The following is a 115,343-nucleotide window of genomic DNA, read 5'->3' on the forward strand; positions in this document are numbered from 1 at the left end:
GGGCGCCCATTGGCAAGCCAGCGGCGTTGGTCAGGGTCACGGTGTAGGTGATCTGGCCGCCTTCGGTAACAGTGGTTTTATCCACAGTCAACGTAGCGACTACTTCAGTCACGGTATCGCCGATGGTGACGGTAGCCTTGTCGCCGAGCACCAGGTTTTCGAAGGACTTACCGTCGATTACAGCGTCAGTAACACCTACTTCGACGGTCTGACCATCTTTGTAGACGTCGTCGCCCTGAGCCTTGAGCTCGTATGGAGTTTCAGTGGTGCCGGCCTTGATCACGACGGTATCGCCGTTGCTCAGGGTCACGGTCAAGTCCTGTTTCAGGACTTGGTCGACCTTGACGGTGAACTTCGGTGCGGCGTCTTCCAGCACATCACCGTTGCTTTCGATGGTGACGGTGATCTTGTCGCCTTCGCCGGTCGGTTGATCGGTGACGGTGGTGGTGTATTCGTCCTGACCCAGGGTCAGTTGTTCAAACTGCTCGGCGCCAGAAACGCTTTCCAGCTTGTTGACGATAGCCGGCTGGCCGCCGGTGAAGATGTCGTCGTTGGCGGTAACGCTGGCAGTGCCGGAAGTACCGTTGGCCGGGATCTTGACCACGGTGCCGTCGGACAGGGTGAACTCCAGCGGGCCATGGGCGCCCATTGGCAAGCCAGCGGCGTTGGTCAGGGTCACGGTGTAGGTGATCTGGCCGCCTTCGGTAACAGTGGTTTTATCCACAGTCAACGTAGCGACTACTTCAGTCACGGTATCGCCGATGGTCACGGTGGCTTTGTCGCCGAGTACCAGGTTTTCGAAGGACTTGCCGTCGATTACAGCGTCAGTAACACCCACTTCGACGGTTTGGCCGTCTTTGTAGACGTCGTCGCCCTGAGCCTTGAGCTCGTACGGAGTTTCGGTGGTGCCGGCCTTGATCACGACGGTATCGCCGTTGCTCAGGGTGACGGTCAGGTCCTGTTTCAGGACCTGGTCGACCTTGACGGTGAACTTCGGTGCGGCGTTTTCCAGCACGTCGCCGTTGCTTTCGATGGTGACAATGATCTTGTCGCCTTCGTTGGCTGGGTCGGTTGGGTCACCCGAACCAGGCTCGTCGGTGACGACGGTGGTGTATTCGTCTTGGCCCAGGGTCAGTTGTTCAAACTGCTCGGCGCCGCTGACGGACTCCAGCTTGTTGACGATGGCCGGCTGGCCGCCGGTGAAGATGTCGTCGTTGGCGGTAACGCTGGCAGTGCCGGAAGTACCGTTGGCCGGGATCTTGACCACGGTGCCGTCGGACAGGGTGAACTCCAGCGGACCATGGGCGCCCATTGGCAAGCCAGCAGCGTTGGTCAGAGTCACGGTGTAAGTGATCTGGCCGCCTTCGGTGACAGTGGTTTTATCCACGGTCAGGGTGGCAGTGACTTCACTGATGGTGTCGCCGATGGTCACAGTAGCCTTGTCGCCGAGCACCAGGTTCTCGAAGGACTTGCCGTCGACCGTGGCGTTATCGATAGCGACTTCGACGGTCTGACCATCTTTGTAGATGTCATCGCCCTGAGCCTTGAGCTCGTACGGGGTCTCGGTGGTGCCGGCCTTGATCACGACGGTGTCGCCGTTGCTCAGGGTCACGGTCAGGTCCTGTTTCAGGACTTGGTCGACCTTGACGGTGAACTTCGGTGCGGCGTTTTCCAGCACGTCGCCGTTGCTTTCGATGGTGACGGTGATCTTGTCACCTTCGCCGGTCGGTTGGTCGGTGACGGTGGTGGTGTATTCGTCCTGGCCGAGGGTCAGCTTCTCGAACTGCTCCGCACCGGAAACGCTTTCCAGCTTGTTGACGATAGCCGGCTGGCCACCGGTGAAGATGTCATTGCTGGTGACGACCGTTGCGCTGCCGGTGGTGCTGTTGGCTGGCACGGTGATGGTGGTGCCATCACTGAGCTTGAAGGTCAGCTCGCCGTGGTTGCTCATTGGCAGGCCGGCGGCATTGGTCAGGGTCACGGTGTAGGTGACCGAACCGCCTTCGGTGACGGTGGTTTTATCCACAGTCAACGTAGCGACTACTTCAGTCACGGTATCGCCGATGGTCACGGCAGCCTTGTCGCCGAGCACCAGGTTTTCGAAGGACTTGCCGTCGACTGTGGCGTTATCGATGCCGACTTCGACGGTTTGGCCGTCTTTGTAGACGTCGTCGCCCTGAGCCTTGAGCTCGTACGGAGTCTCGGTGGTGCCGGCCTTGATCACGACGGTATCGCCGTTGCTCAGGGTCACGGTCAAGTCCTGTTTCAGGACTTGGTCGACCTTGACGGTGAACTTCGGTGCGGCGTCTTCCAGCACATCACCGTTGCTTTCGATGGTGACGGTGATCTTGTCGCCTTCGCCGGTCGGTTGATCGGTGACGGTGGTGGTGTATTCGTCCTGACCCAGGGTCAGTTGTTCAAACTGCTCGGCGCCAGAAACGCTTTCCAGCTTGTTGACGATAGCCGGCTGGCCGCCGGTGAAGATGTCGTCGTTGGCGGTAACGCTGGCAGTGCCGGAAGTACCGTTGGCCGGGATCTTGACCACGGTGCCGTCGGACAGGGTGAACTCCAGCGGGCCATGGGCGCCCATTGGCAGGCCGGCGGCGTTGGTCAGGGTCACGGTGTAGGTGACCGAACCGCCTTCGGTGACGGTGGTTTTATCCACAGTCAACGTAGCCACTACTTCAGTCACGGTATCGCCGATGGTCACGACAGCCTTGTCGCCGAGCACCAGGTTTTCGAAGGACTTGCCGTCGATTACAGCGTCAGTAACACCCACTTCGACGGTTTGGCCGTCTTTGTAGACGTCGTCGCCCTGAGCCTTGAGCTCGTACGGAGTTTCGGTGGTGCCGGCCTTGATCACGACGGTATCGCCGTTGCTCAGGGTGACGGTCAGGTCCTGTTTCAGGACCTGGTCGACCTTGACGGTGAACTTCGGTGCGGCGTTTTCCAGCACGTCGCCGTTGCTTTCGATGGTGACAATGATCTTGTCGCCTTCGTTGGCTGGGTCGGTTGGGTCACCCGAACCAGGCTCGTCGGTGACGACGGTGGTGTATTCGTCTTGGCCCAGGGTCAGTTGTTCAAACTGCTCGGCGCCGCTGACGGACTCCAGCTTGTTGACGATGGCCGGCTGGCCGCCGGTGAAGATGTCGTCGTTGGCGGTAACGCTGGCAGTGCCGGAAGTACCGTTGGCCGGGATCTTGACCATGGTGCCGTCGGACAGGGTGAACGCCAGCGGACCATGGGCGCCCATTGGCAAGCCAGCGGCGTTGGTCAGGGTCACGGTGTAGGTGATCTGGCCGCCTTCGGTAACAGTGGTTTTATCCACAGTCAACGTAGCGACTACTTCAGTCACGGTATCGCCGATGGTGACGGTAGCCTTGTCGCCGAGCACCAGGTTTTCGAAGGACTTACCGTCGATTACAGCGTCAGTAACACCCACTTCGACGGTTTGACCATCTTTGTAGACGTCGTCGCCCTGAGCCTTGAGCTCGTATGGAGTTTCAGTGGTGCCGGCCTTGATCACGACGGTGTCGCCGTTGCTCAGGGTCACGGTCAGGTCTTGCTTGAGGACTTGATCGACCTTGACGGTGAACTTCGGTGCCGCGTCTTCCAGCACGTTGCCGTTGCTTTCGATGGTGACGGTGATCTTGTCACCTTCGCCGGTCGGTTGGTCGGTGACGGTGGTGGTGTATTCGTCCTGGCCCAAGGTCAGTTGTTCAAACTGCTCGGCACCGCTGACGGACTCCAGCTTGTTGACGATAGCCGGCTGGCCACCGGTGAAGATGTCGTCGTTGGCAGTAACGCTGGCAGTGCCGGAAGTACCGTTGGCCGGGATCTTGACCACGGTGCCGTCGGACAGGGTGAACTCCAGCGGACCATGGGCGCCCATTGGCAAGCCAGCGGCGTTGGTCAGGGTCACGGTGTAGGTGATCTGGCCGCCTTCGGTAACAGTGGTTTTATCCACAGTCAACGTAGCGACTACTTCAGTCACGGTATCGCCGATGGTCACGGTGGCTTTGTCGCCGAGTACCAGGTTTTCGAAGGACTTGCCGTCGATTACAGCGTCAGTAACACCCACTTCGACGGTTTGACCATCTTTGTAGACGTCGTCGCCCTGAGCCTTGAGCTCGTACGGGGTCTCGGTGGTACCGGCCTTGATCACCACGGTGTCGCCATTGCTCAGGGTCACGGTCAGGTCCTGTTTCAGGACTTGGTCGACCTTGACGGTGAACTTCGGTGCCGCGTCTTCCAGCACGTTGCCATTGCTTTCGATGGTGACGGTGATCTTGTCGCCTTCGCCGGTCGGTTGGTCGGTGACCGTGGTGGTGTATTCGTCCTGGCCGAGGGTCAGCTTCTCGAACTGCTCGGCACCGCTGACGGATTCCAGCTTGTTGAGCAGCGAAGGCTGACCGCCAGTGAAAATGTCATTGCTGGTGACGACCGTTGCGCTGCCGGTAGTGCTGTTGGCTGGCACGGTGATGGTGGTGCCATCACTGAGCTTGAAGGTCAGCTCGCCGTGGTTGCTCATTGGCAGGCCAGCAGCGTTGGTCAGGGTCACGGTGTAGGTGACTGAACCGCCTTCGGTGACAGTGGTTTTATCCACAGTCAGGGTGGCGGTGACTTCGCTAATGGTGTCGCCGATGGTCACGGAGGCTTCGCCGCCAATCACCAGGTTCTCAAAGGTTTTACCGTCTACTATCGCATCGGCGATGCCCAGTTTGATGGTTTCGCCGTCTTTGTACACGTCATCGCCCTGAACGGGCAGGGTGTAGGTGGTTTCCGTAGCTCCGGCCGCAATAACCACGGTTTCACCGTTGCTCAGGGTCACGGTCAAGTCGTGGTCCAGCTTCTGATCGACCTTGATAGTGAAGGTCGGCGCAGCATTTTCCAGCACGTTGCCAGCGCTTTCGATAGTGACGGTGACGGCGTCGACGGAGTCGGTGATGGTGGTAACAGCGGGCGTGGTGTTTGGCACCAGGTTTTCGAAGTTGCCGCCCGTCGTACCCGCGATGGTGGTGCTGACGGTGCTGCCATTCACATAGACATCGTTGGCCGGGGTGTCGACCACCACGGAACCCGTGGTTTTACCGGCTTCGATGGTAATGACCGAGCCATTGCTCAAGGTCACGGTCATCGGCGTGCCGGCCGGGTTGGTCAGGGTCGCGGTGTAGGTGATCTGGCCGCCTTCGGTGATGCTGTCGGTGGCGGTCAGGGTCAGGCCGGTGTTATCCACCGAATCGGTGATGGTGGTAACCGCAGGCGTGGTGTTCGGCACCAGGTTTTCGAAGTTGCCACCGGTTGTGCCGGTAATGCTGGTGCTGACGGTGCTGCCATTCACATAGACATCGTTGGCCGGGGTGTCGACCACCACGGAACCCGTGGTTTTACCGGCTTCGATGGTAATGACCGAGCCGTTGCTCAAGGTCACGGTCATCGGCGTGCCAGCCGGATTGGTCAGGGTGGCGGTGTAGGTGATCTGGCCGCCTTCGGTGATGCTGTCGGTAGCGGTCAGGGTCAGGCCGGTGTTATCCATCGAATCGGTGATGGTGGTGACGGCAGGCGTGGTGTTCGGCACCAGGTTTTCGAAGTTGCCACCGGTAGCGTCGGTGATGGTGGTCGTGACCGTGCTGCCGTTGTTGTAGACGTCATTGATCGGGGTGTCGACGTTCACGGTGCCCGTGGTTTTACCGGCTTCGATGGTGATGACCGAGCCGTTGCTCAGGGTCACGGTGACCGGAGTTTGCGCCGGGTTGGTCAGGGTCGCGGTATAGGTGATCTGTCCGCCTTCCGTGATGGTCGGCGACGCGGTCAGGGTGACCGTGGTGGTATCAATGGTGTCGGTGACCTGGGTGACGGCAGGCGTCGGGTCGACGGTCAGCACCAGGCCGCCACCGCCCGTGGTGCCGGTGACGGTCACGGTAATTTGCGAAGGGTCGGTGTAGACGCTGTCGTTCGGTGCCAGTGGCACGTTGACGCTGCCGCTCACCTGCCCGGCAGGAATCACAATGATCGAGCCATTGGACAGGGTGATGGTCAGGTCGCTCAGTGGCGCCTGGGTCACGTTCGCGGTGTAGACCAGTACGCCGCCGGCTTCGGTGATGGTCGGCGTGGCGCTCAGTGTCAGGGTCGAGCCGCGCAGGGCGTTGTTGGCGCTGTTGTTCTCGGCACCGGTGGTGTTCTCGACAACGGCGGCATCAGAGCCGATGCCCGCGGTCGGGAAGCCAATGGTCGGGTCAACGCGGCCGGCGGTCTCGTCGAGCATCACGAAGCTGTGGCCGCCACCGGCCGCGCCACCTGAGCCTGCAGCGGACGGACCGGCGGCAGTGGCTTCGAGTTCGGTGGTCGGGTCGGCACCCGCGACGATCGCTTGTTGCAGTTCTTCCACCGACGGCGCGGCCTGCGCGGTGGCTTGCGCCAGGTCAGCGCTGGAATCCGGTGCGCTGCCACTCCATTGGGTATCACGACCCAGGTCCAGCAGGCGGCCGTCAGCCAACTCCAGGGTCACCGCACCTGCCAGGCCGGTATCCAGTTGATCGCCAACGAACAGTCGATCGCCCTCGATCAGTACACGTCTGATGCCCTCTGGGGACACCGCAAAAACTTGACCGACAATGCTTTTGACGATGGCAACAACACTGCTCATTGAGGACTCTCCGGTGTTCCGTTCAGTAGGCTTCCATAGGCCTGAAGGGCTTATGCCACTTCAGTCTGGACGTACTTTGAAAATAATAGACGTACAAATGACGCGCTTAATCGTCAATAATTTGGCTATGTTTTTTCGCGATTAACTTTATGCCAAACTATTGACCTTCTGGGTGCCATCCTAAACAATCGTCCCAGTAATGTCACATTGATATTTATGCGGCGACCTGTACTCCAGCGTGTGATCCAGTTCCGATTTTGAACTTTCCGACATACGGACATTCCGGTTGCCATTTTCCGTTACAGCACCCGACCTGCTGTGATCTGAGACAAGAAGTCCTGGGAAATTCTTTTATGCGTTCGCACCTGTTCAAGGCTCTACCTTTCGCCCTCGCCGCCAGTTTTGCACAAGCCCAAACCCTGCCCCAAGCCATGCAACAGGCACTGGATGTCCACCCGGAAATCCAGGCTGGGGTGAACAACCGCCTGGCGGCCGACTACCAGCTCAAGGCCGCTCAGGGTGGGTACCTGCCCAAGGTCGATCTGCTCGGTGGTTATGGTCGTGAAGGGACTGACAACACCACCACGCGTGCCGGTTCCGGTAGCAATGACTGGGAAACGTTGAACCGTGGTGAGTCGAATCTGCGCCTGCAACAAATGGTTTTTGACGGTTTTGCGACGTCCAGCGAAGTCGGGCGTCAACAAGCCACCGTCAACTCCCGCGCCTACTCGCTGCTGGGGACCTCCGAGCGCACCGCGCTGACCGTGGCCCAGGTGTACCTCGACGTACTGACCCGCCGTGAGTTCGTGCAATTGGCCGAGGACAATCTGCGTAACCACGAGCGCATCTTCGATCAGATCCGACTGCGCACCGAGCGCGGTGTAGGCCGTACCGCCGACCGCGACCAGGCAGAAGCCCGTCTGGCCCAGGCGCGCAACAACCTGATCACCGAACAGACCAACCTGGCCGATGCCCAGGTCAACTACCTGAGCGCCGTGGGCCAGATGCCGGACCAGTTGGAGCGTCCCGCGCCGTTTATGGCGATGCTGCCAGCCGATTTGAATGAAGCCCGCCAGCAGATGCTGGAAAACAGCCCGATCCTGCGCTCTGCCGAGTCGGACATCGTGGCGGCCGAGAAGCAGTACGACACGGCCAAATCGACCTTCTACCCACGTTTCGATGCGGAACTGGGGCGCTCCGCCGACAACGACATTGACGGCCAGAATGGCCACAGCAACGAGTGGCAGGCGATGCTGCGCATGCGTTTCAACCTGTATGCCGGTGGCAGCAACAAGGCGGACCTGGAGTCCAAGGCCTACCAGTCCAACCAGGCACTGGATATCCGCAACAATGCCCTGCGGGTGCTGAACGAAGAATTGGGCCTGGCCTGGAACGCCCAGAACAACGCCAACGCCCAAGTGCCGATCGCCCAGAAGTACGTGGACTACAGCACCAGTGTGCGTTCGGCCTACCAGCAGCAGTTCAGCCTCGGCGAGCGGACCTTGCTCGACTTGCTCGACAGTGAGAATGAATTGTTCAACGCTTCGCGCCGTTTGGCCGAAATCAAAAACATTCAGTTATTTACTCAGTATCGAATCAAGGCGACCATGGGCGAGTTGCTCAAGAGCCAGGGAGTGGTCGCACCGATGGCGTCCGTCGTGCAGAACGACGTGAAGCCCCAGGTCCAGCTACCTGGCATGAATTGAGCTTTATTTAATGTTCAATTGATAGCCAAGAGTATCGAGCGTGGAATCAGAAGCCAGTCGAGTTCATCTCAATCATGATCCACGCGCGGTGCACGACGATCCGTTGCTAGACGGATTATTGGCGCTCTGCATGTTGCACCAGAAACCTGCCAGTGCGGCCATGCTGACCACCGGTCTGCCATTGCCCAAGCAGCGCCTGAGCGTCGAGTTGCTGCCACGGGCGGCGGCTCGCGCCGGTCTGCAGGGGCGGGTGCTGCAACGCAAGCTGGACAAGATTCCGACGATTGCCCTGCCGGCGCTGTTACTGCTCAAGGACGACCGCAGTGCCGTGCTGCTGGGGTGGCAAGGTGACCAGGCGCGCCTGCTGCTCAGCGAAAGCGATGGCGGTGAAGTCCAGGTCAGCCGTGAGCTGCTGGAAGACGACTACATCGGACAAGCCTTCTTCGCCCAGCCTCAACATAAATTCGACGTGAACCACGGCACGCTGATCCCGCGTGCGCGTTCCTGGTTCCGCGACACCCTCAAGCGCTCGCGTTGGCTGTATGCCGACGCCATCGCTGCCAGTTTCCTGATCAACATCATCGCCATGGCCGCGCCGCTGTTCGTGATGAACGTCTACGACCGCGTCGTGCCCAACCAGGCTGAAGCTACCCTGTGGGTGCTGGCCATCGGTATCACCGGCGCCTACCTGTTCGACCTGATCCTCAAGAGCCTGCGCAGCCTGTGCCTGGACCTGGCCGGTAAAAAGACCGACCTGATCATCTCCGCCACGCTGTTCGAGCGGATTGTCGGCATGGCCATGAAGTACCGCCCCGCGCGGGTCGGCAGCTTTGCCCAGAACATCCATGAGTTCCAGAGCCTGCGCGATTTCCTGGCGTCGCTGACGCTCACCAGCCTGATCGACTTGCCGTTCACCTTGCTGATTTTCCTGGTGATCGCCTTGCTGGGCGGGCATCTGGTGTGGATCCCGATGCTGGCGTTCCCGCTTGCCTTGCTGATCGGCTATTACCTGCAAAAACCCTTGGTGGCGACCATGGAGCGCACCATGGCACTGGGTGCCGAGCGCCAGTCGAGCCTGATCGAAACCCTTGCCGGGCTGGATGCGGTCAAGGTCAACAACGCCGAGAGCGAACGGCAATACCAGTGGGAACAGACCATTGGCACCCTCAGCCGCCTCGAGCTGCGGGTCAAAATGCTCTCTGGCCTGTCGATGAACATCACCCTGCTGATCCAGCAACTGGCGGGGGTGATCATGATCGTCTTCGGCGTGTACCAGATCATTGCCGGCAACCTCAGCATGGGTGGCCTGATCGCGTGCTACATGCTCAGCGGCCGGGCACTCAGCCCGCTGGCGTCGCTGTCCGGTCTGCTGACCCGTTACCAGCAGGCGCGGGTCACCATGACGTCGGTCGACCAGATGATGGAGCTGCCGCAAGAGCGCAATTTCGAAGAGCGCCCGCTCAGTCGCCGGGTGCTGCAAGGCGGCATCGAGTGCCGTCAGCTGAACTTCACCTACCCGGGCCAACAGAACCCGGCACTCAAGAACATCAACCTGGTGATCAAGCCGGGCGAGAAGATCGGCATCATCGGCCGCAGTGGCTCGGGCAAGAGCTCGTTGGCCAAGCTGCTGGTCGGGCTCTATCAGCCCGATGACGGCGCGTTGCTGGTAGACGGTGTCGACATCCGCCAGATCGATGTCAGCGAGTTGCGCCACAACATCGGTTATGTGCCACAGGACATTCAATTACTCGCCGGTACGTTGCGCGACAACCTGGTGTCCGGTGCGCGCTACATGGAAGACGAGCTCGTGCTGCAGGCCGCTGAACTGGCGGGCGTGCACGAATTCGCCCGGTTGCACCCCCAGGGTTATGAGCTGCAAGTCGGCGAGCGCGGGCAAAACCTCTCGGGCGGTCAGCGGCAGAACGTCGCCCTGGCCCGTGCACTGCTGCTCAACCCACCCATCCTGTTGCTCGATGAGCCAACCAGCGCCATGGACAACACCGGTGAAGAGCGCTTGAAGCAACGCCTGCAAGCCGTGGTCGAGAACAAGACCGTGGTGCTGGTCACGCACCGGGCATCGTTGCTGTCGCTGGTCGATCGGTTGCTGGTGATCGACAGAGGGCAAATTCTGGCCGATGGTCCAAAAGCCGTGGTGATGGAAGCGTTGAAGAAGGGGCAGATCAGTGTTGCTTAAGTCCGGGGTGAAAGACTCGATCCGTCGTTACTTCAAGGGTAGCGATTCGCTGCACGGCCAGCCCCTGCCCGAGGTCAACAAAGCGTTGATCGAAGACGCCCCACGGGTGGTGCGACTGACCATCTGGGCCATTATCGGTTTTTTCCTGTTCCTGCTGCTGTGGGCCAACTTTGCGGTGATCGATGAAGTCACCAAGGGCGACGGCAAGGCGATCCCATCGTCCAAGCTGCAAAAAATCCAGAACCTTGAAGGGGGCATCGTCGCCGAACTCTTTGTGCGCGAAGGGCAGATCGTCGAGGCCGGTGCGCCGCTGATTCGCCTGGATGACACGCGATTTGTATCCAACGTCGGCGAAACCGAAGCCGACCGCCTGTCCATGCTGCTGCGCGTGGAGCGTTTGAGCGCGGAAGTCGACAACCGCCCGTTGGCGTTCCCGGATGACGTGATGAAAGCTGTGCCCGTCCAGGCGGCCAGCGAAGAGTCCTTGTACATCAGCCGTCGCCAGCAATTGCATGACGAAATCGGCGGGTTGCAGGAACAACTGATCCAGCGCCAGCAAGAACTACGCGAATTCACCTCCAAGCAGGCGCAGTACCGCCAGGCCCTGGGCTTGCAGCGCCAGGAAATCAACATGTCCGAGCCGCTGGTGGCTCAGGGTGCGGTGTCTCCCGTGGAGGTGCTGCGACTCAAGCGCGCCGAGGTCGAAACCCGTGGCCAGTTGGACGCCACGACCCTGGCCATCCCTCGTGCCGAGTCGGCGATCAAGGAAGTACAACGCAAGATCGACGAGACGCGCGGCAAGTTCCGCAGTGAAGCGCTGACCCAGCTCAACGAAGCGCGCACCGACCTGAACAAGGCCCAGGCAACCGGCAAGGCGCTGGAGGACCGGGTCAGCCGTACCCTGGTGACCTCGCCGGTACGGGGCATCGTCAAGCAACTGCTGGTCAATACCATCGGTGGCGTGATCCAGCCGGGCAGCGACATGGTCGAGATCGTCCCGCTGGACGACACCCTGCTGGTGGAGGCGAAGATCCGTCCGCAAGACATCGCCTTCCTGCACCCGGGCCAGGAAGCCATCGTCAAGTTCACCGCCTATGACTACACCGTGTATGGCGGCCTGAAGGCCAAGCTGGAACAGATCGGCGCCGACACCATCACCGACGAAGACAAGAAAACCACCTACTACATGATCACCCTGCGCACCGACCGCAGCCACCTGGGCACCGATGAAAAGCCCTTGCTGATCATTCCCGGCATGGTGGCCTCGGTGGACATCATCACCGGCAAGAAAAGCATCCTCAGCTACCTGCTCAAGCCGATCATCAAGGCCCGGGCGGAGGCGTTGCACGAGCGGTAGTTCTCGGTTGTGGCTTCTAGTCTCTCGCGAGCAAGCCCGCACACATTGGTTCGTGTCGACCACATATTCAATGTGTGGGCTTGCCCGCGAAGGCGGCCTCAAAAATGCTGTACTTCGTTCAGAATCGCAACGAGCGGTAAACCGACAAGGTATTTGCCGGGTAGGCGGTGGTGATTTTGATCGGGTTGGTGGCGGCGAATCCGGTATTTGATTGTTGGCGCGGGTGACAGCGAGGTGCTGGGGATGCAGCGGTGAGCTGGACTCACCGCGCTGGTTTGGAAAGCGTCTAACGCCTCTCTCTCAATACTTGTTGAACATCCGCTAAGTTTGCTGTCCCTCTGGCTTGATTTTGTGGTGCCGCTCTCAGGGCAGCAACATTTATACCAAAGTTTCCTTGTTGTACTTGTTGCGCGGGCGGTGGTGTTGGATGGGGTAAAGCAAGAGTCAAATTTTCGTACGGACTACTTATGGCCATGTGGTTAACCACATAGTTTGCAGGCGTCTGCGATGCAGCAAAAGTATCAGCATTCCAGTGCTTCATCCCAGACCCAGACGTTGCCTCAGCAAAAGACGGTAGCGATCCAGATCTAGTTGGTCGTCCAGTGCTGCTAGCGGCCTGGCGATGTGCAACGGCTGAATGAGATCCCTGCGAACTGGGGCTCACTCGCCAAGTGGTTAATGGCACGTTAGATGGCGTAGTCCCCCACTTCATCCCGTGAGTACTGTCATCTCCTTTTGACGGATAGTCACCTATCATTCTGACCCTGACTCTCGGTCTGACGAGATCAATACCTACACCGAGAATAGCTGACAGATCATTTGAACTCTCAAATGTCCGACTTTGTTGCAGACTGCGTGCGGCATTAGCGGCGGAACGAAAGTTTACTTTTATGGGTGATGGATCTGCCCGATAACCGGGTAGGTGGAACCAGTTAGAAAACTTGAATGCATGCCCCGTCGGATCCGACCGATTCACCGGATCCCCCACGCAATACATATACGGATTCAACCCCCCACTGCCAAACGGGCTCCAACTGTCCGGACTGTGGAAACGCATCAGTCGCGGGTTGTAGGCGCGGTAGCCGTTGCCCAGTAAATACCAGCCGATCTGCAGCTCGCGCAATTGACCATTGAAGCCCAATCGCGTCACGACGTCCTGTTGCGCGGACTGCTCGCCGTAGGCGGAATAAGCGATGGCGTTGGTCTTGCCGTTTGTGACTTCAGCGATGATCGACTGGCTGTTGTCGGATGCCAGCAACACAGTGCGTTGCCAGCAAGGGTTCTGCTGATCAATAGGGCTGGATGAGCTCATGAGCGGGCCTTTGCGGTGGATAGGACCAAGCGGAGTGCGCATTTCCAGTGTTACGCACCGACCTCATTTTGAGAACTAGCAGAACTGCTAGGTGGGCTGGTGTTGAGAGAGTAGTGAAGTAAAAGGCCACTTTTACTCACGAATAGCGTCGTGACGCCGCTGAAGCTCTGAAAATCCAGAGAAAGAGCTTCCGTTACTACCGCTACCGGCGAAACCAGACTCGTCGCTGGAAGCAATACTTAAGCTGCTGATGGTGCTGTAAGAGCTAATGCTGGCAGAGCTGGAGCTGTTGCTATTGGTAGAGCCCATACTGGAGCTGGACGGTCTGCGAGAGCTGTTAGCCGTTGAACTTGTTCGTGGGTACTGCTCAGCGGTGGTCGCCGAGGCGGAGTGGTCCATGGTTGTGTTGTGGGGGGTATTTCGCTGATTCCGACTGGCTGTTTTTTCTTTACGATTCCCTGCCCGCCCACCACTTTTTAGCGGATAAATGCGACGGTTTTTTTCTATGCTGTGAATGACACCGCCCATAGCATCCAATACTCCCTCCTTATTCGGTGTCCCTTGCGGCAGATCCTTCTGTAGCGTGCGCATAGCGGAAGCGGCCCGCTCAATGGTCACAGGATTGATGATTACTGGATCGGGGACATAGTTCGGCGAATGGAACTCGGCCCGCAATCTGGCGAATTTGCCAACCAAAGGCCAAGGCCGCTTGATATGCCCCGTCGGATCCGAATTCATCACCGGCTCACCCGCGCAGTACATATACAGATTTAACCCACCTCTCCCAAAAGGACTCCAACTGTCCGGGCTATGAAAACGCATCAACCGCGGGTTGTAAGCGCGGTAGCCGTTACCCAGCAGATACCAACCGATCCGCGCCTCGCGCAGTTGACCGTTGAAGCCCAATCGTGTCGCGACGTCCTGTTGCGCGGACTGCTCGCCGTAGGCGGTATAAGCGATGGTGTTGGTCTCGCCGTCTGCGACTTCAGCGATGATCGACTGGTTACTGTCGGACGCCAGCAACACAGTGCGTTGCCAGATCGGGTCTCGGGACGTGCTCATGTGGATAGGGCCGAAGTGTATGCGGGTTCTTAGTGTTACGCGCCTGGCCCCACGTTGAGAACTAGCAGAACTGCTAGGGGGCATACATGCCCAAGCCCAAGTACCCACCGGAACGGGTCAATGAGACGGGCAAGGTGCGGGTCAGCCTGAACATTCATAACGACGGCTCGATCAGTGATATGAAAGTGCTGAGAGCCAGCCGCGAGGCATTGGGTGATGGCTAATTGCTTGACGCTTGTCGGGGCTGTCGTAGACTCCGGTCATCCGTCAGGGAGTTACGGTTATGCGGCGTTTGAGTGGTTGGGTCTTCGGATTGACTGTTGTGACGTGCATGGCTCAGGCGCAAACGCCCGAACCTGATGATCCATTGTTGGATAACCCGACGTCCGTCGCTCCCGCCGCGACCGGCAGTGAGGCCCGTGGTGTCTTGCGGGCCCGCGATCAAGCGGTACTGGCCAGTGAACTGCCCGGCAGGATTGTCGAGTTGCCATTCAGTGAAGGCGAAACCTTCAAGAAGGGCGACACCCTGGCGCGTTTCGACTGCACCGCTTTCCAGGCCCAGCTCAATGCCGCACAGGCCGCCAGCCGGGGGGCCGGCGAAGAGTTGGCCCACAACAAGCAACTGGCCGCGCTGAACTCGGTCGGACGTTTCGAAGTGGCGCGGGCCCAGGCCAGGCTCAGCGAGACTCAGGCGCAATCTCAGGTGTATCAGATTCAGGTCAAGCGTTGCGCCGTGGTAGCACCGTTTGATGGCCAGGTGGTCGAGCGCAAGGTCCAGCGCTATGAAAGCGTGGCCGCCGGCACGCCATTGCTGGATATCGTCGATAACCGCAGCCTGGAAATCCACTTGCTGGTGCCTTCGCGCTGGATGGGCAAGCTCAAGCCCGGACAGACCTTCCACTTCACACCCGATGAAACCGGTCAGCCTCTCGATGCCACGGTCAAGCGCCTGGGGGCGCGGATCGATGAGGGCAGCCAGACGCTGTTGCTGGTCGCAACGCTGCCCAATGCCAACGGCTTGCTCGCCGGCATGAGCGGCACGGCCCGCTTTGCGGAGTTCAAGTGAACGCACCGGCCGGCGGTGGCGCCGAGCAGGTCTTTGCACGGTTCCCTGCTGGCACCGGTGGCCAGCGTCGGTCGGGCTCAGTACGAAAGCCGTCACGGCCATCGCGGCGTGGCGATCCTGCTCACCGGTTTGCCGGCGGCGGGCAAGTCGACCCTGGCGCAGGCGCTGCATGCCGCGTTGTTCGAGCGCGGTGCACGCAGCCTGGTGCTAGACGGCGATGCGCTGCGGGTCGGGCTCAATCGTGACCTGGGGTTTACCGACCAGGACCGTCAGGAAAACATTCGCCGCGCCAGCGAGCTGGCGGCGTTGTTGGTGGCGAACGGGCAGATAGTGCACGGTCTGCCAGAGCGATGACTCGGCCGGCGTTTTCCCGACTGCCGGTGCCGGTACCTCTGCCGTTGCTGTTGCAGGCGTTGGCGCAGATCAGGGACAGCGACTGGCATCGCCATTTCAACCACGACTATTACCGTGGCGAGTGGAGCGGCGTAGCGCTGGTTTCTGCGGTTGATGCGCTGACCGAGCTGTCCCCCGGTCGCGGCGAGCCACGGCTGCGGGCGCCGTGGTTGCGCGATGATCGCTGGCGACAGGCGTTGCTGGGCTTGCCGCTGGAGATCGTCTCGGCCAGGTTGTTGAGACTGGGGCCGGGCAGTCGCATTCACGAGCACCGCGACTACGATCTTGAGGGGCCAGAAGCTGATTTGCGCCTGCACATTCCGTTGCTCAGCCCTCCCAACGTCGACTTTCTGCTCGACGGTTTACGAATTCCGATGACTGCCGGTGAGTGCTGGTTTCTCGACCTGTCGCGGCCCCACAGCGTCGACAATCGCGACAGTCGGGAGCGGGTGCATCTGGTGATCGACTGTCGGCCCAGTGCCTGGCTGGAACACGCGATCATCGAGGGGGCGGCAACCACGCCGGAGCCTGGCGTCGGCCACGCGGCGCAAGCGCTGGCACAGTTTCGACGGTTGTTGGAGAGCGATCCGCAGCTTTGCCAGACCTTGCAACGCGTGACCGACCGCGAAGCCTTTATCGCCACCACCCTGACCCTGGCCGCCGAGCGTCGCCTGACGTTTTCCCGTGAAGAGCTGCAGGCCGCGATGCGTCATTTGATTTTTCACGCCTCACGCTGCGGATCGACACTGATCAGCCAGATGCTTGCGCACCTGGACAATCACCTCGTCATTTCTGAACCACCGCCACTGGATACCCTGCTGCGCAGCACATTGCCGGCATCAGAGCGCAGCGCGGCCATTCGCGGATTGCTTTCGGCCTACGGCCAGCCACGTCGAGGGGTGGAGCAACGATTGGTGATCAAACTGGATGCCTGGAACATCGCAGAACTGGCGTTGGTTCGCGAATGTTTTCCCGACACGCCCTGGATGTTTGTGTACCGCGAGCCGCTGGAAATCGCCGTCTCCCACCTGCGTCGCCCGGGCATGCACATGGTGCCGGGGCTGATCGGTGCCAGTGCATTGGACGATGGCGTGCCGTTCGCCGGGCGAGAAGACTTCATCGCTCGGCGCCTGGGTCGGCTATTGCAATGGGCGGTTGAGCACTGCCGCGAGTTTGCCGGGTTGGCCGTGAATTACAGTGAGTTACCGGAGGCTATGGACGGACGTTTGGCTGAGTTCTTTGCGCTGAACGCCGCGCAGCGGGTCCAGGTGTTCAGCAACGTGAACCGGCACGCAAAACAACCGACCGAGAGGTTCGTGGCCGACGTCGCAGGCAAGCAGCGAGAAGCCTCGCAGCTGCTCAGAGAGTGCGTGGAATGTTGGGCGCGAGCGCCTTACGAGGCGTTGGAACAATGGCGCGGTCGATGAGTGAAGCCCCTCAACTCTTCGGCGACAAATCAGCCATGCCCTTGAGCAATTCGATAGGGAGCGGAAAGACAATGGTCGAGCTCTTGTCCCCGGCAATCGAACTCAGGGTCTGCATGTAGCGCAATTGCATGGCGCCCGGCTGGCGACCGAGCATTTCGGCAGCCTGCATGAGTTTTTCCGAGGCCTGCAATTCGCCTTCGGCGTGGATCACCTTGGCCCGCCGTTCCCGTTCGGCTTCGGCCTGGCGGGCGATGGCGCGGATCATTGATTCATTGAGGTCGACATGCTTGATCTCGACGTTCGCCACCTTGATGCCCCAGGCGTCGGTTTGTGCATCCAGTACCTGCTGAATGTCGATGTTCAGCCGTTCGCGCTCGGCCAGCAGTTCGTCCAGCTCATGCTTACCCAGCACGGCGCGCAGTGTGGTTTGCGCCAATTGGCTGGTGGCCATGAGAAAACTCTCGACCTGGATGATCGCCTTTTGCGGGTCGAGCACGCGGAAGTACAGCACCGCGTTGACCTTCACCGAGACGTTGTCGCGGGTGATCACGTCTTGCGGTGGCACGTCCAGCACCACGGTGCGCAGATCGACCCGCACCATTTGCTGCACCACCGGAATCAACAGGATCAGCCCCGGGCCCTTGACCTGCCAGAAGCGCCCGAGCTGGAACACCACCGCACGTTCGTATTCGCGCAGGATGCGAAAGGTCGATGATGCCAGTGCAATCACCAACAGCAACAGCGCGGCAAAACCCAACTGCAGACCCATGATCATTCTCCCTGCGGCGCCGCGTCAGCCGCGGCCACTTCCAGCATCAGACCTCTGCGCGCCACCACCCGCACCGGTTGGCCGGATTGCAGCGGTGTCGTGCTGAGCACCTGCCACTGTTCGCCCTGCAAGTGCACCCAGCCGCGACAGGCGTTGTCGGCCTGGATCGAGGTGATGGGGGTCACACTGCCCAGCAACCCGGCATCACCGCTGACGGCGTGTTTCGGTCGGGTTCTCAACGCGTGGATCAGTAGTGCGATCAACAGCACGGTGCTGACCAGCGCCAGGCCGATCAGCAGTGGGGCGGGCGGACTGAAGCCCGGGCGGTCGGCGTTCATCAGGATCACTGAGCCGACCACGAACGTGAGGATGCCCCCCAGTCCGATCACGCCATAGCTGGGCAGCATCGCCTCGGCCAGCAAAAAGGCGATCCCCAGCATGATCAGCCATGCCCCGATGGCATTGGGATTGAAAATAATCACCGCGTCGGCCGCCGACACCGGCCCGCTCAAACCCAGCAGCAGCGCGAAGACACACCAGCGACTGTTCACTTGACCCTCCGGGAGAGCCGTCCGTCAACGAGCCTTTCTGTAGCCCTGCTTATAGTCTAGTTGAGGCTGGATCGACTGATTTTTGATCACGTTCTGGCGGCATCCAGTGGGCAGATTTATTCCCGGGTTCTGGCATGGGGCCTAGACTTTGTAGTGAGAACAACGCGCTTTAACCATCGTCCGCCAACGCTTGCGACGGACACCGAGGTGCATCATGCGTATGGCAAGAACCGTGCAGCGCAGCCTGGAAGAGGCGCACTGCGAATTTGACGTGGTCACTCACCCCCATTCGGCCAGCAGCCTGGAAACCGCCAGGGTGGCAGGCATTCCCGCGGAGCGCGTGGCCAAGTCGGTGATCCTGGATGACCACCATGGTCACTACCTGATGGCGGTGCTGCCGGCCAGCCGGCATCTGGACCTGAGCAAAGTACGTGGCAGCGGTGAATGGCAGGTGACTCGCGAAAGCACCCTAGCCCATCTGTTCAACGACTGCGAACGCGGCGCTGTTCCGGCGTTGGGTGAATCCTATGGCCTGGACATGGTCATCGACCCATTGCTGACCCGCCAGAAAGAGATCTACGTGGAAGCCGGCAACCACAATAACCTGGTGCACATGAGCATGGACCAGTACCTGAAAATGGTGCCCCATGCCGAGGTGTGTGAACTGAGTCATTAGCTCATTTTGCGTGTGTGTTGCGCTGCCCACTTCGCTGACGTGTCTGCGAAGAAGGCAGCGCAATATTCACAGCCACCCCAGTAATCATCCTCACCTGGCAGTTCTGCTAGTACTCGCTGCTGATAAATCGGCTGATACTCAAGGCCCCAGTCCTTGAAAGCACGGAGCGCATATGTCTTTCTCACAGTCGACCTTGCTCTGCCACTATCGCTATGATCCTCTGGATCGCTTGATCAATCACACTCAACCGCAGACACCCTCGCTTCAACGTTTTTACCGCAAAAGCCTCTTGGCCACGGAAATACAGGGGGCAATGCAGTACTCGATTGTCCAGCACGGTAACCAGTTACTGGCACAACAGCAGCGCGTGGCCGATGAGGTCGGCACCACCACATTGTTGGCCGCTGATCAGCAACGCTCGGTATTGCACACTCTCGAGGTGAACAATCAAAAGCGGTCCATTGCGTACTCACCCTACGGTCATCGCCACGCTGAAAGCGGGTTGCTCAGCTTGCTGGGATTCAACGGCGAACGGCCTGACCCGGTAACCGGGCACTACTTGTTGGGGAATGGCTATCGGGCGTTTAACCCAGTCTTGATGCGATTTAATAGCCCGGACAGTTGGAGTCCGTTTGGGGATGGTGGGTTGAATGGTTATGCGTATTGCTTGGGGAATCCGGTTTTGAGGACAGATCCAACGGGGCACGCGCTCTTGCTGCCGTTACCCAGATTCAGTCAGTCGATCTCGGTAGGCAATGTAAAACACAACCTTGTGGGCTTTCATGTCGGACAAAAGCAATCTATTAAGTCTCTTGAGAGTGGACAACGCTATGCTTCACCTTTTATGCATAAAGACGGAGCGCCGCTCGGGGAAGGTCTCTATTATGCAAGTGAGTCGGCTGCAGGTGCGTTTTATAATCGGGCAGTAAAGTCCGCCTCAAGTGGAGGTGGCAATCCAACAATTTTTGGTGTTTATAAAAATTCCGAGAAGAATGTTCAAACAGTAGAATATGGATATGATAATTATCACCATGCAAAGAAGTACCAAGATGGGGTAGCGCAGCTTGAAAACACTGGTCGAATACCAAGTGGTAATTTTGACGATTTCGCTTTTGGATACTTGCAGGACGGTCGCCCGGGAGGAGCAGGTGGAGTTGCAGTGGCACGTGCACGCCCGCCATCTCCTCCTTCTCCTCCTCCCGCCGGACAGGCCAGCAGAGCTAGCCATTCTGACGGAGCGTCGATGGCTGCTTCAGGTTTACTTGCTTTGAGAATAGCGGGTCTGGCCGTCCCCGCTGTCTCCGCGCGCGCAGTAAGAGACGTACGCAATACAATACGTACACGAAGGGCGAATCTTTTTGATGGTGACTAAGAGGGATGTGTATTAGTTTTAAAGCTGGTAGGGCGAGTGTATACGAGGTATCGTGCGATGCTGAGTCTGTGATAGTACATTGGTGTAATACTGTATCGAAAAGGTCCGGTGCTGAACTCAGCGTTGTGTGGTGCTCATGGCTTGACCCGTCTGACCATTAATCGGTTGCTCGGCCAGCGTGAATCACCCGAATCGGCGCGAAGCAGAGTCTTGTCATAGACTGTATTATCGTTCTTCACTGGCCTGCCAGTTGGGACGGTGATCGTTAGCGTAATCTCCAAGGAGTCCAGCCATGGAATCACCGACGCATACCCTGCCTAACCTGTTCAAACAGCTCGGCCTGCCCGACGATGCGCAAAGCATCGACCAATTCATCGCCACCCATTCCCCGTTGAAACCTGAACTGCACCTGGCGGACGCCTTCTTCTGGAGCAAGAGCCAGGCAGATTTTTTGCGCGACGAAATCCTCGATGACGCCGATTGGGCGGAGGTGGTGGATCAACTGGATGTGCTGCTCCGGAAGGGGCGAGGGGTGTAAAAATCTGCGGAAAAGCGGGAATTCGTGCAAAAAACTGATGAGCGTTGCAAAAAACTGGGCTTTAATCGGATTTCTGAACTTTTTCTGTGGACTCGCCCGATGCCCGTAGTTGGATACGCCTACCTGCATGATGCCTTAAGACTCAAAGCCATTGCACCGAAGCGCGTGGCGATGGTCAAGCCCGTCACCCGCGTATCCATGATCGGGGATTGCCTGGCCGTACCACAGTCAGTGGCACCTACAGGCAACTCGACCCTTGAGCACATTTTTTTTGCGCTCAAACACGAAGGTATCAACCTCAGCATTCTGGCCCAGGCACTTGAATCCGTGCCTGCTGAAGAGCTGCTCGAGGAATTGGACAAGGCCCCGAACGGCGTATTCGTTCGAAAAGCCTGCTATCTCTGGGAAGGTTTAACCAACCAGCGACTCGACTACGAAGCGTCAGTTAATAGCCGATTCTTACCGCTGTTTGATCCAGAGCGGTACATCACTGGCCCTACGGTTAGAAATACCCGATGGCGTATCGAGTTTAATGGCCTCGGCTCCCTTCGCTACTGTGCCACGGTGGAGCGGACGTCCGAACTCGAAGCCCTGCTCAGCCTCGACATCCTCGGCCGGGCCAAAACCTTTATGGCGACATTGCCAGCGGAAATGATGGATCGCGCCATCAACTGGGCGTATCTCCACGAAACCCGTGATTCCTTTGCTATCGAGAAAGAAGAACCCAGCGAAGAAAAGTCCCGGCGCTTCGTTCAACTGCTGCGTCAGGCCCATGACGGTCGCGAGTTGAGCGAAGAGTATCTGGTAGAGTTGCAGAACAGCACAGTCTCCAACCCTTTCGACAAAGCCGCTCTGTTCCGCCATGAACAAAACCACCTGCATAACGGTCTGCGCGGCGCTTCTGGGGTAAGCTATATCCCCCCCGAGCCGGACCTGTGCCGTGAGTTGATGGATGAACTGATGAGGTTTGCCAATCAGTCTTCGCGGAAGGTTGATTCACTGGTGGCCGCCGCCGTAACTGCATTTGGTTTCGTCTTTCTCCATCCCTTCATGGACGGCAATGGCCGGCTTTCACGCTTTCTGATCCACCAGACCCTGTGTCATTCCGGCGCTCTGGAAAACGGCCTGCTTCTGCCGGTTTCCGTGGCGATGAAACACGAAGAGTCAAATTATTTGGCGGCCCTCAAGGAATTTTCGCAACCCGCTCGCGATTTCTGGAATGTCACTTGGCTGGATGCCGAGCAAATGGCGTTTGAGTTCATTGGCCATCCCTCGATCTACCGCTTCTGGGACGCCACCCGCTGCGTCGAGTTCACCCTGCAAATGGCTCGCCGCGCCCTTGAAGTCGAACTGCGTGAAGAAACCGATTTCCTCGACCGCTACGACCGCATCGTCAAAGCCGTGAACCAACGTTACGACGTACGCGGCAGCGATCTGTCGAAGCTGGTGATGATGTGCCTGGACAACGAGGGCAAGGTTTCCAGACATCGGCGCAAGCAGTTCCAGTACAGCGTGCCGGAGGCGGTGTTTGAATTTATTGAGGCCGAGGCGGGGCGACTGCTGGCCGATGCATGAAGTGCCCCTAGACCCCGGGGAAACGTCTGGCGCCCGCCCGCTTGGTTGCGAACCCTGACCCCCTATAGTTCGCCATGTCGTCGCATATCGGCGACAGGATTTGGCGAACGATAACAGTGCTCAGGCGCCATTCTCTGCGCGATTTGTGGGAACGACTCTTTGCTCAGTTTTCTGCTATCAGAGCGGTTTCAGCCCGCCGAGCGCCGAATTCAGCTTCGACTTCATCATTTCTCCGACCTGTTCCATTTCGCACCGAGCTACGGGCTGCGTCGATTTTTCTTTGCAGAAAGTCGCGGTACGGCGTGCAATGTTGTTCAGTTAAGAAACGCTTAAAGCGAGTAAAAGCCCCCGTGGCGAGCGAGCTTGCTCGCGCTGGGGCGTGAAGCGCCCCCAACAAAGCGACTGCGGCCTTTCAGAACGAACTCGGCGATAGTTTTTGGGGCTGCTGTGCAGCCCAGCGCGAGCAACGGGGGATGTATTGAGCCCCCCTATCTTTAACTGAACAGTATTGTGGTACTGCGTGGCGTTTGCCGGGGTGTGGCTATGCTCATCTTTTGAGTCGGGGCGCTCAGTCATCGTTGATGCCTTCTTTGCGTGGGTGAAATCCTGCAAAGACTCTCAAAGTCGCAGTATTTCTTGGCGGGGCCATGAGATCAGCGTTCCTCCAATTTGTTTCAAAACTTGACTGAAATTCCCCTCCAGTGCGATATTGATAGTTAGCGAACTAACTGTATGCGAATGTCCCTGTGCCCCAGACCCTCGACGCCCTTCAGATGAACCTCAGCAGTGCCATGGTGGTGGCCGCGCGGCATTGGCGCAAAATCTGCCAGACCACGCTGGTCAACTACGGTATTACCGAAGCCTGCGCCGTCCCGTTGTTGATGATCGGGCGGCTGGGCGAGGGGGTGCGCCAGGTGACGGTGGCACACACGGCGGGGATGGAGAGTCCGTCGCTGGTGCGTTTGCTCGATCAGTTGTGCCACGCCGGGTATGTCCGTCGCACCGAAGATGCCCTTGATCGTCGCGCCAAATGCCTGAGCCTGACCGACACCGGCCGTGAGCTGGTACAGACGGTGGAAGCCGAGTTGGTCCGTCTGCGCCGTGAAGTGCTGCAGGGTATCGACCCGGCTGACCTTGAGGCCGCACTGCGGGTGATTCGTGCGTTCGAGACCGCTGAGCATGTCTCGGTGACACCGTCTTGAACGGTTTTTTTTCCGGTATTCCGCCAGCCCGCGACTGGTTCTACGGCGTGCGTACCTTCGCCGCGTCGATGATCGCGCTGTACATCGCCATGCTTATGCAAATGCCGCGTCCGTACTGGGCGATGGCCACGGTTTATATCGTCTCCAGCCCGTTCGTCGGCCCCACCAGTTCCAAGGCGCTGTACCGCGCCATCGGCACCTTCGCCGGTGCGGCGGCGGCCTTGCTGTTTGTGCCGATGTTCGTCCAGAGCCCCTATGTGCTGGTGGTGGTCATTGCGCTGTGGACCGGCATCCTGCTGTTTTTGTCGATGCACCTGCGTACCGCCAATAGCTATGCGCTGATGCTGGCCGGCTACACTTTGCCGCTGATCGCCTTGCCGGTGGTGGATAACCCGTTGGCCGTGTGGGATGTGGCCGAAGCGCGGACCGAAGAGATCTTTCTCGGCATTGTCTGTGCGGCGGTGGTGGGCAGTGTGTTCTGGCCGCGTCGGTTGGCGCCGGTACTGGATGGTGCGGTCAGCAAGTGGTTCGGTGAAGCGGTGACCTACAGCCAGCGCTTCCTCAGCCGCGATGTGCGCCCCGATGAGGTCAGCGCCCTGCGCACATCGATGGTGGCGACCTTCAACACCCTCGAGTTGATGATCGGCCAGTTGCCCCACGAAGGCGCGCGACCGCAAACCGTGCGCAATACCAAGGAACTGCGCGGGCGGATGATTCACCTGCTGCCGGTGGTGGATGCCCTGGACGATGCGTTGTACGCCTTGCAACGGCGCACCCCCGAGCTGGTGGACAGGTTCGCACCGCTGCTGGAGGCGGCGCTGGAGTGGCTCGACCACAGCGACGCCAGCGTCGAGCGTTGGCAAGCCCTGCGCAACCAGCTTGAAGCCCTGCAACCGAGTGCCGAAGCGCTGGATGACCGCAAGCAATTGCTGTTTTCCAATGCGCTGTATCGCCTGGGGGAATGGGTCGACTTGTGGCAGGACCTGCGTAGCCTGCAACAAGCCATTCACAACGACAGCCAGGACAACTGGCGCGCCGTTTACCGCCATTGGCGACTGGGCCGGCTTACCCCGTTTATCGACCGCGGGTTGATGTTGTATTCGGCGACCTCCACGGTGCTGGCGATCATCGTTGCCTCGGTGTTGTGGATCCTGCTGGGCTGGCCCGACGGTGGCAGCGCGGTGATCCTGGCGGCGGTGGCGTGCAGCTTCTTCGCCTCGATGGACGACCCGGCGCCGCAGATTTACCGGTTCTTTTTCTGGACCGCGTTGTCGGTAGTGTTCGCCAGCCTTTACCTGTTTCTGATCCTGCCCAACCTGCATGACTTCCCGATGCTGGTGCTGGCGTTCGCCGTGCCCTATATCTGCGTTGGCACCCTCACGGTACAGCCGGCCTTTTACCTGGGGATGCTGCTGACCATCGTCAACACGTCATCGTTTATCAGCCTCCAGGGCGTTTACGACGCGGACTTTCTGAGCTTTGCCAATGCCAACCTCGCCGGTCCCATCGGCTTGCTGTTTGCCTTCGTCTGGACCCTGGTGGCCCGCCCGTTCGGCTCGGAACTGGCGGCCAAGCGCCTGACCCGCTTCAGTTGGCACGACATTGTCGGGATGACCGAGCCGGCCAACCTGGCCGAGCACCGACACCTGGGAGTGCAACTGCTCGATCGACTGATGCAGCATTTGCCGCGCCTGGCCATTACCGGCCAGGACACGGGGATTGCCCTGCGTGAAGTCCGCGTGGGGTTGAACCTGCTGGACTTGCTGGCGTACGCGCCACGGGTGCATGGCGTGGCGAATGCGTTACTGCGTCAGGTGGTGGCCGAGGTTGGCGACTATTTCAAGGCCTGCTTGAAGGCGGGAGAGCGCTTGCCGGCGCCGGCCGCGCTGCTGATGACCCTGGACCGCACCCGCCGCGCACTCAACGGCCAAGGCCGGCAGGATCACGACGATACCCGTCTGAATGTGCTGCATGCCCTCAGCGGCCTGCGTCTGGCGCTGTTGCCGGGCGTGGAGTTCGTGGGGGTCAGCGCCGCCGCCGAGCCCCTTCCCCATGGCATCGATGGAGCGCCTTTATGATCGGTGATCTGGACATCAGCGGGGTGTTCCTGCCCACGTTGCTGGTGCTGATGGGCATTACCTACCTGCTGTACCTGCTGGTGCACGGGGTGCTGACACGCTTGCACTTTTATCGCCTGGTCTGGCACCGGGCGTTGTTCAACGTGGGTCTTTACGCCGTGCTGCTTGGCGCCGTGGACTCACTCAGTCGATACCTGATGACATGAAAAAACCGTTCTTGACCCTTGGCCGTGTGGTGCTGACCCTGCTGGTGGTGACCCTGGCGGTCGTCGTGGTGTGGCGCATGGTGATGTATTACATGTTCGCTCCCTGGACCCGTGACGGGCACATTCGTGCCGACATCGTGCAGATTGCCCCGGACGTGTCCGGGCTGATCCAGCAAGTGGAGGTGCGCGACAACCAGTTGGTGAAGCGCGGCCAGGTGCTGTTCAGCATCGATCAGGACCGTTTCCGGCTGGCGCTGCGCCAGGCCAAGGCAGCGGTTGCCGACCGTCAGGAAACCCTGGCCCAGGCGCAACGTGAAGCCAGGCGTAACCGTGGCCTGGGCAACCTGGTGCCGGGTGAGCAACTGGAAGAAAGCCAGTCGCGGGTGGCCCGTGCCGAGGTGGCGTTGATGGAAGCCCAGGTGATGGTGGACAGTGCCCAGCTCAACCTCGACCGCTCGGTGATCCGCAGCCCCGTGGACGGCTACCTCAACGATCGTGCGCCACGGACCCAGGAGTTCGTCACGGCGGGTCGTCCGGTGCTGTCGGTGGTGGACAGTAACTCCTTCCACATCGACGGCTATTTCGAAGAGACCAAGCTGGACGGCATTCATGTCGGCCAGCGCGTGGATATTCGTGTGGTCGGTGACCGTGCGCGGTTGCGTGGGCATGTCGAAAGCATTGTCGCCGGTATCGAAGACCGCGACCGCACCAGCGGCGCGAACCTGCTGCCCAATGTGAATCCGGCATTCAGTTGGGTGCGCCTGGCACAACGGATTCCGGTGCGCATTGCCTTTGACGATGTGCCGCCGGACTTTCGCATGATCGCCGGGCGTACCGCGACCGTGTCGATCATCGGCGATCCGCCCGAGCAGGAGCCGGCGCAATGAAAGCGCTCACCGGTATCGCGACGCTCGGGGTCGGCTTGCTGCTGTCCGCTTGTCAGGCGGTGGGCCCGGATTACCAGTTGCCGCAGGAGGCGGCGGTGCATCGCGAGGACTTCCAGGGCGACCTGGCGGCCCACAACCGGAACGTGGTGTCGGCTCCGATACCCGGCGACTGGTGGCGGTTGTACCGGGATCCTCGCCTGGATGAACTGGTGCGCCAGGCCATGGCCGCCAACACCGATTTGCGGGTGGCGGCGGCCAACCTGGCCCGCGCCCGTGCGCAAGTGGAAGAGGCCGAGTCGGCGGGCGGTTGGAGCGGTGGGGTGAAACTCGGTGCCCAGCGTTTGCAGGAGTCGGGCGAAGCGTTTTTGCTGCCGGAAAAAGTCCCGGTGGCCAACGTTGGGGACATCGGCATCACCACCTCCTATCAGTTCGACCTGTTCGGTACCTTGCAGCGTGGGATCGAAGCGGCCAAGGCCAACGCCGATGCGACCCAGGCGGCGGCCGACACCGCGCGGATCACCTTGGTCGCCGATGTCGTGCGGGCCTACACCCAGGTGTGTGCGGCCAACGAGGAACTGGAGATCGCCGGGCATTCCCTGGACCTGCAAGGCCAAAGCACCACGCTGGTCCAGCGCCTGCGGGACGCCGGGCGTGGCGACGAAACCCAGGTCACCCGCTCACAGACCCAATTCAAATCCTTGCGCGCCGAATTGCCGCGCTACGAAGCCGCGCGCCAGGCCGGGCTGTTCCGCTTGTCGATGTTGCTGGCCAAGCCGGTGGATCAATTGCCTGCCGGCACCCCGCATTGCCATGAACTGCCAGAGATTGCGCAATTGTTGCCGGTCGGTGACGGCGCCACCTTGCTCAAGCGCCGGCCGGATGTGCGTCAGGCCGAGCGTCGGTTAGCGGCGGCCACCGCCGGTATCGGTGTCGCCACCGGGCAGTTGTACCCGGACATCAGCATCGGGGCGACCGTTGGCACCGTGGGTATTCTTGAAAACCTGGGCGAACCTGCGACCAATCGCTGGGGGTTTGGCCCATTACTGACCTGGAGCGTGCCGACCAACGGTTCCCGCGCCCGTGTGCGTGAGGCCGAGGCCGCTACCCAAGGGGCGCTGGCGCATTTTGACGGGGTGGTACTCAACGCCATTCGTGAAACCCAGACCGGGCTCGCCCAGTATTCCGCGCTGCTCCAGCGCCGCGACGCGTTGGCCGATGCCGAGCAGTCGGCGCAATTGGCGGCCGACCAGACGCACCGCTTCTACCAGGCGGGCCGGGCATCGTTCCTGGCCGACTTGCAGGCCACCCGCACCTACACCGACGTGCGCGCGCAGGTGGCGGCGGCCAACACTCAGGTCGCCATGAGCCAGATTGATTTGTTCCTGGCGCTGGGTGGCGGTTGGGAAAGCGGACGAACGCAAGGTCCACAGCCGACGAAACCCTGAGGCCGTTGCTATGCTTTGTAGTGTCGGGTCCGCGTGCGTGGATCCGGTGCTCAAGGCTTGTGCAGGTCATGGGGATTCCAATAATGAAAAACCCTTATGCTCTCGGTTTCTGGTGCGCCATTGTTGCGTTGGTGCTGCTGTCGGCAACGTATTTCTATGGCGTGATGCTGGCTTATCAGCTCGACAAGGCGTTGATGTTTCTCGACAGCGCCATCGCGCTGATCGGGGTAATGTCGATCGCAGTCGTCGCCTGGGCTGCGCTGCAAGGCCAGCGGATCAAGAAAAAACAACTCGAACAAGGCAAGACCCTGGTACTGATCTGGGACACCAAGGTGGCGTTGCGCCGGGTTGAAACCGTCTTCGACCGTTATTTCTGGGGCAGTTACTGGCAACCGGGCCGTACCTTCCAGGAAGTCATGGGCGAACTCACCGGCACCCCGCTGGAAAAAAGCCTCGAAGCCCTCAAGGTTCAATGCCGGGCGCTCGACCAGCAGGCCAGCGGCGAAGGCTGGCACTGGCAGAAAAATGCCCGCGAACTCTCTGACGTGGCCACCGCGATGGCGCGCGAACGCTACCAGCTGGACTTCTGCGACCCGCGTTCCGAGTCGCCCAATGGCGCGGTGATCAACCGGGATTTCGAGGTGCTGGTGTACACCTGGACCGCCCGCCTGAAAACCTTTGATCACCAACTGGATGAGATGGAAACGCAGTACTCCTGAGCCGGCACCGATCCTTCCCACGCCCGCGCGTGGGAGCGATCTCAAATCAGTGTCGGTGCACGCATTAACCCTTATTTTTTGCGTCGTGCTGCGCACCCGGTGCTAATCTGCACCTCACTTTTGTACGAAGTCGAGCCACGGCCTGTCATGGGTTCAAGGAAGACGACTACACCTTCAACAATGGACAATTGAACAGGTCATTCATGAATAAATCAGCAGGCGTGCTTCTTGGAATCGTCGTGGCCCTTGGTGCAATCAGCACAGGTGGCGCCTGGTACACCGGCACCAAGCTCGAAGGGGTGCTGCAAACTTCTCTCTCCGATGCGAACAAGGAGCTGCAAGCGGCGATGATCGGCTCCAATGGCACCGCGACCCTGGAGCTGGTGTCGCTGGAACGCCATCTGTTCAGCAGTACCGCCCGCTACCGTCTCAAGGGCCAGGGCGAGATGTTCGGCGAGCATGCTGACGGCGTCGAGCTGCTGTTTGCCGACCGTATCGAGCACGGCCCGCTGCCATTCTCGCGCTTGGTGTCGCTGAAATGGTTGCCGGTGATGGCCACCAGTCATTACTCCCTGGAAAAGACCCCGCTCACCGAAAAATGGTTTGCCGCCACCAAGGACGTGTCTCCGCTCAAGGGCGAGGTCAACCTCGGCTACGACCGAGCGATCAGCGGCACGCTTGAATTGCTGCCCGTCGATGCCGCGCTGGACGACCAGTCCACCCTGAAGTTTTCCGGCCTGAACATGGAGGTCTCGGCCAGCGCCGAGGCACAGAAGGTCAAGGCCACTGGCTACATGGACAACCTGACGCTGACCAGCGTTGCCGAAGACCAGAGCCCGGTGAAAATCGAACTCAATGGCCTGACCATGGCCAGCAACCTCAGCAAAAGCAGCTACGGCTACTACCTGGGCGATAACACGGTCGAGATCAGCAACACCCGCACCACCTTCGGTGGCCAGTCGTCGGTGCTGAACTTCAAGAAAACCGAGATGAAGACCGTCACCAGTGAATCCGGGACCAACGCCGCCGGACGTGCCGACTACCGCATTGGCGAGGTGACGCTCAACGACAAGACCATTGGCTCGGCGAAAATGGCCTGGAGCATGAAGAACCTTGACATCCCGTCGACCTTGTCGCTGGTGCAGGTCTACCAGGCCAAGCTGCAACCCTACGAAGCCGCGGCCGCTGCGGCAGAAGCCGCGGGTGAACCGCTGCCCGAGCTGAACCTGACGGAAGCCGAGCTGGTTCAGGTCAAGGCCGATCTGGAAAAGCTGCTGGCTGCCCAGCCGCAAATCGCCCTGGAGAACTTCTCGTTCACCACCCCCAATGGCGAAAGTCGCGCCAGCCTGGTGATCGACCTGACCAAGCCGCAATCGATGGATCTGCCGGAAGACCAACTGGTCCGCCAACTGATAGCGCTGCTGGACTTCAACCTGCACATTTCCAAGCCGATGATCACCGACCTGGTGAGCGTGCAGGCGCAACTGGAAGGCCAGACCGATGCCAAGGCGATTGCCGAGCAAGCCACCGCGACCAGCGACATGGTCAGCGGCATGGCTGTCGGTACGCAACTGGCGACCCTGGACGGCAACAACATCGTTTCCAAACTGCACTATGCCAACGATCAGGTGGACTTCAACGGCCAGAAAATGACCGTCGATCAGTTTGTCGGCTTTGTGATGAGCAAGCTGGGTGACACCGGCGAGATCCAGTAAACACCACGCCACACGACCTCATCGAAACGCCCGGCCATCCGTTCTCGCGGATGCACCGGGCGTTTTGCTGTGTAGGACGATTCTGAAGAAATATGCGGATTCGTCTTTTGGCTTTCTCCGACATGGAAGACTTCACCGCAGGATAGCTTGGCGGTGTCATAGGGCACCGGCCGCCTGATATGCAGTGATCAGGGGAACCCATCGCTCCAGCTTTCCTCGTACAGGAAGCTTGCGAATGTTGCGTACCCCTCACTCTTACCTGCGCCCGATCATCGGCATGGCCCTGTGCAGTCAATTGCTCTGGCCGACGCTGGCGATTGCCGATACAGCCTACGACGACCTGGTCCGCCAGGCCCGGGCCGGTCATTACACTCCCGCGCTGGCCGCGCTGCGTCAGGTGCCCGCCAGCCAATTGACCGCTGGCCAGGTCAGCGATCACTTGCAGATTGCCAGTTGGGCCGGGCTCGACAGTGAAGTGGTCGACGTCTACGAAACCCAGGCTCGCCACCGGGTGTTGCCGGTTCAGGCCCTGACGGCCACGGCGCGTGCTTACCGTAATCTCCAGCGCTGGGACTCGGCGACGGCGCTGTACCAGAAAGCGTTGGCACGAGACCCCAAGAGTGCCGACTTGCAGTTGGGGCTGGCACTGACCGAGGCCGATGCCGGTCAGCCTGTAGAGGCTGTCAACCGTGCCAAGGGCCTGGTGGCGGCCAAACCTGAAGACCCGACTCGCCGCATGGCCCTGGCGTACGCCTTGACCCGTGCCGGGGCGACCTACGACGCGTTGTTCGAGTATGACCAGGCGTTCATGCGTGCCGGCAACAATCCTGACGTGGCCCGCGAATACGTTATCGCCCTGCAGCGAGCGCGTTTGCCGGAGCCGGCCTTGCGCCTGGCCCGTCAACGCCCGGGGTTGATCGATCCGACCCTGTTGCGCCGTATCGAAGGTGACGTGGCCGCCGAGCGAGTACGGCTGGCGGAACTGGCCACGCGCAGCGAAAAGGAACGCTACCTCATCGCTGACCGTGCCCTGGCCGACTACGACCAGTTACTCAAGACCTGGACCCCGGACGCCCAGGCCCACGACGACGTGACGCGCTGGCGCATCGACCGCATGGGGGCGCTGAAGGCCCGTGCGCGTACCGCCGAGGTGATTCGTGACTACCAGCAACTGACCCGTGAAGGCGTGGCGATGCCGACCTATGCGCTGCGCTGGGTCGCGGCATCTTACCTCGATCAACGCCAGCCTGAGGTGGCTGTCGACCTGTATCGCCAGGTGCTTGCCGCGACGGATGCCGATGCTGGCGACCGCCTCGAAGACAGCACGGCGTTGTATTACGCCCTGCTCGAAAGCGATCAGCCGGAGGAGGCGCGCAAGCTGGCCGAGAGCCTGGCCCAGAGCCAGAAGCCACGGGTCGAGCTCAAGGGCCTGCCGGTGGGCAACCCCAACGATAAGTGGATGGACGCCCAGCAACTGGCCGCTCAGGCCGGCGCCGATGGCGCTGATTTGCCCACTGGCGAGCAGCGCCTGGCGACGTTGGTCGAGCAGGCCCCAGGCAACACCGGCTTACGTCTGGCCCAGGCAGACCTGTACCGCGCCCGCGACTGGCCGCGCCGTTCGGAAAGCCTGCTCAAGGAAACCGAAAGCAGGGTGTCACGGGATGTCGGGCTGGAAGTCGGGCAGGGGCACACCGCACTGGATTTGCAGGAGTGGCGCCAACTCGATGCCCTGACCGATGACGTGGGTGCACGCTTCCCGGACAACCGCCAGGTACAGCGCCTGCAGCGTGTGCGTGAAGTCCATGACATGGCCGAGTTGCGGGTCTCGACTTATGGCGGCAAGAGCTATGGCGGCGGTGATAACGGCGCGGGGGCCGTCAGTGGTACCCGGGACTTCGGGATCGAGACCCTGCTCTACAGCCCACCGATCGACGAGGACTGGCGCCTGTTCGGCGGTGCCGGCTACGCCACTGGCGACTTCCAGGAAGGCACCGGTCACCACCGTTGGCAGCGTCTGGGCGTGGAGCGGCGAACCCGTGACATGACCCTGGAGGCAGAGGTCTCCAATCACGCCTATGGCTACGGCAACAAAACCGGTGCGCGCGTGGCGCTGGCCCGGGACATCAACGATCACTGGCAGTACGGCGCGAGCCTCGATTACCTGTCGGCCGACACTCCGCTACGGGCCTTGAACAGTGACATCAGCGCCAATGGCGGCAGCGGTTTCGTGCGCTGGCGCGCCAACGAAAGTCGAGAGTGGAAGCTGGCGCTGAGCCCATCGCATTTCAGCGATGGCAACAACCGCTTCGAAGCGTTGCTGAGCGGCCGCGAAGGCGTGTACAGCGCGCCGGGCCTGCAGGTCGACCTGGGCCTGGAGGTCGGCAGCAGCCACAACTCGAAGAATGCCGACGTGCCGTATTTCAACCCCAAGTCCGACTTCAGCGTGTTGCCGACGGTGAGCGCCAACCACGTGCTTTATCACCGCTACGAGACCTCGTGGAGCCAGCAGTTCCAGGCAGGCGCCGGGACGTACAGCCAGCGCGACTACAGCACGGGGGCCATCGGCCTGCTCAGTTACGGCCAACGCGTCAGCTGGAACGACGTGTTCGAGGCCGGTGCCGCCGTGAGCTGGCTCAACCGACCCTATGACGGTGATCGCGAAAGCGATCTGCGCCTGGTCATCGACCTCACTTATCGCTTCTAGAAGAGTTAGATCATGCCTGCAATGACACGCTGCATCCTGCTGCTGGGGGTATTGCTGCTCACCGCTTGCGCTCAGCAGGCCCCGGCCTTCGCGCCGCCGTCGGAACGACCGCTGGCCGCCAATGAAAAGCCGTGGCCGAAGAACCACGTGCTGGGCATCGCCTATCACGATGTCGAAGACCGCGACCCGGACCAGACTGTCGTGGCCGTGCGCACCGAGCGCTTGATCGAGCAGTTGGCCTGGCTGCGGGAGAACCACTACCAGGCGGTTACCGTCGACCAGATCATGGCGGCGCGCAACGGCGGTCCCGAGCTGCCGCCCAAGGCGATCCTGCTGAGCTTCGACGACGGTTATTCGAGCTTCTACACCCGGGTCATGCCGGTGTTGCGGGCCTACCACTGGCCGGCGTTGCTGGCACCGGTCGGCAGTTGGGTCGACACGCCGCTCCAGCAACCGGTGGACTTTGCCGGCACCCCGCGCCAGCGTTCGGACTTTCTGACTTGGGCGCAGGTCCGCGAGATTTCCCGTTCCGGGCTGGTGGAAATTGCCGCGCACACCGACGCCAACCACAAAGGCGTGCTGGCCAACCCACAGGGCAACCTGCAACCGGCGGCGGCCACCCGTCGCTACGATGCCGTCGCCAAGCGTTATGAAACCGAGGCTGAGTTTGAGCGCCGCCTGCGCAGTGACGTGGCCGCCATCTCGGCGAAGATTCGCGCCGCCACCGGTTATGCCCCCCGGGTCTGGGTCTGGCCTTACGGCGCCGCCGATGGTACGGCGTTGCGCGTCGTGGGCGAGCAGGGCTACCAGATGGCGCTGACCCTGGATGACGGCCTGGACAGCCTCGATAACCTGATGAGCAGCCCGCGCTTCCTGGTGGCCTCGGACCCGGACGGCGAACACTTCGCCAACAGCATCGTGGCGGTGCAATCCGATTCGCCGATGCGCGTGGTGCATGTCGATCTGGACAATGTCTATGACCCGGACCCGGCGCAGCAGGACATCAACCTCGGCAAGCTGATCCAGCGCATGGCCGACATGGGCGCCAACACGGTGTTCCTGCAAGCCTTCGCCGATCCCAAGGGCGATGGGCTGGTGCATTCGCTGTACTTCCCCAACCGTCATTTGCCGGTGCGTGCCGACATTTTCGACCGCGTCGCCTGGCAACTGCGCACGCGCGCCAACGTCAAAGTCTTCGCCTGGATGCCCGTGCTCAGCTTTGACCTTGATCCGGCCTTGCCCCGGGTGACCCGCTGGGACCCGGCCACCGGTAAGGCCTCAGTGGATCCCGAACAGTACCGACGCCTGTCGCCATTCGACCCGAACGTGCGACGGATCATTGGCGAGATCTATGAAGACGTCGCGCGCCTGACCTCGGTCGACGGCATTCTCTACCACGACGACGCCTTGCTCTCGGACTTCGAAGACGCCAGCCCCCGGGCACTGCAGGTCTACGCCGCCAATGGCTTGCCTGGCTCGATGGCGGCACTGCGTGGCGACCCGGAGACGATGCAGCGCTGGAGCCGCTTCAAGAGCCGCTACCTGATCGATTTCACCCACGAACTCACCGCCAGGGTCCGCGCCATTCGCGGACCCCAGGTGCAGACCGCCCGCAACCTGTTTGCCGAGCCGATGCTCAATCCATCAAGCGAAGCCTGGTTTGCGCAAAACCTCGATGACTTCCTGGGTGCCTACGACTGGACCGCGCCCATGGCCATGCCCCTGATGGAAGGCAAGACCCGTGAGCAGTCCGGGGCCTGGCTGGAAGCGCTGGTGGCCACCGTCAAGTCCCGTCCCGGCGCGCTGGACCGCACGGTGTTCGAGTTGCAGGCCCGTGACTGGACCCGCCAGGACGCAGCGGCAGCGCTGGATGGCAAGCAACTGGCGGATTGGATGGGTCGCCTCAAGCGCCAGGGTGCCAGCAGTTTTGGCTACTACCCCGACAACTTCCTTGAGAACCAGCCGGACCTGAAAACCGTCCGTCCCGCGCTCTCCAACAAATGGAATCCCTGACATGCTGGACAGACTGCTAGCCCTGTTGGTACTGGCGATCGTGCTGGGGATTCCCCTGGGCTTGATCTTCCTGGTCACCGGGCAATTCCTGATGGACTTCGTGTTTTTCTATCCCCTGTTCATGTCTGGACTGTGGATCGCCGGCGGCCTGTATTTCTGGTTGCACTGGGAGCGTCACTGGCCGTGGAAAGCCGACACATTGCCGCCGCCACTGGCCGGTGAGCCGCTGATTTCGATCCTGATCCCTTGCTACAACGAAGGTGACAACGCCGCCGACACCATTCACGCGGCGCTCGGCCAGCACTACCCGAACATCGAAGTGATTGCGATCAACGACGGCTCCAAGGACAACACGGCCCAGGTGCTGGATGCCCTGGCGGCCGAGGATCCGCGCCTGCGGGTGCTGCACCTGGCGGAAAACCAGGGCAAGGCCGTGGCCTTGCGCATGGGCGCGATTGCCGCGCGCAGCGAGTACCTGGTGTGCATCGACGGCGATGCCTTGCTCGCACCGAACACCGCCGCCTATCTGGTGGCGCCGATGCTGGACAACGCCCGTCTGGGTGCGGTGACCGGCAACCCACGCATTCGCACCCGCTCCACGTTGATCGGGCGGGTCCAGGTCGGTGAATTCTCCTCGATCATCGGCCTGATCAAGCGCACGCAGCGGGTGTTCGGCCGGATTTTTACCGTGTCCGGGGTGATCGTTGCGTTCCGTCGTTCGGCATTGCACCGGGTGGGCTACTGGAGCCCGGACATGATCACCGAAGACATCGACATCAGCTGGAAGCTGCAACTGGACCACTGGAGCATCTTCTACGAGCCGCGCGCGCTGTGCTGGATCCTCATGCCGGAAACCCTCGGTGGCTTGTGGAAGCAGCGCTTGCGCTGGGCCCAGGGGGGCGCCGAAGTGTTGTTCAAGAACATTCGCGGCATCTGGCAGTACCGCCATCGCTACCTCTGGCCGTTGCTGTTCGAATACTGCCTGTCCACCGGCTGGGCCTTCACCTTTTTGCTGTCGGTGGTGTTCTGGGGCGTGGGCAAGTTCGTTGACATGCCAGAGGCCATCGCCGTGCATCACCTGCTGCCACCGGCCTTCACCGGACTGTTGCTGGCGATGGTCTGCCTGCTGCAGTTCGCGGTCAGCATTCTGATCGACCGACGCTACGAGCGCGGGCTGTGGAAAGTCATGTTCTGGGTGGTCTGGTACCCGCTGGTGTTCTGGTTTATCAGCCTGCTCACCACCTTGGTCAGCTTTCCCAAGGTGCTGTTCGGTCAACATCAGAAACGAGCGCGTTGGGTCAGCCCCGACCGTGGCATCAAGCCGCTGAACGATGACGATGAAGAGGTGCTGGAGAAATGAAAATCATCAGAACCCGCCAACGACCTTTCCTGGTGGTGGTCGACGTGTTTTTCACGGTGCTGGCCTGGATTGGCTTGCTCTACTTGCTGGTGCGTGGCCTCTGGCCGCTGCTCGACACCCGGGGTGGGCCGCGTATCGACGTCTCGGTGTTCGATGCCCTCGGCACCTTGCAGATCTACCTGTGGGTGGCGCTGCTCAATGCGGTGATCCTGATTTCCTGGGCTCGCTACCAGCAACGCAAAAGCAGAAGCTTCGCCCGGCGCCGCTTGCCGGCACCGGTGGTCGACGACCATGGACTCAAGGCCAGTTTCAAGTTATCCACCGAGCACCTGACGCAACTGCGTTACCCGGGAACCATGGTGATCCACAACGATGAAGCGGGGGATGTCAGCCATGTGGTGAGCGGCTGCTTGCCCATTGATCCGCAGACCCGCAAGCACCTGCCCCCGCCGGTATCGCTGGAGAAACCGAAGGCGACGCTTACGCAGACCCGTCACGAGGCTTAGCGGCCCTGTTTTACCGGGCAATGGCGGCCTGAGCGTTCAGGGCATTGGCGTCGATCGTGGAAAGCGAGCACTATCGAACCAATTCCTGGCGAGTTGGAGGCCAGCTGTGACACAACGTATCGACCGTATTGCCCAATTGCTCAACTGCCCGATCAAGGGCGAGGAGATGCGCCGGGCGATTACCGAGGCCCGCAAGGACTTTCTCCTCGACGACGAGCAAGAGGATGACGACGAGGACGAGGAAGGTGAACCGGGCGGCGAAGCGGACGGTACGCCGCACGCCTGACCCTACCACCAGCTGCGGCTGCTCTCCAGTTCAGCCCGGCATTGCTTGAGCTGCCAGTTGTAATCCTTGGCCTGTTGTTCGACCTTGCGCGCGACCTGCATCAGCCACGGCTTCTGCCGATAACTCTGGCGACTGAACCCGCCGCGCCCTTCGTGGTAGGCCAGGTACTGGTTGTAGGTGTCCCACTTGGAAATCCCCAGCTGGCGCTGGGTGCCGGTGGTGTACCAGCCGACAAACATGATCGCATCGTCGAAGTTGTCCCGCGAACCGCCATTGCCGGTGCCGTCTTTATACTCGCCCCACACCGGGTCCTGCGCCTGGGCATAGCCATAGGCCGAGCTGACCCGGCCCCAGGGAATCACCCACAGCAAATAGTCGCGAGGGGGCAGGGCGTCTTCGACGAAACTGCTTTCCTGCTTGATGATCGCCATCGCCACGTGGGGCGGTAGGCCCCAGGTCTTTTCCATTTCCAGCGAATCTTCGTACCAGTCCGGGTATTGGCGGTAAATGCTGCAAATATTGCTTTGCTCACGTGGCGGTGTCGTCGAGCACCCGGCCAGCAGGGCCAGTGTGATGAGTAGGGCTAAAAACCGTCGGTGCAAAAATCACTCAATTGGCGACAGGCCAATCCTTGTTGGTTAAAAAGGGGGCTGGATACACCTGCGTGTCGCCCTTTACGCACGAAGTCCGAATGGTTCCCGGGTGTGGCGCGCAATCACTCGCTGACCACCCGGTCAGTATTACGCCATTCAATGCCGTGATCGAGCCGACTGGTCCGGAGTCGTTGGTAGCTCTCAATCATAACCGCCCAGCCGCTTATCTTTTACCCCCTGCGGTATATCAGCAGCCATGTGGTGCGCGTTTTCACCACTGGGAAGGATTGCCGCCCGGCTTGCGTTGGCATTCCTTGCTCGCACAATCTGCGCTCTGCGTGCTTGCGGTTGGCATCGATCCATGAAAACGAGCACTATCGGGGCTCTTTGCACTGCGCTCCAGGCGAGCGATGACGTAGCGAGCGGTAGCGCGCTTGCGCGTAAGCTTGGTCTATGATCGGTGCACATGTCTGTCACCTTGTTCGGTCATCTTGAAACCGCTGGAAATTGCCGGCAGGACTGCTGAAGATGGGTTCCCTGCTTGACGGCAAGGTCACCTCCGGGTGGCACAAGTGGGGGGCGCCGACCTTGCCTGGCACCCGTGCTGCAATCGAAGCGCTTCGCCACTGATGTGTGCTTTTTACCGACTGGCCGCAGTACAAGCCTGAGTGTCGGCATGGATGGCCGAGTGCAAGCATTGACCCCGCGAGCATGACCTCGCATGGGCAAGCGCAGTACCTAACGCACCAGGATTTAAAGCGATTGAGCATGAACCCAAGTAAAGATTCGACCTTTGCCTATCAGGCTGTCTACCGCTACCTCGTCGAGTTGATCGAAGCCAACAACCCCGAGGGCGAGCAGAAGTTGCCGTCGCTGCGCCAATTGGCGCAGCGCTTGAATGTGTCGGTTTCCACGACCAAATACGCCTATTCCCTGCTGGAAGATGAGGGGCGTATTTACGCCAGGCCCAAGCTCGGCTACTACACCCGGGCAATGCCCACCGCGCTGCTCAACGAGGGGTCGCCGAACCTGCTCGACAACGTGTTCGCCAATGCCCGACAACCGGGCATGCTGGCGCTCAGCAGTGATGCACCGGCCATGTTGTTATCGTTGGAGAACCCGCTATTGATGATGGAGCGTGAGCTGACGCGTCAGTACCCGCGCTCCCATGCACCGCTTTACCAGCCTTTCGGCGAGACAGAGCTGCGTAGCGTTCTGGCCGATCGCTACACCCATTCGACCACGTGCTACTGGCGCGCCGAACATGTGTACATCGGTTCGGACTTGCGCAGCGTGCTGGAGTTGTCCCTGGAGGCGCTGAATCTGCATGGGACGGTGGCACTGGTAGAGTCTCCCTGTTCCTGGGCAATTTTGCGGCAGTTGCAGGTTGCCAGAATCCGCGTGATCGAAATGCCCCTGGGTGATGACGGCCGTTTTGATCTGCAAAAGGTCCAGCAGTTGATACAGCGCGAACCGATACGCCTGGCGGTATTGTCGTCGACCGTGAACATTCCCCATGGCAGCTTGATGCCCACCGAAGACAAACAACAGGTGTGCCGCTGGCTGGCGGAGCGTCGGATCTGGCTTTTCGAGAACGACAGCTATGGCGAATTCAGCTTTGTACCCGGCGCCTCGCGCTACCGTGACTTCGCCGATCCGGAACGGTTGTTGGTGTTTTCCACGTTCGACAAGATCATCGGTTCGGAGGCGCCTTATGGCTACATCCTGTGTCGTCTGCAGGGCGCGGAGTTTCACCGCTTGTTTCTAGAGCGTGCCTTTCGCCTTTCACCTATCCGGCAAAAGGCAATTGCCAAGTTGTTTGCTACGCGTCGCATCGACCAGCACACACAGGTGCTGCGCAGCATGCTGCTCGATCGTATGCAGCGTATGAAGGGCTTGCTGCACGAACATACCGAAGGCCAGTTGCAAATGATCGTCCCCCAAGGCGGTGCTGCGATCTGGATGAAGGCCATGCGCCCGGTGGATATGCGCCGGGTGTTCGAGCGCCTGTTGGCCAAGCGCATCGTGATTGCTCCCGGCGAAATTTTCAGCCAGCAAGGCGCCTGGCAGCATCACTTGCGCCTGAGCTACACCATCGACTGGAGCAAGGACATCGACCATGCTCTGAAGTTGCTCGCCCAGGCTATAAGTGATGAATGTTGAGTGCCACGTCTTCAGTTGACGCCATAGCAGTGTCTGGCCTCAGGGAAAGTGCCGTCGCGCACTTGCGCGGCGAACTGTTCGCACGCCTCGCTGATCAGTGCACCGACATCGGCATATTGCTTGACGAAGCGCGGCACGTGTTCGCCGCCAAGGCCCAGCATGTCTTCCGTCACCAGCACTTGACCGTCGCAGGCGGGTGAGGCACCGATGCCGATGGTGGGCATCGGCGAAAGCTCGGTAATGCGCCGCGCCACACCTTCGGCGACCCCCTCGAGAAGCAAGCTGAAGGCGCCGGCCTGAAGGTGTGCTCGGGCATCGGCTTCGATGGCCAGCGCAGTGGTTTCGTTCATGCCCTGGGCCTTGAATCCGCCCATGGCGTGGACGTACTGCGGCATCAGGCCAATATGTGCCATCACCGGGATACCTCGTTGCACGAGGAATTCGACGGTGTCGGCCAGGACTTTCGTACCCTCCAGCTTGATCGCGTCGCAGCCGGTACGCGCCAGGACCTGTGCGCAATTGCGGTAGGCCTGTTGTGGTGTTTCCTGATAACTGCCGAACGGCATATCGGCGATCACGCAGGCCAGCCGGGTGCTGTTGACCACCGCCCGGGTGTGGGCGATGGTTTCTTCCAGGCTCATGTCCAGGGTAGATGAGCGGCCGTAGCCCACCATGGCGGTCGAATCACCCACCAGGATGAAGTCGACAAAGGGATCCATCAGCCGGGCAATCGAACTGGTGTACGCCGTCAGGGAAACGATCTTCTGTTGTCCCTTCATCGCGACCAGTTGTGGCACGGTCAATCGTTTGGTGCGGGTGTGCAGACTCATCGTTCTCTTCCTTCTCAAGCCCCTTTGTCGGGGGTGTCGGTGGTTGCAACCAATCTGTTTCCCTGGCGCGTCAGACACGGTAATCGGTATCGATACGCTCGCTCAGCGGGTGTAACAGGAACACCGCGCCCGGTGAGCTGTTCAAGTCGACAGTGGGGGCCACGCTCGCGCCTTCGCCGAGGCGAAACCGAGCGTTATGAAAACTTGGCAGCGCCTCCAGGCGATGGCGGACATGGTGCTAGGCGAACAGACTGTGCTGGTGTGCACGCGAGCCCGGACAGGCATGCACCGGTCTCCAGCAGGCGGGGGGCCGTTGGCTGTCAGGATCAACTCGGTGTGCCCCGGACCATGGACGACACCCAGCATATCGAGCACCTGAAGATTTCTTCGTGACTTTTGGCCGCATGCAGATATGCGCGGGCAGGTAGTGCTGCAATATGTGTACGGCACGGCCGCGAACAATCGCAATGGCCTCGGTGTCGGGGCAGGAAAAATAGGCGTAGTTACGTGCTTTTCCTTCCATGTTTAGCCAGTACCCAGGGATTTGAGAGGCCCTGATTATTGGTTAAACGAAAGAAAACTCAATGTACAGACTATGGCTAAAAAGCATCACAGAGCCATTGCGTCCTCTGAGAATAGGTCAGAAGGTGTAAACCTTACTCAGGACGGAACACCAGAAACAAAAAAGCCCCAGGCCATGAGACCTGAGGCTTTTTCGTTTTGCGTATGGTGCACCAGGCGGGATTCGAACCCACGACCCCTGCCTTCGGAGGGCAGTACTCTATCCAGCTGAGCTACTGGTGCAGCGGGCGCCATGATACTCATATGCGCTGCGGGCGTCCATGCTGCTGAATCGCCTGATGTTTTGCACCCGCCCGATGGGTGTTCGCTACGCTGATCAGAAAAATGAGGCAAATGCGGCGTTTTCGTTCTTTTTTTCGAACAGCCTATTGTCCTTTACCCCCTTTGATCCTAGGATTCGTTTGAGATTTCAAACGCTCTTGTCTGGGTGCTGAACCGCACGAGTTTCATTCAGTGCGCTATTTATGTGCTTCAGCCCGGTGAATGATTTCCCTGACGGCAGCCTAAAAGGCGCCTTTCTACAATCATAATTCGCTCCGCGTCATCGCGGTGCTGTTAAGGAAAGCCGACATGCAGCTTAAAGACACCCTGTTGTTCCGCCAGCAAGCCTTCATCGATGGCGCCTGGGTTGATGCCGACAATGGTCAGACGATCAATGTCACCAACCCGGCAACGGGCGAAATTCTGGGCACTGTGCCGAAAATGGGCGCCGTTGAAACCCGCCGTGCCATCGAAGCCGCCGACAAGGCGCTGCCGGCCTGGCGTGCACTGACCGCCAAAGAGCGTGCGACCAAGTTGCGTCGCTGGTTTGAACTGATGATCGAGAACCAGGACGACCTGGCTCGCCTGATGACCCTCGAGCAAGGCAAGCCATTGGCCGAAGCCAAGGGCGAAATCGTTTATGCCGCTTCCTTCATCGAGTGGTTCGCCGAAGAAGCCAAGCGCATCTACGGTGACGTGATCCCGGGCCACCAGCCAGACAAGCGCCTGATCGTGATCAAGCAGCCGATCGGCGTGACCGCGGCAATCACCCCGTGGAACTTCCCGGCCGCCATGATCACCCGTAAAGCCGGCCCGGCCCTGGCCGCCGGTTGCACCATGGTGCTCAAGCCTGCTTCGCAAACCCCGTTCTCCGCGTTCGCCCTGGCTGAACTGGCCCAGCGTGCCGGCATTCCTGCCGGTGTGTTCAGCGTGGTTTCCGGCAGTGCCGGCGACATCGGCAGCGAGCTGACCAGCAACCCGATCGTGCGCAAACTGTCCTTCACCGGCTCGACCGAAATCGGTCGTCAGCTGATGGCCGAGTGCGCCAAGGACATCAAGAAAGTGTCCCTGGAACTGGGCGGCAACGCGCCGTTCATCGTGTTCGACGACGCCGACCTGGATAAGGCCGTCGAAGGCGCGATCATTTCCAAGTACCGCAACAACGGCCAGACCTGCGTCTGCGCCAACCGCCTGTACATCCAGGACTCGGTCTACGACGCGTTCGCCGAGAAACTCAAGGCGGCCGTGGCCAAGCTCAAGATCGGCAACGGTCTGGAAGCGGGCACCACCACCGGTCCCCTGATCGACGGCAAGGCCGTGGCCAAGGTCCAGGAGCACATCGCTGACGCCCTGAGCAAAGGCGCGACCCTGCTGGCCGGTGGCAAGGTGATGGAAGGCAACTTCTTCGAGCCGACCATCCTGACCAACGTGCCGAAAAACGCTGCCGTGGCCAAGGAAGAAACCTTCGGGCCATTGGCGCCACTGTTCCGCTTCAAAGACGAAGCCGAAGTGATCGCGATGTCCAACGACACCGAGTTCGGCCTGGCCTCGTACTTCTATGCCCGTGACCTGGGCCGTGTGTTCCGCGTGGCTGAAGCCCTGGAATACGGTATGGTCGGCGTCAACACCGGGTTGATCTCCAACGAAGTCGCGCCGTTCGGCGGCATCAAGGCCTCGGGCCTGGGCCGTGAAGGCTCCAAGTACGGCATCGAGGATTACCTGGAAATCAAGTACCTCTGCCTGGGCATCTAAGCCCGGCAAGGCATTGTTTCAAGCGCAAAGGGCACGAGAGCGCTGTCCCTTTGCGCGCTTCACACGGATTTTTCTCTGTGGCCGGGAACGCTGTGGCAGTCGATCATCGCATGCTGCCGCCGTTGACTCCCCGCCGCGTAATCCTTGAGCCACGCCGACCGATGAGCGGCGAATGAGGACTGTAATGAGCAAGACTAACGCTGATTTGATGAAACGCCGCGAAGCCGCTGTACCACGCGGTGTTGGCCAGATTCACCCGATCTTCGCCGAGTCCGCGAAGAACGCCACCGTGACCGACGTTGAAGGTCGCGAGTTCATCGACTTCGCCGGCGGTATCGCCGTGCTGAACACCGGTCACCTGCACCCGAAAATCATCGCTGCGGTGACCGAGCAGTTGAACAAGCTGACTCACACCTGCTTCCAGGTACTGGCTTACGAGCCGTACGTGGAACTGTGCGAAAAAGTGAACGCCAAGGTGCCAGGCGATTTCGCCAAGAAAACCCTGCTGGTGACCACCGGTTCCGAAGCCGTGGAAAACTCCATCAAGATCGCCCGCGCCGCCACTGGCCGTGCCGGCGTGATCGCCTTCACCGGCGCCTACCACGGTCGCACCATGATGACCCTGGGCCTGACCGGTAAAGTCGTGCCTTACTCGGCCGGCATGGGCCTGATGCCAGGCGGCATCTTCCGTGCGCTGTACCCGAACGAACTGCATGGCGTGAGCATCGACGATTCGATCGCCAGCATCGAGCGCATCTTCAAGAACGACGCCGAGCCGCGTGACATTGCCGCCATCATCATCGAGCCGGTCCAGGGCGAAGGTGGTTTCTACGTCGCTCCTCAAGCGTTCATGAAGCGCCTGCGCGCCCTGTGCGACCAGCACGGCATCCTGTTGATCGCTGACGAAGTGCAAACCGGCGCTGGCCGTACCGGCACCTTCTTCGCCATGGAACAGATGGGCGTTGCCGCCGACCTGACCACCTTCGCCAAATCCATCGCCGGCGGCTTCCCGCTGGCCGGTGTGTGCGGCAAGGCCGAGTACATGGACGCGATTGCCCCAGGTGGCCTGGGCGGTACCTATGCCGGTAGCCCGATTGCCTGCGCCGCAGCCCTGGCCGTGATGGAAGTGTTCGAAGAAGAGCACCTGCTGGACCGCTGCAAGGCGGTTGGCGAGCGTCTGGTGACGGGCCTCAAGGCTATCCAGGCCAAGTACCCGGTGATCGGTGATGTGCGTGCCCTGGGCGCGATGATCGCGGTCGAGCTGTTCGAAAACGGCGACAGCCACAAGCCTAACGCTGCGGCAGTGGCTCAGGTTGTGGCCAAGGCGCGTGACAAGGGCCTGATCCTGCTGTCGTGCGGTACTTACGGCAACGTGTTGCGCGTACTGGTGCCGCTGACCTCTCCGGACGAGCAACTGGACAAAGGTCTGGCGATCATCGAAGAGTGCTTCTCGGAACTCTGATCGCCCAGTGTGACCTGATCGACAAAAAACCCGCTTCGGCGGGTTTTTTTCGTCTCGAGAAACACATCGACGGGTTTGGCCCTGTATCGAAGGGCCAGCATTGTCTAAGGTGCAAGGCATTGCCTCGGAGTGTATTGATGAATGCTGTTGATTTACCGGCTGTACCGCGAGTGCTGATCGCCGAGGCCGATCCCTGGTCTCGTGATCTGCTCAAGCAGGTGTTGCTGAACGTGCGCTGCGACGTACGCCTGGATGTGTGCGCCGATGGCCGACAGGCGCTGGAGTGGCTGGGCCAGCACCCCTACGACCTGGTGATCGCCGATTGGGAGCTGCCCGGCGTCGATGGCCTGGGCTTGCTGCGAAGCGGACGCCGGCGCAACCCGGTGTTGCCGTTCATTCTGATGAGTCACCGCAACGACAGTGCCAGTGTGCGCGAGGCGCTGCCGCTGGCCCCCACGGCCTACCTGACCAAACCTCTGAACATGCAGGGTCTGACGCAGCGTTTGCAGGACTTGTTGTTGAGCGCCGGGCAGACCGTTTCCTGCGACATCCCGGGACTGGCGCCGGGCATGACCCTGTCGGTCTTCCTCGAGCGTCGGCGGGAGCTGGCGGACGGTGCGCCCCTGCTGACCGACGTGCAACGGGCGGTCAAGCGCAGCCTGAACCCCACGGGCCTCGATCTGAAGGTGCTGGAAGAGGAAGTGCGAACCGACCCACAGATCACCGCCGTCCTGATCGCCGCCGCCAATAGCGCCTCACAGCACCTGGGTGATGCTGTGCAGACCTTGTCCCAGGCCCTGCATCGCCTGGGCGCCGGGCAAAGCATGAACCTGATTCTGGGCCTGGCCCTCAAGCGCAGTGCAAAGTTGAGCGATCCGTGCCTGGCCGATTACGCCGAACGCTACTGGGAGTTGTCCCTGCACACGGCTGAATACAGCCGAACCCTGGCGCGTTTGCTCGACCTTGACCAGGAGCGCTGTTACTGCGCCGGTATGCTTCATTGCCTGGGCGATCTGGCGCTGTTGCGCTGCTTGCAGGAGTGGAAACTGGCCGGCGGCGAGTTGGACGACCTGGAGGAAGTTGGCGACGCGCTGGCAACCTTCGGCGCCGCTTATGGTTCGGCGCTGCGCACCCGCTGGCGGCTGCCGCTGGAGCTGCGGGAGCTGATCGCAGCGGTCTATCAGCTCGGTGGCGGGGTGTACTCCCGGGAGGCGCTGGTGATGAACATGGCGGCACAACTGGCGCGCCTGACCGAGCATGAGGGCGTCGAGGCGCTGGCCAACAGCCGAACGGCGCGCTTGCTCAAGATCGGCTTGCCGGAATTGCTGCGCTTGCGCAAACGCTAGCGGCGCCTATGTTTTCGTGGCGAGGAGGCACCGGCGCCACTGATGCTGTCAGCTGGAGACTATTCGGTTCTTGCCCTGGCGCTTGGCTTCGTACATCGCGGCGTCAGCGCGGCTGTAGAGGGTGTCGAGGCTTTCGTCGTCGGCGCTCAGGAGCGCCAGGCCCAGGCTCACGGTGATGCCAAAGGCCTGCCCATGATGGTTGAAACTCAAGCGCTGGATTTCCCGCTGCAAACGTTCGGCGACGTGCCTGGCCATCTCCGGCGTACAGCCGGGGAACACGGCGGAAAACTCTTCCCCGCCAATGCGCCCGAACAGGTCCGCGCGGCGCAAGGCTGTGCGTCCGCATTCGGCGAGCTGCTGCAGGACGAGGTCGCCCAGTTGATGGCCGTAGCTGTCATTGATGCGTTTGAAATCATCGATATCCAGCAACAGGAAGGCCAGGGATGAACCCTGCTGGCGAGCCTGCTGGAACTCGCGGCTGGCGCATTCGAAGAAGTGCCGGCGATTGCTGCTTCGGGTCAACACGTCGGTGGTGGCAAGGTGCTGCAGCTCGGTTTCTAACCGTTTCCTGTCAGTGATGTCCTCGGCGATGCCCACCACCATCACCGGCTGCCCTGGCTCGGCCTGGCGGTTGAGGAAGCATTTGTCGCGAAGCCAGCGTACCTGGCCGTCGGCGGTGATAATCCGGTACTCGCGGTCTTCCACGGCACCTTTTTCCAGCACTTGGGCCAGGCTGCGCTCGGCATGCTCCAGATCGTCCGGGTAAACGCTGTCACGCCATTGCTGTACGTCTGCCAGCAGCAAGCCGGCAGGGCGACCGAAGAGTCGTTCATAGGCCGGGCTGACATACAGCACCCGACGCGTCTCCCAGTCAAAGGCCCACAGCACGGCGTTGACGCTGACCAGCAGCGCGTTGAACAACTGCTCACGCGCACTCAGGCGTGCCACTTCACGTTGAGCGTCGATCAGGGCCGTCAGGTTCTGCCCGGTTTCGGGCCACGGTGGGAGGGGGAGGTCTTGTGGGTTTTCGTTGACCATCGACACAATTCTCAAAGGGCGTGCCGGCCGTTCGACAGCGGCCGCAGCCAAGCCCGCCTGAATGACGAAGTGATCTTTGAGATAGGGGATTTGGCGCTTAGTTCCAGAGGGTGCGCCCGCGAACGGGGCGCACCGATCAATGGTGTCAGGCAGGGCGCAGCGAGTAGGTCTTCAGTTGGTGAGCGAAGTCGCGCAGCGATTGAATACCACTGGCTTCGGCTTCGTGGACCCAGTCCTTGATCGCTGCCAGCATGTCGTGGCCATTGGAACTGGTCTTGACCCAGATCTGCTGCAGCGCCAGGCGTTTTTCGTAAATCACCTTCAGTGCCTGGCTGTGCTCGAGCATGGTCTGGATGCGCAGGTGGTGCTTGTCATCCAGCAGGCTGGTTTCCCGCGAGAGCAGGCGCTTGGCGCGATGGAATTGGTGGCGTACCGAATGGTCGACCTTTTCCAGCTCTTGCTTGACCAGCGGGCCGATGACCAGCTTGCGGTACTGGGCCATGATCTGGAAACGGTTGTTGAGGATGGCCATGGCGGTGTCCATGTCCAGGTTGCCTTTGCCCTCGACACGGTGGGCGATGGGCGCAACCCGCTGAACCTTGGCCAGGCGCAGGAAGCTGAAGACCTGGATCCAGGCCCAGCCGAGGTCGAACTCCCACTTCTTCACCGACAGTTTTGCCGAGTTAGGGTAGGTGTGGTGGTTGTTGTGCAGCTCTTCACCGCCGATCAGGATGCCCCAGGGCACCAGGTTGGTCGCTGCGTCACGGCATTCGAAGTTGCGATAGCCCACGGCATGGCCCAGGCCATTGATGACGCCAGCAGCCCAGACCGGGATCCACATCATCTGGATCGCCCAGATGGTAATGCCGATGGTGCCGAACAACAGCAGGTCGATAACCCCCATGATCGCCACGCCCAACAGCGGGAAACGGCTGTAGAGGTTGCGCTCGATCCAGTCTTCAGGGCAGTTCTTGCCATAGATCCGTAGCGTCTCGGGGTTTTCCGCTTCGGCGCGATACAGCTCGGCACCTTTGCGCAGGACGGTGGACAGCCCTTTGATCACGGGACTGTGCGGGTCATCGACGGTTTCGCATTTGGCGTGGTGCTTGCGGTGGATAGCGGTCCACTCACGGGTGTTCTGCGCCGTGGTCAGCCACAGCCAGAAGCGGAAGAAGTGTTTCAGGCCGGCATTGAGCTCAAGGGAGCGATGGGCTGAGTAACGATGCAGATAGACGGTGACACCCACGATGGTGATGTGGGTCATTAGCAGGGTGACCGCCACCAGTTGCCAGGCTGACAAGCCGAGTAAACCTTCGTACCACATAGGCTATAGGGCCCTCGATAAAGAAAAAACAGCAGGCGCATTATCACTCAGGACACAGATAAAACCAGTCGCCCTTTCAGATAAGAGTGGCTGGATGTTTCTTTAATCTATAATCCCCACCTTTTTTGTAGGGACATGGACGACTGAATGTCTGCTTCTCATCGCGATGCCTTGCGTGCAGCGCTGCTCTATCTGGTGCTTTCCGTCGTCTGGCTGGAAGTCACTGGTTATTTATTGAGCAAATTATTCGATGGATCCGCTGATCTCCCGCGCTGGCAACTGATCAACGGTTACCTCTGGGTGGTGCTCAGTGCCGGGTTGATCTTCGTGGCACGGGCGCGGTTGTTGGGATGCCTGGGGATCGGCACAACCTTGCGCCAGCACACAGAGAATCGCGCTCGATTGCGCCAGGCCCAGGCGGTATTCGACTGTACCCACGAAGGGGTGCTGGTGACCAATCACCAGGGCGTGATTGTCCACGTCAATCGAGCCTTCATGGAGATCACCGGATACCGGGCCGAAGAAGTACTGGGTCATACGCCCAGCCTGTTCAAGTCCGGTCACCACCCTCCCGATTTCTACCAGAACATGTTTCAGACCTTGAGCCACGACCGCGAGTGGAGCGGTGAAATCTGGAACCGGCGCAAAAGCGGCGAGATCTATCCGCAATGGCAGACCATCCGGGTGATTCATGATGATCGCGGCCGCCTCAGTCACTACGTGGCGGTGTTTTCCGACATCAGTTCGATCAAGGATTCCGAGTATGAATTGGCCCATCTGGCCCATCACGATCCGCTGACCGACTTGCCCAATCGTCTGTTGTTCAGCGATCGCGTCGAGCAGGCGCTGGCGAGCGCGCAGACGCATAAACGCGGGTGCGCCTTGCTGATAATCGACCTGGATCACTTCAAGATGATCAACGACAGCCTCGGGCACAACGTTGGCGATCAGTTGCTCAAGGCCGTGGCGGCTCGTCTGCGTGAGATGTTCGGCCCGGGCATTACCCTGGCGCGTTTCGGTGGTGACGAGTTTGCCGTGTTGGCCGAGAGCTGCCCGCAGCTGGTTCAGGCGGCTGCATTGGCGCAGCGGATCATTGATAGCCTGAAAGAGCTGTTTCAGATCGACGCCCACCAATTGTTCATCAATGCCAGTGTCGGCATCAGCCTGTTCCCCAGCGATGCGCTGAGCGCCGAGCAGTTGCTGCGCAACGCCGATTCGGCGCTGTTCAAGGCCAAGGGGGCCGGGCGCGACGGCTACGCGTTGTACACCGAAGAGCTGACGGCCCACGCCCAGCACCGGGTCGAGATTGCCTTTGAACTGCGCCGTGCGCTGGAACAGCAAGAGTTGCGGGTCCATTACCAGCCGGTGCATGACCTCAAGACCAGCCGTCTGGTTGGCGTTGAAGCCCTGGTTCGCTGGCAGCACCCGCAGCGCGGGCTGGTATCGCCGGCGGAGTTCATTCCGATTGCCGAGCGCACCGGGTTGATTGCCGAGATCGACGCCTGGGTGATGCTGCAGGCGTGCCGGCAAATGTGTGACTGGCAGAAGGCCGGGGCGCGGTTGTCGTTTATCGCGGTGAACGTTTCCACACGGCTGTTTGCCCGGCGCGAACTGTATGAGCGGGTTGCCCAGGTACTGCATGACACGGGACTGGACCCGGCCTGCCTGGAGCTGGAGGTGACGGAAAGCGCGGTGATGGACGATCCGGAGGTGGCGCTGGAGCAAATGCACCGCTTGCGCGAACTGGGAGTGCGCCTGGCCATTGATGACTTTGGTACGGGTTATTCGTCGCTGCTGCGCCTCAAGCGCCTGCCGGTGCAGAAACTCAAGATCGATCAGGGATTTGTCGCCGGCCTGCCCTGGGATGACGATGACGTGGCGATCGTGCGGGTGATCATCGCCCTTGCGCAAAGCATGGGCATGCAAGTGCATGCCGAAGGTATCGAGCACGTCGAGCAGGCGGCGATTCTGCTTGAGCACGAGTGTGATCTGGGCCAGGGCTACTGGTTTGGCCGCCCGCTGCCAGCACATGAACTGGATTGGGCACGAACACCGGTGATTCCCCTGCACTGAACGCTCCTGCAGGGCTGTGCGAGAAGGCGCGCTCTTTCAGTTATATAAACATTCTTAAATAGTATTTTTAAGTATATCCGTGCCTCTCTAATATTGCTCCCACGCCACACGCAGTGCCGCCACTGCCGGGCACATCTCATTTCAGGAGCAGCACCATGAGCGCATCTCTACGTAGCGTTGACGGCCAGGACGAAGCAACCATCTTGCGCGAGATCCAGAGCGCATTGCGCGATCTGCGCTTTGGTGCGGTAGAGATCACTGTGCATAACGCCCAGGTGGTTCAGATCGAACGCAAAGAGAAATTCCGCTTGCAGAATCCCGGCAACAAGCCGGGCTGATGCCAGCCCCGACAGGCAACCCGATTCCAGAAATACATAAGAACAGCCAGCACTAAAAATTTCAGGAGCTTCACTATGTCGTCGATTCGCCGTTACGCGTTGGCCGCTCTGGCCAGTGCCCTGTTTGCCGGTTCCGCGGTTGCCAAGGATTACGAATTGCTCAATGTGTCGTACGATCCGACGCGGGAGCTGTACCAGGAGTACAACGCCGAATTCATCGACTTCTGGAAAAAGGAGCACGCTGGCGACAACGTGAAGATCCAGCAGTCCCACGGCGGCTCGGGCAAGCAGGGCCGTGCGGTGATCGATGGCCTGCGGGCCGACGTGGTGACGCTGGCGCTGGCCGGTGACATCGACGAAATCGCCAAACTGGGCAAGACCCTGCCGGGCGATTGGCAGAAACGACTGCCTGAGGCGAGCACGCCCTACACCTCGACCATCGTGTTCCTGGTGCGCAAGGGCAACCCCAAGGGCATCAAGGATTGGGGCGACCTGACCAAGAATGGCGTCGAAGTGATCACCCCGAATCCGAAAACCTCCGGTGGCGCGCGCTGGAACTTCCTCGCCGCCTGGGCCTACGGCCTGAAAGCCAACGGCGGCGATGAAGCCAAGGCCAAGGACTATGTGCAGACCCTGTTCAAGCACGTCCCGGTGCTGGACACCGGTGCTCGCGGTTCGACCATCACCTTCGTCAACAACGGGCAGGGCGATGTGTTGCTGGCCTGGGAAAACGAAGCGTTCCTGGCGCTGAAGGAAGACGGTGGCGCCGACAAGTTCGAAATCATCGTGCCTTCGCTGTCGATCCTCGCCGAGCCACCCGTGGCCGTGGTCGACAAGAATGCCGAGAAAAAAGGCAACGAGCAGGTCGCCGAAGCCTACCTCAAGCACCTGTACAGCCCCGCCGGCCAGGAAATCGCCGCCAGGAACTTCTACCGTCCGCGTGACAAGGCCGTGGCCGCCAAGTACGCCCAGCAGTTCCCGACCCTGGAACTGGTGACTATCGACAAGGACTTCGGCGGCTGGAAAACTGCCCAACCGAAATTTTTCAATGACGGTGGCGTGTTCGACCAGATCTACCAGGCGCAGTAACCTGAATCCAGCCAGCATCAAGCCCGGAGTCGCCTTCGGGTTTTGTGCGTTCAACCAAGGACTTTTATGTCGCGTCGTATCTCCCCCGTCATACCCGGCTTCGGGCTGACGCTGGGTTACACCTTGGTGTACCTCAGTCTGATTGTGCTCATTCCGCTGGCGGCGATGTTCGTGCATGCCGCTCAACTCACCTGGGATCAGTTCTGGGCAATCATCACCGCGCCACGGGTGCTGGCAGCGTTGCAGCTCAGCTTCGGCACCGCGCTGTGCGCGGCGATCATCAACGGCCTCATCGGCACGTTGCTGGCCTGGGTCCTGGTGCGCTACACCTTCCCGGGACGCAAGGTCATCGATGCGATGATCGACCTGCCGTTCGCGCTGCCAACGGCGGTGGCCGGTATTGCGCTGACCGCGCTGTACGCGCCGAACGGGCTGGTGGGGCAGTTCGCCGCCGACCTGGGCTTCAAGATCGCCTACACCCCGTTGGGCATCACCCTGGCGCTGACTTTCGTGACGTTGCCGTTCGTGGTGCGCACGGTGCAGCCGGTATTGGCCGATATTCCACGAGAAATCGAAGAAGCCGCCGCCTGCCTGGGTGCCAAGCCGTTGCAGGTGTTCCGCTATATCCTGCTGCCGGCCCTGTTGCCGGCCTGGCTGACCGGTTTCGCCCTGGCCTTTGCCCGGGGAGTCGGCGAGTACGGCTCGGTGATTTTCATCGCCGGCAACATGCCGATGAAAACCGAGATCCTGCCGCTGCTGATCATGGTCAAGCTCGACCAGTACGACTACACCGGCGCCACCTCCATCGGCGTGCTGATGCTGGTGGTTTCCTTCGTCCTGTTGCTGCTGATCAACTTGTTGCAGCGGCGTATCGAAACCCCATAAGGAGGCGCGAACACAATGTCCCAATCGTCTATTGCCGCGGCCTCTTCGGCCAACGCCGCCCGCCGTGGCAGTGCCACATCACGGCGGATCCTGATCGTCCTCGGCTGGCTGATCTTTACCCTGTTTCTGTTGTTGCCGCTGTTCATCGTGGTGTCCCAGGGCCTGAAGCTGGGCCTGGGGGCGTTCTTCACCGCGATCTTCGAGCCCGATGCCCTGTCGGCCTTGAAGCTGACGGTCATTGCCGTACTGATTTCGGTTCCGCTGAACCTGGTGTTCGGCGTCAGCGCGGCCTGGTGCGTGAGCAAGTACTCGTTCCGTGGCAAGAGCATGCTGGTGACCCTGATCGACTTGCCGTTCTCGGTGTCGCCAGTGATCGCGGGCCTGGTCTATGTGCTGATGTTCGGTGCACAGGGGCTGTTCGGTCCATGGCTGCAGGACCACGACATCCAGATCGTGTTTGCCTTGCCGGGCATCGTGCTGGCGACGATTTTCGTCACCGTGCCGTTCGTGGCCCGTGAACTGATCCCGCTGATGCAGGAGCAGGGCACCCAGGAAGAAGAGGCCGCGCGCTTGCTCGGGGCCAATGGCTGGCAGATGTTCTGGCACGTCACCGTGCCCAACATCAAATGGGGCCTGATCTACGGCGTGGTGCTGTGTACGGCCCGGGCCATGGGTGAGTTCGGTGCGGTGTCGGTGGTTTCCGGGCATATCCGCGGGGTGACCAACACCTTGCCGTTGCACGTCGAGATCCTCTACAACGAATACAACCATGTGGCCGCGTTTGCCGTGGCGAGTCTGTTGCTGATCCTGGCGCTCTTCATCCTGCTGCTCAAGCAGTGGAGCGAATCCCGTATTAACCGCCTGCGCGCCAGCGCCGCGGAGGAATAATTCATGTCGATCGAAGTGCGTAACGTCAGCAAGAATTTCAATGCGTTCAAGGCGCTGGACAACATCAGCCTGGACATCCAGAGCGGTGAACTGGTGGCGCTGCTGGGTCCGTCCGGCTGCGGCAAGACGACGCTGCTGCGAATCATCGCCGGCCTGGAGACCCCGGACCAGGGCAACATCGTGTTCCACGGTGAAGACGTCTCCGGCCACGATGTGCGTGATCGCAACGTCGGTTTCGTGTTCCAGCACTACGCCCTGTTCCGCCATATGACGGTGTTCGACAACGTGGCGTTCGGCCTGCGCATGAAACCGAAAAACCAGCGCCCGAGCGAAAGCCAGATTGCCGCCAAGGTCCACGAACTGCTGAACATGGTGCAGCTCGACTGGTTATCGGATCGCTACCCGGAACAGCTCTCCGGCGGCCAGCGTCAGCGCATTGCGTTGGCCCGTGCCCTGGCGGTGGAGCCGAAGGTGTTGCTGCTCGACGAGCCGTTCGGCGCCCTCGATGCCAAGGTCCGTAAAGAGCTGCGCCGCTGGTTGGCGCGTCTGCACGAAGACATCAACCTGACCTCGGTGTTCGTGACCCACGACCAGGAAGAAGCGATGGAAGTGGCCGACCGCATCGTGGTGATGAACAAGGGGGTGATCGAGCAGATCGGCTCACCCGGTGATGTCTACGAAAACCCGGCCAGCGATTTTGTGTACCACTTCCTCGGTGACTCCAACCGCTTGCATTTGGGCGAAGACAATCACGTGCTGTTCCGGCCGCACGAAGTGTCGCTGTCGCGCCATGAGCTTGCCGATCACCACGCCGCCGAAGTCCGCGACATCCGCCCTCTGGGAGCGACGACGCGGGTGACCTTGAAAGTGGAAGGGCAGAGTGAATTGATCGAGGCCGAAGTGGTGAAGGACCACGACAGCCTGACGGGCCTGGCCAAGGGCGAAACGCTGTTCTTCAAACCCAAGGTCTGGCAGAAAATCGCCAATATCTGAAAGCGTTGCACGCAAGCGGGGCGCCCCCCGCTTGCTCGCGAGGGTGTCCTACGCCGCAGCGCGTTTTGGATTGATCCGCACCACCCCCGCCCGCGCCTCGATCTGCTCCTTGAGGTCATGGCGCATGCCGAGCATGAACGCCAGCTCCGCGACCACGAACAGCGGTCCGACAATCAACCCGGTCACATCGTCGACAAACGCCGGTTTGCGCCCTTCGTAATAGTGGCCGACAAACTGGATCGCCCAGCCGAGCACAAACATCGCAATACCACTGCCCAGCCAGAGCAGCGTACTGTGTGCCGCGAGGATCTGGCCGAGCCAGATGGACAGGCCCAGCAGCACCGTCATCACCACGCCCAGGCGCACCTCCAGGCGCAAGTAGAACCACGCCGAGGCCAATGCCAGCAGCACCGCCGGTGACAGCCAGAACCCGGCCACAGGCCATCCCGGACGTGACAGCAATACGGCGACGGCAACCACGATCAGCGGAATGCCGATAAAGTGGCTGGCGATGTTGCGCGGGTCACGGTGGTACGCGGCGTATTGACTGAGGTGGTCAACGAGGCTTTTCATTGTTATTCCTCCTGTAGGGATGCTGATCATGCCCTGCGATCCGTCGTGGCACTGTCAGCCACGCGACAATCATTTTGGAGTCTTCATGCCAATACAGGCCTGGCGGTCATGCCTGATGCAGGGGCAGTGGTTCAGTCATTTGTCGTCCTCTCTACAGGATAGCCTGCTGTCCCTGGCCCGCCCGCGGCGGCTGGCGTCGGGCCAGCGGCTGTTCGGGCGCGGCGATGCACCGTGTGGCCTGTACGCGGTGCTGGAAGGCGCGGTGCGCGTCGGTGCGGTCAGTGAACAGGGCAAGGAGGCGTTGTTGAGCCTGATCGAAGCGCCGCACTGGTTTGGCGAGATCTGCCTGTTCGATGGCCAGCCACGCACCCATGATGCCTACGCCGTTGGCGAGTGCACCTTGCTGCAGATTCCGCAGGCCAGCCTGCTGGCTTTTCTCGACCAGCAACCGCAGCACTGGCGGCAGCTGGCGTTGTTGATGAGCCATAAACTGCGCCTGACCTTCATCAACCTCGAGCAGTTGACCCTGCTGCCGGCACCGGCGCGGGTGGCGCACCGCTTGCTGATGATCGCCGACGGTTACGGCGAGTTCGAGCACGCCCGTCGTGTCCTGCAGTTACCTCAGGAGCAGTTGGCGCTGTTGCTGTCCCTGTCCCGCCAGACCACCAACCAGATCCTCAAGGACCTGGAAAACCAGGGCATCCTCAGCCTCGGTTATGGTGAGATCGAGATTCTCGATGCCCAGCGCTTGCGGGCATTGGCGGGCCTCTGAGTTCCTCACCTGATTTCGGTCGCCGTGTAGGAACTGGGGCATCAAGTGGCGTGTTGCGTAGCTGCGAAGCGCCGTCTGGTCAGGGAATGAGCTAAGCTATGGTCTAATAGTGCATTAAATATGATGCATAATATGTAAATTATTAGAAAAGCACTGTATATGATGCAGGTATGACGGATGGAAAACCTTGGAAAGCTGATCAGGTCGCTCCGTAAAGAACGCAAGCTGACACAACAAGAACTGGCAAAGCAGTATGGGATGAGCCGCGCCACTATCTCCGGTATCGAGAATAACTCGTTGTCCGAAATCGGTATCCGCAAGGTTGAAGCCATTCTCAATGGCTTTGGATACGAACTCACGGCCGCACCTCGACAATCGAAGCGTCCGACTCTGGACAGCCTGAAAAAGGTCGACTTCCATGGTTGAGCCGCACGATACGCACAGGTTGCACATCAGTGTATCCGGCACTTCGGTGGGGACCTTGGGCCGCAGTCAGTCTCGCGTTGACTCAGTGTTTACCTACGGCGAGGACGCGCAGGAAGAAAACGCCGTCTCGCTGACCATGCCGGTGCGCCTTGAGAGTTACACGTGGGAGCGGGGAGTGCCGCCGGTGTTTGAAATGAATCTGCCGGAAGGGGCGCTGCGTGAAGCGCTGGTCCGTCGCTTCAGTAAGGCGGTTCGAGGGTTTGACGACTTCGCGATGTTGGCGATCACGGGCCCCCATCAGTTGGGTCGACTGGGGATTACGGAGGGTCAGGGCGCGAGTGACCGGCCACCTGAAACCAGCCTTGCAGACCTTCTGGTGCATGACGGCGCCCAGGGGTTGTTTGATGATCTGTTGCACACCTATGGCCAATATTCGGGCGTTTCCGGTGTGCAGCCCAAAGTGCTGGTTCGTGACAGCGCGACCACCATCGATCGGCTGACCCATCGTGGGGCAACCCATCTGGTCAAGACCTTTCGCCCGCAGGAATACCCTGAGCTGGCCGCTAATGAGTACTTCTGCATGCGGGCTGCCCTGCATTCCGGGCTGGAAGTACCTGGGTTCGAGCTCAGTGAGCGCGGCAAATTTCTGGTCGTCGAACGTTTTGATCTGAATGGCCAGGGCTATCTGGGCTTTGAAGATTTCTGCGTGCTCAATGCCTGGCCTTCCAGGGCTAAATACGATGGCTCATACGAAGGGGTCGCCAAACAGATCAAGGCGTTCGTCTCCCCAGCGTTGCTGAACCAGGCCCTTGAGTCGTTCTTCAAGACGGTTGCATTGTCATCGGGTCTGAAAAATGGTGACGCCCACCTCAAGAACTTTGGTGTGCTTTACCCGCACTGCGGTGCTGATGCGCCCATCCGCTTCGCTCCGGCCTATGACATCGTCACCACCTCGGTCTACATCAAGACCGACAGCATGGCGTTGTTATTGGGTGGGTCAAAGGCATGGCCCAAATACAAAATGCTCATGCGTTTTGGCCGGTCGGCCTGCAACCTGACGGAGGGCCGCTGCAATGAACTACTGCAACAAGTCGTCCATGGGATGGACGTAGCGATGGTCGAGATGCTGGATTATTGCAGGACAAACCGTGCGTTTGCCGAAATGGGTGCTGCGATGATCGAGCAGTGGCGATCAGGTGTCATGCGCAGTCTGGTGAAAGGCTGATCAGCGCAACCCGTCGCGAAACTGTCCCGGTGTCATGCCGGTCCAGCGCTTGAAGGCGCGGCTGAAGCTGCTGGTGTCGGCAAACCCCAGCAGGTAGCTGATTTCGCTCAGTGAACATTGCGGATCGCGCAGGTGCAGCAGGGCCAGGTTTTCGCGGCTTTCGTTGAGCAGGGTGTCGAAGCGACAGCCCTCATCCGCCAAGTGCCGTTGCAGGCTGCGCAAGCTCAGGTGCAGCGCCTGGGCGATGCGTTCGGCGCTGGGTTCGCCCTCGGGCAATTGCTCTTCAATGGCATCGCGAACCTTGCGCTCCCAGGTCAGGGGCTTGAGTTGCGCCAGGGTGCGCTTGAGCACGGTTTCGTTGTGCTCGGCCAGTTCCGGGTTGGCGTCGTCCAGGTGGCTGTCGAAGTCTTCGAGGGCAAACTCCAGTCGATCTTCGTCGGCGGCGAAGTACACCGGTGAGCGGAACACCTTGTGCCAAGGGTGAGGATCCATCGGCTCCGGGCGGCGCAGGTACACCGCCAGCGGCGCGTACTCGCGGCCCAGGCGGTTGCGGCAGGTGCGCACGTAGATCGCGGCAAAGGCGTCGATGGCTTCCGGGGCGGGGGCCGGGCTGCCTTCGGGCACCTGGAGGGTGAAGCGATAGCGGTCCTCGGCGCGACTCAGGTGCAGGTCCAGGGCGTCGCTGACCACCTGGTGATAGCGCACGATGCGTTCGAACACTTCCCGCAGGCTGCCACTGGCGACCAGCGCATAACCCAATGCGTGGAAGGTCGTGGGGCTGACAAACCGCGACACCCGCAGACCGATGGCCGGGTCGCCACTGGCGTGCACCGCCACTTCCCACAAGCGAGTGGTTGCCGACAGTGGATAGCGGGCATTGGGGTCGTCCATCAGTTGTGGATCGAGCCCGGCCTGCTGGCACAGTGCCGCGCTGTCGAGTCCCAGGGCGTCGAGTTGCTTGCGCAGGGCGCGGGTCCAGCTGGCGAGGGAGGTGGGTTCAATCATGATGATTGGCGCTTCCGGTCAACAGGTTGGCGTTCACAGCTAACGCCCGGCGCAAGTGCACAGGGCAGGATGCGAGCATCAATAACCAGAGGATGGAAGCATGCACGGTACTTCTGCAAGTCCCCAGGGCCAGAATGCACAGCAACGATCGGCGCATATCCGCCAAGTGGTGCTCGCCCGAGGCGTCGAACTGCGCCAGCGCTACCCGCTGCTCAATCATCAGGATGCCCTTGGCGCGGGCATTCTGGCCTTCGCACTGGCCGGGATGATCGGTTCGGCGACGTTATACATGACGGGGTACATGGCCTGGTGGACATGCCTGCTGCTGAATGCTTTTTTTGCGTCGTTGACCCATGAACTGGAGCACGACCTGATCCACAGCATGTACTTCCGTAAACAACGCGTGCCGCACAACCTGATGATGGGCCTGGTGTGGCTGGCGCGTCCGAGCACCATCAATCCGTGGATCCGCCGCCACCTGCACCTCAATCACCACAAGGTGTCCGGCACTGAAGCCGACATGGAAGAGCGCGCCATCACCAATGGCGAGCCTTGGGGTGTCGCGCGCTTGCTGATGGTCGGTGACAACGTGATGTCGGCGTTTATCCGTGTGCTGCGGGCCAGGACCTGGGCCCACAAGTCGAGCATCCTGCAGCGCAGCCTGAAGGTCTATGCGCCGCTGGCACTGATGCATTGGGGCGCGTGGTATGTGTTCCTCGGCTTTCACGGGATCAACGGCGTCGCCTGGCTGATGGGCACCTCGGTGGAGTGGTCGGCGACGACCTTGTCAGTGATGCAGGCGATCGATATCGCCGTAGTGGTGATCATCGGCCCGAACGTATTGCGCACCTTTTGCCTGCACTTTGTCAGCTCAAACATGCACTACTACGGCGACCTCGAGGCGGGCAACGTGATCCAGCAGACCCAGGTACTCAACCCCTGGTGGATGTGGCCGTTGCAGGCGTTCTGCTTCAACTTCGGCAGCAGCCACGGCATTCATCATTTTGTGGTGAAGGAGCCGTTCTACATTCGCCAGATGACCGTGCCGGTGGCGCACAAGGTGATGCGGGAGATGGGGGTGCGGTTTAACGATTTCGGCACGTTTGGCCGGGCGAACCGGTTTGTGCGCAAAGAACGACAGGCAGTTGATATCGCGGTAGCGGCTCAAACCTAGTTGTTCCTGCGTTGTGTGCGGGCACAAGCTGTGACGGTCGCCCTGACGTTTAGCCGGTGCTGATCACCGGAAAAAGCCAGCCCGGTTACCGGTGATCAGCAGGCAGGTTGGTGCTTTGCAGTCCTTGGCATGACTCAGTGTGACGAACTTTATGGCCGCGTCGGGAGCGATGTGGCCTTCGACGAACGCTTGAATTGCATATCGCTTATTGATCTATGTTAAGTATTAAATATTACTTTAAAGAATAAGCGTTTGAAGTGATGATTGGTTCGGCGATGCAGTGGCGCCCTACGTTGAAGGGCTGATTCATTAGATTGAAACCTTGATCCGGTATCCCTCTACGCAAGAGAGCAGCGCGTGACGTTACCGTTGCCTGCGCTTGAATCCATCGATTTCCGGGGCCGTCTCCTTGGCAGGGTGCGGCCCTTTTTTTATTTGGGAAAACCACGGTGTGTGGAAAGGTTCTTCATATTCTATTTAGGTCTTATTTAATGAATTCTTATTCCTTAACGAATATAAGTCTCGTCCCTATACTCGCTCAGGAATAGACACGCACAGGAGAGCCCCCCATGCGCAACGAATCCATTCGCTACCTGATTGTGCCGGGCTGGCAGGGATCGCCAGACGATCATTGGCAAACCCACTGGCAGAACAGCCTGCCGAACAGCGCACGGGTCGAGCAGGCCGATTGGCTGACGCCGCGCCGTGAAGACTGGGTGGCCGCGTTGGCCGAAGCGATCGATGCCGACAGCACGCCGGTGATCCTGATCGCCCACAGCCTGGGTTGCATCACCGTCGCGCATTGGGCAGCCACCGCGCCGTCGCAGGCGCTGCGTCAGGTTCGCGGGGCCCTGCTGGTGGCGCCTGCCGACGTCGAACGCCCGGCTTGCGTGCCGGCCTTGCGCAACTTTGCACCGATTCCGATGCACCTGCTGCCGTTCCCGAGCCAGGTCGTCAGCGCCGATAACGACGCGGCGGTCAGCGCGCCGCGCGCCCTTGAGCTGGCGCGCCATTGGGGCGCCGAGGCCGGCATCCTGGCCGGTGCCGGGCACATCAATGTGAAGTCCGGTCACCATCGCTGGGAGCAGGGTTTTGCCTACCTGTATCGCCTGCAAACCCGCATGGAACATCGCGCCCTGCGTCGCGCCTGAACATCCTTTTCATTGCAACGCCCCCGTCCGCCGACGGTTTGGGCGGGAGTCCGTCATGAGTGTGCATGAGTCTTTCGGTCAGTCCCTGCTGACCTTTCCCGATGCCGAGAAAAGCCCGTTGAGTATCCGCGCCAAGGCGCTGGTGTTCGTCGATCCACGCTCGCGCCAGCTACGCCAGGACCTTGAGGAACTGGCGCCGCGCTCGATTTGCGTACTGATCCGCGGCGAGACCGGTACCGGCAAAGAATTGCTGGCGCGGCACATTCACCGCGCCAGTGACCGCGGCGGTTTGTTTGTATCGGTCAACTGCGGTGCCATCAGCCCGACCTACGCCGATGCTGAGTTGTTCGGTTATGCCGGTGGCAGTTTCAGCGGCTCGGCCAGCAGTCGCGCCGGCTGGTTTGGCTCGGCCAATGGCGGGACCCTGTACCTGGACGAGATTGGCGATTTGCCGTTGCCGATTCAGGCCAGATTACTGGCAGCCCTGGAGAATCACGAAGTCACCCGTGTCGGTGCGCAGCAGCCCAGCCCGGTGGATGTACGCCTGGTGGCGGCCACCAGCATTGACCTGGCACAGGCGGTGGCCGCCGGCAAGTTCCACGAGCGACTGTTCCATTACCTCAGTGAAGGCCAACTTGAACTGCCGGCGCTGCGTGAGCGGGTCGGCGACATTCAATCGTTGGCCGAGTACTTCCTGGGGATCTACAGCCAGCGTCTCGGCCTGCCAGTGCCGTTTATCAGTGAGGCGGCGCAACGGCTGCTGGAGCAACACAGTTGGCCGGGCAATACCCGTGAGCTGGAAAATATCATTCACTTTGCGTTGCTGGTGAGTAGCGGCGAGGAGATACAACCTGCGCATTTGAACTTGCCGCAGGTGGTGTCGCCCTTGTCGTTGATCGAGCAGCAGGCCACGCAGCTCATCACCACCGGCTCGGTCGCTGAACGCGCAGCGCTCGGGCGCCTGCTCGCCAGCCTGGCGCAGGCCCTGTAGGCATTGGCGGGTGTCAGGGCGGGTCGTTGTTTAAAGAACTAAACGGAATATGAAAGTGAATAAAAGATATTATTCAGGAATAAAAAACCTCGGTATTGTCCGCTTCACGCCACTGATAGCCCTTCACTGGCACCTCACTTTTTAGCCGTTGTCGACAACGACAAATAAGGACACTGCATGAAAAAGGTTCTGTTGTTCACCGCATTGGCGGCGGCCCTGACCGCAGGTATCGCCCAGGCGGGCGAGAAGCTGGTAGTTGCCGCAACGCCGGTGCCACACGCCGAGATTCTCGAACTGATCAAGCCGATCCTCGCCAAAGAGGGCGTGGATCTGGAGATCAAAATCTTCACCGATTACGTTCAACCGAACGTGCAGGTCGATCAGAAGCGTCTGGACGCCAACTACTTCCAGACCCTGCCGTACCTCAAGAGCTTCAACGAAGGCAAAGGCACTCACCTGGAGACGGTGATCGGTGTGCACGTCGAACCGTTCGGCGGCTACTCGAAAAAGGTCAAGTCCCTGGCTGAGCTCAAAGACGGCGCCACCATCGCCATCCCGAACGAAGGCAGCAACAGCGGTCGTGCGCTGATCCTGCTGCAGAAAGCCGGCCTGATCGAGTTGAAAGACCCGAAAAACGCCCTGGCCACGCCAAAGGACATTGCCAAGAACCCGCACAACTTCAAGTTCAAGGAACTGGAGTCGGCCATGCTGCCGCGTGTGCTGGACCAGGTCGACCTGGACATGATCAACACCAACTACGCGCTGGAAGCCGGCCTGGACCCGGCCAAGGATGCGCTGGTGATTGAAGGTGCCGATTCGCCGTACGTGAACTTCCTGGTCGCGCGTCCAGACAACAAGGACAGCGTCGCGATCCAGAAACTGGCCAAGGCCCTGACCAGCCCTGAAGTCAAAGCGTTCATTGCCCAGAAGTACAGCGGTGCGGTACTGCCAGCGTTCTGATAACGCCGCAGCCCCGTTCAAGGTTTCAACGCCGACGGCTTTCACCCGCGTCGGCGTTTTTTATGAGCGTCAGATCGGTGGCAGGTCCACCCGCCACATGATCAAGCCCGGCATCTCGCTCAGGCCGTCGGGGTCTTCAATGCCTGGCGCAACGCCACCAACCACTTCACGACATCCTGCGGGTCCAGTCGCGGGGGGGTGTTCAGGTCTGCCATGTTGATCGTCCTTGTTGGATGTCGGGTCGAGGAGTCTGACCGAGCGCTGTTCGTCCTTGGAGGGGTGAGGCGAAACAAAGAACCCTCCTACAGCGCAAAGGAAAATAGCTGTCGCCTGCGGACTTCGCCAATCCGGGGGGCAACTTTTCAAGTGACGCAAACGGCCGCCTGACCGCGCGGCCAGGCATCAGCCCGCTGTCTCAGTCCGGCCAGTTCCACGCCGGTTCATCCAGCATCCCCTGCCCAACGATTTGCGTCTGGCCAAACTGTTTCTCAAGCACGATGCAATTGCACTCGGGGTCTTGCTGCAGCGCGGCGATCAGGCGGCTGGCGTGGGACACCACCCACACCTGGCAGTCTTGCGAGGCGCGGATGATCAGGCGGGCCAGGGCCGGCAGCAGGTCTGGGTGCAGGCTGGTTTCCGGTTCGTTGAGGACCATCAGCGTCGGAGGCCGTGGTGTCAGCAGCGCTGCGATCAGCAGCAGGTAACGCAAGGTGCCGTCCGACAGTTCGGCGGCGGACAGCGGGCGTAGCAAGCCTTCCTGATAAAACTCAATGGCAAAGCGGCCGCCTTGCACGGGCTCGATGTGTAGCCGGGCACCGGGAAAGGCATCGCTGACCGCGTTTTGCAGCGCCTCGGGATCACCGATCTCCCGGATGGTCTGCAACGCCGCCGCCAGATCACGGCCATCGTGATGCAACACCGGTGTGCGTGTACCTAGCTGCACCTGGCGCGCCGGAGCGTCGGCATCGCTGCGAAAGTGATCGTAGAAGCGCCAGCCCCGGATGTGCTCGCGCAGCAGCAAGACTTCCGGTGACGAGCGCAGGTTGCCGACCTGGTCGAACAGGCTGTCGAAGGTCGGCGTGTGCTGGGCCAGGACGTCCCAGTCGCGCCCCTCGCGGGCCCGAATCATCGGGCCGGCACGGTTCACCAGCAGGCTCGCCGGACGATACACGGCACCTGCCCAGATGCATTCGCGTTTGATTTCCGGGTCCAGCGAGAAGTACGACACATGATCTGGCAACGGCATGGGCAGGCCCAGTGCGATGGCGTAGCTGAAGTCTTCGCCGGCGAAGCCCAGGCGCAAGCGCTTGGGGCCCTGGCGCACCGAGGCCTCGATCGGCACGTCATGGTTGCGCATGCGTCGGCTGATGTTTTCCGGCCCGGCCCAGAAGGTCGAATCCAGCCCGCCTTCGCGGGCCAGCGCGTTGACCACACCGCCTTGGGCGGTCTCGGCCAACAGGCGCAGCGCGCGATAGAGGTTGGATTTACCGCTGCCATTGGGTCCGGTAATCAGGTTCAGCCGGCCCAGCGGGATGACCAGTTTGTTGATCGAGCGGTAATTGGCCACCGCCAGGGTGTTGAGCATTGGGGAATTCCTGCTGCGTTGAATGCCAGTTTGCCTTATTGTCGGCAGCTCTGTGAGCGCCCGGTATGTGAGTCGCTGGGCATGCACCAGGAAAACCCTGGTCGGTGCTCATTGTCTGATCGTTACCCGTCCGCCCGTATTACGCAAAGGAGCTTGCATGGCTGGTCCCGGATTGAAGTGTATCGTTGGCCTGAGCCTCTTTGCCCTGTTGGCCGCGTGCGGCGACAAGCAGCCCGTTGAAAAGGATCGCCCACGGGTATTCGTGCAAGAGGTAAAACCTTCTGAGTTCGCGGCCTCGGTGACCCTCACCGGGGATGTTCAGGCACGGGTCCAGACTGAGTTGTCGTTTCGCGTGGATGGCAAGATCATCCAGCGCATGGTGGATGTCGGTGATCGCGTGTCCGCCAGGCAAGTGCTGGCCCGCCTCGACCCGAAAGACCTGCAGACCAGCGTCGACAGTGCGCAGGCCCAAGTGGTCGCCGAACAGGCGCGGGTCAAGCAGGCGGCTGCCGCGTTCGTCCGCCAGCAAAAACTCCTGCCCAAAGCCTATACCAGCCAAAGCGAATACGACTCTGCCCAGGCGGCATTACGCAGCAGCCAGAGCGCCCTGGCGGCCGCGCAGGCGCAGTTGGCCAATGCCCGTGAACAACTGGGCTACACCGCGCTGGTTGCCGATGCCCCCGGTGTGATCACTGCGCGTCAGGCGGAAGTCGGCCAGGTGGTACAGGCCACGGTGCCGATCTTCAGCCTGGCACGGGACGGCGAGCGCGACGCGGTGTTCAACGTCTATGAGTCACTGCTGCTCGAGGAGCCTGAAGACAAGACCGTGGTGGTCAGTCTACTTGATGACCCGCGCATCAAGACCACCGGTATCGTGCGTGAAATTACCCCGGCCGTGTCGGCGCAAAGCGGCACGGTACAGATCAAAGTGACCCTTGCAGAATTGCCTCAGGGCATGCGGCTGGGCTCTGTGGTCAGTGCCACGGGCAAGGTCCGAGGCACGTCCGTGGTCGAGTTGCCCTGGGCGGCACTGACCAAGAACCTCAGCGAGCCGGCCGTGTGGCTGGTGGATGCGCAAGGCAAGGCACAGCTCAAGACCGTCAAGGTAGGTCGTTACCTGACGGGCAAAGTCATCATCAGCGAGGGCCTGGCCGGCGGTGAGAAAGTCGTCACCGCTGGCGGCCAGTTGCTGCACCCCAATGTGTTGGTGGAGATCGTCACCCCGCCTGCCCAACCCTCGGCCCAATCACCGGGAGCCCAACCATGAAGCGCTGGGTACTGTTGTTGTCGGCGGGCCTGCTGGTGTCGGCCTGCTCGGAGAAGGAGGCGCCACCGGAACCGGTGCGTCCGGTGTTGTCCATCGAGGTACAGACGCTGGATCAGGAGGATCTCGGGCGATTTGCCGGGACCATCCAGGCTCGCTACGAAAGCAACCTCGGTTTCCGTGTACCGGGGCGCATCGCCAGCCGAGCAGTGGATGTCGGCAGCGAAGTCGAGAAGGGCGCATTACTGGCGACCCTCGACCCGACGGAGCAGCAAAACCAGTTGCGCTCCAGTCAGGGCGACCTGGCGAAAATCGAGGCGCAATTGATCAACGCCCAGGCCAATGCCCGGCGTCAGCAGGAGTTGTTTGACCAGGGGGTCGGTGCCCAGGCGCAACTGGACATCGCCCAGACCGACCTGAAAACCACCCAGGCGTCACTGGATCAGGCTCGGGCGGCGGTCAACCAGGCCCGGGACCAGCTCGCCTATACCGAGCTGCGCACGGATCATGCCGCTGTCGTCACGGCCTGGAAAGCCGAAGCCGGACAGGTGGTGAGCGCCGGACAGCAAGTGGTGACTCTGGCGCGGCCGGATATCAAGGAGGCGGTCATTGACCTGCCGGCGACCCTCGCCGAACAGTTGCCGACCGACGTAGTGTTCGAAGTCTCGGCGCAACTGGACCCGAGCATGCGCACAACGGCCATCATCCGCGAGCTCGAACCGCAGGCACAAAGCGCGACCCGTACCCGGCGCGCGCGCCTGACCCTGACGGAAACGCCCATGGGATTCCGCCTTGGCACGGCCATTAGTGTGAGTCTGCGTACCGCCATCGAACCGCGCATTGAACTGCCGCTGACGACCTTGCAGGAAGTCGACGGCAAAACCCGTATCTGGGTGGTCGACCCCCACACCCAAACCGTTTCTCCGCGCGAGGTCAGCGTGGTCAGCCGTGGTCCCGACAGTGTGATCCTGGGGCGGGGCCTCAAGAGTGGCGAGCGCGTGGTCAGCGCCGGCGTGAACAGCCTCAAGCCGGGGCAGAAAGTGAAAATCGACGAGGACAGCCCGCGATGAAAGGGAGTTTCAACTTATCCGAATGGGCCCTCAAGCATCAGTCCTTCGTCTGGTACCTGATGTTCGTTGCCTTGCTCATGGGCGTGTTTTCGTACCTCAACCTGGGGCGCGAGGAAGACCCTTCGTTCACCATCAAGACCATGGTGATCCAGACCCGTTGGCCCGGTGCGACCCAGGAAGAAACCCTCAAGCAGGTCACCGACCGGATCGAGAAAAAGCTTGAAGAACTCGACTCGCTCGACTACGTGAAAAGCTACACCCGGCCCGGCGAGTCCACGGTGTATGTCTACTTGCACGACACCACCAAGGCCAAGGACATTCCGGAAATCTGGTACCAGGTGCGCAAGAAGATCAACGATATTCGTGGGACCTTCCCGCAAGGCATACAGGGGCCGGCGTTCAACGACGAATTCGGTGATGTGTTCGGCTCGGTGTTCGCCTTTACCGCCGATGGCCTGTCGATGCGCCAGTTGCGCGACTACGTCGAGCAGGCGCGCGCGGAGATTCGCGACGTGCCGGGACTGGGCAAGATCGAAATGGTCGGCCAGCAGGACGAAGTGCTCTACCTGAACTTCTCCACGCGCAAGCTGGCGGCCCTGGGTCTTGACCAGCGCGAGGTGGTGCAGAGCCTGCAAGCCCAGAACGCCGTGACCCCGGCCGGGGTGATCGAGGCCGGTCCCGAGCGGATTTCCGTGCGCACCTCCGGGCAGTTTGCTTCGGAGAAAGACCTGGCGGCGGTCAATCTGCGGCTCAACGACCGCTTCTACCGCCTGGCCGACATCGCGGACATTACCCGTGGCTATGTCGACCCGGCCGCCCCGATGTTCCGCTTCAATGGCCAGCCGGCCATTGGCCTGGCGATTGCCATGAAGGCGGGCGGCAACATTCAGGAGTTCGGCAAGGCCCTGCACGCACGCATGGACCAGCTCACCGCCGACTTGCCGGTGGGGGTTGGCGTGCACAAGGTGTCGGACCAGGCCGAAGTGGTGGAGGAGGCCGTTGGCGGCTTCACCAGCGCGCTGTTCGAAGCGGTCATCATCGTGCTGGTGGTCAGCTTCATCAGCCTTGGCGTACGCGCCGGGCTGGTGGTGGCGTGTTCGATTCCGCTGGTGCTGGCGATGGTCTTTGTGTTCATGGAATACAGTGGCATCACCATGCAGCGGATCTCCCTCGGTGCATTGATCATCGCCCTAGGCCTGCTGGTGGATGACGCGATGATCACCGTCGAGATGATGGTCACGCGCCTGGAAATGGGGGAAACCAAGGAGCAGGCGGCGACCTTCGCCTATACCTCGACCGCGTTCCCGATGCTCACCGGGACCCTGGTGACCGTCGCCGGTTTTGTGCCGATCGGGCTGAACGGTAGCTCTGCTGGCGAATACACCTTCACTTTGTTTGCCGTGATCGCGGTGGCCATGATCGTGTCGTGGGTTGTCGCGGTGCTGTTTGCCCCGGTGATCGGCGTGCACATCCTCAGTACCAAGGTCAAAGCGCATTCTGCCGAGCCAGGGCGCATCGGCCGGGCCTTCAACGGTGGTTTGCTCTGGTGCATGCGCAATCGCTGGTGGGCCATTGGTATCACGGTGCTGTGCTTCGTGCTGGCGGTGTTTTCCATGCGCTTTGTGCAGAACCAGTTCTTCCCCTCGTCCGATCGTCCGGAAATTCTCGTCGACCTGAACCTGCCGCAAAACGCCTCGCTGGATGAAACCCGCAAGGCCGTTGACCGCCTGGAAGCGACCCTCAAGGGCGATCCGGATATCGTGCGCTGGAGCACGTATATCGGCCAGGGCGCGATTCGTTTCTACCTGCCACTCGACCAGCAATTGCAGAACCCCTTCTATGCGCAACTGGTGATCGTCAGCAAGGACTTCCAGGCGCGCACGGCGCTCAGCCAGCGGCTGCGCGAGCGGCTACGCAAGGATTTCGTCGGTATCGGCAGCTATGTACAAGCGCTGGAAATGGGCCCGCCGGTCGGTCGGCCGATCCAGTACCGGGTCAGCGGCAAGGACATCGACCAGGTGCGCAAGCACGCCATCGACCTGGCCAGCGAGCTGGACAAGAACCCGCACATCGGCGAAATCATTTTTGACTGGAACGAACCGGGCAAGGTCCTGCGCATCGATATTGCCCAGGACAAGGCACGGCAGCTCGGGTTGTCGTCCGAGGATGTGGCCAGCTTGATGAATGGCATCGTCAGCGGCTCGACGGTGACTCAGGTTGACGATGATATCTACCTGATCAACGTGATCGGACGCGCCGTGGACAGCGAACGGGGAACGCCGGAAACCCTTCAGAACCTGCAGATCGTGACGCCGAGCGGCACCTCGATTCCGTTGCTGGCCTTCGCCACCGTGCGTTATGAGCTGGAGCAGCCGCTGGTCTGGCGTCGTGACCGCAAGCCGACGATTACCATCAAGGCGGCGGTTCGCGACGAGATCCAGCCCACTGACCTGGTGCGGTTGTTGGAGCCGGATATCGACCGGTTCGCGGCTACGTTGCCGGTGGGCTACAAGGTCGCCACGGGGGGCACGGTGGAGGAAAGCGGCAAGGCCCAGGGGCCGATTGCCAAAGTGGTCCCGCTGATGCTGTTCCTGATGGCGACCTTCCTGATGATCCAGTTGCACAGTGTGCAGAAGCTGTTCCTGGTGGTCAGTGTCGCGCCGCTGGGCCTGATCGGCGTGGTCCTGGCGCTGATTCCCACGGGCACGCCGATGGGCTTTGTGGCGATTCTGGGGATTCTCGCGCTGATCGGTATCATCATCCGCAACTCGGTGATCCTGGTGACCCAGATTGACGAGCTCGAGCGCAGCGGCTGCTCCCCCTGGGATGCCGTGGTGCAAGCCACCGAACACCGCCGCCGGCCGATTCTGCTCACCGCCGCCGCCGCGAGCTTGGGCATGATCCCGATTGCCCGTGAGGTGTTCTGGGGGCCGATGGCCTACGCGATGATTGGCGGGATCATTGTCGCCACCTTGCTGACGCTGTTGTTCCTGCCAGCGCTGTATGTGGCCTGGTACAAGATCAAGGAGCCGAAGACCGCCGCACAGTAACGGCGAGCGCTTGATGATCGTTCCCACGCGCCTGCGTGGGAATGCCTCGCGGGACGCTCGGCGTCCCTGCGTCACCAACGCAGGGCATCACCGACTTCAGTCTGTTATCCCTTGCGCCAGACACTCGCCAACCAGGGCTGCTGATCCCTCGGCAGCCCCGCTGGCCGGTAGTAATGTTCCAGCTCCACAAACCCTGCCGCTGTCAGCAGTACCTGCCACGCCGCCAGGTCGTGATAGGCCCCGAAACGCTGCCCGCTCCAGCCTTCACGGTTATCCCCGCGCGGATTCGAACTGAACAACACGCCACCCGGTTTCAAGGAGCCATGCAGCTGCTTGAGCACTCGGGGCAGTTCTTGAACAGGGATGTGAAACAGCACGGCATTGGCGAAAATGCCGTCGAAGCGTTCGTCCGGCAGGTCGAGTTTGAGAAAGTCCTGCTGCCAGACCTCACAGCCGCTGTCATCGCGTGCCATCTGGGCAAACCGTTCACAGCCGTCGAGGCCAATGGCAACGTGACCCATGGCGGTGAAGGTTTTCAGGTCACGGCCTGGCCCACAGCCAAAATCGAGCAGGGTGAACGGTGCCGTACCCTGGATATGCCGCAGCAGCGCGTCGATGTTCTGGCTGACATCGTGATCGCGAGTGCCTTCGCGAAAATCCTCGGCCACTTCCTCGTAGTGGCCCAGGGTGGTGGTCGTGATCTGCTGGAGGTCGTCGGGGGTGTGCTTCATGATCGGCTGCGCAGGCAAAGGAGATGGGCCGACTATAAGCTTTTTTGCGGTTGACCGTGCCCGGGGTCCGCATCCCTTCGGCGGCAAACGGGCTCAACGCTTGTTGACGACCCGCGCCAGTCGATCCCCACCGACCTGAATCGCCGCCACCAGTATCACCAGCAACGCAATGACGGTGAGCATGATCTGGCTGTCGAAACGCTGATAGCCGTAGCGGTACGCGATATCTCCCAACCCGCCGGCACCAATGGCACCGGCCATGGCCGAGGAGTTGATCATGGTCACCAGGGTGATGGTGAACCCGCCGACAATCCCCGGCAGTGCTTCGGGCAGCAGCACGTGCCAAATGATGTGCCAACGCCGACAGCCCATGGCCTGTGCCGCTTCGATCAGGCCGTGGTCGACCTCGCGCAAACTGACTTCCGCGATGCGCGCAAAGAACGGCGTGGCGGCGATGGTCAGCGGCACCACGGCGGCCCAGACGCCATAGGTGGTGCCGACGATCAGGCGGGTGAAGGGAATCAGCGCGACCATCAGGATCAGGAACGGAATCGACCTGAACAGGTTCACAAAGGCCCCCAGCGCCCGGTTCAATGCCGGCGCTTCGTAGATCCCGCCCTTGGCGCTGGTCACCAGGATTACCGCTAGCGGAATACCCGCCAACAGTGCGATCAGCGACGACACGCCAACCATCAGGAAGGTGTCGATAACGCCCTGCAACAATCGATCAAACCACATAACCCAGCACCTCCACCTGTTGCGCCCATTGAGTGGCCCGTTGTCGCAGTTCTTCGGCACCCAGGGACGAACCTGTTACCGCCAGCAGCAATTGCCCGAGAGCATGCCCCTGGATCCGTTCGACACCCCCTTGCAGTAAGCGCACCCGCCCACCCAGGGCGCCGAACAGCGCCGCCAGGTCAGGTTCATCCGCGCCGCTGCCAGTGAACTGCAAACGCAGCACGACGGCGGCTTGCGCTGAATGTGGCTGGGATTGCAGGCGGCTTTGCAGCTCTTCTGACAGCCCGTGTTGCAACGGCGCCAGCAAGGTTTTGCTGACCTCGTGTCGTGGGTTGCCAAACACTTCCCAGACCGGGCCTTGCTCGACGATTCGCCCGTGTTCGAGCACCACCACCCGATCACAGATATCGCGGATCACCGCCATCTCGTGAGTAATCAGGATGATGGTCAACCCCAGTCGCCGATTGATCTCGCGCAGCAGGCCGAGGATCGACTGGGTGGTCTCCGGATCCAGTGCTGAAGTCGCCTCGTCGCACAGCAGAATCTGCGGGTCGTGCACCAGCGCCCGGGCGATGCCGACGCGCTGCTTTTGCCCCCCCGAGAGCTGCGCCGGGTAGGCGTTGTGCTTGGCTTGCAGGCCCACCAGTTCCAGCAGTTCGCGCACCTTGGCCGCGCGTTCGGCTTTCGGCACACCGGCAACCTTCAGCGGCAGCTCGACGTTCTGCCAGACGGTCTTGGCCGACATCAGGTTGAAGTGCTGGAAGATCATGCCGATGCGCCGACGCAGCGCCACCAGGCGGTCCTCATCGAACTCGCCGATGTCCACGTGATCGATCAGCACCCGGCCGCTGCTCGGTTGCTCAAGGCGGTTGATGGTGCGGATCAGCGACGACTTGCCGGCACCGCTGCGGCCGATGATGCCGAACACCTCGCCGCGCTGGATCGCCAGGTCGATGCCCTGCAGTGCCGCCACCGGCCCCTGTTGGCCCTGGTAAGTCTTGCCCAGGCCAATGAAGCGCACGTGAGCGTGGGTGAGTTGTGGATGCAGTTCGGTCTGTTCGGCGTCATGGGGCTCTGGAATCTCCAGTCGCCGTTGGATGGCGGCGCTCATGCTCAGCTTTCCCAGCCGGCTTGGTAGAGCTGGCCGTGGGCCTTGTCCAGGGCTGCGCGCACTACGGGTGAGTGCTGGTAGATGTCGACGAACTTGATCAGGCGTGGGTCGGCCTTGCTTTTCGGCTGGATCACGAACTGGATCACGTACTCCTTGTGGTCCAGACCGTCGAACAGCAGGGCAGAGCCAGCGTCGAAGGTCTTGGCCAGGCGGATGTAGGCGGGGTAGCCCTGCACCAGATCGGCGTCGTCATAGGCGCGCACCAGTTGCACGGCTTCGACCTGAAGGATCTTGATCTGCTTCGGGTTGGCGACGATGTCGTCCTCGGTGGCTTTGTAGCCGACGCCCGGCTTGAGGCTAATCAGCCCGGCCTTGGCCAGCAACTGTAGGCCGCGTCCGCTGTTGATCGGATCGTTGGCGATGGCCACGCTGGCGCCCACTGGCAGTTCGTCGAAGCTTTTGTATTTTTTCGAGTACAGGCCGACGTTGTTGATGATCCCCGGCGCGAACGGCACCAGGTCAAGGTGGGCGGTGGCCTTGGCGTTTTCCAGGAACGGGATGTGCTGGAAGTAGTTCACGTCGATGTCCCCTGAGGCCAGGCTGACGTTCGGGGCGATCCAGTCGCTGAACTCCACCAGTTCGACCTTCAGGCCTTGTTTGCCGGCTTCTTCGACAGCGGCTTCAAGGGGAATGGCGAAGGCGGCGGTGGTGCCGATTTTCAGGGGCGCGTCGGCGGCGAAAACCGCCGGGCTGAACAGGCCGAGGGCCAGGGCCAGTGCTTTGACTGGGCGGGTAAACAGAGTGTTTTTCATCATGAGCTTCCAGTCAGTTTGAAGTCGCTCGTTCCCATGCGGTGCGCTGGAACGATCAGTTACGGTAAGTCGAGCCGGTATGTTGTCCGGGTAAATGCGCGTCGGCGTGAAACAGCTTTTCGCGCAACGTGCCCGTCTCGTACTCGGTCTTGTACGAGCCGCGTTGCTGCAGTTCGGGAATCACCAGGTCGATGAAGTCGACATAGCTTTCCGGGGTGACGATGCGGGTCAGGTTGAAGCCGTCCAGGCCGGTTTTGGCGATCCACGACTCCAGTTCGTCGGCCACTTGAACGGGCGAGCCGACCACCGTGATGTAGCGTCCGCCCAGGGCGTGTTGCTCCAGTAATCTGCGCCGGGTCCAATCGTTGTTTTGCAGGTGCCGGGTCGCGGACTGGATGGCGTTGCTTTTCACGTACTGGATCGGCTCATCGAGTTCGTACCCGGAAAAATCGATCCCGGTGGAAGCGGAAAAATGCGCCACTCCCGCCTCGGCACTGGCGTAGCCCAGGTACTCGGCATGCTTGGCCCACGCCAGCGCTTCGGTGGCCCCGACGATCACGTTCAAGCCCATGAACACCTTGATGTCGCCCGGGTTGCGCCCCGCCTCGATGGCACTGGCGCGAACCTTGTCCACCTGGGCCCGGGTCGAGGCCTTGTCCTGGCCACTGATGAACACGCATTCGGCGTGCTGGCCGGCGAACTGCAAGCCGCGCTCCGAACTGCCGGCCTGGAACAGCACCGGGGTGCGCTGCGGTGAGGGTTCGCACAGGTGATAGCCCTCGACCTGATAGAACTCGCCGTGGTGCTCGACCTTATGCACTTTGCCTGGTTGGGCGTAGATGCGCTGCGCCCGGTCGTTGATCACCGCGTCGTTCTCCCAACTGCCTTCCCAGAGCTTGTAGAGCACTTGCAGGTATTCGTCGGCCTGGTCGTAGCGCCGGTCATGCTCCACTTGTTCGCTCAGGCCCATGGCCTTGGCGGCGCTGTCCAGGTAGCCGGTAACGATGTTCCAGCCCACCCGGCCACGGCTCAGGTGGTCGAGTGTCGACAGGCGCCGGGCGAACAGGTACGGCGGCTCGTAGGTGAGGTTGGCGGTCAGGCCGAAACCGAGGTTTTTCGTCACCGCCGCCATGGCCGAGACCAGCAGCAACGGGTCGTTGACCGGCAGCTGGATCGACTCTTTCAGGGGAACGTCGACCGAACCTTGATAAACGTCATACACGCCGACGATGTCGGCGATGAACAAGCCGTCGAACAATCCGCGCTCAAGCAACTGTGCCAGTTCGGTCCAGTACTCGACGGTCTTGTACTGGGTCGAGTTGTCCCGTGGATGGGTCCACAAGCCATGGTTGATGTGCCCGATGCAGTTCATATTGAAGGCATTGAGCAGGATCTTTTTCTTCGCTTCTGCAGGGCGGCTCATCAGATGGTCCCCCGCAGCGGCGGGTTTTCGTCGTTGAGGTAGTAGTTGCCCACCGCGTGGTACTTCCAGCGCACCGGATCGTGCAGGGTATGCACACGTGCGTTGCGCCAGTGCCGGTCCAGGCCGTGCTCGGCGAGTGTTGCCTGGCTGCCAGCCAGTTCGAACAGCGTGCTGCCGGCCGCCAGCGAGATTTCGGTGCTGATGGCGCGGGCTTCGGCCACGGCAATCGAGGCCGCCGCGACGGTTTGCGCATCGCTCCGGGCCTGCGCCGCATCGAGGTATTCGCCGGCACGCTCGAGCAAGGCTTGCGCGGCGTGCAGGCGAATACCCAGTTGGCCGAAGCGCTTGAGCGTCAGCGGGTCCTCAATGGCCTTGTCGCTGCCCGCGTCGATCCACGGCCGGGTTTTGGTCCGCACGAAATGCAGCGCGTCCTCATAGGCGGCGCGGGCGATGCCGGTGTCGATGGCGGCATGGAGAATCTGCGCCAGCGGACCAACGGTGGTCGGGCGTTCGAAGGCGCTCTGGAACGGCACCACGTCGTCGGCCGACACGTAGACCTCCTCGAACACCACCGAGCCGCTGCCGGTGGTGCGCTGGCCGAAGCCGCTCCAGTCGTCGATCACCGTCAACCCCTGGCTGTCGCGCGGGACGAAGGCCAGTTGCTGGACGCCGTTTTCATCGACCACCGAGGTGGGAATCCGCTGCGCGTAGATCGCGCCGGTCGCGTAAAACTTGCGCCCGTTGATGCGATAACCGTCGCCGTCGCGTGTCAGGCGGGTGACCCGGTCGTGAGCGGTGCGGGTACCCAATTCGGCCAGGGCATTGCCGAAGCGCTGGCCGGCCAGGACTTCGGCGTACAGGCGGCTTTTCTGCGCCTGGCTGCCGTTGATACGCAGTACTTCGAGGGCATAAAAATGGTTCTGCGGGATTTGCCCCAGGGAGCCGTCGGCTTGGGCGATCAGGGCAATGACCTTGGCCAGGGTGACGCTGGAAACCCCCGCGCCGCCGTACTCCCTGGGTACGCTGATGCCCCACAGGCCGGAGCGTGAGAAAACCTCCAGTTCCAGGTGCGGCAAGCGGCGTTCACGGTCGCGCAGGGCGCTGTCGCGCTTGAAGTCATCGGCCAGGTCGCTGGCGACAATAAGGGCATGCTCATCGCTGGTGATAACCGCGACGGAGTGAGAAAGAGTCATGTGTTTCTCCAGAGGTCGGGTCGGTCAGATCCAGGAATGCCGGGCCGGCAAAGTGCCGTTGAGGTGATAGCTGCCCACCGCGTGATACTTCCAGCGCACCGGGTCGTGCAGGGTATGCACGCGGGCGTTGCGCCAGTGGCGGTCGAGGTTGAACTCGGCGAGGGTGGCGCGGCTGCCGGCCAGTTCGAAGAGTTTTTCGCTGGCCAGCAACGAGATCTCGGTGGTCAGCGCCTTGGCTTCGGCCACCGCAATCGAGGCGCGGGCGGCAGATTGGGCGGTGACCGGTGCCGCACTGACCTGATCAAGTACACGGCCGGCCTTGCGCAGCAGCGCTTGGGCGGCGTGCAATTCGATTTTCAGTTTGCCGATGTCGGCAATCACATAGAGGTCATCGCTGGCCCGATCGACCTTGGCGTCGATCCATGGCCGGGAGTGTTCGCGAACGAAGCGGATGGCGTCATCGATGGCTTCGCGGGCAATGCCGACATCGATGGCGGCCTGGATCAGTTGTGACACGGCGCCCTGAATGTTCGGGCTGTCGTTGATTCGCCAGTTGTCCACCACCAGGCCGGCTTCGACCCGCACGTTGTTCAGCAGCACAGTGCCACTGGCCGTGGTGCGCTGGCCAAACCCCGACCAGTCATCGACGATGCGCAGCCCAGGGGTGCCTCGACGCACGAATGCCATGACTTGCTTGCCATCGTCATTCAGTGCCTTGACGGCAATCCAGTGGGCGAACAGCGCGCCGGTGGAGTAGAACTTCTGGCCATTGAGCACGAAACCATCACCTTCGGCGGTGATGCGCGCCTTGAGTTCCAGGGTGTTCTTGTTGCCGCGTTCGGGGCCTGCGTTGCCGATGCGCGCACCCTCGAGCACGCTTTGGAATAACTGCTGTTTCTGCGGTTCGCGGGCAACGTGCTGGAGCAGGTTAAGAATGCCGAACTGGTTCTGCGGGATTTGTCCCAACGCCGGGTCCGCCGCGGAAATGATCGCGAAGACTTCGGCGAGGGTGACGTATGAAACCTCGGGCCCACCGAAAGCCTTGCCAATGGCAATACTGCCCAGGCCGCTGCGGGTGAATTGCTCGATCTGTACCCATGGCAACTTCCGTTGCTGATCGCGTTGCGCCGCTTGCAGACGGGCACCATTCGCGAGTTCACGGGCAGCTTCAAGGGCTTGTGCGTCGTTGCGCAGTACGTGCGCGGGCAACAACGGCGGGGCGATGTCCAGATCGCTCTGAACGCTTGCTTCGGCCAGACTGGACATCACTGCCACTCCTTGGCTGTACGCAATGCCCTGGCGATCTGCACTGGGGTGATTGTGTTCCGGACCATACCTACCTCACATCTGATGGATAAGCCGCTCGTGCGGCGAAATCGAATTCAAGAATGTCCGGTGGTCCGGTTCATATACCCTAATGGCGTATAAACAATTTATGAACTAACATTTTGGAATATGCATAGACGGTCAGCGTCGCACCTTGGTAGCAAGGAGGCTTGCCCCGTTGGGTCGCGAAGCGACCCAGTCAGACCGGAAGCGCGGGTGTTCAAGGGTGCGGGTGGTTCCTGTCAAAGCGTGGGCGAGCAGCCTCGATGCAGGGTTTCTCGGTACGCAGCCCTTTGTTGGGCCGCACGGTGTAGCAGGGCTGGGTACCGCCGATCTTCAGGGTGCGAGCCGGTGCCCAGCGTGAGTTGTTCCCTACCCGGTCGAGGATGCAATAGGTGACTTCCAGGCGGTTGTCTTCACCCGCCTCCAGAATCACCGCCGGCGGTACCCAGACATTGACGGGCTTGCCGACTTCGCTCGGTTTGACCGTGGGCAGGTCCATGCGCACATCGCCCCAGCGCAGTGTGATCGCATCGTCAGCGGCCATGTTCAGGTAGGGCTCGATGGTCAGCGGAACGCCACGCTTGATCTGGCTTGGATTCACCCCGTGGCGGCGGATCATCTCTGGAATGCCCAGGGGCTCCAGGCTCTGGTTTTCGTCGATGCACAAGGCGTGAGGCTGGCCTCCCGGGCAGTCGAGTTTGACCTGAACCCCTTTCGCAGCGGACAACGTCGGGCTTCGTCCAACCTGCATGACCTGATAGTGGATTCGCGAGTTGCCGTTGCGGATGAAGCTCTCCGGCACGCGCAATTGCAGTGGTTGGCCGATATCGGTGGCACCGAGCGCCCTGGAAGCCACATAGCAGTCGTCCCAGTACAACTCGATCAGGTCGCCTTCTTCCATGCTGGCATAAGGTGATATCTCGATCAGCAGGTGAGCGGCAGAGGTGATATTGATGGCTGACCCCGGTGATTGCGCGAGGCGGGGAGCTGTCAGTTCAACTGTGTTCGACATGCAGTTCATGAGTGTTCTCCTTGAAATAATGCAACGAAGTCCATTTCGTAATGATGGGGTGCGTTAGTTGGCAGTGATTCAAGCGGTTAATTGTTTATTAATAGCGTTGAGAGTGTTTCAGGTGTGGTGAAGAGTTTGTGGGTGTCTAGATAAGAGCGCGCTTGATAACGTGTCAATAGTTAGAAGTTGATAACGATCTGATGTTTTGCTATTCAGAAAGCTCCTACGTCATATGGCTCCTCAATGGACGGCTAGTTGACCTTTTTCTTGGTGGCTTACTGAGCTGGAGCCATAATATCTGGCACTTCGCGGTGTGGGTATGGGTAGGATATGTAGCCGCGTACGTGACAAGAGCTCGCGGCAGGAGGTCTCTATTTACCGCGATCGAGCGATTGAATGAAAGCTGAATGGAATAGCGGGGATGCTGCTGGTCGGTTGATTTGTTATTTCGGGGAGTGTCACTTCCGTCCGTGGAAGATGAGCGATTTTAATAGGGTTTGGTATGTTCTGTGTAACTTCAGTTGTTCAGGAATTTACTGAGGAATTGCCGTGTGCGTTCTTCTTTGGGATTGGCAAACAGTGCTTTTGCTTCGCCCTGTTCGACGATCACACCCTTGTCGAAAAACACCACCCGGTTCGCCACATCGCGGGCAAAGCCCATCTCGTGGGTGACGATGACCATGGTGCGTTTTTCTTCCGCCAGGCCGCGAATGGTCGCCAGTACTTCACCGACCAGTTCAGGGTCGAGGGCTGAAGTGGGCTCGTCGAAGAGAATCACTTCCGGCTCCATGGCCAGCGCCCGGGCAATGGCGACACGCTGCTGTTGCCCACCGGAGAGACGGCGCGGGTAGGCGTCTTCCTTTCCCGCCAGGCCCACCTTGGCCAGCAGCTTGCGGCCCAATGCCAGGGCTTGTTCCCTGGGGACTTTCTTCACCACCAAAGGGCCTTCGGTGACGTTTTCCAGCGCGGTACGGTGAGGGAACAGGTTGAAGTTCTGAAACACGAAACCTACGTGCTGGCGCAACTGCCGCACCAGGCCTAGCTGCTGGTTCAGTGGGCGGCTGCTATCGATTTCGATGTCGCCGACCTTGATCCGGCCGCTGGTGGGTTCTTCCAGGAAGTTAAGGCAACGCAGGAAGGTGGTCTTGCCCGACCCACTGGGGCCGATGATGGCGACCACCTCGCCTTCCTTGACCTCTAGATCGATGCCATTGAGCACCACTTGACCCTTGAACTGCTTTGTCAGTTTTTCCACGACAATCATTGGGTCAGGACTCCTGGTCGTGCCGATTGACCCGCTCTTCCAATTGGTTCTGCAGGTGCGACAGCACCGTGGCCAGAACCCAGTAGATCAGCGCGGCGGCAAGATACATGGTGAAAATTTCGAAGGTACGGGCGGTGATCAGTTGTGCCTGGCGGAACAGTTCCGGCACCTGAATCGTGGCGGCCAATGCCGTGTCCTTGACCAGCGAGATAAAGCTGTTGCCCAGTGGCGGCAGTGCCGTGCGCGCGGCCTGCGGCAGGATGGCCCGGCGCAGGGTTTGTGCACGGGTCATGCCGATGCTGGCAGCGGCTTCCCATTGGCCGCGCTCGATGGAGCTGATGGCGGCACGCAGGATTTCGCAAGCGTAGGCCGCCATGTTCAGCGAGAAGCCGATCAGGGCGGCGGGCAGTGGATCAAGTTCGATCCCCAATTGCGGCAAGCCGTAATAGATCACGAACAACTGCACCAGCAACGGCGTGCCGCGAAAGAACGACACGTAGATGCGGGCGATCCAGCTCACCAGCTTGAAGCGTGACAGGCGCATCAGCGCCAGGCCAAACCCCAGCAGCAGGCCGAAGAACATGCCGCCCAGGCTCAGGATGACGGTGTAGTACGCGCCCTTGAGCAGAAAGGGCGCGGAGTCCAGTGCGAGTTGGAAACCTTCTTCCATTATTGAGTGACGTCAGCGTTGAAGTATTTTTCCGAGATCTTTTTCAGCGTGCCGTCGGCGCGCAGTTTCTCGATGGCCTTGTTCACCGCCGCCAGCAGTTCAGGCTCGCCCTTGCGCAGGGCAATACCGGCTTCCTGACGGGAGAAGGGTTCGCCGGAAACCGCGGTGTCCTTGGCCTTGGCGGTCAGTTCCAGAGCGGCCAGGCGGTCCACCAGAATGGCGTCGATACGGCCTACACGCAGATCCTGATACTTGGTCGGATCATCGTCGTAGGTCTTGATGATGGCTTGTGGAACGTTGTCCTTGAGCCACTGCTCATAGTTGGTACCCAGGCCGACACCGACTTTCTTGCCCGCCAGATCGGCAGCGGTCTTGATGGTGCCTTCATTCTTTTTCAGGGTCAGGGCCTGGATTCCGGAGATGGTGTACGGCTCGGAGAAGTCATACTTCTTCTTGCGCTCTTCGGAAATGGTCACCTGGTTGATCACCGCGTCCAGGCGCTTGGACTCCAGCGCCGCGAGGATGCCGTCCCATTTGGTCGGTTGCAGCTTGACCTTGACCCCCAGCTCTTTGGCCAGGGCCTCGGAGAATTCGACTTCGAAGCCGGCCAGCTTGCCGTCGGCGTCGACGAAGCTGAACGGTGGGTAAGTGCCTTCCAGGCCAACGTTGATTACGCCGGCCTCCTTGATTTTTTGCAGCTGCTCACCGGCAACCGCTTGCCCCAGAAGTCCGGCACCCAGGACCAGGCCCAGCGAGCCCACCAGCAGATTTCGACGAAATGCGGAAAAATTCATGACAAGCCCCTGTGTTTTCTTATGAAGACGTTGTTTTAGGAAGCAGGCAAAACCGGGAATGGAACGACTGCAACATCCTGCCTTAAAGCAGCGTATGCGTCTCGCGGCAATTGCGCCTGCGGCGGGACTATATGACACGGCTTTTAGATTGGAAAATAATATAAGTTAACCTTGTTATTCGTTATTGGAATATAAAGTCTGAGTACAAATTCTGTGGCGAGGGAGCTTGCTCCCGCTCGGTTGCGTAGCAAGCGCAAATCCATATAACGCGGTGTATCTGCAAGAGCCGGGTCGCGGGTTTTGGGGACGCTTCGCATCCCAGCGGGAGCAAGCTCCCTCGCCACCGGGTTTCTCAAAACGCGGTGGCATAGGCAAACAACGCCGGCGCGCCACCGGTGTGCAAAAAGATGATCGGCCCGTCATTGAAGCGTTGACGACCAATGCCATCGAGCAGGCCGGCCATGGCCTTGCCGGTGTAGACCGGGTCCAGCAACAGCGCTTCCTGGCTCGCCAGCAACTTCACGGCGGCCAGGGTGCCGGCGTTCGGCTCACCGTAACGCGGGGCGAAATACTCGTCCCACAGCTCAACCTTGAAACTCGCCGGCACGCTCACGCCCAGCAGTTCGGCAGTGCGTTCGGCCAGGCCTTGAACCTTGGGCCGCTGGTCCTCGTCGCTGCGCGATACGGTGACGCCGATGACCGGCAGGCCTGGCAGCACTTCGCTCAGCGCCAGTGCCAGCCCGCTATGGGTGCCAGCACTGCCCGAAGCCAGGACCACGGCGGCGAATTCCAGGCCGGTATCCTTGATCTGTTCCGCCAGTTCCAGCCCCGCCCGCACATAACCCAGTGCGCCCAGGGCATTGGAACCGCCAATCGGCACCTGATAGGGTTTCTTGCCATTGCTGCGCAGCCGCTCGGCCAAGGCCAGTAACTGCTGGTCGGCGTTGTCGAGGTTGTCCACCAACTCGACCTTGGCATCGAACAGGTCCAGCAACAGGCGATTGCCGTTGCCCAGGTAATTGCTGTCATCCGTACCGATCGGATTTTCCAGCAGGGCGACGCACCCCAGGCCCAGCTTAGCGGCCAGGGCGGCGGTCTGGCGTACATGGTTGGACTGGATGGCCCCGGCGGTGATCAGCGTGTCGGCACCTTGCGCGAGTGCGTCGGCGGCCAGGTACTCAAGTTTGCGCAGCTTGTTGCCGCCCATGGCCAGCGGCGTCAAATCGTCGCGTTTGACATAGACATCACGCCCCAGCCAGCTCGACAAGCGATCGAGTTTTTCCAGGGGGGTGGCGTGGGTGAGGAGGTCCAGGCGATTAAAACGAGCCAGCTGTTGTTTGATCATGGGTCCGTACAGGTTGTAGGAGATGTCTGGACTATAGGCAGGCTGATTTGCTCGGGCAACCGCGAAACGCTTATGCAAAAAAGTGCTGAGAACAGCACAATTAGTTCTTAATTCCGTTTTGGACCCATATCGTAAAGTGAATGCCGTTTAGGCGGCCGACTGTACGGCCGCAGCCTGTGAGGAGTTTTACCGTGAGCGAGCGTTCCAGCCATTGGCAATTACAGACCATCGTCAGCGAACTGCGCGCGGCCCGCGACCAGTGGCGCACACAGAATGGTCGCAGCAGCGGCGAGCAGGGGGGGCGTGAGCTGCCGTCGCGTGCGGCGATGGCGGAGATTCTCGAGGCGTTGTGTGGCGCGTTGTTCCCGATGCGCCTGGGGCCGGTGGACTTGCGTGAGGAGAGCGAGGACTTTTACGTCGGGCATACGCTGGATGTGGCGCTGAACGCTTTGCTTGGCCAGGCTCGCCTGGAGCTGCGCTATGTCGCGCGGCAAAGCGCGCAGGTCGACACCGACGTCGAGGCACGGGCGATCGGCCTGATCCAGGGTTTCGCCCTGGCCCTGCCGCAGCTGCGCAGCCTGCTCGACTCCGATGTGCTGGCCGCTTATCACGGTGACCCGGCGGCCCGCAGCGTCGATGAAGTGCTGCTGTGCTATCCGGGGATTCTGGCGGTGATTCACCATCGCCTGGCGCACCATCTGTACCGCGCCGGTTTGCCATTGCTGGCCCGCATCAGCTCGGAAATCGCCCACTCGGCTACCGGCATCGACATTCACCCGGGCGCGCAGATCGGTCGCAGCTTCTTTATCGACCACGGGACCGGCGTGGTCATCGGCGAGACGGCGATCATCGGCGAGCGCGTGCGTATCTACCAGGCCGTGACCCTCGGTGCCAAACGCTTTCCGGCGGACGAAGACGGTCAATTGCAGAAGGGCCACCCGCGCCATCCGATTGTCGAGGACGATGTGGTGATCTATGCCGGTGCAACCATTCTGGGGCGGATCACCATCGGCAAGGGCTCGAGCATCGGCGGTAACGTCTGGCTGACCCGCAGCGTGCCGGCCGGGAGCAACCTGACCCAGGCCAATCTGCAACATGATGACGGGACGCAGAAGTAGGGCGATGTTGGGTACGCTTTGTGGCGAGGGAGCTTGCTCCCGCTGGGTCGCGAAGCGGCCCAAAACCTGTGACCCGAGTCTTGCGCGATGCATGGCAGTTGCTGCGCCAAGCTTCCTCTCCACGGTAGTGGCATTCTGCTGATTTTTCATTGAACAAATCCTTCAAACCCCACCTCATAGTCTTCCTTGAGCTAGCGTACGACAGTGCCGCCGGGCCTTGGGATTAGTCCTTAGCCCCCTATCCATGTTTAACTTGAACGTTCATTCAAGTTAAACCGGCGGTTCGCTGCCCGCTCACAACAGGAGGCTTGCCTTTGCTGAGTCCGTTTTTGACAGCCACGTTTTACCCCCTCGAGGTGCATCCCGCATGAGTGCATCAACTACCCCTCCTAGCGGTCAGATGCGCATGAACCCGCCGGTGTTTTACTTCGCGGCGACCTTCATTTTGCTGTTCGGCCTGGTGGTCATCGCCTTCCCGCAACAGTCCGGTGCCTGGCTGCTGGCCGCGCAAGACTGGGCGGCCAACACGGTCGGCTGGTACTACATGCTGGCAATGACCCTGTATCTGGTCTTCGTGGTGGTCACCGCCTTGTCTGGCTACGGCAAGATCAAGCTCGGTGCCGACCACGACGAGCCCGAATTCAGTTACCTGTCCTGGGCCGGCATGCTGTTCGCGGCCGGGATCAGCATCACGCTGTTTTTCTTCTGCGTCTCCGAACCCCTGACGCACATGCTGCAACCACCCCAGGGCGAAGCCGGCACGGCTGACGCGGCGCGCCAGGCGATGCAGATTCTGTTTCTGCATTGGGGCCTGCATGGTTGGGGCGTATTCGCCTTTGTCGGCATGGCGCTGGCGTACTTTGCCTACCGGCATAACCTGCCGCTGGCCCTGCGTTCGGCGCTGTACCCGCTGATTGGTAAGCGCATCAACGGCCCCATCGGTTACGCGGTGGACGGTTTTGGCATCATCGCCACGGTGTTCGGCCTGGGCGCGGACATGGGCTTTGGGGTGTTGCACCTCAATTCCGGCCTGGACTACCTGTTCGGCATTGCCCACACACAGTGGGTTCAGGTCGGCCTGATCACCTTGATGATGGGCGCGGCGATTATCGTGGCGGTCGCGGGCGTCGATAAGGGCGTGCGGGTGATGTCCGATATCAACATGCTGCTGGCCTGCGCGCTGTTGCTGTTCGTCTTGTTCGCAGGTCCTACCCAGCACTTGCTCAACACCCTGATCCAGAACCTCGGCGATTATCTCGGCGCCTTGCCGATGAAGAGTTTCGACCTGTACGCCTACGACAAACCCAGCGACTGGCTGGGTGGCTGGACCGTGTTCTATTGGGCCTGGTGGATTGCATGGTCGCCGTTCGTGGGCCTGTTTATTGCCCGGATTTCCCGTGGCCGGACCATCCGTGAGTTCGTCTTCGGCGTGTTGCTGATTCCCCTTGGTTTTACCCTGGCGTGGATGTCGATCTTCGGCAACAGCGCCATCGACCAGGTGCTCAATCACGGCATGAGTGCCCTGGGCCTGTCGGCCATCGACAATCCGTCGATGACCCTTTACCTGTTGCTGGAGACCTACCCCTGGAGCAAAACGGTGATCGCCGTGACGGTGTTCATCAGCTTCGTGTTCTTCGTCACCTCGGCCGACTCCGGCACCGTGGTGCTCTCGACGTTGTCGGCCCGTGGTGGCAGCGCCGACGAAGACGGCCCGAAATGGTTGCGGGTGTTCTGGGGGGCGATGACGGCACTGGTCACCAGCGCCCTGTTGTTCGCGGGCAGCATCGATTCGTTGAAGTCAGCGGTGGTGCTGACTTCGTTGCCGTTCTCGCTGATCTTGCTGCTGATGATGTGGGGGCTGCATAAGGCGTTCTACCTCGAATCGCAGAGGAAGATCGCCCAGATGCACTCGTTGGCACCGGTCTCGGCCTCCCGGCGCGGCAAGGGTGGTTGGCGCCAGCGCTTGACCCAGGCGGTGCACTTCCCGTCTCGCGATGAGGTGTATCGCTTCCTCGACACCACGGTGCGTCCGGCCATCGAAGAGGTGACCGCGGTGTTCGTCGAGAAGGGCCTGAACGTGATCACTCAACCGGACCCGGCCAATGACAGTGTCAGCCTGGAAATCGTCCACGGCGACCAGCACCCGTTCATTTACCAGGTGCAGATGCGCGGCTACTTCACGCCGTCATTCGCCCGTGGCGGGATGGGGCCCAAGGAGTTGCGCAACCGCCGTTACTACCGCGCCGAAGTGCACTTGAGCGAGGGCAGTCAGGATTACGATCTGATGGGCTACACCAAGGAGCAAATCATCAACGACATCCTCGACCAGTACGAGCGGCACATGCAGTTCCTCCACCTGGTGCGCTGACGGGGTCGGTGGCTCAGGTGTTGCTCAAGGACATGAACAACACCAGGGCCGCCACGGGTACCGCAAACACCATGAACCCCACCATCAACTCGTTTGTCAGCGATTGCCCTGTGCTGATCATGCCGATGGCGCCGTTGATGACCGTCAGCGCCAGCCACAGGGCAACGAAGCTGTAGGTCAGGGTGTCACGGCTGAAGCCCAGTTTCTGGCCGATGAACAGCATCAACGCCAACAGGACCAGGCCGAAGGTGATGATGATCGTGGTGTGCATGGTCGCGCACTCCCGGGCTGATGGATCGTTCCTGAGCGCGAGCGTGGGAGCGATCAGGGTATGCATCGAGCATAGGTGGCGTTCAGCAAGTCAGCGCTAGAACCAGGCCACCATTGGGGGCCGGGTGTGGGTGGACAAGGCGGTCGAAGTGTTTGTGCGGGTGCGTGAATGTTGAGCGTTCCCGCGTTCGACCAGCCGTCGGGTTACCTGAAAAATGGCACATCCCCCAAGATGGTTGCGCGGTGCATCGCCCGGCGAGGGAGCAAGCTCCCTCGCCACAGGGACAGCGGTTAGTTACTGATCGCCAGAATGCTCGCCTGATACGCGCCGACAAACACGTCGAAATCACCGACTTCGTTCTGTTCAAGCTCGGTTTGCTGGGCCAGGGACGCACGGGCCAACTCTTCAAACTTCGCTTGTTCGTCAGCGGCCAGCGGTTCGCGGCGGAAGAACTCGGCGTGAGCCTGGCTCTGGCGCAAGGAGAATTGGGCGAAGCTCTCCTTGTGTTCGCTCATCGTTGCCAGCACCTGGGCGGAGGGTGTCAGGGACGAATCCTGGACCTTCGCCAGTTGCACGTCGAGGGCTTTGCTGTGGGCGTCGCCACCGTGGCTCTGGTCCAGCAATACGGCCAGCGGGGCGATGCTTTCCAGCAGTTCACAAGCCCACTCTTTCATGTCCACCGACTGACCGTCGCGTTGCAGTTGCAGGCCCGGACGGCGCCCTTCCTTGACCACACTGAGGAAGTTCGAGGTGGCGTTGCCGCAGGTAGTGCTGGTCAGCAGCGGACTTTCGTTCAGCGCGCAGTACAGCAGGAAAGCGTCGAGGAAGCGTGCTTGCGGCAGTTCGATGCCGGTGGGCAGGAACGGGTTGATGTCCAGCAGGCGCACTTCGACGTACTGGATGCCACGGGCCACCAGCGCCTGGATCGGCCGCTCACCGGTGTAGGTCACGCGTTTAGGGCGGATGTTGGAGTAGTACTCGTTTTCAATCTGCAGGATGTTGGTGTTGAGCTGGACCCACTCACCGTCCTTGTGCGTGCCGACTTCGACATACGGAGCGTAAGGTGTGGCCACCGCCCTGCGCAGGCTGTCGGTGTAGCTGTTCAAGTCGTTGTAGCACGGCGTCAACCCGGCTTGCGCGCTGCTCTGGTAACCCAGGTCGCTCATGCGCAGGCTGGTGGCGTACGGCAGGTACAGGGTGTCGGCATCCAGCTGTTCCAGCTGATGCGAACGACCGCGCAGGAAGCCGGCATCCAGGGCTGGCGAGGAACCGAACAGGTACATCAACAACCAGCTGTAACGACGGAAGTTGCGAATCAGCGCGATATAGGCCGCCGATTGATAGTCACGGTCGGTGCCAACAAAGCCATCGTCGGCCTTGAGCAGCGGCCAGAGCTTTTCCGGTAGGGAAAAGTTGTAGTGGATCCCGGCAATGCACTGCATGGTCTTGCCGTAGCGCAGGGCCAGGCCCTTGCGATACACGTACTTGAGCTGACCGATGTTGGAGGTGCCGTAGTAGGCGATCGGAATGTCTTCCTCGGCCGGCAACGGGCACGGCATCGATGGACTCCACAGGTACTCGTTGCCGAGCTTGCTGTAGGCAAAGCGGTGAATACTGTCCAGGCTCGCCAGGGTGTCGGCGGGATCTGGCAATGCCGGGGTGATGAACTCCAGCAACGACTCGGAATAGTCGGTGGTGATTTGTGCGTTGGTCAGCGCGGAACCCAATTCATCCGGGTGCGGCGTTTGCGCCAGGCGACCGTCGCCCGTCACGCGCAGGCATTCACGTTCGATGCCGTGAAGACACTGTTCGAGCAGAGAGAGGTTGGCGCGCTCACCGAGCAGAGCCAGGCGGCGGTTGAGAAGTTCGCTCAAGTTGGATTCCTTCACGCGTCAGTCGCCCCAATATGGGGGTGGGCAGGACGGTCTACAAGGGTGAAGTTGAAACTGGCGTTTTCGCCTGGTTTTTCGAGCCGCACAGGCCTGATGCCAGTCAGTCAAGGATTGATCGACGCAACCTCTGTGGGAGCGGGCTTGCTCGCGAAGAGGGCGTATCAGTTAACATGACTGTCGCCTGGCACAGCGCCTTCGCGAGTAAACCCGCTCCCACAGTATGCGCATCTTGACTGACGGGCATTAGCCGCACGGCCCCACGTTTAAATGCCAACTTCACTCCCTGAATCTGGCTGTCGCGCACGAAAAAACTTCGGCGCAGCTTTCGCAGCGCCGAAATTAACTCAAATTGATGACCGGTAGCTACAGGACAGCGAACGTGCCTTGTGCTTTTGCGACGAGTTTATCGCCTTGCATCACGTCAGCCTCGACCACCAGCGTGCGCCGGCCCGGGTGGATCACCCGCGCCGTGCACATCACCTCACCCTCGCTGACGGCGCGGATGTAGTTGATCTTGCATTCGATGGTCGCGCTCTGTTGATCAAAGCCATGCACGCTGGAACAGGCCAGCCCCATGGCAATGTCCACCAGGCTGAACAACGCTCCGCCGTGCAGCTTGCCACCGCGATTGCGCAGTTCAGGTTCGAGGGCCAGGGCAACGTGCGCCACCCCGGTTTCCAGGCTGTGCAAACGGCAACCCAGCAGTTTGAAAAACGCGCTTTCGGTCAATCCTGCCGGGATTTCCATCAGCGTTTCTTCAACTGCTTGGCGTTGGCGAACAGCGATGCCATGGCGTTGTTGCCCGGGGCTGGCGCTGCGGCTTCCTTGCGCGGTGCGGTGTTTTGCGATTGGCGTGGCGCCGAGCCCGGACGTGCGCCACGGGCGCCGTCGATCTTCTCGCCCGGGGTGTCGCTCATGCGCATCGACAGGCCAACGCGTTTGCGCGGGATGTCGACTTCCATGACCTTGACCTTGACCACGTCACCGGCTTTAACCGCCTCGCGGGGATCCTTGATGAACTTCTCGGACAGTGCGGAGATATGCACCAGGCCGTCCTGATGCACGCCGATGTCGACGAAGGCACCGAAGTTGGTCACGTTGGTCACCACGCCTTCGAGGATCATCCCCAACTGCAGGTCCTTGAGGTCCTCGACGCCTTCCTGGAACTCGGCGGTCTTGAACTCCGGGCGCGGGTCGCGGCCGGGTTTTTCCAGTTCCTGCAGGATGTCGGTCACCGTTGGCAGGCCAAAGGATTCGTCGGTGTACTTCTTCGGGTCCAGGCGCTTGAGGAAGGTGGCGTCGCCGATCAGCGAGCGGATGTCGCGGTCGGTTTCAGCGGCGATGCGCTGCACCAGCGGATAGGCTTCCGGGTGAACGGCAGACGAATCCAGCGGGTTGTCGCCGTTCATCACGCGCAGGAAGCCGGCGGCCTGTTCGAAGGTTTTTTCCCCCAGGCGTGCGACTTTCTTCAAGGCCGCGCGGGTCTTGAATGCACCATGTTCATCGCGGTGGGTCACGATGTTCTGCGCCAGGGTGGCGTTGAGGCCGGAGATACGGGCCAGCAGCGCGACGGAAGCGGTGTTCACGTCGACGCCGACGGCGTTCACGCAGTCCTCGACCACGGCATCCAGGCCGCGAGCCAGTTTCAGCTGCGACACATCGTGCTGGTACTGGCCGACACCGATGGATTTCGGATCGATCTTCACCAGTTCGGCCAGCGGATCCTGCAGGCGACGGGCAATCGACACGGCACCGCGGATCGATACGTCGAGGTCCGGGAATTCCTTGGAGGCCAGCTCCGAGGCCGAGTACACCGAAGCGCCGGCTTCGGACACCATGACCTTGGTCATTTTCATCGCCGGGTACTTCTTGATCAGGTCGGCGGCGAGTTTGTCGGTTTCACGGCTGGCGGTGCCGTTGCCGATCGCGATCAGGTCCACCGAGTGCTTGGCGCACAAGGCCGCCAGCACGGCGATGGTCTGGTCCCACTTGTTGTGTGGCACGTGCGGGTAGACCGTGGCGTGGTCGAGCATTTTGCCGGTGGAATCGACCACGGCCACCTTGCAGCCGGTACGCAGGCCCGGGTCCAGGCCCAGGGTGGCGCGAGGGCCGGCGGGAGCGGCCAGCAGCAGGTCGTGCAGGTTGTGGGCAAAAACGTTGATCGCTTCGGTCTCGGCGCCGTCACGCAGCTCGCCCAGCAGGTCGGTTTCCAGGTGGGTGTAGAGCTTGACCTTCCAGGTCCAGCGCACCACTTCGCCCAGCCATTTGTCGGCCGGGCGGTTCTGGTTGGCGATGCCGAATTGCTGGCCGATCATGCCTTCGCACGGGTGCATGGTGCCGGGCAACTCGTCGCCGACTTTCAGCGCGGAACTGAGGATGCCTTCGTTGCGGCCACGGAAGATCGCCAGGGCTCGGTGGGACGGCATGCTCTTGAGCGGTTCGTCGTGTTCGAAGTAATCGCGGAACTTGGCGCCTTCCTCTTCCTTGCCAGCAATCACGCGGGCACTGAGGGTCGCTTCCTGCTTCAGGTAGCTGCGCAGCTTGTCGAGCAGGTTGGCGTCTTCGGCGAAGCGCTCCATGAGGATGTACTTGGCGCCTTCGAGGGCCGCCTTGACGTCGGCCACGCCTTTCTCGGCATCGACGAAGCGCGCGGCTTCGGCGTCTGGCGCGAGGGTCGGGTCGTTGAACAGACCGTCGGCCAGCTCGCCGAGGCCGGCTTCCAGGGCGATCTGGCCCTTGGTGCGGCGCTTCTGCTTGTACGGCAGGTACAGGTCTTCGAGGCGGGTCTTGGTGTCGGCGAGCTTGATGTCACGCTCGAGTGCAGGGGTCAGCTTGCCTTGCTCCTGGATGCTGGCCAGGATGCTGATGCGCCGTTCGTCGAGTTCTCGCAGGTAGCGCAGGCGCTCTTCCAGGTGTCGCAACTGGATGTCATCGAGGCTGCCGGTCACTTCTTTCCGGTAGCGGGCGATGAAGGGCACCGTGGAGCCTTCATCGAGTAGCGCGACGGCCGCTTCGACCTGTTGTGGGCGTACACCGAGTTCCTCGGCGATGCGGCTGTTGATGCTGTCCATAAAACCACCTGACAAATTGTGAAAGCAGGCTCGCGGGCACAGTAATCAGGGCCCGGCGAGTCTGGTTGAGCGGCCTGGCCTGCACCGCCACCTGGATCAAAAGGCATCCCATTGACCCGTGGAATCGAAAAATTACTGCGCGGCGATGAAAAATAAACAGTTGCCATACGCGGTAACGATCAGAAGTTGCCTGACACAAAAGGCCGCGCATTATAACCAGCGTTCCGAGCTTCGGGGGGTATCGCAGCCAGTAGGCACAATGCCTGTATTGCTGGCGGTAGAGGAAAAATCTGCTAACAATGCACACGGTGCGTATAACGGCAGCTACGCCATAATGCGCGCCGAGATCAAAGGAGCATCCAATGAGCAGCACTGCACAAACTGCTGAAGGCGAAAAAATTCTTATCGTTGACGACGATCCAGGGCTCAGCAGCCTGCTGGAACGTTTTTTCGTCAGCAAGGGCTACCGTGCCCGCGCCGTACCGAACACCGAACAGATGGATCGCCTGCTGGCGCGTGAAGTGTTCAACCTGGTCGTCCTCGACCTGATGCTGCCCGGCGAAGACGGCCTGACCGCCTGCCGCCGCCTGCGTGGCGCGAACAACCAGATTCCGATCATCATGCTCACCGCCAAGGGCGATGAACTGAGCCGTATCAAGGGCCTCGAACTGGGCGCCGACGATTACCTGGCCAAGCCGTTCAATCCGGACGAGCTGATGGCACGCGTCAAGGCGGTCCTGCGTCGTCAATCGGCTCCGGTGCCAGGCGCACCGGGCAGCGAAGACGAAAGCGTGACCTTCGGGGATTACGAGTTGTCGTTGGCGACTCGCGAGCTCAAGCGCGGCGACGAAGTCCACATGCTCACCACCGGTGAGTTCGCGGTCCTCAAGGCACTGGTGATGAACGCCCGTCAGCCACTGACCCGCGACAAGCTGATGAACCTGGCCCGTGGTCGCGAGTGGGATGCACTGGAGCGTTCCATCGACGTACAGATCTCTCGCCTGCGCCGGATGATCGAGCCGGACCCTTCGAAACCACGGTACATCCAGACAGTCTGGGGCGTGGGTTACGTGTTCGTTCCAGACGGCACCGCGACCAAGTAACCGGTGATTTGCAGGAACGTGTCAGCCGGATAAGGCATTATCCGGTTGATTCGCGATCCGCAATTCTGCGAGTCTGACTCGTTCCTGCAAAGTGTGTAGCTGTCGTCTATGAAAACCCCCGTGTGGTTCCCCCAGAGTTTCTTCTCCCGCACCCTTTGGCTGGTGCTGATTGTCGTGCTGTTTTCCAAGGCGCTGACCCTGGTTTATCTGTTGATGAACGAGGACGTGCTGGTGGATCGTCAATACAGCCACGGTGTTGCCCTGACCTTGCGCGCCTACTGGGCCGCCGATGAAGAGAACCGAGACAAGATCGCCAATGACGTCGGATTGATCCGCGTGGTGGGCGCTGGGGTTCCCGATGGCGAACAACACTGGCCCTACAGTGAAATCTACCAGCGACAGATGCAGGCCGAACTGGGCGGCGACACGGAAGTGCGCCTGCGCATGCACGCGCCACCGGCGTTGTGGGTGAAGGCGCCGAGCCTGGGGGATGGCTGGCTGAAAGTGCCGCTGTACCCGCACCCGTTGCGTGGCCAGAAAATCTGGAGCGTGCTCGGCTGGTTCCTCGCCATTGGTTTGCTCTCCACTGCTTCGGCGTGGATATTCGTCAGTCAGCTCAATCAGCCGCTCAAGCGCCTGGTCGATGCCGCCAGGCAACTGGGGCAGGGCCGCAGCGTGCGGCTGCCGATCAGCGACACACCCAGTGAGATGGCCGAGGTGTATCGCGCCTTCAATCAGATGGCCGAGGACGTCGAACAGGCGGGGCGCGAGCGCGAGTTGATGCTGGCGGGCGTCTCCCACGACCTGCGCACACCCTTGACCCGCTTGCGCCTGTCGCTGGAGCTGATGGGTAACCGCAGCGACCTGACCGACGACATGGTGCGCGACATCGAGGACATGGACGCGATTCTCGACCAGTTCCTGGCGTTCATTCGCGATGGTCGTGACGAATCGGTGGAAGCCGTCGACCTGAGTGATCTGGTGCGTGAAGTAGCGGCGCCGTTCAACCAGAACGAGGAGCGGGTGCGCTTGCGCCTGGAACCGATCCAGCCGTTCCCGTTGCGTCGGGTCTCGATGAAGCGGCTGCTGAACAATCTGATCGGTAACGCCTTGAATCACGCTGGTAGCGATGTCGAGGTGGCGGCCTATGTCTCGGGCGATGTCAGCGCGCCCTACGTGGTGCTGAGCGTCATGGACCGCGGGGCCGGCATCGATCCGTCGGAGCTGGAAGCGATCTTCAATCCCTTCACCCGTGGCGACCGTGCCCGGGGCGGTAAAGGAACGGGGTTGGGCCTGGCCATCGTCAAGCGGATTGCCTCGATGCATGGCGGCAACGTCGAGCTGCGCAACCGTACCGGTGGAGGCCTGGAAGCGCGGGTGAGACTGCCGTTGGGGCTGATGTTGCCAAGAGACGCCGTCTAACCGCCGAGGGTGATCCATGTGGCGAGGGAGCTTGCTCCCGCTGGAGGCCGAAGGACTCCTTGTCCCGACAGCGGCAAGCTCTCCAGTCACATGGGTGATCGGCCTGTCTCAGCCTTTCCCCTTGGTCCGCGTCATGTTCGGCCCGCCGTTCTTCTCCAGGTGCTGAATGATGATCCCCGCCACGTCCTTGTTGGTGGTGGTTTCAATCCCTTCCAGGCCCGGTGATGAGTTCACCTCCATCACCAGTGGCCCGTGGTTGGAACGCAGGATGTCCACGCCCGCGACCGCCAGGCCCATGACCTTGGCCGCACGCAATGCCGTCATGCGCTCTTCCGGAGTGATCTTGATCAGGCTGGCGCTGCCGCCCCGGTGCAGGTTGGAGCGGAACTCGCCGGGCTTGGCCTGGCGCTTCATCGCGGCAATCACCTTGTCGCCGACCACGAAGCAGCGAATGTCCGCGCCGCCGGCTTCCTTGATGTACTCCTGAACCATGATGTTCTGCTTGAGGCCCATGAACGCCTCGATCACGGACTCTGCCGCGGTGGCCGTTTCACACAGCACCACGCCAATGCCCTGGGTGCCTTCCAGCACTTTGATCACCAGCGGCGCGCCGTTGACCATGTCGATCAGGTCGGGAATGTCGTCCGGGGAGTGGGCAAAGCCGGTGACCGGCAAACCGATGCCACGGCGTGACAGCAGTTGCAGCGAGCGCAGTTTGTCCCGCGAGCGGGCGATGGCCACCGACTCGTTGAGCGGGAACACACCCATCATTTCGAACTGGCGCAACACCGCGCAGCCATAAAACGTCACCGAAGCGCCGATTCGCGGGATCACCGCGTCAAAGCCTTCCAGTGGTTTGCCCCGATAGTGGATCTGCGGCTTATGACTGGCGATGTTCATATAGGCGCGCAGGGTATCGATCACCACCATCTCATGGCCGCGTTCGGTCCCGGCTTCAACCAAACGACGAGTGGAATACAGACGCGGGTTTCGCGACAGCACAGCGATCTTCATGCAACACCTGTGGAGAAGGTAGTGGAGGCCGGGAACACCGGCTTGTCTTGAACGTATTTGATCCCTGGGTTGACGACCAACTGGCCGTCGATCAGGGCTTTGGAACCGAGTAACAGGCGATAACGCATGGACTTGCGGCAGGCAAGCGTGAACTCGACCCGCCAGACCCGGTCGCCAAGCGCCAGGGTGGTGCTGATCACGTAGCGCACCTGCGCCTGGCCATTGGAGCTCTTAATGGTTTTGCGCGTCACCAGCGGTGCTTCGCAGCGGCGGTGACGCAATTGCACCACCGTGCCCAGGTGCGCGGTAAAACGCACCCACTTCTCACCGTCGCGCTCGAACGGCTCGATATCGGTGGCGTGCAGGCTGGAGGTGCTGGCACCGGTGTCGATTTTCGCCCGCAGGCCCGCGACTCCCAGGCCGGGAAGCGCCACCCACTCGCGCAGACCCACAACGGTCAAATGGTCAAATGTCTTCAAATGTACTCAGCCGGTGAGAAAACCGCTCGTACCGCGATGCGGTCGAATGTGCAGTATTCACGCAGAATAGTGGTTAAAAGGCGACAGATATCTACAGCCCGGATTTCCGGTACTCGGGTGCAGCCCGAGGACGTCGCGCATTGTAAGCTGACCGGGTGAAATTCATGGCACGACAGAAACGGTAGTACAGTTCGGAAATATTTCAGAATGAGGAAATGCCATGGCACAAAAAACCGAAGAGGACGACAAAGTCCGTCTCGACAAGTGGTTGTGGGCGGCGCGATTCTACAAAACACGCGCGCTGGCCAAGGCCGCCATCGAGAGCGGCAAAGTGCATTGTCGGGGTGAGCGTTGCAAGCCGGGCAAGGAGCCGAGAATCGGTGACGAGTTCCAGATCCGGGCCGGTTTCGACGAGCGCACGGTGGTGGTCCAGGCGCTGTCGATCGTGCGTCGTGGTGCCCCCGAGGCCCAGGCATTGTACGTCGAGACCCCGGCCAGTATCGCCAAGCGCGAAAACGCCGCAGCCCTGCGCAAGGCCGGCGCCCTGGGTGTCAGCACCGACGGCAAGCCGAGCAAGAAACAGCGCCGCGACCTGTTCAAGTTCCATGGTGGGAATGCGGCGGAGTAACCTGGTCCCGGTAGCGTTATCGGGACTCAATGGCAGCGCATCCATCGGTCGAGCGTCCAACCTTGCTTGGAACGGACCCCGATTGTTCATAAAATGCCCCCCACGGTTGAAAATCACGCACCCAGAGGGTGCGGGTTGGTGATTTCCGGCCCTCGTACTTATTTTGTCATCACTTCAGATACCCAGACCTATGACTGATCTACCGGATACCGACTACACCCAACGCTTCATCTTCGATGACAGCGATACCCGCGGCGAGCTGGTGGCGTTGGAGCGTAGCTACGCCGAAGTCCTCGCCAAGCACCCCTATCCGGAGCCGGTAGCTCAGTTGCTCGGCGAGTTGATGGCGGCCGCGGCGCTGCTGGTCGGCACCTTGAAGTTCGATGGCTTGCTGATCCTTCAGGCGCGCTCCGAAGGCCCGGTGCCACTGCTGATGATCGAATGCTCGAGCGCGCGCGAAATTCGCGGCCTGGCCCGTTATGAGGCGGACAAGATCGCCCCTGACGCGACCCTGGCCGACCTGATGCCCAACGGTGTCCTGGCGCTGACCGTCGACCCGACCCAGGGCCAGCGCTATCAGGGCATCGTCGACCTCGACGGCGCGACCCTGTCGGAATGCTTCACCAACTATTTCGTCATGTCCCAACAAGTGGGCACGCGTTTCTGGCTGCACGCCGATGGCCGTCGCGCCCGTGGCCTGCTGCTGCAACAACTGCCGGCCGACCGCCTGAAAGATGAAGAAGAACGCGCCGCCAGCTGGCAGCACATCACCGCGCTGGGCAGCACCCTGACCGCCGATGAACTGCTGAGCCTGGACAACGAAACCGTGTTGCACCGCCTCTATCACGAGGAGCAGGTCCGTCTGTTCGACGTGCAGAAACTGCGCTTCCATTGCAGTTGCTCCCGTGAACGCTCCGGTAACGCGTTGGTCAGCCTAGGTCAGGACGATGCTCAGAAGTTGGTGCTTGAGCACGGTGGCGCGATCGAGATCGACTGCCAGTTCTGCAATGAGCGTTATCTGTTCGACGCGGCCGATATCACTCAATTGTTCGCCGGAGCGGGTGTCGATACGCCGTCAGATACTCGTCACTAAAACGTTTCAGCGCAGGTAAATTAACTGCCAAATGCCGGTATAACGCCGTCCTGACGGGAGGGCCCTACTTTTTTTGGGCGTTTCTGGCATAATCCGGCCCACTTTTTTCGCGGTAGTAGTGCAGGACTTTCTACTACAAAACGTTTGGAGCACTCGGCCACTGGCCGACGGGGAACCTCATGACGCAAGCCAATAACGCCGTGTACACCGATCTGAGTGTTGATGATCTGGTTAAAGAAGCCCTGAATCGCGGTGAAGGCGAGCTTGCCGATACCGGCGCGCTGGTTGTTCGCACCGGTCACCGCACCGGCCGCTCGCCCGCTGACCGTTTCATTGTTGAAGAGCCAGGCACTCAGGACGCAATCGCCTGGGGCACGATCAACCGCAAGTTCCCAGCCGACAAGTTCGATGCCCTGTGGAGCCGCGTTGAAGCCTTTATCGGCGAACGCGAGCGTTTCGTTTCCCACGTGCATGTAGGTTCCGACCCTGCACACTACCTGCCGGTCAAGATGACCACCGGTACTGCCTGGCACAACCTGTTCGGCCGTTGCCTGTTCATCAACCCGGAAGCTGGCCAGTACAACGCGGGCGGCAAGGGCGAGTGGCAGATCCTCAACGTTCCAGAGTTCGAATGCGTACCTGAGCGTGACGGCACCAACTCCGACGGCACCGTGATCATCAACTTCGCGGCCAAGAAAGTGCTGATCGCGGGCATGCGTTACGCCGGCGAAATGAAAAAGGCCCTGTTCTCGGTTCAGAACTTCCTGCTGCCAGCAGTCGACGTTCTGCCGATGCACTGCGCGGCCAACATGGGCGAAGAGGGCGACGTGACCCTGTTCTTCGGCCTGTCGGGTACCGGTAAGACCACCCTGTCGGCTGACGAAAGCCGTTACCTGATCGGTGACGACGAGCACGGCTGGGGCGTGGGCGTGGTGTTCAACATCGAAGGCGGTTGCTATGCCAAGTGCATCGACCTCTCGGAGAAGAACGAGCCGGTGATCTGGAAAGCCATCCAGCACGGCGCGGTACTGGAAAACGTCGTCCTGGATGCCAACAAAAAGGCCGACTACGCCGACGACAGCCTGACCCAGAACAGCCGCGCCGCTTACCCGCGCGAACTGATCGAAAAACGCGCACCGAAGAACCTCGGTGGCGAGCCAAACGCTGTGATCTTCCTGACTTGCGACCTGACCGGCGTACTGCCGCCTGTGTCGATCCTCAGCGAAGAACAAGCGGCCTACCACTTCCTGTCTGGCTACACCGCACTGGTGGGCTCGACTGAAATGGGTTCGGGCAGCGGCATCAAGTCGACCTTCTCCACCTGCTTCGGCGCACCGTTCTTCCCGCGTCCGGCTGGCGAATACGCAGAGCTGCTGATCAAGCGCATCCGCGGCTTCGGCTCCAAGGTCTACCTGGTCAACACCGGCTGGACCGGCGGTGGCTACGGTGTTGGCAACCGCTTCAACATCCCGACCACTCGTGGCGTGATCGCAGCGATCCAGAGCGGCGCGTTGATCGGTGCCGAGACCGAGCACCTGGACACCATCAACCTCGACGTGCCACTGGCCGTACCGGGTGTTGAGACTGGCCTGCTGAACCCACGCAACACCTGGGCTGACAAAGCCGCCTACGACGAAGCCGCCAAGGCACTGGCCGGCCTGTTCACCGAGAACTTCAAGAAGTTCGACGTGAGCGACGCGATCAAGGCTGCGGGTCCTCAGTTGTAAGTGTTGGTTTGATGCAATGAGAAAGCCGCCCTTCGGGGCGGCTTTTGTGTGTGCGATTGAGCCTGCTCCTCAGGTTTACAGGTCAACACGAACGGCACAGCGGACGCTACAGGCCTTCGAGTACCTGCGTGTCCCAGCGTTGGGCCTTGATGGCCTGGTAGAGCATGCCGATCGTCAGCGGGAGCTTGTCGCCTCGCCCCTTGGCCCTGCGCTTGAGGAACACATCGTAGCCTTCGGGGTGGAAGTAGCGATAGGCGTCGTAGTCGATCAAATCGATGGCGAACTGCTCTTCCAGGGTTTCCATCAGGTTCCGCGCATCAGCGCCGTCGCAGCCAAGATCGAAGTTGATCGAGGTGCCGAGGTTGATGGCTTTGCGTTCGGGCAGGCCGAGTTCTTCGTGCAAAAGCTGCATGAGCGACTGCATGGCAAGGTCGTCGGGGAAATTGGGGGCGAGGTTCATCGGTCAGTGTCCGGTTGGAGATGCGCGGATCTTATTGCTCGTCAGGCTTGGGTGGAAGAGCGGGGCAGGCTGCTGACGGGATCAAGCGTGTAAGGCCGTGGTTGCAATCCGTTGTCTCGCGTGTGGAGGTCGATCATTCCCGCGCCGGGCCTGGGAATGATCAGTGAGTGCACTGTCGAACATCAACGAATCGCTAGGTAACTCGATTCATTAAACGTCAGGCTCGCGCCAAGTCCCGCCGCAGGCTGCATCCCGGCGCCCTTGATTGACGAAAAGGCAGTGCCTTTGCTGCCATGGGAGACAGAGCGCTCGCCCTGTTCTTGTTCGATGAAGTAGGTGTAGGACTCTTTGCGCATGAGCATGTATTGGGCATCGGCGTCTTTCAGGGTGTTGTGGTAGTTCTCAAGGTCGGGGATCGACAGGTTGAGTTTCTTGTCCAGTTTCCCTCCCCAACGGGTCAGGCAGGTTTCGGCGAAGTGGCGAACGATCAGGCCGGGCTCCGGCAGTACGCTCGGGCCTTTTATGCCATTGGCGCTGGCGTTGCCGACCAAGGTGCCATGGCGGCCCGCCATGGGGTAGATGTGGGTCCTGGTGCTGCTGTGGGTCAGTGGGACGACGCAGGAAAATCCTTTGGAGCGTTCGTCACGGGCAAAGAAACCGACATACTCTTTGACGTTGGCGCCGAGTGTTACGCGCTCGGTTTGAAAGTTGAGTGGGCCGGGTACCGGGTCAACGGCGAAGATATTAACCGGAACATTTTTCAGGTCGCGATCATTGAGCATCATGTTGGCCAGCATGTGACAACTTATGGCGCCCCGGCTCCAACCCACAAGATTGACTTGGGCAGGAATTATCCCATCCTTGCGGAACGTCTTGATGATTTGTTCCTGTAACTGCTGCTGGGTGACTGTTCGGTCACCGTAGTTGTATTTACGCCAGAACCAGGAACCCTCCACGTTGACATCTTCAATGGGAACGCCGGCGGCCTTCAGGCGCTTGTATTCCTGCTCTGTAAGTTCGACCCGCTTCCAGGAGCACGTGCCTTTGACGATTTGCAGGGCGTGCCTGACGTTTTCTTCCCAGCCTTTGCCGAACAGGCTCCCCGACATGCCATAGTCTTCGGATTTGTAGAACAGTTCATCGGCCTGCAGGTTGCCGGTACCGGGGCCATCCACCAGGATCCACTCGGAAAACTCTCGACTGAGCTCATGGGATGCCAGTGTTGAAACAAGTTCTCCATTCCAGTAGGTGTCATTAGTGTTGTCGAATTTAGTCGAGCCAGTGCCACAAAAGTATACGGTTAGTATTGTCATGGTGGTGCCTTTATATAATTAATCAGTTGGCAGGTTAGTTGTGATTAATTAAGTGTTAAAGGCGATTAGTGTTGCGGGGTTTGTGGGGTGTTGTATGGAATGTTTGTGGGTTTCTTTATTCCTCCCATCCGCTGCTGAACGACCTCGAGCAAATCGTTGCCATCCTGTGTCAGCAGGTAAAGTGCGTTGACGATATGCGGGATATCTTTGATGTCCGCCTGGTTGAAGCACAGGCAATAGAGGGTTTCGAGCAGGTCGCTGGCGGCGCGGATGCGTTGTTGGGTGGCGTCGAGCAGGGCTTGGGGCGTGGCATGAGTGTCGATCACCAGTACGGGTGTGTCGCCGCAAGTGGTTTTCAGCGGACGGTAACGCTCGGTCATCGGAGAGAGGGTATTCATGGGATCAGTCCAGTACGCGTTCGCGAAGTCGCCCGGCGGGTAGCTTTTTTTGCTGCGCGGCAAACTATAGAGAGCTTCGACAAAACACAGCAATACAGCTGGTATGGACAGGTGTTGTAGGGGATTTACAGGGTGTCGGGATGTTGGACTACAGGGTTTTCCGGGTTTTTACAGTAATGTTTAATCTGATCGCGTTTCTCACGTGATGGTCTGGCCAGGTGTAGAGCGTCTGTGCTGCACACGCGTCGGATCGCGTAGGGCATTTCGTTACTTCGCAGGGCAAATGCGCCGCAAGCCTTTCGTCATTCTGACTGTATCATTGCGTACCCTCTTTACCCCCCCCGTCTGTTTCTCGACCTGCTGCGTTCGCCCACCGGGCTTTCGGTACCGCAGCCGTCAACGGAGTGACCGCTTATGCACAACACCCTCGAACAGGTCTTTGGTTATCCGCAGTTTCGGCCTGGCCAGGAAGCGGCAGTCAGTGCGGTGCTGGCCGGGCGTTCGGCGGCGGCAATTTTCCCGACCGGGTCCGGCAAGTCCTTGTGTTATCAACTGCCCGCCTTGTTGCTGCCGCACCTGACACTGGTGGTCTCGCCGTTGCTGGCGCTGATGCAGGACCAGTTGGCATTCTTGCAGCACCACGGGATCGCGGCAGCGAGCATTGATTCGGCCCAGAGTCGCGACGATGCCAACGAGGTGATGGCGCGGGCGCGCAGTGGCGAGTTGAAGATCCTGATGATTTCCGTGGAGCGCCTGAAAAACGAGCGCTTTCGCAACTTCCTGCAGCAGGTGCCGATCTCGTTGTTGGTGGTGGACGAGGCACACTGCATTTCCGAGTGGGGCCACAACTTCCGCCCCGATTACCTGAAGCTGCCGGACTACCAGCGCCAGTTCAATATCCCCCAGACCTTGCTGCTGACCGCGACCGCCACGCCCAAGGTAATCGCCGACATGCAGGCGAAGTTCGCCATCGCACCAGACGATGTGGTGACCACCGGGTTCTATCGGCCCAACCTCAATTTGCTGGTTGAACCGGTGCGCGGCCAGGACAAGCGCCGCCGCCTGCTGGAGTGGATGGGCCAGCGTGCCGGGCAGCCGAGTATCGTCTACGTGACCTTGCAGAAAACCGCCGAGCAGATTGCCCAGCACCTGAGCCAGAACGGTCTTCAGGCCGAGGCCTACCACGCGGGGTTGCCCCATGAGCAGCGCGAGGCGATTCAACGTCGGTTCATGGGCGGGCAGTCCACTTGCATCGTCGCGACCATCGCCTTTGGCATGGGCATCGACAAGAGCGATATCCGCAACGTAGTGCATTTCGACCTGCCCAAATCCATCGAGAACTACAGCCAGGAAATCGGTCGTGCCGGGCGTGACGGGCAGCCGTCCGATTGCCTGGTGCTAGCCAACCGCGACAGCCTCAACGTGCTGGAGAACTTCGTCTACGGCGATACGCCGGAGCTGGAGGGCATCCGTTGCGTGCTGGACGAACTGCAGGCGGCCGCGCCGGACGGGCAGTGGGAGTTCCTGCTGGGGCCGCTGGCCGACCAGAGCAACATTCGCCAGCTGCCGCTCAAGACCTTGCTGGTGCAACTGGAGCTCAAAAGGCTGATCGCACCGCGTTATGCCTACTTTGCCGAGTACCGGTTCAAGTTCCTGGTCGAGCCTGAGGTACTGTTGGCGCGTTTCGAAGGCGAGCGCCGGGACTTTGTCGACGCGATCATCCAGACCTCGAGCCGTGCGCGAACCTGGGCCACCGTGAATTTCGACGCATTGTATCTACAGCACCAGGCCGAGCGTGCCCGGGTGGTCAAGGCACTGGATTACTTCCAGGAAAAAGGCTGGGTCGAGCTTGAAAGCAAGCAGATGACCGAGGTCTACAGCCTGTTGCAGAGCCACTTCGACGCTCAGGCCTTGAGCGTTGAACTGCACACCTACTTCACCCGGCATGAGCGTACGGAAGTCGCACGAATCCACGCGATGCTCGACCTGTTCGCCACCGACCACTGCCTGGGTCACCGCTTGGCGCGGTATTTCGGCGACGATAATGCACCGCAAGAGTGTGGGCATTGTTCGGTGTGTCATGGCCAGGTTGCCCGTTTACCGGCGCCGCCGCTGTTGCCTGCGCTTGTGGATAAAAACTTCGATGCGCTTTGTGGCGATTTTATCCACAAGCATCAGGCCTACAACGGCAGTGTGCCGAGTGCAGAGCGCCTGACCCGGTTCTTGTGCGGTATCAGCGTGCCGCTGTTCACCAAGCTCAAGGCCCGCGCGATTCACGGGTTTGCGGCGCTGGAGAATTATCCCTATGCCGAGGTGCGGGGCTGGGTTCAATCCCACTTGCCAGGCTGACGCGGAGCGTCACGGGCTGCATTCCCACGCAGAGCGAGGGAATGATCGAGTGTTGGGTAGGGGGGAACATCCATCCGCTGAATGTCGCCCATCACGGGAATAAACTTCAAAAACGCTGTCGGGCTGACTATGGTGGACGCTGTCTTTGGATCGCCAACAAGAGAGCAAACAATGAGCCAGACGCCCTTCCAGATTCAGCGTGCCGCCGTGATCGGCGCAGGCACCATGGGCCGTGGCATCGTCATGTGCCTGGCCAACGCCGGGGTGCCGGTGCAATGGGTCGACAACAACCCGCAGATGCTCGACCAGGCCCTTACGGCTATTGCCGACACCTGGGCCCACAACGTCCGTCAGGGGCGCATTGATCAAGCCGAAGCCGATGCGCGGATCGCTCGAGTGACCGCGGCGCTCGGCTATCCGGCGATCCGCGACGTCGACCTGGTGATCGAGGCGGTCTACGAAAACCTCGAGCTCAAGCAGAACATATTCCGTGAGCTCGATGGCCTGCTCAAGCCCGAAGCGATTCTCGCCAGCAACACCTCGGCGCTGGACATCGACGCCATTGCCGCCGTGACACAGCGCCCTCAACAGGTGCTGGGCCTGCATTTCTTCAGCCCGGCGCACATCATGAAACTGCTGGAAATCGTCCGTGGTGCGCAGACGGCCCCAGCGGTGCTCGAGGCGGCCGGGGTCCTGGGCCAGCGCATGGGCAAGGTCAGTGTGGTAGCGGGTAACTGCTTCGGTTTTATTGGCAACCGGATGCTCAATACCTACGTGCTCGAAGCACGCAAGATGTTGCTTGAAGGCGCACTTCCCTATCAGGTGGATGCCGCGCTGCAAGGCTTCGGTTTCGCCATGGGGCCGTTCCGCATGTACGACGTGGTGGGCATCGACCTCGGCTGGCGCGCCCGGGAACTGGCGGGTGTCGGTCAGGATGACGCCGAGATCCAGGTGGATAACCGTCTGTGCGAGTTGGGGCGTTTCGGTCAGAAGAGTGGCAATGGTTTCTACCACTACGAGCCCGGCAGCCGTCAGGCCGAACACGATGTCGAGGTGGATGCGCTGGTGCAGCGAGTCAGTGAGGAGCTGGGTTACCAGCGTCGGGAGATCGGTGCCGAAGAGATCCTTGAGCGCTGCCTGCTGGCCCTGGTGAACGAGGGGGCGAAGATTCTTCAGGAAGGCATCGCCGACTCCGCTCACGACATCGATCGGGTGTACCTCAACGGCTATGGTTTCCCGGCGGACAAGGGCGGGCCAATGGCCTGGGCCGATCAGCAGGGGTTGGCGGATATCCATGCCCGTTTGCTGTGCCTTGAGGCTGAACAGGGTGCGTTGTGGAAGCCGGCGCGAGTGATCGCTGAGCTGGCGGCCAGGGACGGACGTTTTGCCCAGTGGCAGGCTGCCTGATCGACCATCGCAATCCGTACACTGCCAGTCCCTTTGACGAGAAACCCGATGACCGAGCGCATGCCACAACGTACCGACTACCGTCACTTCCAGCCGATCATCACCCGCTGGCACGACAATGATGTCTACGGTCATGTGAACAACGTGACCTACTACAGCTTTTTCGATACGGCGGTGAACACCTACCTGATCGAAGTCGGCGGCCTGGATATTCACGACGGCGAGGTCGTGGGCTTTGTGGTGAGCTCGGCTTGTGACTACTTCGCGTCGATTGCCTTTCCCGAGCGCATCGAGATCGGCTTGCGGGTGGGCAAACTGGGCAACAGTTCGGTGCAGTACGAGCTGGCCGTGTTCAAGGCCGGGGAAGAGGAGGCTTGTGCGGCGGGGCGCTTTGTCCACGTGTTTGTGGACCGGGCGTCGAACCAGCCGGTGTCGATTCCTGGCGGGTTGCGCCAGGCCCTGGAGCGGTTGGTGGTGTGAAACGAAAAATCGCAGCCCGGGGGCTTAATGCCGATCAGTTAAGCCAAAGACCAGCCGAACATAGTACCCGTGGCGAGGGAGCTTGCTCCCGCTGGGCTGCGTAGCAGCCCAAAAACAGGGCCGCTTTGCGCCCCAGCGGGAGCAAGCTCCCTCGCCACGGGTTTCGTGTTCGGCTTTATTTCTCTTAACTGACTGGCATTAGCCCGGGGGCTGCGATTTTTTTTGAGTCTCGATCGTGATGCGGCGTGGTGTTTAGTCGCGATCACGATAGTAACGGTGCTTGTGCTTGCGATGCCCATAGGCATGGCCACGGCCCGGGTGACCATCACGGTAGTAGCGGCGATCGTCGTGGCCACCGCGATAGCGGCGATGACCGTTATCGTCATCGTCATCATCGTTATCGTATTTGTTGCCCATGTAGTTGCCCAGCGCGCCACCCGCACCACCACCAGCGGCTGCGCCGATCAGGCTGCCTGTGGTGCCGCCTACGTTGCGACCGACCACGTTGCCGCCCGCCGCGCCGAGTGCACCGCCGATGGCGGCTTCACCACGGCTGTGTTTGTTGGCACCCACCGCACTACCACCCGCACCACCCAGTGCGGCACCAATGGTCGAGCCGGTGTTACCGCCCAGTGACTGACCGACGACCGAGCCAAGAACCCCGCCCAATGCGCCGCCCACACCGGCTTCGGTGTTGCCTCCAGCTGACGCTACGCCGCTGATCAGGCCAAGGGACAACAAGAGAATCGAGGAGAACTTCATTAGAGGAGCCTCAAAGGGATGACGAGGCGATCCTGAGGCTGTGACAGGACGGTTACAATCGAAATCCGACGAGTAACACGACTTGTGCACATTTTGCTAAGTTGTTGTTTTTTAGACGGAACTTTATTAGTTTTCGCGGGTCTTTAGCTACTTGAGACAGGCCGCTTTTATGTAAAAGCGGCCTTTTTTGTGGGCGTTTGGAAAGCGCCGCGAGTGCAGCCGGCAGGGCGACACCGGTGGCAATGCGCGGACGCCTTCCCTCAGGCCGACCTGGCCATGATCAGCCCGCTGTCACTGGCGGCTTCCAGGCGGATCGCCACGAACTTGGAGGTGGGCGTATGGCTGCCATCCCCGGTGCTTTCCAGCGGCACCAGCGGGTTCACTTCCGGGTAGTAGGCTGCCGCCTGCCCGGCTGGAATGTCAAACGCCAGCAAGGTGAAGCCCTTGACCCGCCGTTCGCGACCGTCATCCCAGATCGACACGATGTCGGCCTTTTGCCCGGGCTTGAAGCCCAGGCGAATGATGTCGGCTTCATTGACGAACAGCACGTCACGCTGCCCCTTGACACCCCGATAGCGATCATCGAGCCCGTAGATGGTGGTGTTGTACTGATCGTGGGAGCGCATCGACTGCATGATCAGGTCCGGCAACTGCCCGGTGGCGCGGGTGCGTTCGTGCACAAGATCCGCCGGCAGGATGTTGGGGCGGAAGTTGGCGCGACCTGACGTGGTGTTCCAGCGCCGGGCGCCGGCACTGTTACCCAGGTAGAAGCCGCCCGGGTGTTCGATCTTCTGGTTGAAATCCGTGAAGCCCGGAATGGTGTCGGCGATCAGTTCGCGAATGCGGCGGTAGTCGGCGACCAGCCAGGTCCAGTCGACCGGTGTGCTGCCCAGGGTCGCGGCGGCGATACCGGCGATGATCGACGGCTCGGAGCGCATCTGGCGGGACAGCGGTTGAAGCTGGCCATTGGAGGCGTGAACCATGCTGAAGGAGTCTTCCACGGTGACCGCTTGCGCCCCTTCGGTTTGCAGGTCGATGTCGGTGCGGCCCAGGCATGGCAGGATCAACGCTTCTTTGCCGTGGGCCAGATGGCTGCGGTTGAGCTTGGTGCTGATCTGTACCGTGAGGTCGCAGTTACGCAGCGCCTGGAACGTCCGTGGGCTGTCCGGTGTTGCCTGGGCGAAGTTGCCACCCAGGCCGATAAAGACTTTCGAGCGGCCTTCAAGCATGGCGTGAATCGCCTCGACCACGTTGTGGCCGTTGTCACGGGGCACCTTGAACTGAAAGCGTCGCTCCAGTGAATCGAGGAACGTCACGGGCGGGCGTTCATTGATACCCATGGTCCGGTCGCCTTGCACGTTGCTGTGCCCGCGCACCGGACACAAACCCGCGCCTGGCCGGCCGATGTTGCCGCGCAACAGCATCAGGTTGGCGATTTCCTGGATGGTCGGCACCGAGTGGCGGTGCTGGGTGATGCCCATGGCCCAGCACATGATGACGTTCTGGGCTTTGGCGTACATGCGCGCCGCTTGTTCGATCTCGACCAGCGTCAGGCCGGACTGCTCGACGATCTGCTCCCACGGGGTGTCGTCGATCTGGTTCAGGTAGTCGAGGATGTTGGCCGTGTGTTCGTTGAGGAAGTCATGGTCGAACACGGCTGGCGCCCCACTGCCCTGGGCTTCGCGTTCCCATAACAGGAGGAACTTGGCCATGCCGCGCAACAAGGCCATGTCACCACCCAGCGCCGGACGGAAATACGCGGTGTTGGTCGGTTTGTCGCCGTTGGTGAGCATTTCGATCGGGTGTTGCGGGTGCTGGAAGCGTTCCAGGCCCCGCTCTTTCAGCGGGTTGATGCACACCACCTGGGCACCGCGCTTGACCGCTTCGCGCAGGGGTTCGAGCATCCGCGGATGGTTAGTGCCGGGGTTCTGGCCCCAGACGAAAATCGCGTCGGCATGTTCGAAGTCGTCGAAGGTCACGGTCCCTTTACCGACCCCGACACTTTGCGCCAGGGCCACGCCGCTGGCCTCGTGGCACATGTTCGAGCAGTCGGGGAAGTTGTTGGTGCCGAATGCACGGACAAACAATTGATACAGGTACGCCGCTTCGTTGCTGGCGCGCCCCGAGGTGTAGAACTCGGCCTGGTCGGGACTTGGCAGGTTCTGCAGGTGTTGGCCGATCAGCGTGAACGCCGCGTCCCAACTGATAGGGGTGTAGCGGTCGGTGTCGACGTCGTAGCGCATGGGCTCGGTCAGCCGGCCCTGGTACTCGAGCCAGTAGTCGCTCTGTTCCAGCAGGGCGCTGACGCTGTGCTTGGCAAAGAATGCCGCATCGACGCGACGCTTGGTGGCTTCCCAGTTGACGGCCTTGGCACCGTTCTCACAGAACTTGACCAGGCCGCTTTCCGGGGAATCGCCCCAGGCGCAACCGGGGCAGTCGAAACCGCCGTTCTGGTTGGTCTTGAGCATCATGCGCAGGTTTTTCAGCGCGTTGTCGCTGGTCAGCCAGGCCTGGGCAACACTGATCAATGCGCCCCAGCCACCGGCCGGGCCCTTGTAGGGCTTGTAGCGCGGGGTGGGTGTCTGGTCGGCTTGATGATGAGTGCTCACGCTTGATTCTCCATCGCTGGGCTGTAGACCCGCGGCGCACTTTTCTGCGGCAGGTGGATGAGGTTGAGGTTGTGCCGGCGTGCCCATTGCAAGGCAAGGCCGGTGGGCGACGACAGGCTGACCAGGGTCTGGATGCCGGCGCGCAGGACTTTCTGGATCAGTTCGAGGCTGCAGCGGCTGGTCACAATCGCCAGCCCGCCGGCCGTCGGGATGTTCTGGCGCACCAGGGCACCGATCAGCTTGTCGAGGGCGTTATGCCGGCCGATGTCTTCACGGCCCAGCAACAATTCTCCCCGGTTGTTCATGAACACCGCCGCGTGCACCGCGCCGCAGTGCTGGCCCAGAGGCTGGAAGGCGCCGATGCGCTGGCGCAGGCCCTCGAGCCAGTGCGCGGGGGGCAGCGGTGCCCCGGGCAATACCTTGAGTTGCGGCAGGGCCTGTTCCACGGCCTCCACGCCGCAGAGGCCGCAACCGCTGGTGCCGGCCAGTTGCCGACGCTGCTGCTTGAGGTTCCAGAAGGCGCGGCTGGCAATGTTGACCTGCGCATACTGCGCGCTGCCTGCGCCCGTCAATTGCAGGTCATAGATGTCGGACAGATCGCTGATGATCCCGCTGCCCAGGCTGAAGCCGACAATGAAGTCTTCCAGGTCGGTCGGGGTGACCAGCATCACGGCCTGGCTGATGCCGTTGTAGGCGATCGCCAGCGCCACTTCCTCAGCGAGCGCGGTGCTGGCTGACTCACTGTGATCAAGGTTGCAGTACTGGTAGCTCTGACTGGCGGCGGGCGCGGGCGTTACTGGAGCAGGCGCCGCGCAGGCCGGACGCTTGGCGTTCATGGGGCAATACCGGCGGGTTATCCAGCCTTAATCCTAGGCGTGGCAAAGTGTCGCGTCTAATCGCTATTACTGATCCGCCGATAGATGCCGTCGATCAAAAGCCTGCCGGTGATTTCTGATAGATCGCAAAACAGGCTTCCGCCAGCGCCGAGCGTGGCGCACTGCGCCGCATGATCAACCCCAGCCGGCCAAGGGTTTGCGCGTTTTCGATCGGTTGCAGGCGCAAGTGCTCGGTCAGTGATTCCAGGCCACCTTCCAGGGGCATCACCGCGCAGCACAGGCCACCGTGTACGGCTTGCAGCAGTTGATGGACGGCGTCGGTCTGCAGCAGCGGTCGCGGGTTAAGGCCCCGGCTGTGGAAGTTGTGGTCGATGGACTGGCGAAAGTGCATGCCGCTGGTGAGCATGCCCAGCGGCAACTCGATCAACGCCTCCCAGCTCAATGGTGTGTCACCGAAGCTGAAGAAGCGCTGGTCATAGAGCAAACCCATGCGGGTTTCGCTGAACGCCAGCGAGTCGAAGCGCTCGCCGTCCAGACGCTCCAGATAGGACACTCCCAGATCCAGCCGGTTGTTGGCCAGTTGCTCGAGGATCTGTTCGGAACTCAAGGCGGACAGTTCGAAGCGCAAGTTGGGGTGTTCGCCGTGCAGTTGTTGCATCAGCGGCAGAGGATCGAAACTCGACAGCGGCACCACCCCCAGGCGCAGCGTACCGACCAGGTTGCCGCGACAGGCTGCGGCCTCGGCCTGCAGCCCGTCATAGGCGGCGAGCACGGTGCGGGCCCAGGCCAGCACCCGCTCGCCCGGCGCGGTGAACCCTTCAAAGCGCTGGCCGCGATTGACCAGTGGCAAATCAAGCTCTTCTTCAAGGCTGCGCAAGCGCATCGACAGCGTGGGCTGGGTGATGTGGCAGCGCGCGGCTGCCTGGCCAAAGTGCCGGGTTTCGTCGAGGGCGATGAGGAATTTCAGCTGTTTGATGTCCATCGTCGCTCCAGTGCGCAGCAGGTCAGGAGGGGGATTCTAGCGCTTGTGCGCAATGGGCGTCATTGGTCGGCCGGGAACCACGCGGCACCGTCTTGGTCTAGTCTTTCGCGACCGGACCTATAAACCCAAGGAGAGTGCACCATGAGTCTTTTGAGCTTTGTGAAAGAAGCAGGCGAGAAACTGATTGATTTGCTGACGCCGGGTAACGCCAATGCGAGCGAGCAGTTGAAGGACCATATCGCGAAGGTCGGCCTGGGCAACCCGAATGTGCAGGCCACGGTGGATGGCGACAAGGTCACGGTGACCGGCGAAGTGGCCAGTCAGGAAGAGAAAGAAAAAATCCTCCTGGCGGTGGGCAATATCGCGGGCGTGGGCAGTGTGGACGATCAGATCGTCGTGACCGGCCCGGCTGTCGCGACAGCCCGTTTTGTGGTGGTGAAGAAGGGCGACACCCTGAGCGCGATTTCCCTGACCGTGTACGGCAATGCCAACCTGTACAACAAAATTTTCGAAGCCAACAAACCGATGTTGTCGCACCCGGACAAGATCTATCCAGGGCAGTCGTTGCGTATTCCCGAGTAACACCGGTGTCGTGGCGAGGGAGCTTGCTCCCGCTCGACTGTGCAGCAGTCGTGAATCGGGTTGTGGATGCTGTCTGAGTCTACGTCGATACCGATTGGGGGCCGCTTCGCGGCCCAGCGGGAGCAAGCTCCCTCGCCACAACAGCCACAACAGCCACAACAGCCACAATGGTTGCTACAACCCTTCGATCAACGCCCGATAATCACCCACCGCCGCAAACTCCGCAGTGTCTTTGGGCGCCTTGCGGCTGTCCGGCACACGCACCGCCAGCAAATGCGCCACGCCAAACTCCCGGGCACTGCGCAGGATCGGCAAGGTATCGTCGATGAACAGGCTGCGTGCCGGGTCGAAATCGATATCGGCGCGCAGGGCGTCCCAGAATTGCGGGTTTTCCTTGGGGAAGCCGTAGTCGTGGGAGCTGATCAGCCGCTCGAAGTACGGTGCCAGCTCGATTCTTTCCAGTTTCAGCGACAGTGAGTCGCGGTGCGCATTGGTGATCAGGATCACGCGCTTGCCGGCCTGTCTGATCGCCGCCAGAAAGGTGTCGGCGTCCGGGCGCAGCGCAATCAGATGGGCGGTCTCCAGCTTCAGCTCGCGCACCGGGATCTTCAGCTCGCTGCTCCAGAAGTCCAGGCAATACCACTGCAACTGGCCGGCGTTACGTTCGAACAGTGGCTGCAGTTCCAGCTCGGCCATGGCCCGGCTTACCCCGTGCAGCTCGGCGTAACGCTGGGGCAGGTGCTCCATCCAGAAATGGTTGTCGTAGTGCAGGTCCAGCAGCGTGCCGTCCATATCCAGCAGAACGGTATCGATGTCGCGCCAGGGCAGTGATGGCATTGAAGACTTCTCCAGCGGTAAACAGATATCCGACATAAACAATCAGGGCAGGCCGGGTATAGTAACCCGTTCACGTCAAGGAGCCGCCATGCGCCAGAAACCCGAAGTCCTAGCCCGCGAGATCGTCGCCACCAGCCGCTTGTTTTGCGTTGAAGAGGTGCAACTGCGCTTTTCCAATGGCGTCGAGCGTACCTATGAGCGATTGGTCGGCAAGGGCGCCGGGTATGGCGCAGTGATGATCGTGGCGATGCTCGATGCCGATCATGCGGTGCTGGTCGAAGAGTATTGCGGCGGTACCGATGCCTACGAAATGTCGTTGCCCAAGGGCCTGATCGAACCCGGCGAAGACGTGCTGGCCGCCGCCGAGCGTGAACTCAAGGAAGAAGCTGGCTATGGCGCACGGCAACTGGAGCACCTGACCGAACTGTCGCTATCGCCCGGTTACATGAGCCAGAAAATCCAGGTGGTGCTGGCGACTGACCTGTACGAAGAGCGGCTGGAAGGTGATGAGCCAGAGCCGATGCGCCTGGACCGGGTCAATCTGCGTGAGCTGGCGGCGCTGGCGCAGAATCCGCAATTCACCGAGGGGCGCGCCTTGGCGGCGTTGTACCTCGCCCGTGACCTGCTGACTCAGCGTGGAGTGTTCCAGCCATGAACTTCCCTCATCCGTTGATGGCGCCGGTCGTCGAGCTGGCCTTGCAGGCCGGTGAGGCGATCCTGCCGTTCTGGCGCACAGGCACGGCGGTGACCGCCAAGGCTGACGACTCGCCGGTTACTGCCGCTGACCTGGCGGCGCACCACGTGATTCTGGCGGGGCTGACAGCCCTTGATCCGAACATTCCGGTGTTGTCGGAAGAAGACGCCAACATCCCTCAAGGCGTACGCGCGGGTTGGCAGCGCTGGTGGCTGGTGGACCCACTGGACGGCACCAAGGAGTTCATTTCCGGGAGTGAGGAGTTCACCGTCAACATCGCGTTGATCGAACAGGGCCGGGTGGTGTTTGGCGTGGTGTCGATGCCGACCAACGGTCGCTGCTACTTCGGCGGTGCCGGTCTGGGTGCATGGCGTGCCGACAAAGACGCTGCACCGTTGCCGATCCAGGTCCGCGCAACACCGCCGGCAGGCGAGGCGTTCACCGTGGTCGCCAGCCGCCGGCATTCCAGCCCCGAGCAGGAGCGCTTGCTGGCCGGGTTGAGCGACAGCCTGGGTGAGTTGCAACTGGCCAATATCGGCAGCTCGCTGAAATTTTGCCTGCTGGCCGAAGGCGCGGCGGATTGTTATCCACGGCTGGCGCCGACTTCGCAATGGGATACCGCGGCGGCGCAAGGCGTACTGGAAGGGGCGGGCGGCGAGGTGCTGAACCTGCATGGCGAACCCTTCACCTATCCTGCCCGGGATTCCTTGCTTAATGAGTTCTTCCTGGCGCTGCCAGCGGGCGCAGCCTGGCGAGATAAGTTGTTGAAGTTGAGTGCAAGCTAATAAAGGGTCAAGGCCAGGCTGACCGTTCACGACTGTTGATTTATACACTGTCAACTCTGACAGGTTCCAAGTACATGTCTGGGTGCTAGCATCCAGGCATGTATTTTTTTTGCGTGCTACAAAAATAATGAGGTCATTATGAATCTATTCAGTTTGCCTCTTGCTGCAGTGTTCGGTCTGTTAGTAGGTTGCAGTTCAACCGCGGCACACCTTCCAGCATCCATCAAGATTGTTTCGCCTCCTGTCGGCATGTATTTATTAGTCAGTACTCAGCCTGGTGGCGGGTTTGAAATGCATCCTGGGGATAAGGACCGGGAAATGATGGGCGATTCAATGGATGTGGTAATTAGCCCGGTCTTGACTGAGGGAAGTATTGTTTTAGGAAAGTCCGATGTCATGCATAGAGTAGGGGGGTATGTAAAGAATCAAGCAAGTTGCTCTATGAAAGCAGGCTATGTAGCAAATATCGACGTGGTGGGTTATGAAAAGGCGACGTGTTCCGGGAACAGTAGACTGATTGTTCAGAAAGGTGAAACCGAAGCCAGTAGTGTTGTCTTCAGTTTCGCTATCAATAATAAGTAAGCGGCCTTGATTCAGACCCCCCAGTGGCCACTGTGCCGATAGACAATACGTCACCGGTGCAAGACATACTGCCCGGTAAACGTCACCGCATCCTCATCGCTCCCGGTATTCACAATCCGCGTATGCAGCGTCAATCGTGCCCGGCCATATCGCTCATACATCGTCACGAACTTTTTCCAGACCGCCGCACTCGGTGCCTGACAAATGGCCGTCGCATCGCTGGTCACCGGTAGCGGGTAGTTGATCTTCCCTTCCTGGATCACGATGTGCCCATCCTCTATGCCGGCTTCACGCAGGCGCAGATGCAGCCAGCCCCAGCCAACGAGCACTGCGCCGCAATACAGGCTGCCACCGAACATGGTGCTCTTGTGGTTGACGTTCGCTTCCAGTGGGAGCTGCAGGCGCAGTTGATGGGACTGCCAGTCGAGCACCTTCAAGCCCATGGCCCGCGTGAGGGGAATGTCGCGGTGCAGGATCGATTCCAGGTGACGACTGTCGCGGTTCATGCTGGGCCTCAAAGTGCTGGTGCTTAAGTAAAGGTTAGTCGGCGCGGCTCAATCGATCTCGTCGGCGTGAGGGTTTGCACCCGCGGCATCGGCGAAGTTCAGTCCGTGTTTACGCAGCTTGTCATGCAGGGTTTTGCGCGGAATTCCCAGGGCCTCGGCCACGCTGCGCAGCGAGCTGTGAGAGCGTGCCAGCTCAGCGGCAATCAGGTTCTTTTCGAAGCTTTCCACTTGCTCGCTCAGGTTCCCGTCGGGCTGGACGCTGACGGGGGCGGGGCTGCCATCGGCGGTATTGATGTCCAGCGCCAGCTCCAACCCGAGGGCGAAGCGTTCCGCGGCGTTTTGCAGTTCGCGCACGTTGCCCGGCCAGGTATGGCGCAGCAGCAGGGCGCGCTGGCCCGGTTGCAGCTCGTGAGGCGCCAAGCCATGGCGCTCGCTCGCTTCATTGGCAAAGTGCTGGAACATCGTCAGCGCGTCTTCGCCACGTTCGCGCAGTGGTGGAATACGCAGTGGCGCTACGTTCAGTCG

Annotated in this window: 95 protein-coding genes, 1 tRNA gene and 3 pseudogenes (1 of these 99 running past the window's edge); 58 read left to right on the top strand and 41 right to left on the bottom strand. The window is 60.8% G+C overall.

The window, feature by feature from the left end; translation table 11 throughout:
• The coding region (locus CKW25_RS20530) for a retention module-containing protein (protein ID WP_143497382.1) at positions 1-6,646 on the bottom strand (6,646 nt) is incomplete at its 3' end.
• 353 nt (positions 6,647-6,999) lie between these two features.
• Between CKW25_RS20530 and CKW25_RS20535 the strand changes: the two genes are divergently transcribed.
• The 3 genes from CKW25_RS20535 to CKW25_RS20545 are packed head-to-tail and all read left to right on the top strand — an operon-like array spanning position 7,000 to position 11,903.
• Positions 7,000-8,352 carry a TolC family outer membrane protein gene (locus CKW25_RS20535; protein ID WP_095082006.1) on the top strand — a complete coding sequence of 451 codons (1,353 nt, stop codon included), beginning with the start codon at positions 7,000-7,002 and terminating at the stop codon, positions 8,350-8,352.
• 40 nt (positions 8,353-8,392) lie between these two features.
• On the top strand, positions 8,393-10,546 hold the full coding sequence (locus CKW25_RS20540; RefSeq protein ID WP_095082008.1) for a type I secretion system permease/ATPase: 2,154 nt from the start codon (positions 8,393-8,395) through the stop codon (positions 10,544-10,546).
• A complete protein-coding gene (locus tag CKW25_RS20545; protein WP_095082015.1) occupies positions 10,536-11,903 on the top strand; it encodes an HlyD family type I secretion periplasmic adaptor subunit in 1,368 nt (455 codons plus the stop codon). The genes CKW25_RS20540 and CKW25_RS20545 overlap by 11 nt, the downstream gene beginning before the upstream one ends.
• Positions 11,904-12,189: 286 nt before the next feature.
• Here CKW25_RS20545 and CKW25_RS20550 read toward each other — a convergent pair whose 3' ends face one another.
• Entirely contained in the window at positions 12,190-13,215 is a 1,026-nt protein-coding gene (locus tag CKW25_RS20550) for an RHS repeat-associated core domain-containing protein (protein ID WP_172736587.1), read from the bottom strand.
• Positions 13,216-13,347: 132 nt separating this feature from the next.
• Positions 13,348-14,277, bottom strand: a complete 930-nt coding sequence (locus tag CKW25_RS20555; RefSeq protein WP_172736589.1) for an RHS repeat-associated core domain-containing protein — start codon at positions 14,275-14,277, stop codon at positions 13,348-13,350.
• A gap of 86 nt (positions 14,278-14,363) precedes the next feature.
• On the opposite strand from CKW25_RS20555, the gene CKW25_RS26360 reads away from it, so the two are divergent.
• The 5 genes and pseudogenes from CKW25_RS26360 to CKW25_RS20575 form a co-directional block, all read left to right on the top strand.
• On the top strand, positions 14,364-14,501 hold the full coding sequence (locus tag CKW25_RS26360) for an energy transducer TonB (RefSeq protein ID WP_143497384.1): 138 nt from the start codon (positions 14,364-14,366) through the stop codon (positions 14,499-14,501).
• Between the two features lie 59 nt (positions 14,502-14,560).
• Positions 14,561-15,343 carry an efflux RND transporter periplasmic adaptor subunit gene (locus CKW25_RS20560; protein WP_095082021.1) on the top strand — a complete coding sequence of 261 codons (783 nt, stop codon included), beginning with the start codon at positions 14,561-14,563 and terminating at the stop codon, positions 15,341-15,343.
• Positions 15,344-15,376: 33 nt separating this feature from the next.
• Positions 15,377-15,676 (top strand): annotated as a pseudogene (locus tag CKW25_RS20565) (adenylyl-sulfate kinase); the annotation flags it as partial.
• A gap of 17 nt (positions 15,677-15,693) precedes the next feature.
• Positions 15,694-16,446, top strand: a pseudogene (locus CKW25_RS20570) (aspartyl/asparaginyl beta-hydroxylase domain-containing protein); the annotation flags it as partial.
• Between the two features lie 6 nt (positions 16,447-16,452).
• Positions 16,453-17,163: pseudogene (locus CKW25_RS20575) on the top strand (sulfotransferase family protein); the annotation flags it as partial.
• A 10-nt stretch (positions 17,164-17,173) separates the two neighbouring features.
• Here CKW25_RS20575 and CKW25_RS20580 read toward each other — a convergent pair.
• A complete protein-coding gene (locus CKW25_RS20580) occupies positions 17,174-17,932 on the bottom strand; it encodes a slipin family protein (protein ID WP_095082023.1) in 759 nt (252 codons plus the stop codon).
• A 2-nt stretch (positions 17,933-17,934) separates the two neighbouring features.
• The gene (locus CKW25_RS20585; RefSeq protein ID WP_095082025.1) at positions 17,935-18,483 is read right to left on the bottom strand and encodes an NfeD family protein; all 549 of its coding nucleotides are present in this window, start codon (positions 18,481-18,483) and stop codon (positions 17,935-17,937) included.
• A gap of 214 nt (positions 18,484-18,697) precedes the next feature.
• Here CKW25_RS20585 and CKW25_RS20590 point away from each other — a divergent pair, with 214 nt between their 5' ends.
• The 16 genes from CKW25_RS20590 (at position 18,698) to CKW25_RS20665 (ending at position 37,765) form a co-directional block, all read left to right on the top strand.
• Complete coding sequence (locus tag CKW25_RS20590; protein WP_095082027.1) at positions 18,698-19,159, top strand: aminoacyl-tRNA deacylase; 462 nt, start codon at positions 18,698-18,700, stop codon at positions 19,157-19,159.
• A gap of 172 nt (positions 19,160-19,331) precedes the next feature.
• Complete coding sequence (locus tag CKW25_RS20595; RefSeq protein WP_095082029.1) at positions 19,332-20,531, top strand: RHS repeat-associated core domain-containing protein; 1,200 nt, start codon at positions 19,332-19,334, stop codon at positions 20,529-20,531.
• A 292-nt stretch (positions 20,532-20,823) separates the two neighbouring features.
• Positions 20,824-21,069 (top strand): DUF2789 domain-containing protein, encoded by a 246-nt coding sequence (locus CKW25_RS20600; protein ID WP_095082031.1) that lies wholly within the window; start codon positions 20,824-20,826, stop codon positions 21,067-21,069.
• A 99-nt stretch (positions 21,070-21,168) separates the two neighbouring features.
• Positions 21,169-22,644, top strand: a complete 1,476-nt coding sequence (locus CKW25_RS20605; RefSeq protein ID WP_095082033.1) for a Fic family protein — start codon at positions 21,169-21,171, stop codon at positions 22,642-22,644.
• Positions 22,645-23,417: 773 nt separating this feature from the next.
• A complete protein-coding gene (locus tag CKW25_RS20610; RefSeq protein WP_095082035.1) occupies positions 23,418-23,846 on the top strand; it encodes a MarR family winged helix-turn-helix transcriptional regulator in 429 nt (142 codons plus the stop codon).
• On the top strand, positions 23,843-25,924 hold the full coding sequence (locus CKW25_RS20615) for an FUSC family protein (protein WP_095082037.1): 2,082 nt from the start codon (positions 23,843-23,845) through the stop codon (positions 25,922-25,924). The genes CKW25_RS20610 and CKW25_RS20615 overlap by 4 nt, the downstream gene beginning before the upstream one ends.
• The gene (locus CKW25_RS20620) at positions 25,921-26,130 is read left to right on the top strand and encodes a DUF1656 domain-containing protein (RefSeq protein ID WP_095082039.1); all 210 of its coding nucleotides are present in this window, start codon (positions 25,921-25,923) and stop codon (positions 26,128-26,130) included. Before CKW25_RS20615 ends, CKW25_RS20620 begins: the two co-directional genes overlap by 4 nt.
• Positions 26,127-27,017 carry an HlyD family secretion protein gene (locus tag CKW25_RS20625; RefSeq protein ID WP_095082041.1) on the top strand — a complete coding sequence of 297 codons (891 nt, stop codon included), beginning with the start codon at positions 26,127-26,129 and terminating at the stop codon, positions 27,015-27,017. Before CKW25_RS20620 ends, CKW25_RS20625 begins: the two co-directional genes overlap by 4 nt.
• Entirely contained in the window at positions 27,014-28,462 is a 1,449-nt protein-coding gene (locus CKW25_RS20630; RefSeq protein WP_095082043.1) for an efflux transporter outer membrane subunit, read from the top strand. Before CKW25_RS20625 ends, CKW25_RS20630 begins: the two co-directional genes overlap by 4 nt.
• Before the next feature lie 83 nt (positions 28,463-28,545).
• Positions 28,546-29,181, top strand: coding sequence for an NADH:ubiquinone oxidoreductase subunit N (locus CKW25_RS20635; RefSeq protein ID WP_095082045.1), 636 nt, complete (start codon positions 28,546-28,548; stop codon positions 29,179-29,181).
• A 203-nt stretch (positions 29,182-29,384) separates the two neighbouring features.
• A complete protein-coding gene (locus CKW25_RS20640; protein WP_095082047.1) occupies positions 29,385-30,896 on the top strand; it encodes a YdgA family protein in 1,512 nt (503 codons plus the stop codon).
• A gap of 235 nt (positions 30,897-31,131) precedes the next feature.
• Positions 31,132-33,600, top strand: coding sequence for a poly-beta-1,6 N-acetyl-D-glucosamine export porin PgaA (gene pgaA / locus CKW25_RS20645; RefSeq protein ID WP_095082049.1), 2,469 nt, complete (start codon positions 31,132-31,134; stop codon positions 33,598-33,600).
• A gap of 12 nt (positions 33,601-33,612) precedes the next feature.
• A complete protein-coding gene (pgaB, locus tag CKW25_RS20650) occupies positions 33,613-35,613 on the top strand; it encodes a poly-beta-1,6-N-acetyl-D-glucosamine N-deacetylase PgaB (protein WP_095082051.1) in 2,001 nt (666 codons plus the stop codon).
• A 1-nt stretch (position 35,614) separates the two neighbouring features.
• Positions 35,615-36,973: a poly-beta-1,6-N-acetyl-D-glucosamine synthase gene (gene pgaC, locus CKW25_RS20655; RefSeq protein ID WP_095082053.1), complete on the top strand. Its 1,359-nt coding sequence runs from the start codon at positions 35,615-35,617 to the stop codon at positions 36,971-36,973.
• Positions 36,970-37,479 (top strand): poly-beta-1,6-N-acetyl-D-glucosamine biosynthesis protein PgaD, encoded by a 510-nt coding sequence (gene pgaD / locus CKW25_RS20660; protein WP_095082055.1) that lies wholly within the window; start codon positions 36,970-36,972, stop codon positions 37,477-37,479. The genes pgaC and pgaD overlap by 4 nt, the downstream gene beginning before the upstream one ends.
• 106 nt (positions 37,480-37,585) lie before the next feature.
• Positions 37,586-37,765, top strand: a complete 180-nt coding sequence (locus CKW25_RS20665; protein ID WP_095082057.1) for a hypothetical protein — start codon at positions 37,586-37,588, stop codon at positions 37,763-37,765.
• 2 nt (positions 37,766-37,767) lie between these two features.
• On the opposite strand, the gene CKW25_RS20670 is transcribed toward CKW25_RS20665, so the two are convergent.
• Positions 37,768-38,367 (bottom strand): hypothetical protein, encoded by a 600-nt coding sequence (locus CKW25_RS20670; protein ID WP_256577997.1) that lies wholly within the window; start codon positions 38,365-38,367, stop codon positions 37,768-37,770.
• A 759-nt stretch (positions 38,368-39,126) separates the two neighbouring features.
• On the opposite strand from CKW25_RS20670, the gene CKW25_RS20675 reads away from it, so the two are divergent.
• A complete protein-coding gene (locus CKW25_RS20675) occupies positions 39,127-40,521 on the top strand; it encodes a PLP-dependent aminotransferase family protein (RefSeq protein ID WP_095082059.1) in 1,395 nt (464 codons plus the stop codon).
• A gap of 11 nt (positions 40,522-40,532) precedes the next feature.
• Here the strand turns inward: CKW25_RS20675 and panB are convergent, their stop codons facing one another.
• Positions 40,533-41,351: a 3-methyl-2-oxobutanoate hydroxymethyltransferase gene (gene panB, locus CKW25_RS20680; RefSeq protein WP_095082061.1), complete on the bottom strand. Its 819-nt coding sequence runs from the start codon at positions 41,349-41,351 to the stop codon at positions 40,533-40,535.
• A gap of 727 nt (positions 41,352-42,078) precedes the next feature.
• Positions 42,079-42,155, bottom strand: a tRNA-Arg gene (locus CKW25_RS20690).
• A gap of 348 nt (positions 42,156-42,503) precedes the next feature.
• On the opposite strand from CKW25_RS20690, the gene gabD reads away from it, so the two are divergent.
• The 3 genes from gabD (at position 42,504) to CKW25_RS20705 (ending at position 46,754) form a co-directional block, all read left to right on the top strand.
• Positions 42,504-43,946, top strand: coding sequence for an NADP-dependent succinate-semialdehyde dehydrogenase (gene gabD / locus CKW25_RS20695; protein WP_095082062.1), 1,443 nt, complete (start codon positions 42,504-42,506; stop codon positions 43,944-43,946).
• A 184-nt stretch (positions 43,947-44,130) separates the two neighbouring features.
• Positions 44,131-45,408: a 4-aminobutyrate--2-oxoglutarate transaminase gene (gene gabT / locus CKW25_RS20700; RefSeq protein WP_095082063.1), complete on the top strand. Its 1,278-nt coding sequence runs from the start codon at positions 44,131-44,133 to the stop codon at positions 45,406-45,408.
• A 137-nt stretch (positions 45,409-45,545) separates the two neighbouring features.
• Positions 45,546-46,754: a response regulator gene (locus CKW25_RS20705; RefSeq protein ID WP_095082065.1), complete on the top strand. Its 1,209-nt coding sequence runs from the start codon at positions 45,546-45,548 to the stop codon at positions 46,752-46,754.
• A gap of 48 nt (positions 46,755-46,802) precedes the next feature.
• On the opposite strand, the gene CKW25_RS20710 is transcribed toward CKW25_RS20705, so the two are convergent.
• Complete coding sequence (locus CKW25_RS20710) at positions 46,803-47,792, bottom strand: sensor domain-containing diguanylate cyclase (RefSeq protein ID WP_095082067.1); 990 nt, start codon at positions 47,790-47,792, stop codon at positions 46,803-46,805.
• A 145-nt stretch (positions 47,793-47,937) separates the two neighbouring features.
• Entirely contained in the window at positions 47,938-49,116 is a 1,179-nt protein-coding gene (gene desA / locus CKW25_RS20715; protein WP_095082069.1) for a delta-9 fatty acid desaturase DesA, read from the bottom strand.
• A gap of 147 nt (positions 49,117-49,263) precedes the next feature.
• On the opposite strand from desA, the gene dibA reads away from it, so the two are divergent.
• From dibA to CKW25_RS20745, 6 genes are all read left to right on the top strand, one after another.
• On the top strand, positions 49,264-51,189 hold the full coding sequence (dibA, locus tag CKW25_RS20720; protein WP_095082071.1) for a phosphodiesterase DibA: 1,926 nt from the start codon (positions 49,264-49,266) through the stop codon (positions 51,187-51,189).
• Between the two features lie 155 nt (positions 51,190-51,344).
• Entirely contained in the window at positions 51,345-51,527 is a 183-nt protein-coding gene (oscA, locus tag CKW25_RS20725) for a sulfur starvation response protein OscA (RefSeq protein ID WP_028943833.1), read from the top strand.
• Positions 51,528-51,602: 75 nt separating this feature from the next.
• Complete coding sequence (locus tag CKW25_RS20730) at positions 51,603-52,616, top strand: sulfate ABC transporter substrate-binding protein (RefSeq protein ID WP_095082073.1); 1,014 nt, start codon at positions 51,603-51,605, stop codon at positions 52,614-52,616.
• A gap of 66 nt (positions 52,617-52,682) precedes the next feature.
• A complete protein-coding gene (cysT, locus tag CKW25_RS20735) occupies positions 52,683-53,501 on the top strand; it encodes a sulfate ABC transporter permease subunit CysT (protein WP_095082075.1) in 819 nt (272 codons plus the stop codon).
• A 15-nt stretch (positions 53,502-53,516) separates the two neighbouring features.
• Positions 53,517-54,389 carry a sulfate ABC transporter permease subunit CysW gene (cysW, locus tag CKW25_RS20740; RefSeq protein WP_095082077.1) on the top strand — a complete coding sequence of 291 codons (873 nt, stop codon included), beginning with the start codon at positions 53,517-53,519 and terminating at the stop codon, positions 54,387-54,389.
• Positions 54,390-54,392: 3 nt separating this feature from the next.
• The gene (locus CKW25_RS20745) at positions 54,393-55,382 is read left to right on the top strand and encodes a sulfate/molybdate ABC transporter ATP-binding protein (protein ID WP_095082079.1); all 990 of its coding nucleotides are present in this window, start codon (positions 54,393-54,395) and stop codon (positions 55,380-55,382) included.
• Between the two features lie 48 nt (positions 55,383-55,430).
• On the opposite strand, the gene CKW25_RS20750 is transcribed toward CKW25_RS20745, so the two are convergent.
• Positions 55,431-55,955 (bottom strand): DUF962 domain-containing protein, encoded by a 525-nt coding sequence (locus CKW25_RS20750; RefSeq protein WP_095082081.1) that lies wholly within the window; start codon positions 55,953-55,955, stop codon positions 55,431-55,433.
• A gap of 85 nt (positions 55,956-56,040) precedes the next feature.
• On the opposite strand from CKW25_RS20750, the gene CKW25_RS20755 reads away from it, so the two are divergent.
• The 3 genes from CKW25_RS20755 to CKW25_RS20765 all read left to right on the top strand — a co-directional run bounded on the left by CKW25_RS20755 (position 56,041) and on the right by CKW25_RS20765 (position 58,378).
• Entirely contained in the window at positions 56,041-56,727 is a 687-nt protein-coding gene (locus CKW25_RS20755) for a Crp/Fnr family transcriptional regulator (protein ID WP_095082197.1), read from the top strand.
• Positions 56,728-56,904: 177 nt separating this feature from the next.
• Positions 56,905-57,153 (top strand): helix-turn-helix domain-containing protein, encoded by a 249-nt coding sequence (locus CKW25_RS20760; RefSeq protein WP_095082083.1) that lies wholly within the window; start codon positions 56,905-56,907, stop codon positions 57,151-57,153.
• On the top strand, positions 57,146-58,378 hold the full coding sequence (locus CKW25_RS20765) for a type II toxin-antitoxin system HipA family toxin (RefSeq protein ID WP_095082085.1): 1,233 nt from the start codon (positions 57,146-57,148) through the stop codon (positions 58,376-58,378). Before CKW25_RS20760 ends, CKW25_RS20765 begins: the two co-directional genes overlap by 8 nt.
• On the opposite strand, the gene CKW25_RS20770 is transcribed toward CKW25_RS20765, so the two are convergent.
• Positions 58,379-59,383 carry an AraC family transcriptional regulator gene (locus CKW25_RS20770; RefSeq protein WP_095082087.1) on the bottom strand — a complete coding sequence of 335 codons (1,005 nt, stop codon included), beginning with the start codon at positions 59,381-59,383 and terminating at the stop codon, positions 58,379-58,381.
• 100 nt (positions 59,384-59,483) lie between these two features.
• Between CKW25_RS20770 and CKW25_RS20775 the strand changes: the two genes are divergently transcribed.
• From CKW25_RS20775 to CKW25_RS20790, 4 genes are all read left to right on the top strand, one after another.
• Positions 59,484-60,557: a fatty acid desaturase gene (locus CKW25_RS20775; protein ID WP_095082089.1), complete on the top strand. Its 1,074-nt coding sequence runs from the start codon at positions 59,484-59,486 to the stop codon at positions 60,555-60,557.
• A gap of 569 nt (positions 60,558-61,126) precedes the next feature.
• Positions 61,127-61,708: an alpha/beta hydrolase gene (locus CKW25_RS20780; protein ID WP_095082091.1), complete on the top strand. Its 582-nt coding sequence runs from the start codon at positions 61,127-61,129 to the stop codon at positions 61,706-61,708.
• Positions 61,709-61,763: 55 nt separating this feature from the next.
• Positions 61,764-62,699: a sigma 54-interacting transcriptional regulator gene (locus tag CKW25_RS20785; RefSeq protein ID WP_095082093.1), complete on the top strand. Its 936-nt coding sequence runs from the start codon at positions 61,764-61,766 to the stop codon at positions 62,697-62,699.
• 177 nt (positions 62,700-62,876) lie between these two features.
• Positions 62,877-63,659, top strand: coding sequence for a MetQ/NlpA family ABC transporter substrate-binding protein (locus CKW25_RS20790; protein WP_095082095.1), 783 nt, complete (start codon positions 62,877-62,879; stop codon positions 63,657-63,659).
• A 415-nt stretch (positions 63,660-64,074) separates the two neighbouring features.
• Here CKW25_RS20790 and CKW25_RS20795 read toward each other — a convergent pair whose 3' ends face one another.
• The gene (locus CKW25_RS20795) at positions 64,075-65,244 is read right to left on the bottom strand and encodes an AAA family ATPase (RefSeq protein WP_095082097.1); all 1,170 of its coding nucleotides are present in this window, start codon (positions 65,242-65,244) and stop codon (positions 64,075-64,077) included.
• A gap of 157 nt (positions 65,245-65,401) precedes the next feature.
• On the opposite strand from CKW25_RS20795, the gene CKW25_RS20800 reads away from it, so the two are divergent.
• Genes CKW25_RS20800 through CKW25_RS20810 form a run of 3 tightly spaced genes read left to right on the top strand, consistent with a single transcriptional unit; the run spans position 65,402 to position 70,628 of the window.
• Positions 65,402-66,511 carry an efflux RND transporter periplasmic adaptor subunit gene (locus tag CKW25_RS20800; protein WP_095082099.1) on the top strand — a complete coding sequence of 370 codons (1,110 nt, stop codon included), beginning with the start codon at positions 65,402-65,404 and terminating at the stop codon, positions 66,509-66,511.
• A complete protein-coding gene (locus CKW25_RS20805) occupies positions 66,508-67,578 on the top strand; it encodes an efflux RND transporter periplasmic adaptor subunit (RefSeq protein ID WP_095082101.1) in 1,071 nt (356 codons plus the stop codon). The genes CKW25_RS20800 and CKW25_RS20805 overlap by 4 nt, the downstream gene beginning before the upstream one ends.
• Positions 67,575-70,628, top strand: a complete 3,054-nt coding sequence (locus CKW25_RS20810; protein ID WP_095082103.1) for an efflux RND transporter permease subunit — start codon at positions 67,575-67,577, stop codon at positions 70,626-70,628. Before CKW25_RS20805 ends, CKW25_RS20810 begins: the two co-directional genes overlap by 4 nt.
• 104 nt (positions 70,629-70,732) lie before the next feature.
• Here CKW25_RS20810 and CKW25_RS20815 read toward each other — a convergent pair whose 3' ends face one another.
• The 12 genes from CKW25_RS20815 to CKW25_RS20870 all read right to left on the bottom strand — a co-directional run bounded on the left by CKW25_RS20815 (position 70,733) and on the right by CKW25_RS20870 (position 83,050).
• Positions 70,733-71,359 carry a bifunctional 2-polyprenyl-6-hydroxyphenol methylase/3-demethylubiquinol 3-O-methyltransferase UbiG gene (locus CKW25_RS20815; RefSeq protein WP_095082105.1) on the bottom strand — a complete coding sequence of 209 codons (627 nt, stop codon included), beginning with the start codon at positions 71,357-71,359 and terminating at the stop codon, positions 70,733-70,735.
• Between the two features lie 93 nt (positions 71,360-71,452).
• Positions 71,453-72,097, bottom strand: a complete 645-nt coding sequence (locus tag CKW25_RS20820; protein WP_095082107.1) for a methionine ABC transporter permease — start codon at positions 72,095-72,097, stop codon at positions 71,453-71,455.
• Positions 72,087-73,208, bottom strand: coding sequence for a methionine ABC transporter ATP-binding protein (locus CKW25_RS20825; RefSeq protein WP_095082109.1), 1,122 nt, complete (start codon positions 73,206-73,208; stop codon positions 72,087-72,089). The genes CKW25_RS20820 and CKW25_RS20825 overlap by 11 nt, the downstream gene beginning before the upstream one ends.
• Positions 73,209-73,210: 2 nt before the next feature.
• The gene (locus CKW25_RS20830; protein WP_371855197.1) at positions 73,211-74,023 is read right to left on the bottom strand and encodes a MetQ/NlpA family ABC transporter substrate-binding protein; all 813 of its coding nucleotides are present in this window, start codon (positions 74,021-74,023) and stop codon (positions 73,211-73,213) included.
• 52 nt (positions 74,024-74,075) lie between these two features.
• Positions 74,076-75,443 (bottom strand): LLM class flavin-dependent oxidoreductase, encoded by a 1,368-nt coding sequence (locus CKW25_RS20835; RefSeq protein ID WP_095082113.1) that lies wholly within the window; start codon positions 75,441-75,443, stop codon positions 74,076-74,078.
• Positions 75,443-76,636, bottom strand: coding sequence for an SfnB family sulfur acquisition oxidoreductase (locus tag CKW25_RS20840; protein ID WP_095082115.1), 1,194 nt, complete (start codon positions 76,634-76,636; stop codon positions 75,443-75,445). The genes CKW25_RS20835 and CKW25_RS20840 overlap by 1 nt, the downstream gene beginning before the upstream one ends.
• A 24-nt stretch (positions 76,637-76,660) precedes the next feature.
• Positions 76,661-77,902 carry an SfnB family sulfur acquisition oxidoreductase gene (locus tag CKW25_RS20845; protein ID WP_095082117.1) on the bottom strand — a complete coding sequence of 414 codons (1,242 nt, stop codon included), beginning with the start codon at positions 77,900-77,902 and terminating at the stop codon, positions 76,661-76,663.
• Positions 77,903-78,182: 280 nt separating this feature from the next.
• Positions 78,183-78,986: a hypothetical protein gene (locus CKW25_RS20850; RefSeq protein ID WP_256577998.1), complete on the bottom strand. Its 804-nt coding sequence runs from the start codon at positions 78,984-78,986 to the stop codon at positions 78,183-78,185.
• Between the two features lie 508 nt (positions 78,987-79,494).
• A complete protein-coding gene (tcyN, locus tag CKW25_RS20855) occupies positions 79,495-80,241 on the bottom strand; it encodes an L-cystine ABC transporter ATP-binding protein TcyN (RefSeq protein ID WP_095082118.1) in 747 nt (248 codons plus the stop codon).
• 4 nt (positions 80,242-80,245) lie between these two features.
• Positions 80,246-80,911, bottom strand: coding sequence for a cystine ABC transporter permease (gene tcyL / locus CKW25_RS20860; RefSeq protein WP_095082119.1), 666 nt, complete (start codon positions 80,909-80,911; stop codon positions 80,246-80,248).
• A complete protein-coding gene (tcyJ, locus tag CKW25_RS20865) occupies positions 80,911-81,705 on the bottom strand; it encodes a cystine ABC transporter substrate-binding protein (RefSeq protein WP_095082121.1) in 795 nt (264 codons plus the stop codon). Before tcyJ ends, tcyL begins: the two co-directional genes overlap by 1 nt.
• A 352-nt stretch (positions 81,706-82,057) precedes the next feature.
• A complete protein-coding gene (locus tag CKW25_RS20870) occupies positions 82,058-83,050 on the bottom strand; it encodes a D-cysteine desulfhydrase (RefSeq protein ID WP_095082123.1) in 993 nt (330 codons plus the stop codon).
• A gap of 191 nt (positions 83,051-83,241) precedes the next feature.
• Here CKW25_RS20870 and epsC point away from each other — a divergent pair, with 191 nt between their 5' ends.
• Together epsC and betT are read left to right on the top strand one after the other, a co-directional pair.
• On the top strand, positions 83,242-84,168 hold the full coding sequence (gene epsC / locus CKW25_RS20875) for a serine O-acetyltransferase EpsC (RefSeq protein WP_095082124.1): 927 nt from the start codon (positions 83,242-83,244) through the stop codon (positions 84,166-84,168).
• A gap of 406 nt (positions 84,169-84,574) precedes the next feature.
• Positions 84,575-86,536, top strand: coding sequence for a choline transporter BetT (betT, locus tag CKW25_RS20880; protein ID WP_172736592.1), 1,962 nt, complete (start codon positions 84,575-84,577; stop codon positions 86,534-86,536).
• A 13-nt stretch (positions 86,537-86,549) separates the two neighbouring features.
• On the opposite strand, the gene CKW25_RS20885 is transcribed toward betT, so the two are convergent.
• The 4 genes from CKW25_RS20885 to CKW25_RS20900 all read right to left on the bottom strand — a co-directional run bounded on the left by CKW25_RS20885 (position 86,550) and on the right by CKW25_RS20900 (position 91,770).
• Entirely contained in the window at positions 86,550-86,807 is a 258-nt protein-coding gene (locus CKW25_RS20885; RefSeq protein ID WP_095082127.1) for a hypothetical protein, read from the bottom strand.
• A 290-nt stretch (positions 86,808-87,097) separates the two neighbouring features.
• Complete coding sequence (gshA, locus tag CKW25_RS20890; protein WP_095082129.1) at positions 87,098-88,681, bottom strand: glutamate--cysteine ligase; 1,584 nt, start codon at positions 88,679-88,681, stop codon at positions 87,098-87,100.
• A 381-nt stretch (positions 88,682-89,062) separates the two neighbouring features.
• Positions 89,063-89,446, bottom strand: a complete 384-nt coding sequence (locus CKW25_RS20895) for a PaaI family thioesterase (protein ID WP_095082131.1) — start codon at positions 89,444-89,446, stop codon at positions 89,063-89,065.
• Positions 89,446-91,770, bottom strand: coding sequence for a Tex family protein (locus tag CKW25_RS20900; protein WP_095082133.1), 2,325 nt, complete (start codon positions 91,768-91,770; stop codon positions 89,446-89,448). The genes CKW25_RS20895 and CKW25_RS20900 overlap by 1 nt, the downstream gene beginning before the upstream one ends.
• A 362-nt stretch (positions 91,771-92,132) precedes the next feature.
• Here CKW25_RS20900 and ompR point away from each other — a divergent pair, with 362 nt between their 5' ends.
• Both ompR and CKW25_RS20910 read left to right on the top strand, forming a co-directional pair.
• A complete protein-coding gene (gene ompR, locus CKW25_RS20905; protein ID WP_054595095.1) occupies positions 92,133-92,873 on the top strand; it encodes a two-component system response regulator OmpR in 741 nt (246 codons plus the stop codon).
• Positions 92,874-92,981: 108 nt separating this feature from the next.
• Complete coding sequence (locus CKW25_RS20910) at positions 92,982-94,295, top strand: ATP-binding protein (RefSeq protein ID WP_095082135.1); 1,314 nt, start codon at positions 92,982-92,984, stop codon at positions 94,293-94,295.
• A gap of 108 nt (positions 94,296-94,403) precedes the next feature.
• On the opposite strand, the gene rimK is transcribed toward CKW25_RS20910, so the two are convergent.
• The gene (rimK, locus tag CKW25_RS20915) at positions 94,404-95,309 is read right to left on the bottom strand and encodes a 30S ribosomal protein S6--L-glutamate ligase (protein WP_095082137.1); all 906 of its coding nucleotides are present in this window, start codon (positions 95,307-95,309) and stop codon (positions 94,404-94,406) included.
• Positions 95,306-95,728, bottom strand: coding sequence for an ATP-dependent zinc protease (locus CKW25_RS20920; RefSeq protein WP_256578000.1), 423 nt, complete (start codon positions 95,726-95,728; stop codon positions 95,306-95,308). The genes rimK and CKW25_RS20920 overlap by 4 nt, the downstream gene beginning before the upstream one ends.
• A 280-nt stretch (positions 95,729-96,008) precedes the next feature.
• On the opposite strand from CKW25_RS20920, the gene CKW25_RS20925 reads away from it, so the two are divergent.
• From CKW25_RS20925 to CKW25_RS20935, 3 genes are all read left to right on the top strand, one after another.
• Entirely contained in the window at positions 96,009-96,416 is a 408-nt protein-coding gene (locus CKW25_RS20925) for an RNA-binding S4 domain-containing protein (RefSeq protein WP_095082140.1), read from the top strand.
• A gap of 190 nt (positions 96,417-96,606) precedes the next feature.
• Positions 96,607-97,509, top strand: coding sequence for an Hsp33 family molecular chaperone HslO (hslO, locus tag CKW25_RS20930; protein ID WP_095082142.1), 903 nt, complete (start codon positions 96,607-96,609; stop codon positions 97,507-97,509).
• 179 nt (positions 97,510-97,688) lie between these two features.
• A complete protein-coding gene (locus CKW25_RS20935) occupies positions 97,689-99,236 on the top strand; it encodes a phosphoenolpyruvate carboxykinase (RefSeq protein ID WP_095082144.1) in 1,548 nt (515 codons plus the stop codon).
• 106 nt (positions 99,237-99,342) lie between these two features.
• Here the strand turns inward: CKW25_RS20935 and CKW25_RS20940 are convergent, their stop codons facing one another.
• The 3 genes from CKW25_RS20940 to CKW25_RS20950 all read right to left on the bottom strand — a co-directional run bounded on the left by CKW25_RS20940 (position 99,343) and on the right by CKW25_RS20950 (position 101,407).
• Positions 99,343-99,696: a DUF1493 family protein gene (locus CKW25_RS20940; protein WP_095082146.1), complete on the bottom strand. Its 354-nt coding sequence runs from the start codon at positions 99,694-99,696 to the stop codon at positions 99,343-99,345.
• A gap of 182 nt (positions 99,697-99,878) precedes the next feature.
• Complete coding sequence (locus CKW25_RS20945; protein WP_095082148.1) at positions 99,879-101,009, bottom strand: hypothetical protein; 1,131 nt, start codon at positions 101,007-101,009, stop codon at positions 99,879-99,881.
• A 65-nt stretch (positions 101,010-101,074) separates the two neighbouring features.
• Entirely contained in the window at positions 101,075-101,407 is a 333-nt protein-coding gene (locus CKW25_RS20950) for a hypothetical protein (RefSeq protein ID WP_095082150.1), read from the bottom strand.
• Between the two features lie 414 nt (positions 101,408-101,821).
• On the opposite strand from CKW25_RS20950, the gene CKW25_RS20955 reads away from it, so the two are divergent.
• From CKW25_RS20955 to CKW25_RS20965, 3 genes are all read left to right on the top strand, one after another.
• Positions 101,822-103,756 (top strand): ATP-dependent DNA helicase RecQ, encoded by a 1,935-nt coding sequence (locus tag CKW25_RS20955; RefSeq protein WP_095082152.1) that lies wholly within the window; start codon positions 101,822-101,824, stop codon positions 103,754-103,756.
• A gap of 171 nt (positions 103,757-103,927) precedes the next feature.
• Positions 103,928-105,163, top strand: coding sequence for a 3-hydroxyacyl-CoA dehydrogenase (locus tag CKW25_RS20960; RefSeq protein ID WP_095082154.1), 1,236 nt, complete (start codon positions 103,928-103,930; stop codon positions 105,161-105,163).
• Positions 105,164-105,211: 48 nt separating this feature from the next.
• Positions 105,212-105,643, top strand: a complete 432-nt coding sequence (locus tag CKW25_RS20965) for a thioesterase family protein (RefSeq protein WP_095082156.1) — start codon at positions 105,212-105,214, stop codon at positions 105,641-105,643.
• Positions 105,644-105,895: 252 nt separating this feature from the next.
• Here the strand turns inward: CKW25_RS20965 and CKW25_RS20970 are convergent, their stop codons facing one another.
• The 4 genes from CKW25_RS20970 to CKW25_RS20985 form a co-directional block, all read right to left on the bottom strand.
• Positions 105,896-106,405 carry a glycine zipper domain-containing protein gene (locus CKW25_RS20970; RefSeq protein WP_095082158.1) on the bottom strand — a complete coding sequence of 170 codons (510 nt, stop codon included), beginning with the start codon at positions 106,403-106,405 and terminating at the stop codon, positions 105,896-105,898.
• 260 nt (positions 106,406-106,665) lie between these two features.
• Positions 106,666-109,014: an FdhF/YdeP family oxidoreductase gene (locus tag CKW25_RS20975; RefSeq protein WP_095082160.1), complete on the bottom strand. Its 2,349-nt coding sequence runs from the start codon at positions 109,012-109,014 to the stop codon at positions 106,666-106,668.
• Complete coding sequence (gene fdhD, locus CKW25_RS20980; RefSeq protein WP_095082161.1) at positions 109,011-109,850, bottom strand: formate dehydrogenase accessory sulfurtransferase FdhD; 840 nt, start codon at positions 109,848-109,850, stop codon at positions 109,011-109,013. Before fdhD ends, CKW25_RS20975 begins: the two co-directional genes overlap by 4 nt.
• A gap of 94 nt (positions 109,851-109,944) precedes the next feature.
• Positions 109,945-110,832, bottom strand: a complete 888-nt coding sequence (locus CKW25_RS20985) for a LysR family transcriptional regulator (protein WP_095082163.1) — start codon at positions 110,830-110,832, stop codon at positions 109,945-109,947.
• Between the two features lie 141 nt (positions 110,833-110,973).
• Here CKW25_RS20985 and lysM point away from each other — a divergent pair, with 141 nt between their 5' ends.
• On the top strand, positions 110,974-111,414 hold the full coding sequence (lysM, locus tag CKW25_RS20990; protein ID WP_095082165.1) for a peptidoglycan-binding protein LysM: 441 nt from the start codon (positions 110,974-110,976) through the stop codon (positions 111,412-111,414).
• A gap of 174 nt (positions 111,415-111,588) precedes the next feature.
• Here lysM and yrfG read toward each other — a convergent pair whose 3' ends face one another.
• On the bottom strand, positions 111,589-112,251 hold the full coding sequence (gene yrfG / locus CKW25_RS20995; RefSeq protein WP_095082167.1) for a GMP/IMP nucleotidase: 663 nt from the start codon (positions 112,249-112,251) through the stop codon (positions 111,589-111,591).
• An 88-nt stretch (positions 112,252-112,339) separates the two neighbouring features.
• Here yrfG and nudE point away from each other — a divergent pair, with 88 nt between their 5' ends.
• The 3 genes from nudE to CKW25_RS26380 all read left to right on the top strand — a co-directional run bounded on the left by nudE (position 112,340) and on the right by CKW25_RS26380 (position 114,312).
• Positions 112,340-112,906 carry an ADP compounds hydrolase NudE gene (gene nudE, locus CKW25_RS21000; RefSeq protein ID WP_095082169.1) on the top strand — a complete coding sequence of 189 codons (567 nt, stop codon included), beginning with the start codon at positions 112,340-112,342 and terminating at the stop codon, positions 112,904-112,906.
• Positions 112,903-113,730 (top strand): 3'(2'),5'-bisphosphate nucleotidase CysQ, encoded by an 828-nt coding sequence (gene cysQ / locus CKW25_RS21005; protein WP_095082170.1) that lies wholly within the window; start codon positions 112,903-112,905, stop codon positions 113,728-113,730. Before nudE ends, cysQ begins: the two co-directional genes overlap by 4 nt.
• A 138-nt stretch (positions 113,731-113,868) precedes the next feature.
• Positions 113,869-114,312: a hypothetical protein gene (locus CKW25_RS26380; protein ID WP_143497388.1), complete on the top strand. Its 444-nt coding sequence runs from the start codon at positions 113,869-113,871 to the stop codon at positions 114,310-114,312.
• A 50-nt stretch (positions 114,313-114,362) separates the two neighbouring features.
• Here the strand turns inward: CKW25_RS26380 and CKW25_RS21015 are convergent, their stop codons facing one another.
• Both CKW25_RS21015 and CKW25_RS21020 read right to left on the bottom strand, forming a co-directional pair.
• On the bottom strand, positions 114,363-114,818 hold the full coding sequence (locus CKW25_RS21015) for a thioesterase domain-containing protein (RefSeq protein ID WP_095082174.1): 456 nt from the start codon (positions 114,816-114,818) through the stop codon (positions 114,363-114,365).
• A 48-nt stretch (positions 114,819-114,866) separates the two neighbouring features.
• Positions 114,867-115,343, bottom strand: the 3' end of a protein-coding gene (locus CKW25_RS21020; RefSeq protein WP_095082176.1) for a sigma-54 dependent transcriptional regulator. 927 nt of this gene lie beyond the right edge of the window; 477 of the gene's 1,404 nt are visible here — the last part of the coding sequence; its start codon lies beyond the right edge, outside the window — the gene reads right to left on this strand; the stop codon is at positions 114,867-114,869.

Source organism: Pseudomonas sp. Irchel s3h17 (assembly GCF_900187505.1).
GTDB lineage: Bacteria > Pseudomonadota > Gammaproteobacteria > Pseudomonadales > Pseudomonadaceae > Aquipseudomonas.

Bases quoted from the DNA above. Each gene is read 5' to 3' on its own strand.
- CKW25_RS20535 (WP_095082006.1), top strand. From the start codon at position 7,000: ATGCGTTCGCACCTGTTCAAGGCTCTACCTTTCGCCCTCGCCGCCAGT.
- CKW25_RS20550 (WP_172736587.1), bottom strand. From the start codon at position 13,215: ATGAGCTCATCCAGCCCTATTGATCAGCAGAACCCTTGCTGGCAACGC.
- CKW25_RS20555 (WP_172736589.1), bottom strand. From the start codon at position 14,277: ATGAGCACGTCCCGAGACCCGATCTGGCAACGCACTGTGTTGCTGGCG.
- CKW25_RS26360 (WP_143497384.1), top strand. From the start codon at position 14,364: ATGCCCAAGCCCAAGTACCCACCGGAACGGGTCAATGAGACGGGCAAG.
- CKW25_RS20560 (WP_095082021.1), top strand. From the start codon at position 14,561: ATGCGGCGTTTGAGTGGTTGGGTCTTCGGATTGACTGTTGTGACGTGC.
- CKW25_RS20580 (WP_095082023.1), bottom strand. From the start codon at position 17,932: ATGGGTCTGCAGTTGGGTTTTGCCGCGCTGTTGCTGTTGGTGATTGCA.
- CKW25_RS20590 (WP_095082027.1), top strand. From the start codon at position 18,698: ATGCGTATGGCAAGAACCGTGCAGCGCAGCCTGGAAGAGGCGCACTGC.
- CKW25_RS20595 (WP_095082029.1), top strand. From the start codon at position 19,332: ATGTCTTTCTCACAGTCGACCTTGCTCTGCCACTATCGCTATGATCCT.
- CKW25_RS20600 (WP_095082031.1), top strand. From the start codon at position 20,824: ATGGAATCACCGACGCATACCCTGCCTAACCTGTTCAAACAGCTCGGC.
- CKW25_RS20605 (WP_095082033.1), top strand. From the start codon at position 21,169: ATGCCCGTAGTTGGATACGCCTACCTGCATGATGCCTTAAGACTCAAA.
- CKW25_RS20610 (WP_095082035.1), top strand. From the start codon at position 23,418: ATGAACCTCAGCAGTGCCATGGTGGTGGCCGCGCGGCATTGGCGCAAA.
- CKW25_RS20620 (WP_095082039.1), top strand. From the start codon at position 25,921: ATGATCGGTGATCTGGACATCAGCGGGGTGTTCCTGCCCACGTTGCTG.
- CKW25_RS20625 (WP_095082041.1), top strand. From the start codon at position 26,127: ATGAAAAAACCGTTCTTGACCCTTGGCCGTGTGGTGCTGACCCTGCTG.
- CKW25_RS20630 (WP_095082043.1), top strand. From the start codon at position 27,014: ATGAAAGCGCTCACCGGTATCGCGACGCTCGGGGTCGGCTTGCTGCTG.
- CKW25_RS20635 (WP_095082045.1), top strand. From the start codon at position 28,546: ATGAAAAACCCTTATGCTCTCGGTTTCTGGTGCGCCATTGTTGCGTTG.
- CKW25_RS20640 (WP_095082047.1), top strand. From the start codon at position 29,385: ATGAATAAATCAGCAGGCGTGCTTCTTGGAATCGTCGTGGCCCTTGGT.
- pgaA (WP_095082049.1), top strand. From the start codon at position 31,132: ATGTTGCGTACCCCTCACTCTTACCTGCGCCCGATCATCGGCATGGCC.
- pgaB (WP_095082051.1), top strand. From the start codon at position 33,613: ATGCCTGCAATGACACGCTGCATCCTGCTGCTGGGGGTATTGCTGCTC.
- pgaC (WP_095082053.1), top strand. From the start codon at position 35,615: ATGCTGGACAGACTGCTAGCCCTGTTGGTACTGGCGATCGTGCTGGGG.
- pgaD (WP_095082055.1), top strand. From the start codon at position 36,970: ATGAAAATCATCAGAACCCGCCAACGACCTTTCCTGGTGGTGGTCGAC.
- CKW25_RS20675 (WP_095082059.1), top strand. From the start codon at position 39,127: ATGAACCCAAGTAAAGATTCGACCTTTGCCTATCAGGCTGTCTACCGC.
- panB (WP_095082061.1), bottom strand. From the start codon at position 41,351: ATGAGTCTGCACACCCGCACCAAACGATTGACCGTGCCACAACTGGTC.
- gabD (WP_095082062.1), top strand. From the start codon at position 42,504: ATGCAGCTTAAAGACACCCTGTTGTTCCGCCAGCAAGCCTTCATCGAT.
- gabT (WP_095082063.1), top strand. From the start codon at position 44,131: ATGAGCAAGACTAACGCTGATTTGATGAAACGCCGCGAAGCCGCTGTA.
- CKW25_RS20705 (WP_095082065.1), top strand. From the start codon at position 45,546: ATGAATGCTGTTGATTTACCGGCTGTACCGCGAGTGCTGATCGCCGAG.
- CKW25_RS20710 (WP_095082067.1), bottom strand. From the start codon at position 47,792: ATGGTCAACGAAAACCCACAAGACCTCCCCCTCCCACCGTGGCCCGAA.
- desA (WP_095082069.1), bottom strand. From the start codon at position 49,116: ATGTGGTACGAAGGTTTACTCGGCTTGTCAGCCTGGCAACTGGTGGCG.
- dibA (WP_095082071.1), top strand. From the start codon at position 49,264: ATGTCTGCTTCTCATCGCGATGCCTTGCGTGCAGCGCTGCTCTATCTG.
- oscA (WP_028943833.1), top strand. From the start codon at position 51,345: ATGAGCGCATCTCTACGTAGCGTTGACGGCCAGGACGAAGCAACCATC.
- CKW25_RS20730 (WP_095082073.1), top strand. From the start codon at position 51,603: ATGTCGTCGATTCGCCGTTACGCGTTGGCCGCTCTGGCCAGTGCCCTG.
- cysT (WP_095082075.1), top strand. From the start codon at position 52,683: ATGTCGCGTCGTATCTCCCCCGTCATACCCGGCTTCGGGCTGACGCTG.
- cysW (WP_095082077.1), top strand. From the start codon at position 53,517: ATGTCCCAATCGTCTATTGCCGCGGCCTCTTCGGCCAACGCCGCCCGC.
- CKW25_RS20745 (WP_095082079.1), top strand. From the start codon at position 54,393: ATGTCGATCGAAGTGCGTAACGTCAGCAAGAATTTCAATGCGTTCAAG.
- CKW25_RS20750 (WP_095082081.1), bottom strand. From the start codon at position 55,955: ATGAAAAGCCTCGTTGACCACCTCAGTCAATACGCCGCGTACCACCGT.
- CKW25_RS20755 (WP_095082197.1), top strand. From the start codon at position 56,041: ATGCCAATACAGGCCTGGCGGTCATGCCTGATGCAGGGGCAGTGGTTC.
- CKW25_RS20760 (WP_095082083.1), top strand. From the start codon at position 56,905: ATGGAAAACCTTGGAAAGCTGATCAGGTCGCTCCGTAAAGAACGCAAG.
- CKW25_RS20765 (WP_095082085.1), top strand. From the start codon at position 57,146: ATGGTTGAGCCGCACGATACGCACAGGTTGCACATCAGTGTATCCGGC.
- CKW25_RS20770 (WP_095082087.1), bottom strand. From the start codon at position 59,383: ATGATTGAACCCACCTCCCTCGCCAGCTGGACCCGCGCCCTGCGCAAG.
- CKW25_RS20775 (WP_095082089.1), top strand. From the start codon at position 59,484: ATGCACGGTACTTCTGCAAGTCCCCAGGGCCAGAATGCACAGCAACGA.
- CKW25_RS20780 (WP_095082091.1), top strand. From the start codon at position 61,127: ATGCGCAACGAATCCATTCGCTACCTGATTGTGCCGGGCTGGCAGGGA.
- CKW25_RS20785 (WP_095082093.1), top strand. From the start codon at position 61,764: ATGAGTGTGCATGAGTCTTTCGGTCAGTCCCTGCTGACCTTTCCCGAT.
- CKW25_RS20790 (WP_095082095.1), top strand. From the start codon at position 62,877: ATGAAAAAGGTTCTGTTGTTCACCGCATTGGCGGCGGCCCTGACCGCA.
- CKW25_RS20795 (WP_095082097.1), bottom strand. From the start codon at position 65,244: ATGCTCAACACCCTGGCGGTGGCCAATTACCGCTCGATCAACAAACTG.
- CKW25_RS20800 (WP_095082099.1), top strand. From the start codon at position 65,402: ATGGCTGGTCCCGGATTGAAGTGTATCGTTGGCCTGAGCCTCTTTGCC.
- CKW25_RS20805 (WP_095082101.1), top strand. From the start codon at position 66,508: ATGAAGCGCTGGGTACTGTTGTTGTCGGCGGGCCTGCTGGTGTCGGCC.
- CKW25_RS20810 (WP_095082103.1), top strand. From the start codon at position 67,575: ATGAAAGGGAGTTTCAACTTATCCGAATGGGCCCTCAAGCATCAGTCC.
- CKW25_RS20815 (WP_095082105.1), bottom strand. From the start codon at position 71,359: ATGAAGCACACCCCCGACGACCTCCAGCAGATCACGACCACCACCCTG.
- CKW25_RS20820 (WP_095082107.1), bottom strand. From the start codon at position 72,097: ATGTGGTTTGATCGATTGTTGCAGGGCGTTATCGACACCTTCCTGATG.
- CKW25_RS20825 (WP_095082109.1), bottom strand. From the start codon at position 73,208: ATGAGCGCCGCCATCCAACGGCGACTGGAGATTCCAGAGCCCCATGAC.
- CKW25_RS20830 (WP_371855197.1), bottom strand. From the start codon at position 74,023: ATGATGAAAAACACTCTGTTTACCCGCCCAGTCAAAGCACTGGCCCTG.
- CKW25_RS20835 (WP_095082113.1), bottom strand. From the start codon at position 75,443: ATGAGCCGCCCTGCAGAAGCGAAGAAAAAGATCCTGCTCAATGCCTTC.
- CKW25_RS20840 (WP_095082115.1), bottom strand. From the start codon at position 76,636: ATGACTCTTTCTCACTCCGTCGCGGTTATCACCAGCGATGAGCATGCC.
- CKW25_RS20845 (WP_095082117.1), bottom strand. From the start codon at position 77,902: ATGTCCAGTCTGGCCGAAGCAAGCGTTCAGAGCGATCTGGACATCGCC.
- CKW25_RS20850 (WP_256577998.1), bottom strand. From the start codon at position 78,986: ATGAACTGCATGTCGAACACAGTTGAACTGACAGCTCCCCGCCTCGCG.
- tcyN (WP_095082118.1), bottom strand. From the start codon at position 80,241: ATGATTGTCGTGGAAAAACTGACAAAGCAGTTCAAGGGTCAAGTGGTG.
- tcyL (WP_095082119.1), bottom strand. From the start codon at position 80,911: ATGGAAGAAGGTTTCCAACTCGCACTGGACTCCGCGCCCTTTCTGCTC.
- tcyJ (WP_095082121.1), bottom strand. From the start codon at position 81,705: ATGAATTTTTCCGCATTTCGTCGAAATCTGCTGGTGGGCTCGCTGGGC.
- CKW25_RS20870 (WP_095082123.1), bottom strand. From the start codon at position 83,050: ATGATCAAACAACAGCTGGCTCGTTTTAATCGCCTGGACCTCCTCACC.
- betT (WP_172736592.1), top strand. From the start codon at position 84,575: ATGAACCCGCCGGTGTTTTACTTCGCGGCGACCTTCATTTTGCTGTTC.
- CKW25_RS20885 (WP_095082127.1), bottom strand. From the start codon at position 86,807: ATGCACACCACGATCATCATCACCTTCGGCCTGGTCCTGTTGGCGTTG.
- CKW25_RS20895 (WP_095082131.1), bottom strand. From the start codon at position 89,446: ATGGAAATCCCGGCAGGATTGACCGAAAGCGCGTTTTTCAAACTGCTG.
- CKW25_RS20900 (WP_095082133.1), bottom strand. From the start codon at position 91,770: ATGGACAGCATCAACAGCCGCATCGCCGAGGAACTCGGTGTACGCCCA.
- ompR (WP_054595095.1), top strand. From the start codon at position 92,133: ATGAGCAGCACTGCACAAACTGCTGAAGGCGAAAAAATTCTTATCGTT.
- CKW25_RS20910 (WP_095082135.1), top strand. From the start codon at position 92,982: ATGAAAACCCCCGTGTGGTTCCCCCAGAGTTTCTTCTCCCGCACCCTT.
- rimK (WP_095082137.1), bottom strand. From the start codon at position 95,309: ATGAAGATCGCTGTGCTGTCGCGAAACCCGCGTCTGTATTCCACTCGT.
- CKW25_RS20925 (WP_095082140.1), top strand. From the start codon at position 96,009: ATGGCACAAAAAACCGAAGAGGACGACAAAGTCCGTCTCGACAAGTGG.
- hslO (WP_095082142.1), top strand. From the start codon at position 96,607: ATGACTGATCTACCGGATACCGACTACACCCAACGCTTCATCTTCGAT.
- CKW25_RS20935 (WP_095082144.1), top strand. From the start codon at position 97,689: ATGACGCAAGCCAATAACGCCGTGTACACCGATCTGAGTGTTGATGAT.
- CKW25_RS20940 (WP_095082146.1), bottom strand. From the start codon at position 99,696: ATGAACCTCGCCCCCAATTTCCCCGACGACCTTGCCATGCAGTCGCTC.
- CKW25_RS20945 (WP_095082148.1), bottom strand. From the start codon at position 101,009: ATGACAATACTAACCGTATACTTTTGTGGCACTGGCTCGACTAAATTC.
- CKW25_RS20950 (WP_095082150.1), bottom strand. From the start codon at position 101,407: ATGAATACCCTCTCTCCGATGACCGAGCGTTACCGTCCGCTGAAAACC.
- CKW25_RS20955 (WP_095082152.1), top strand. From the start codon at position 101,822: ATGCACAACACCCTCGAACAGGTCTTTGGTTATCCGCAGTTTCGGCCT.
- CKW25_RS20960 (WP_095082154.1), top strand. From the start codon at position 103,928: ATGAGCCAGACGCCCTTCCAGATTCAGCGTGCCGCCGTGATCGGCGCA.
- CKW25_RS20965 (WP_095082156.1), top strand. From the start codon at position 105,212: ATGACCGAGCGCATGCCACAACGTACCGACTACCGTCACTTCCAGCCG.
- CKW25_RS20970 (WP_095082158.1), bottom strand. From the start codon at position 106,405: ATGAAGTTCTCCTCGATTCTCTTGTTGTCCCTTGGCCTGATCAGCGGC.
- fdhD (WP_095082161.1), bottom strand. From the start codon at position 109,850: ATGAACGCCAAGCGTCCGGCCTGCGCGGCGCCTGCTCCAGTAACGCCC.
- CKW25_RS20985 (WP_095082163.1), bottom strand. From the start codon at position 110,832: ATGGACATCAAACAGCTGAAATTCCTCATCGCCCTCGACGAAACCCGG.
- lysM (WP_095082165.1), top strand. From the start codon at position 110,974: ATGAGTCTTTTGAGCTTTGTGAAAGAAGCAGGCGAGAAACTGATTGAT.
- yrfG (WP_095082167.1), bottom strand. From the start codon at position 112,251: ATGCCATCACTGCCCTGGCGCGACATCGATACCGTTCTGCTGGATATG.
- nudE (WP_095082169.1), top strand. From the start codon at position 112,340: ATGCGCCAGAAACCCGAAGTCCTAGCCCGCGAGATCGTCGCCACCAGC.
- cysQ (WP_095082170.1), top strand. From the start codon at position 112,903: ATGAACTTCCCTCATCCGTTGATGGCGCCGGTCGTCGAGCTGGCCTTG.
- CKW25_RS26380 (WP_143497388.1), top strand. From the start codon at position 113,869: ATGAATCTATTCAGTTTGCCTCTTGCTGCAGTGTTCGGTCTGTTAGTA.
- CKW25_RS21015 (WP_095082174.1), bottom strand. From the start codon at position 114,818: ATGAACCGCGACAGTCGTCACCTGGAATCGATCCTGCACCGCGACATT.